The sequence below is a fragment of the Flagellimonas sp. genome, from assembly GCF_965215805.1.
Lineage (GTDB): Bacteria > Bacteroidota > Bacteroidia > Flavobacteriales > Flavobacteriaceae > Flagellimonas.
Genome location: NZ_OZ244124.1, coordinates 288,357 through 403,699, shown reverse-complemented (window position 1 = coordinate 403,699; position 115,343 = coordinate 288,357). Strand labels below are relative to the sequence as shown.

The 115,343-nt window shown below is 41.6% G+C and carries 109 protein-coding genes and 2 tRNA genes (1 of these 111 only partly in view); 77 read left to right on the top strand and 34 right to left on the bottom strand.

Features of this window, described 5'->3' with window-relative positions; genetic code table 11:
- Positions 1-108 precede the first annotated feature (108 nt).
- On the bottom strand, positions 109-1,251 hold the full coding sequence (locus ACOOE0_RS01820; RefSeq protein ID WP_420400775.1) for an acyl-CoA dehydrogenase: 1,143 nt from the start codon (positions 1,249-1,251) through the stop codon (positions 109-111).
- A 235-nt stretch (positions 1,252-1,486) separates the two neighbouring features.
- Between ACOOE0_RS01820 and nhaD the strand changes: the two genes are divergently transcribed.
- Genes nhaD through ACOOE0_RS01795 form a run of 5 tightly spaced genes read left to right on the top strand, consistent with a single transcriptional unit; the run spans position 1,487 to position 6,115 of the window.
- Positions 1,487-2,872 (top strand): sodium:proton antiporter NhaD, encoded by a 1,386-nt coding sequence (gene nhaD / locus ACOOE0_RS01815; protein ID WP_420400774.1) that lies wholly within the window; start codon positions 1,487-1,489, stop codon positions 2,870-2,872.
- Positions 2,873-2,929: 57 nt separating this feature from the next.
- Complete coding sequence (locus tag ACOOE0_RS01810) at positions 2,930-3,622, top strand: MotA/TolQ/ExbB proton channel family protein (RefSeq protein WP_420400773.1); 693 nt, start codon at positions 2,930-2,932, stop codon at positions 3,620-3,622.
- A 9-nt stretch (positions 3,623-3,631) separates the two neighbouring features.
- Entirely contained in the window at positions 3,632-4,018 is a 387-nt protein-coding gene (locus ACOOE0_RS01805; RefSeq protein WP_420400772.1) for an ExbD/TolR family protein, read from the top strand.
- Entirely contained in the window at positions 4,018-4,899 is an 882-nt protein-coding gene (locus tag ACOOE0_RS01800) for an energy transducer TonB (protein ID WP_420400771.1), read from the top strand. The genes ACOOE0_RS01805 and ACOOE0_RS01800 overlap by 1 nt, the downstream gene beginning before the upstream one ends.
- 4 nt (positions 4,900-4,903) lie before the next feature.
- Positions 4,904-6,115, top strand: coding sequence for a bifunctional folylpolyglutamate synthase/dihydrofolate synthase (locus tag ACOOE0_RS01795; protein WP_420400770.1), 1,212 nt, complete (start codon positions 4,904-4,906; stop codon positions 6,113-6,115).
- Positions 6,116-6,136: 21 nt separating this feature from the next.
- Here ACOOE0_RS01795 and ACOOE0_RS01790 read toward each other — a convergent pair whose 3' ends face one another.
- From ACOOE0_RS01790 to ACOOE0_RS01775, 4 genes are all read right to left on the bottom strand, one after another.
- A complete protein-coding gene (locus tag ACOOE0_RS01790; protein WP_420400769.1) occupies positions 6,137-6,862 on the bottom strand; it encodes a LytR/AlgR family response regulator transcription factor in 726 nt (241 codons plus the stop codon).
- Positions 6,863-6,873: 11 nt separating this feature from the next.
- Positions 6,874-7,953: a sensor histidine kinase gene (locus ACOOE0_RS01785; RefSeq protein WP_420402190.1), complete on the bottom strand. Its 1,080-nt coding sequence runs from the start codon at positions 7,951-7,953 to the stop codon at positions 6,874-6,876.
- Between the two features lie 10 nt (positions 7,954-7,963).
- On the bottom strand, positions 7,964-8,296 hold the full coding sequence (locus ACOOE0_RS01780) for a DUF4907 domain-containing protein (RefSeq protein ID WP_420400768.1): 333 nt from the start codon (positions 8,294-8,296) through the stop codon (positions 7,964-7,966).
- Positions 8,297-8,380: 84 nt separating this feature from the next.
- On the bottom strand, positions 8,381-9,376 hold the full coding sequence (locus tag ACOOE0_RS01775) for a Kelch repeat-containing protein (RefSeq protein ID WP_420400767.1): 996 nt from the start codon (positions 9,374-9,376) through the stop codon (positions 8,381-8,383).
- A 225-nt stretch (positions 9,377-9,601) separates the two neighbouring features.
- Here ACOOE0_RS01775 and ACOOE0_RS01770 point away from each other — a divergent pair, with 225 nt between their 5' ends.
- From ACOOE0_RS01770 to ACOOE0_RS01755, 4 genes are all read left to right on the top strand, one after another.
- Positions 9,602-10,933 (top strand): DUF4270 family protein, encoded by a 1,332-nt coding sequence (locus ACOOE0_RS01770; protein ID WP_420400766.1) that lies wholly within the window; start codon positions 9,602-9,604, stop codon positions 10,931-10,933.
- The gene (locus ACOOE0_RS01765) at positions 10,914-12,167 is read left to right on the top strand and encodes an OmpP1/FadL family transporter (RefSeq protein WP_420400765.1); all 1,254 of its coding nucleotides are present in this window, start codon (positions 10,914-10,916) and stop codon (positions 12,165-12,167) included. The genes ACOOE0_RS01770 and ACOOE0_RS01765 overlap by 20 nt, the downstream gene beginning before the upstream one ends.
- Positions 12,168-12,284: 117 nt before the next feature.
- Positions 12,285-12,359, top strand: a tRNA-Val gene (locus ACOOE0_RS01760).
- 231 nt (positions 12,360-12,590) lie between these two features.
- A complete protein-coding gene (locus ACOOE0_RS01755; RefSeq protein ID WP_420400764.1) occupies positions 12,591-13,838 on the top strand; it encodes a site-specific integrase in 1,248 nt (415 codons plus the stop codon).
- A 498-nt stretch (positions 13,839-14,336) separates the two neighbouring features.
- On the opposite strand, the gene ACOOE0_RS01750 is transcribed toward ACOOE0_RS01755, so the two are convergent.
- Both ACOOE0_RS01750 and ACOOE0_RS01745 read right to left on the bottom strand, forming a co-directional pair.
- Positions 14,337-16,367 carry a transglutaminase-like domain-containing protein gene (locus ACOOE0_RS01750; protein WP_420400763.1) on the bottom strand — a complete coding sequence of 677 codons (2,031 nt, stop codon included), beginning with the start codon at positions 16,365-16,367 and terminating at the stop codon, positions 14,337-14,339.
- A 580-nt stretch (positions 16,368-16,947) separates the two neighbouring features.
- The gene (locus ACOOE0_RS01745; protein WP_420400762.1) at positions 16,948-18,813 is read right to left on the bottom strand and encodes an O-antigen ligase family protein; all 1,866 of its coding nucleotides are present in this window, start codon (positions 18,811-18,813) and stop codon (positions 16,948-16,950) included.
- Positions 18,814-19,114: 301 nt separating this feature from the next.
- On the opposite strand from ACOOE0_RS01745, the gene ACOOE0_RS01740 reads away from it, so the two are divergent.
- From ACOOE0_RS01740 to ACOOE0_RS01710, 7 genes are all read left to right on the top strand, one after another.
- Positions 19,115-19,360: a hypothetical protein gene (locus ACOOE0_RS01740; RefSeq protein WP_420400761.1), complete on the top strand. Its 246-nt coding sequence runs from the start codon at positions 19,115-19,117 to the stop codon at positions 19,358-19,360.
- Positions 19,361-19,785: 425 nt separating this feature from the next.
- Positions 19,786-20,856, top strand: a complete 1,071-nt coding sequence (locus tag ACOOE0_RS01735; RefSeq protein ID WP_420400760.1) for a BF3164 family lipoprotein — start codon at positions 19,786-19,788, stop codon at positions 20,854-20,856.
- Positions 20,846-21,463 (top strand): hypothetical protein, encoded by a 618-nt coding sequence (locus ACOOE0_RS01730; protein ID WP_420400759.1) that lies wholly within the window; start codon positions 20,846-20,848, stop codon positions 21,461-21,463. The genes ACOOE0_RS01735 and ACOOE0_RS01730 overlap by 11 nt, the downstream gene beginning before the upstream one ends.
- 67 nt (positions 21,464-21,530) lie before the next feature.
- A complete protein-coding gene (locus ACOOE0_RS01725) occupies positions 21,531-21,824 on the top strand; it encodes a hypothetical protein (RefSeq protein WP_420400758.1) in 294 nt (97 codons plus the stop codon).
- A 1,793-nt stretch (positions 21,825-23,617) separates the two neighbouring features.
- The gene (locus ACOOE0_RS01720) at positions 23,618-24,862 is read left to right on the top strand and encodes an efflux RND transporter periplasmic adaptor subunit (RefSeq protein ID WP_420400757.1); all 1,245 of its coding nucleotides are present in this window, start codon (positions 23,618-23,620) and stop codon (positions 24,860-24,862) included.
- Complete coding sequence (locus tag ACOOE0_RS01715; RefSeq protein WP_420400756.1) at positions 24,859-26,232, top strand: ABC transporter permease; 1,374 nt, start codon at positions 24,859-24,861, stop codon at positions 26,230-26,232. Before ACOOE0_RS01720 ends, ACOOE0_RS01715 begins: the two co-directional genes overlap by 4 nt.
- Positions 26,233-26,271: 39 nt before the next feature.
- Positions 26,272-27,732 carry a TolC family protein gene (locus tag ACOOE0_RS01710; protein ID WP_420400755.1) on the top strand — a complete coding sequence of 487 codons (1,461 nt, stop codon included), beginning with the start codon at positions 26,272-26,274 and terminating at the stop codon, positions 27,730-27,732.
- Positions 27,733-28,127: 395 nt separating this feature from the next.
- On the opposite strand, the gene ACOOE0_RS01705 is transcribed toward ACOOE0_RS01710, so the two are convergent.
- On the bottom strand, positions 28,128-28,799 hold the full coding sequence (locus tag ACOOE0_RS01705; protein WP_420400754.1) for a bifunctional 4-hydroxy-2-oxoglutarate aldolase/2-dehydro-3-deoxy-phosphogluconate aldolase: 672 nt from the start codon (positions 28,797-28,799) through the stop codon (positions 28,128-28,130).
- 12 nt (positions 28,800-28,811) lie between these two features.
- Positions 28,812-29,852, bottom strand: a complete 1,041-nt coding sequence (locus ACOOE0_RS01700; RefSeq protein WP_420400753.1) for a PfkB family carbohydrate kinase — start codon at positions 29,850-29,852, stop codon at positions 28,812-28,814.
- A gap of 150 nt (positions 29,853-30,002) precedes the next feature.
- Between ACOOE0_RS01700 and ACOOE0_RS01695 the strand changes: the two genes are divergently transcribed.
- The 7 genes from ACOOE0_RS01695 (at position 30,003) to ACOOE0_RS01665 (ending at position 38,590) form a co-directional block, all read left to right on the top strand.
- A complete protein-coding gene (locus ACOOE0_RS01695) occupies positions 30,003-31,028 on the top strand; it encodes a LacI family DNA-binding transcriptional regulator (protein ID WP_420400752.1) in 1,026 nt (341 codons plus the stop codon).
- 182 nt (positions 31,029-31,210) lie between these two features.
- Entirely contained in the window at positions 31,211-31,663 is a 453-nt protein-coding gene (locus ACOOE0_RS01690) for a helix-turn-helix domain-containing protein (RefSeq protein WP_420400751.1), read from the top strand.
- A 425-nt stretch (positions 31,664-32,088) separates the two neighbouring features.
- A complete protein-coding gene (locus ACOOE0_RS01685; RefSeq protein WP_420400750.1) occupies positions 32,089-35,343 on the top strand; it encodes a SusC/RagA family TonB-linked outer membrane protein in 3,255 nt (1,084 codons plus the stop codon).
- A 12-nt stretch (positions 35,344-35,355) separates the two neighbouring features.
- Positions 35,356-37,089, top strand: coding sequence for a SusD/RagB family nutrient-binding outer membrane lipoprotein (locus ACOOE0_RS01680; protein ID WP_420400749.1), 1,734 nt, complete (start codon positions 35,356-35,358; stop codon positions 37,087-37,089).
- 29 nt (positions 37,090-37,118) lie between these two features.
- Positions 37,119-37,979 carry a hypothetical protein gene (locus ACOOE0_RS01675; RefSeq protein WP_420400748.1) on the top strand — a complete coding sequence of 287 codons (861 nt, stop codon included), beginning with the start codon at positions 37,119-37,121 and terminating at the stop codon, positions 37,977-37,979.
- 94 nt (positions 37,980-38,073) lie between these two features.
- Positions 38,074-38,484 carry a 6-carboxytetrahydropterin synthase gene (locus ACOOE0_RS01670; RefSeq protein ID WP_420400747.1) on the top strand — a complete coding sequence of 137 codons (411 nt, stop codon included), beginning with the start codon at positions 38,074-38,076 and terminating at the stop codon, positions 38,482-38,484.
- Between the two features lie 28 nt (positions 38,485-38,512).
- A tRNA-Val gene (locus ACOOE0_RS01665) sits at positions 38,513-38,590 on the top strand.
- Positions 38,591-38,624: 34 nt separating this feature from the next.
- Here ACOOE0_RS01665 and ACOOE0_RS01660 read toward each other — a convergent pair.
- Both ACOOE0_RS01660 and gldJ read right to left on the bottom strand, forming a co-directional pair.
- The gene (locus ACOOE0_RS01660; protein WP_420400746.1) at positions 38,625-39,899 is read right to left on the bottom strand and encodes a UDP-N-acetylmuramoyl-tripeptide--D-alanyl-D-alanine ligase; all 1,275 of its coding nucleotides are present in this window, start codon (positions 39,897-39,899) and stop codon (positions 38,625-38,627) included.
- 61 nt (positions 39,900-39,960) lie between these two features.
- On the bottom strand, positions 39,961-41,622 hold the full coding sequence (gldJ, locus tag ACOOE0_RS01655; RefSeq protein WP_420400745.1) for a gliding motility lipoprotein GldJ: 1,662 nt from the start codon (positions 41,620-41,622) through the stop codon (positions 39,961-39,963).
- A gap of 393 nt (positions 41,623-42,015) precedes the next feature.
- Here gldJ and porV point away from each other — a divergent pair, with 393 nt between their 5' ends.
- The 7 genes from porV to ACOOE0_RS01620 all read left to right on the top strand — a co-directional run bounded on the left by porV (position 42,016) and on the right by ACOOE0_RS01620 (position 50,859).
- Entirely contained in the window at positions 42,016-43,161 is a 1,146-nt protein-coding gene (gene porV, locus ACOOE0_RS01650) for a type IX secretion system outer membrane channel protein PorV (protein ID WP_420400744.1), read from the top strand.
- 76 nt (positions 43,162-43,237) lie between these two features.
- Positions 43,238-43,729 carry a cytidine deaminase gene (gene cdd / locus ACOOE0_RS01645; protein ID WP_420400743.1) on the top strand — a complete coding sequence of 164 codons (492 nt, stop codon included), beginning with the start codon at positions 43,238-43,240 and terminating at the stop codon, positions 43,727-43,729.
- A gap of 81 nt (positions 43,730-43,810) precedes the next feature.
- Positions 43,811-44,809 carry a pyruvate dehydrogenase (acetyl-transferring) E1 component subunit alpha gene (gene pdhA, locus ACOOE0_RS01640; protein WP_420400742.1) on the top strand — a complete coding sequence of 333 codons (999 nt, stop codon included), beginning with the start codon at positions 43,811-43,813 and terminating at the stop codon, positions 44,807-44,809.
- A 4-nt stretch (positions 44,810-44,813) separates the two neighbouring features.
- Positions 44,814-46,451 carry a 2-oxo acid dehydrogenase subunit E2 gene (locus ACOOE0_RS01635; RefSeq protein WP_420400741.1) on the top strand — a complete coding sequence of 546 codons (1,638 nt, stop codon included), beginning with the start codon at positions 44,814-44,816 and terminating at the stop codon, positions 46,449-46,451.
- Positions 46,452-46,569: 118 nt separating this feature from the next.
- On the top strand, positions 46,570-47,601 hold the full coding sequence (locus tag ACOOE0_RS01630; protein WP_420400740.1) for a M28 family metallopeptidase: 1,032 nt from the start codon (positions 46,570-46,572) through the stop codon (positions 47,599-47,601).
- Between the two features lie 36 nt (positions 47,602-47,637).
- Positions 47,638-48,315, top strand: coding sequence for an SDR family NAD(P)-dependent oxidoreductase (locus ACOOE0_RS01625; RefSeq protein ID WP_420400739.1), 678 nt, complete (start codon positions 47,638-47,640; stop codon positions 48,313-48,315).
- A 75-nt stretch (positions 48,316-48,390) separates the two neighbouring features.
- Entirely contained in the window at positions 48,391-50,859 is a 2,469-nt protein-coding gene (locus ACOOE0_RS01620; protein ID WP_420400738.1) for a TonB-dependent receptor plug domain-containing protein, read from the top strand.
- 21 nt (positions 50,860-50,880) lie between these two features.
- On the opposite strand, the gene ACOOE0_RS01615 is transcribed toward ACOOE0_RS01620, so the two are convergent.
- Positions 50,881-52,431 (bottom strand): beta-N-acetylhexosaminidase, encoded by a 1,551-nt coding sequence (locus ACOOE0_RS01615; protein WP_420400737.1) that lies wholly within the window; start codon positions 52,429-52,431, stop codon positions 50,881-50,883.
- A gap of 152 nt (positions 52,432-52,583) precedes the next feature.
- Between ACOOE0_RS01615 and ACOOE0_RS01610 the strand changes: the two genes are divergently transcribed.
- From ACOOE0_RS01610 to ACOOE0_RS01600, 3 genes are read left to right on the top strand one after another with little or no spacing between them, the layout of a single operon-like run.
- Positions 52,584-53,210 (top strand): SprT-like domain-containing protein, encoded by a 627-nt coding sequence (locus ACOOE0_RS01610; protein ID WP_420400736.1) that lies wholly within the window; start codon positions 52,584-52,586, stop codon positions 53,208-53,210.
- 21 nt (positions 53,211-53,231) lie between these two features.
- Complete coding sequence (locus ACOOE0_RS01605) at positions 53,232-54,311, top strand: mannose-1-phosphate guanylyltransferase (RefSeq protein ID WP_420400735.1); 1,080 nt, start codon at positions 53,232-53,234, stop codon at positions 54,309-54,311.
- 2 nt (positions 54,312-54,313) lie between these two features.
- Positions 54,314-55,771 carry a DUF389 domain-containing protein gene (locus ACOOE0_RS01600; protein ID WP_420400734.1) on the top strand — a complete coding sequence of 486 codons (1,458 nt, stop codon included), beginning with the start codon at positions 54,314-54,316 and terminating at the stop codon, positions 55,769-55,771.
- An 83-nt stretch (positions 55,772-55,854) separates the two neighbouring features.
- On the opposite strand, the gene ACOOE0_RS01595 is transcribed toward ACOOE0_RS01600, so the two are convergent.
- Positions 55,855-56,622, bottom strand: coding sequence for an ABC transporter ATP-binding protein (locus ACOOE0_RS01595; protein ID WP_420400733.1), 768 nt, complete (start codon positions 56,620-56,622; stop codon positions 55,855-55,857).
- Complete coding sequence (locus tag ACOOE0_RS01590; protein ID WP_420400732.1) at positions 56,622-57,359, bottom strand: MlaE family ABC transporter permease; 738 nt, start codon at positions 57,357-57,359, stop codon at positions 56,622-56,624. Before ACOOE0_RS01590 ends, ACOOE0_RS01595 begins: the two co-directional genes overlap by 1 nt.
- Positions 57,360-57,478: 119 nt before the next feature.
- Here ACOOE0_RS01590 and pafA point away from each other — a divergent pair, with 119 nt between their 5' ends.
- Entirely contained in the window at positions 57,479-59,149 is a 1,671-nt protein-coding gene (gene pafA / locus ACOOE0_RS01585) for an alkaline phosphatase PafA (RefSeq protein WP_420400731.1), read from the top strand.
- 21 nt (positions 59,150-59,170) lie between these two features.
- On the opposite strand, the gene ACOOE0_RS01580 is transcribed toward pafA, so the two are convergent.
- From ACOOE0_RS01580 to gcvP, 3 genes are all read right to left on the bottom strand, one after another.
- Complete coding sequence (locus ACOOE0_RS01580) at positions 59,171-60,049, bottom strand: glycosyltransferase family 2 protein (RefSeq protein ID WP_420400730.1); 879 nt, start codon at positions 60,047-60,049, stop codon at positions 59,171-59,173.
- Between the two features lie 294 nt (positions 60,050-60,343).
- Positions 60,344-61,402, bottom strand: coding sequence for a 3-oxoacyl-ACP synthase III family protein (locus ACOOE0_RS01575; RefSeq protein ID WP_420400729.1), 1,059 nt, complete (start codon positions 61,400-61,402; stop codon positions 60,344-60,346).
- 162 nt (positions 61,403-61,564) lie between these two features.
- Positions 61,565-64,417: an aminomethyl-transferring glycine dehydrogenase gene (gene gcvP / locus ACOOE0_RS01570; RefSeq protein ID WP_420400728.1), complete on the bottom strand. Its 2,853-nt coding sequence runs from the start codon at positions 64,415-64,417 to the stop codon at positions 61,565-61,567.
- Between the two features lie 125 nt (positions 64,418-64,542).
- On the opposite strand from gcvP, the gene ACOOE0_RS01565 reads away from it, so the two are divergent.
- Complete coding sequence (locus ACOOE0_RS01565) at positions 64,543-65,367, top strand: hypothetical protein (protein WP_420400727.1); 825 nt, start codon at positions 64,543-64,545, stop codon at positions 65,365-65,367.
- On the opposite strand, the gene ACOOE0_RS01560 is transcribed toward ACOOE0_RS01565, so the two are convergent.
- The 6 genes from ACOOE0_RS01560 to ACOOE0_RS01535 form a co-directional block, all read right to left on the bottom strand.
- Positions 65,364-65,594, bottom strand: coding sequence for a hypothetical protein (locus ACOOE0_RS01560; protein ID WP_420400726.1), 231 nt, complete (start codon positions 65,592-65,594; stop codon positions 65,364-65,366). The two genes, ACOOE0_RS01565 and ACOOE0_RS01560, sit on opposite strands and share 4 nt — an antisense overlap.
- A gap of 4 nt (positions 65,595-65,598) precedes the next feature.
- Complete coding sequence (locus ACOOE0_RS01555) at positions 65,599-66,153, bottom strand: sigma-70 family RNA polymerase sigma factor (RefSeq protein WP_420400725.1); 555 nt, start codon at positions 66,151-66,153, stop codon at positions 65,599-65,601.
- A 145-nt stretch (positions 66,154-66,298) separates the two neighbouring features.
- Complete coding sequence (locus ACOOE0_RS01550; RefSeq protein ID WP_420400724.1) at positions 66,299-68,329, bottom strand: M3 family metallopeptidase; 2,031 nt, start codon at positions 68,327-68,329, stop codon at positions 66,299-66,301.
- Entirely contained in the window at positions 68,322-68,732 is a 411-nt protein-coding gene (locus ACOOE0_RS01545; protein WP_420400723.1) for an EF-hand domain-containing protein, read from the bottom strand. The genes ACOOE0_RS01550 and ACOOE0_RS01545 overlap by 8 nt, the downstream gene beginning before the upstream one ends.
- 9 nt (positions 68,733-68,741) lie before the next feature.
- Positions 68,742-69,236: a 5-(carboxyamino)imidazole ribonucleotide mutase gene (gene purE / locus ACOOE0_RS01540; RefSeq protein WP_420400722.1), complete on the bottom strand. Its 495-nt coding sequence runs from the start codon at positions 69,234-69,236 to the stop codon at positions 68,742-68,744.
- 67 nt (positions 69,237-69,303) lie between these two features.
- Positions 69,304-70,458 carry a 5-(carboxyamino)imidazole ribonucleotide synthase gene (locus ACOOE0_RS01535; protein WP_420400721.1) on the bottom strand — a complete coding sequence of 385 codons (1,155 nt, stop codon included), beginning with the start codon at positions 70,456-70,458 and terminating at the stop codon, positions 69,304-69,306.
- Between the two features lie 118 nt (positions 70,459-70,576).
- On the opposite strand from ACOOE0_RS01535, the gene ACOOE0_RS01530 reads away from it, so the two are divergent.
- The 8 genes from ACOOE0_RS01530 (at position 70,577) to ACOOE0_RS01495 (ending at position 78,270) form a co-directional block, all read left to right on the top strand.
- Positions 70,577-71,695: an adenylate kinase gene (locus ACOOE0_RS01530; RefSeq protein ID WP_420400720.1), complete on the top strand. Its 1,119-nt coding sequence runs from the start codon at positions 70,577-70,579 to the stop codon at positions 71,693-71,695.
- Positions 71,696-71,705: 10 nt separating this feature from the next.
- The gene (locus tag ACOOE0_RS01525; RefSeq protein WP_420400719.1) at positions 71,706-72,221 is read left to right on the top strand and encodes a GNAT family N-acetyltransferase; all 516 of its coding nucleotides are present in this window, start codon (positions 71,706-71,708) and stop codon (positions 72,219-72,221) included.
- 14 nt (positions 72,222-72,235) lie between these two features.
- Entirely contained in the window at positions 72,236-73,237 is a 1,002-nt protein-coding gene (gene obgE, locus ACOOE0_RS01520) for a GTPase ObgE (protein WP_420400718.1), read from the top strand.
- A 61-nt stretch (positions 73,238-73,298) separates the two neighbouring features.
- Entirely contained in the window at positions 73,299-73,817 is a 519-nt protein-coding gene (locus tag ACOOE0_RS01515; protein WP_420400717.1) for a DUF4136 domain-containing protein, read from the top strand.
- Positions 73,818-73,961: 144 nt separating this feature from the next.
- Complete coding sequence (locus tag ACOOE0_RS01510; RefSeq protein ID WP_420400716.1) at positions 73,962-75,986, top strand: S9 family peptidase; 2,025 nt, start codon at positions 73,962-73,964, stop codon at positions 75,984-75,986.
- Between the two features lie 245 nt (positions 75,987-76,231).
- A complete protein-coding gene (locus tag ACOOE0_RS01505) occupies positions 76,232-76,444 on the top strand; it encodes a hypothetical protein (protein WP_420400715.1) in 213 nt (70 codons plus the stop codon).
- 45 nt (positions 76,445-76,489) lie between these two features.
- Positions 76,490-77,548 carry a sensor histidine kinase gene (locus ACOOE0_RS01500; RefSeq protein WP_420400714.1) on the top strand — a complete coding sequence of 353 codons (1,059 nt, stop codon included), beginning with the start codon at positions 76,490-76,492 and terminating at the stop codon, positions 77,546-77,548.
- Positions 77,545-78,270 (top strand): LytR/AlgR family response regulator transcription factor, encoded by a 726-nt coding sequence (locus tag ACOOE0_RS01495; protein ID WP_420400713.1) that lies wholly within the window; start codon positions 77,545-77,547, stop codon positions 78,268-78,270. Before ACOOE0_RS01500 ends, ACOOE0_RS01495 begins: the two co-directional genes overlap by 4 nt.
- A 69-nt stretch (positions 78,271-78,339) precedes the next feature.
- Here ACOOE0_RS01495 and ACOOE0_RS01490 read toward each other — a convergent pair whose 3' ends face one another.
- From ACOOE0_RS01490 to ACOOE0_RS01480, 3 genes are all read right to left on the bottom strand, one after another.
- On the bottom strand, positions 78,340-78,714 hold the full coding sequence (locus ACOOE0_RS01490) for a DoxX family membrane protein (RefSeq protein WP_138835228.1): 375 nt from the start codon (positions 78,712-78,714) through the stop codon (positions 78,340-78,342).
- A gap of 85 nt (positions 78,715-78,799) precedes the next feature.
- Positions 78,800-79,585 (bottom strand): SDR family oxidoreductase, encoded by a 786-nt coding sequence (locus ACOOE0_RS01485; protein ID WP_420400712.1) that lies wholly within the window; start codon positions 79,583-79,585, stop codon positions 78,800-78,802.
- Positions 79,586-79,587: 2 nt separating this feature from the next.
- On the bottom strand, positions 79,588-79,899 hold the full coding sequence (locus ACOOE0_RS01480; RefSeq protein ID WP_420400711.1) for a cupin domain-containing protein: 312 nt from the start codon (positions 79,897-79,899) through the stop codon (positions 79,588-79,590).
- 96 nt (positions 79,900-79,995) lie between these two features.
- On the opposite strand from ACOOE0_RS01480, the gene ACOOE0_RS01475 reads away from it, so the two are divergent.
- Positions 79,996-81,351 carry a UDP-N-acetylmuramate--L-alanine ligase gene (locus ACOOE0_RS01475; protein ID WP_420400710.1) on the top strand — a complete coding sequence of 452 codons (1,356 nt, stop codon included), beginning with the start codon at positions 79,996-79,998 and terminating at the stop codon, positions 81,349-81,351.
- Positions 81,352-81,410: 59 nt separating this feature from the next.
- Positions 81,411-81,596, top strand: a complete 186-nt coding sequence (locus ACOOE0_RS01470) for a hypothetical protein (protein WP_420400709.1) — start codon at positions 81,411-81,413, stop codon at positions 81,594-81,596.
- A 10-nt stretch (positions 81,597-81,606) separates the two neighbouring features.
- Here the strand turns inward: ACOOE0_RS01470 and ACOOE0_RS01465 are convergent, their stop codons facing one another.
- Positions 81,607-82,056, bottom strand: a complete 450-nt coding sequence (locus ACOOE0_RS01465; RefSeq protein WP_420400708.1) for a DUF1569 domain-containing protein — start codon at positions 82,054-82,056, stop codon at positions 81,607-81,609.
- Between the two features lie 48 nt (positions 82,057-82,104).
- Here ACOOE0_RS01465 and radC point away from each other — a divergent pair, with 48 nt between their 5' ends.
- The 6 genes from radC to ACOOE0_RS01435 are packed head-to-tail and all read left to right on the top strand — an operon-like array spanning position 82,105 to position 87,708.
- The gene (gene radC, locus ACOOE0_RS01460) at positions 82,105-82,803 is read left to right on the top strand and encodes a RadC family protein (protein ID WP_420400707.1); all 699 of its coding nucleotides are present in this window, start codon (positions 82,105-82,107) and stop codon (positions 82,801-82,803) included.
- A 13-nt stretch (positions 82,804-82,816) separates the two neighbouring features.
- On the top strand, positions 82,817-84,112 hold the full coding sequence (locus ACOOE0_RS01455) for a polysaccharide deacetylase family protein (protein ID WP_420400706.1): 1,296 nt from the start codon (positions 82,817-82,819) through the stop codon (positions 84,110-84,112).
- Positions 84,105-84,794, top strand: a complete 690-nt coding sequence (locus ACOOE0_RS01450) for a YjjG family noncanonical pyrimidine nucleotidase (RefSeq protein WP_420400705.1) — start codon at positions 84,105-84,107, stop codon at positions 84,792-84,794. The genes ACOOE0_RS01455 and ACOOE0_RS01450 overlap by 8 nt, the downstream gene beginning before the upstream one ends.
- A 58-nt stretch (positions 84,795-84,852) precedes the next feature.
- Complete coding sequence (locus ACOOE0_RS01445) at positions 84,853-85,404, top strand: hypothetical protein (protein WP_420400704.1); 552 nt, start codon at positions 84,853-84,855, stop codon at positions 85,402-85,404.
- The gene (locus ACOOE0_RS01440; protein ID WP_420400703.1) at positions 85,401-86,846 is read left to right on the top strand and encodes a DUF5723 family protein; all 1,446 of its coding nucleotides are present in this window, start codon (positions 85,401-85,403) and stop codon (positions 86,844-86,846) included. The genes ACOOE0_RS01445 and ACOOE0_RS01440 overlap by 4 nt, the downstream gene beginning before the upstream one ends.
- Before the next feature lie 13 nt (positions 86,847-86,859).
- The gene (locus ACOOE0_RS01435) at positions 86,860-87,708 is read left to right on the top strand and encodes a hypothetical protein (RefSeq protein ID WP_420400702.1); all 849 of its coding nucleotides are present in this window, start codon (positions 86,860-86,862) and stop codon (positions 87,706-87,708) included.
- Here the strand turns inward: ACOOE0_RS01435 and ACOOE0_RS01430 are convergent.
- Positions 87,705-88,982, bottom strand: a complete 1,278-nt coding sequence (locus ACOOE0_RS01430; protein ID WP_420400701.1) for a replication-associated recombination protein A — start codon at positions 88,980-88,982, stop codon at positions 87,705-87,707. The two genes, ACOOE0_RS01435 and ACOOE0_RS01430, sit on opposite strands and share 4 nt — an antisense overlap.
- A gap of 132 nt (positions 88,983-89,114) precedes the next feature.
- Here ACOOE0_RS01430 and ACOOE0_RS01425 point away from each other — a divergent pair, with 132 nt between their 5' ends.
- Positions 89,115-89,843 carry a rhomboid family intramembrane serine protease gene (locus tag ACOOE0_RS01425; protein WP_420400700.1) on the top strand — a complete coding sequence of 243 codons (729 nt, stop codon included), beginning with the start codon at positions 89,115-89,117 and terminating at the stop codon, positions 89,841-89,843.
- Here ACOOE0_RS01425 and rlmB read toward each other — a convergent pair.
- The 6 genes from rlmB to ACOOE0_RS01395 all read right to left on the bottom strand — a co-directional run bounded on the left by rlmB (position 89,840) and on the right by ACOOE0_RS01395 (position 101,858).
- Entirely contained in the window at positions 89,840-90,577 is a 738-nt protein-coding gene (gene rlmB / locus ACOOE0_RS01420; protein WP_420400699.1) for a 23S rRNA (guanosine(2251)-2'-O)-methyltransferase RlmB, read from the bottom strand. The genes ACOOE0_RS01425 and rlmB overlap by 4 nt on opposite strands.
- Positions 90,578-90,607: 30 nt before the next feature.
- Positions 90,608-93,949 carry a VCBS repeat-containing protein gene (locus ACOOE0_RS01415; RefSeq protein ID WP_420400698.1) on the bottom strand — a complete coding sequence of 1,114 codons (3,342 nt, stop codon included), beginning with the start codon at positions 93,947-93,949 and terminating at the stop codon, positions 90,608-90,610.
- Between the two features lie 82 nt (positions 93,950-94,031).
- A complete protein-coding gene (locus ACOOE0_RS01410) occupies positions 94,032-95,399 on the bottom strand; it encodes an arylsulfotransferase family protein (protein WP_420400697.1) in 1,368 nt (455 codons plus the stop codon).
- Positions 95,400-95,552: 153 nt separating this feature from the next.
- Entirely contained in the window at positions 95,553-96,830 is a 1,278-nt protein-coding gene (locus ACOOE0_RS01405; protein ID WP_420400696.1) for a hypothetical protein, read from the bottom strand.
- Between the two features lie 35 nt (positions 96,831-96,865).
- Positions 96,866-98,587: a SusD/RagB family nutrient-binding outer membrane lipoprotein gene (locus ACOOE0_RS01400; RefSeq protein WP_420400695.1), complete on the bottom strand. Its 1,722-nt coding sequence runs from the start codon at positions 98,585-98,587 to the stop codon at positions 96,866-96,868.
- Between the two features lie 19 nt (positions 98,588-98,606).
- Entirely contained in the window at positions 98,607-101,858 is a 3,252-nt protein-coding gene (locus ACOOE0_RS01395; protein WP_420400694.1) for a SusC/RagA family TonB-linked outer membrane protein, read from the bottom strand.
- 345 nt (positions 101,859-102,203) lie between these two features.
- On the opposite strand from ACOOE0_RS01395, the gene ACOOE0_RS01390 reads away from it, so the two are divergent.
- From ACOOE0_RS01390 to rplO, 25 genes are all read left to right on the top strand, one after another.
- Positions 102,204-102,983, top strand: a complete 780-nt coding sequence (locus ACOOE0_RS01390; protein ID WP_420400693.1) for a hypothetical protein — start codon at positions 102,204-102,206, stop codon at positions 102,981-102,983.
- Between the two features lie 180 nt (positions 102,984-103,163).
- On the top strand, positions 103,164-103,538 hold the full coding sequence (gene rpsL, locus ACOOE0_RS01385; protein ID WP_031445118.1) for a 30S ribosomal protein S12: 375 nt from the start codon (positions 103,164-103,166) through the stop codon (positions 103,536-103,538).
- Positions 103,539-103,544: 6 nt separating this feature from the next.
- Positions 103,545-104,021, top strand: coding sequence for a 30S ribosomal protein S7 (gene rpsG / locus ACOOE0_RS01380; RefSeq protein WP_420400692.1), 477 nt, complete (start codon positions 103,545-103,547; stop codon positions 104,019-104,021).
- A gap of 8 nt (positions 104,022-104,029) precedes the next feature.
- Positions 104,030-106,156, top strand: coding sequence for an elongation factor G (gene fusA / locus ACOOE0_RS01375; RefSeq protein WP_420400691.1), 2,127 nt, complete (start codon positions 104,030-104,032; stop codon positions 106,154-106,156).
- 12 nt (positions 106,157-106,168) lie between these two features.
- On the top strand, positions 106,169-106,474 hold the full coding sequence (gene rpsJ / locus ACOOE0_RS01370; protein ID WP_007094989.1) for a 30S ribosomal protein S10: 306 nt from the start codon (positions 106,169-106,171) through the stop codon (positions 106,472-106,474).
- Between the two features lie 169 nt (positions 106,475-106,643).
- Entirely contained in the window at positions 106,644-107,261 is a 618-nt protein-coding gene (gene rplC / locus ACOOE0_RS01365; RefSeq protein ID WP_138835184.1) for a 50S ribosomal protein L3, read from the top strand.
- Entirely contained in the window at positions 107,261-107,890 is a 630-nt protein-coding gene (rplD, locus tag ACOOE0_RS01360) for a 50S ribosomal protein L4 (RefSeq protein WP_420400690.1), read from the top strand. The genes rplC and rplD overlap by 1 nt, the downstream gene beginning before the upstream one ends.
- Before the next feature lie 7 nt (positions 107,891-107,897).
- On the top strand, positions 107,898-108,188 hold the full coding sequence (gene rplW, locus ACOOE0_RS01355) for a 50S ribosomal protein L23 (protein ID WP_138835180.1): 291 nt from the start codon (positions 107,898-107,900) through the stop codon (positions 108,186-108,188).
- 9 nt (positions 108,189-108,197) lie between these two features.
- Positions 108,198-109,022: a 50S ribosomal protein L2 gene (rplB, locus tag ACOOE0_RS01350; RefSeq protein WP_420400689.1), complete on the top strand. Its 825-nt coding sequence runs from the start codon at positions 108,198-108,200 to the stop codon at positions 109,020-109,022.
- Between the two features lie 11 nt (positions 109,023-109,033).
- Positions 109,034-109,312 (top strand): 30S ribosomal protein S19, encoded by a 279-nt coding sequence (rpsS, locus tag ACOOE0_RS01345; protein ID WP_116182579.1) that lies wholly within the window; start codon positions 109,034-109,036, stop codon positions 109,310-109,312.
- Between the two features lie 7 nt (positions 109,313-109,319).
- Positions 109,320-109,727 carry a 50S ribosomal protein L22 gene (gene rplV, locus ACOOE0_RS01340; protein ID WP_420400688.1) on the top strand — a complete coding sequence of 136 codons (408 nt, stop codon included), beginning with the start codon at positions 109,320-109,322 and terminating at the stop codon, positions 109,725-109,727.
- Between the two features lie 8 nt (positions 109,728-109,735).
- Positions 109,736-110,452, top strand: a complete 717-nt coding sequence (rpsC, locus tag ACOOE0_RS01335; RefSeq protein ID WP_420400687.1) for a 30S ribosomal protein S3 — start codon at positions 109,736-109,738, stop codon at positions 110,450-110,452.
- Between the two features lie 20 nt (positions 110,453-110,472).
- Positions 110,473-110,892 carry a 50S ribosomal protein L16 gene (gene rplP / locus ACOOE0_RS01330; protein ID WP_073181010.1) on the top strand — a complete coding sequence of 140 codons (420 nt, stop codon included), beginning with the start codon at positions 110,473-110,475 and terminating at the stop codon, positions 110,890-110,892.
- Between the two features lie 19 nt (positions 110,893-110,911).
- Positions 110,912-111,103, top strand: a complete 192-nt coding sequence (gene rpmC / locus ACOOE0_RS01325) for a 50S ribosomal protein L29 (RefSeq protein ID WP_138835174.1) — start codon at positions 110,912-110,914, stop codon at positions 111,101-111,103.
- A 13-nt stretch (positions 111,104-111,116) separates the two neighbouring features.
- On the top strand, positions 111,117-111,377 hold the full coding sequence (gene rpsQ / locus ACOOE0_RS01320) for a 30S ribosomal protein S17 (RefSeq protein WP_073181006.1): 261 nt from the start codon (positions 111,117-111,119) through the stop codon (positions 111,375-111,377).
- Between the two features lie 2 nt (positions 111,378-111,379).
- Entirely contained in the window at positions 111,380-111,748 is a 369-nt protein-coding gene (gene rplN, locus ACOOE0_RS01315; protein ID WP_073181004.1) for a 50S ribosomal protein L14, read from the top strand.
- Positions 111,749-111,765: 17 nt separating this feature from the next.
- Positions 111,766-112,077, top strand: a complete 312-nt coding sequence (gene rplX, locus ACOOE0_RS01310) for a 50S ribosomal protein L24 (protein ID WP_420400686.1) — start codon at positions 111,766-111,768, stop codon at positions 112,075-112,077.
- Positions 112,078-112,079: 2 nt separating this feature from the next.
- Positions 112,080-112,631, top strand: coding sequence for a 50S ribosomal protein L5 (gene rplE, locus ACOOE0_RS01305; protein WP_249967962.1), 552 nt, complete (start codon positions 112,080-112,082; stop codon positions 112,629-112,631).
- A gap of 1 nt (position 112,632) precedes the next feature.
- Positions 112,633-112,902, top strand: coding sequence for a 30S ribosomal protein S14 (gene rpsN / locus ACOOE0_RS01300; protein ID WP_116218582.1), 270 nt, complete (start codon positions 112,633-112,635; stop codon positions 112,900-112,902).
- Between the two features lie 17 nt (positions 112,903-112,919).
- Complete coding sequence (rpsH, locus tag ACOOE0_RS01295; RefSeq protein WP_420400685.1) at positions 112,920-113,318, top strand: 30S ribosomal protein S8; 399 nt, start codon at positions 112,920-112,922, stop codon at positions 113,316-113,318.
- 19 nt (positions 113,319-113,337) lie between these two features.
- Entirely contained in the window at positions 113,338-113,880 is a 543-nt protein-coding gene (rplF, locus tag ACOOE0_RS01290) for a 50S ribosomal protein L6 (RefSeq protein ID WP_420400684.1), read from the top strand.
- 11 nt (positions 113,881-113,891) lie between these two features.
- The gene (gene rplR, locus ACOOE0_RS01285) at positions 113,892-114,245 is read left to right on the top strand and encodes a 50S ribosomal protein L18 (RefSeq protein WP_420400683.1); all 354 of its coding nucleotides are present in this window, start codon (positions 113,892-113,894) and stop codon (positions 114,243-114,245) included.
- 7 nt (positions 114,246-114,252) lie between these two features.
- Positions 114,253-114,777 (top strand): 30S ribosomal protein S5, encoded by a 525-nt coding sequence (gene rpsE, locus ACOOE0_RS01280; RefSeq protein ID WP_420400682.1) that lies wholly within the window; start codon positions 114,253-114,255, stop codon positions 114,775-114,777.
- 108 nt (positions 114,778-114,885) lie between these two features.
- On the top strand, positions 114,886-115,065 hold the full coding sequence (gene rpmD / locus ACOOE0_RS01275) for a 50S ribosomal protein L30 (RefSeq protein ID WP_249967967.1): 180 nt from the start codon (positions 114,886-114,888) through the stop codon (positions 115,063-115,065).
- Between the two features lie 13 nt (positions 115,066-115,078).
- Positions 115,079-115,343: the 5' portion of a 50S ribosomal protein L15 gene (gene rplO / locus ACOOE0_RS01270; RefSeq protein WP_138835161.1), read on the top strand. 188 nt of this gene lie beyond the right edge of the window; 265 of the gene's 453 nt are visible here — the first part of the coding sequence; it begins with the start codon at positions 115,079-115,081; the stop codon falls past the right edge of the window.

The following is a 115,343-nucleotide window of genomic DNA, read 5'->3' as shown; positions in this document are numbered from 1 at the left end:
GTTCAACTACTGAACACCAATGCAGAGGGGTGAAACATGACAATTATCAGGTTTTTACATATGACCCCCTAAAAAAGAGGGGGTGACTTAAATGGAAGAATTGAAAATTTAATCTTTTAGGATACTTCTGGAGATTACCATTTTCTGAATCTCGGAAGTCCCTTCATAGATTTGGGTGATTTTGGCATCGCGCATAAGTCGCTCTACATGGTATTCCTTTACAAATCCATTCCCACCGTGTATTTGAACGGCCTCTACTGCAGTTTCCATGGCAACCTCCGAGGCATATAACTTAGCCATTGCACCGGATAAGGAGTAGTCCTTCCCCGAATCTTTATCGCAAGCTGCTTGGTAAACCAAATAGCGGGCTGCCTGTATTTTGGTGTGCATATCTGCAAGTTTAAAGGCTATGGCTTGGTGATTGGCAATCTCAGTACCAAAGGCTTTTCGTTCTTTGGCGTATTTTTTGGAAAGCTCATAGGCCCCAGCTGCAATACCCAAGGCTTGTGCCGCGATCCCAATCCGACCACCTGAAAGGGTCTTCATGGCGAATTTGAACCCAAATCCATCTTCACCGATTCGATTCTCTTTTGGAACTTTCACATCGTTGAAGATCAAAGAATGGGTGTCACTTCCTCGAATACCCAATTTGTTTTCTTTTGGGCCAATCTCAAAACCGTCCATTCCCTTTTCCACAATTAAAGCATTGATGCCACGGTGACCCTTATCGGCATCTGTTTGGGCAATCACCAAATAGAATTCGGCAGAACTTCCATTGGTAATCCAATTTTTGGTGCCATTTAATATGTAATGGTCTCCTTTATCTATGGCTGTTGTTTTTTGCGAGGTTGCATCTGAACCTGCTTCCGGCTCCGAAAGACAAAATGCGCCGATGACCTCACCAGAGGCCAAGCGGGTAAGATACTTTTCTTTTTGTGCTTCCGTGCCAAAAGTTTCGAGTCCCCAGCAAACCAATGAATTGTTTACCGAAACCATGACGGAAGCTGAAGCATCTACTTTGGACAATTCTTCCATAGCCAAAACATAGGATAGGGTATCAAGACCACTGCCTCCATATTTTTCATTCACCATCATTCCCATAAATCCAAGGCCAGCCATTTTTTCAACCAGTTCCCATGGAAATTTTTGCGCATCATCCCGTTCAATGATTCCGGGCAATAGCTCATTTTGGGCAAAATCCTTGGCCGCTTGCTGTATCATCAGTTGTTCTTCAGAAAGTGAAAATTCCATAAAATTGAGAAATAGTTAAAAAAGGGATACAAATATAGCTTTTAGATGGTTATTTTTCATCAAAAAACCCATTAAAATGAGAATAACCTAATTCAATGAATGGGATTTTGAATCTAATAAACGCTGATCTAATTTTCTGGAACGAAGATTATGTGGGAAAATCCATTTTGAATATCTTTAGCAACAAGCTCGGCTGAAAAGCTGGGGCAGTTTCAACTTCTTAAACCAACTAACTATGGAAACCATCCTCATTGCCATATTTGTCTTAGGCTATTTAGCTATTACCCTGGAACACAACCTTAAAATAGACAAGCTGATACCAGCTTTGGCCATGATGGCCATTCTCTGGGCCATGATGGCATTTGGAATTGATGGGTTTACCACATGGTTTGATTCCGGGAAGCATGCCTTATTGGATGGTTTTGGTGATCTGGGGCATGAGGATAAAATGCACATGCTGGAAGAGACCCTTTTACATCACTTAGGTAAAACCTCGGAGATCTTGGTGTTTCTATTAGGCGCCATGACCATTGTGGAAATCATTGATTATTTTGATGGATTCGCTACCATTAAATCTTATGTGAAGACAAGGAGCAAACGTAAAATCCTTTGGATATTTGCCTTTTTGGCCTTCATTCTTTCCGCGATCATAGACAACCTTACGGCCACTATTGTTTTGGTTTCCATACTTCAAAAGGTTATTAGGGACAGAAATGTTAGAATTTGGTATGCCGGTTTGATCATAATCGCTGCGAACGCTGGAGGGGCATGGTCTCCCATTGGGGATGTTACCACCACCATGCTCTGGATTGGAAACAAGGTTACCACCGCTAAGTTGATTGGCTACTTATTGGTGCCTTCACTGGTTTGTATGTTGGTGCCTACCTTTATCGCCTCCTTTATGTCCGCATTTAGAGGTGAAATAGACTTGGAAGAAGCAACTCCCGCCAAATCCAAATTTGGGGCCACTATGTTGTACCTAGGTTTGGGTGCGATTGTTTTTGTTCCCATTTTCAAAACGGTGACGCATTTGCCACCCTATGTGGGAATGATGTTGTCACTTGCCGTTGTGGCCACTTTTGCAGAAATCTACAGTAGCTCCAAAATTACCATTTCGTCTGTGGATCCTGAAAGTGATGCAGGGGCTCACCACAGTCCTGTGCACAGCGCCTTGACCAAGATAGAATTGCCCAGTATCCTATTCTTCCTTGGAATTTTGATGGCGGTTGCGGCCCTGGAATCTCTTGGATTGTTGTTCAACTTTGCAGAAAACCTAAAACAGAGTGTTGGCTTAATTGGCACCGAACTTGAAGGAACCCAGGTATCTGATTTAGTAGTGATTATTTTGGGAATTGGTTCTGCAATTATTGACAATGTTCCCTTGGTGGCAGCCAGTTTGGGAATGTTCTCTGAGCCCATGGATAATCCGTTGTGGCACTTTATTGCCTATTCAGCTGGTACTGGAGGTAGTATGTTGATCATTGGTTCTGCTGCTGGTGTGGTGGCCATGGGAATGGAAAAAATCGACTTCTTCTGGTATCTTAGAAAAATAGCATGGTTGGCCTTCATAGGATTTATTGCGGGCGCCATTTGCTTCATTGGAATGCGATATTTTTTCTAAAAAATACTTTAGCTCAAAAATCTCCGTTATTATTGCAACTAAAATTGGGGATTTTATATGATTATTTTTCAAGATTTGGAAGAGGGATCCGAGATTGCAGCTGCTATTTCGGAGGAAAAAACCCTTTCTGTTATTGACCTTATCGTTAATGGGGGAACAGGAAGTGTTGTTATCATAATGGTACTTTTTGTACTTCTTTTTGTAGCACTCTACATTTACTTTGAGCGCATTTTTGCAATTAAAGCAGCATCAAAGATTGACAAAAACTTTATGAACCAAATTCGTGACCACGTCATGAATGGAAAGTTGGATGCTGCCAAAATTTTGTGTGCCCAGACCGATTCACCGGTGGCCAGATTAACTGAGAAAGGTGTTTCGCGTATTGGAAAGCCGTTGGATGATATTAATACGGCTATAGAAAATGCAGGTACCTTGGAGGTTTACAAACTGGAAAAGAATGTAAGTGTCTTGGCCACAGTAGCAGGAGCGGCACCCATGATAGGTTTCTTGGGGACTGTGATTGGTATGATTTTGGCATTCCACGAAATGGCAAGTAGTGGCGGACAAGCAGAAATGGGATCTTTGGCATCTGGAATTTATACAGCTATGACCACAACTGTTGCCGGTTTGGTGGTTGGTATCATTGCATATATCGGATATAACCACTTGGTGAACAGAACAGATAAAGTGGTTCATAAAATGGAAGCCAATGCCGTGGAGTTTTTGGATTTATTGAATGAACCCATCTAGCGTTCAGACATGAAATTAAAGGGAAGAAATAAAGTAAGTCCAGAGTTTAGCATGTCGTCAATGACAGATATTGTATTCTTGTTGTTGGTGTTTTTTATGTTGACCTCAAATGCTCCCAATGCACTGGATTTACTGTTGCCAAAGGCCAAAGGGAAATCGACGAACACCCAAAACGTTTCAGTGACCATCAACAAGAATCTGGAATATTTTGTGAACAATGAGCAAATTAGCTCAGAATACATTGAAATTGAATTAAAAAAGGCACTAAAAGGGCAGGAGAAGCCTACAATCATTCTTAGGGCAGAACAGAGCGTAGCCATTAAAGAGGCAGTAAACGTTATGGATATAGCCAACAGAAACAGTTACAAGGTTATCTTGGCGGTGCGGCCAAAATAATGTCATTTTTAGATACGAGACACAAGAAAAAATCCTTCACACTTACCACTTTGTTGTTAAGTGCTTTACTTCTATTGCTTTTTTATATTGGGCTCACCTATTTGGATCCACCCATTGAAAATGGGATTGCAGTAAATTTCGGCACTACAGATTTTGGTAGCGGGCAGGTCCAACCTAAGGAAAAAGTGCGGTCGGAGCCTAAACAGGTGAAAACCGAACAAATTCCAGAACCCGTTCCAGAGCAGGCGGAACCGGAACCTGTGGCACCACCTGAACCTGTGGAAAAGGTAGTGACCCAAGACAACGAGGAAACCATTCGAATAAATCAACAAAAAGAAGCCAAAAGAAAGGCTGAAGAAGCTGAAAGAAAAGCAAAGGTCGAAGCAGAGCGGATCGCTCGGGAGAAGCAGCAGGCCGAAGAACGCAAAAGAAAAGAGCAGGAAGCTAAAAAGAAAAGCTTGGATGCACTAATCGGTGGAATTGGCAAATCTGATGGCAAAACCACTGGAAGTGAGGGCGACGATAATAGGCAGGGCGACAAGGGCCAACCAGATGGAGATCCCTATGCAACCAGTTATTATGGAGCGCCAGGTAGTGGAAGTGGGACAGGCGGTTATGGACTCAATGGACGTTCCTTGGTAAGCAAGGGTAAAGTGCAGCAGGAATGTAATGAAGAAGGCCGTGTAGTAGTCAGAATTGTTGTGGATAGAAATGGAAGGGTAGTAAAAGCAACTCCCGGAGTCAAAGGAACTACCAATAACGCACCTTGTTTGCTAGATCCTGCACGAAAAACCGCTCTCTTGCACAAATGGAACCTGGATTCCAATGCGCCATCGCAACAAATTGGCTTTGTTGTGGTCAACTTTAAGCTGGGGCAATAACACCATGACTTACGAGGAAACCCTGGATTGGATGTTCCAACAGCTTCCCATGTACCAACAAAAAGGGCAAGTGGCGCTTAAGGACAAGTTGGATAATATTCTGGCCTTTTCAGAGGTCTTGGGAAATCCCCATCAAAAATTTAAGAGCATCCATGTAGCGGGAACCAATGGCAAGGGATCCAGCAGCCATATGTTGGCTTCTGTTTTGCAGGAAGCGGGCTATAAGGTGGGATTATATACTTCTCCCCATTTAAAGGACTTTCGGGAGCGTATCCGAATCAATGGGAAAAAAATCGGGAAGAAATCCGTAAAAAACTTCGTCAAAAAGCACAAGTCATTTTTTGAACACAACGAGCTCTCTTTTTTTGAGATGACCGTTGGGATCGCTTTTCATTATTTTGCCAAAAAGCAGGTAGACATTGCTGTTATTGAGGTTGGTCTTGGCGGACAATGGGATTCTACAAACATTATTGTGCCAGAAGTTTCCCTGATTACCAATATTGGTTTGGATCACACCCATATTTTGGGGGATACGCTGGAGAAAATTGCCTTGGAAAAGGCAGGTATAATCAAGAAGGAAATTCCTGTGGTCATTAGTGAACGGCAACCGGAAACCGAAGGGATATTCAATATAATTGCTGCTAAGAAAAATTCGAGCATAAGCTTTGCAGAGGACACCACCATCGAAAACTATAAAACAGATTTATTAGGAGACTACCAGATTAAAAATATCAAAGGCGTGGTGAGTGCCTTAAAAGTGCTGAAGGGATTTAAGATTAAAAAACGCCATATCAGGGAAGGATTGAAAAAAGTGGCTGCTAATACGGGTTTATTGGGAAGATGGCAGGTGTTGGGCGAACATCCCTATCTGGTATGTGATGCTGCACATAACAAGGAAGGCCTGCAATTGGTATTGAACCAGATCACATTGCACAAGTTTGAAAAACTGCATATGATACTTGGTTTTGTGAACGATAAAAATTTGGAAGATGTACTTGGTCTTTTTCCCAAGAAAGCGACTTATTACTTCGTAACACCTAACATTCCAAGGGGACTTGCTGCCAACAATTTAAGAGATACTGCTAAAGAGTTCGGATTGGAAGGAGAAGCTTTTGATTCCGTTAAAAAAGGACTTGACCAAGCCTTAAAACATGCTGGAAAGAAAGATTTTGTCTACGTGGGAGGGAGTACTTTTGTGGTTGCCGAAGTTGTTTAATCCAAGGTTTGTTGCTAATTATCACAGACCCAGCATGGCAAAAAAACTGGCTTTATAGCTTTCTCCAATAGGAATCCGTATATCGTTGATCACGATTCTGTTCCGTTGCACGGTTTTGATACACGTCACGTTGACTACAAAGGACTTATGAACCCTCAGGAACTGGTTGGAAGGTAATTTGTCCAACATTTCCTTGAAACTCATGAGTGTAAGTATGGCTTTGTTGGAGCCTGCAATATGGACTTTCAGATAATCCTTTAGACCTTGGATATACTCAATCTCGTTGAGGTCAATTTTGATGCTTTCATATTCCGCTTTCACAAAAATGTACTTCTGTGCTTCGTTGGTGTCACCATATGATGGGAACACATTGCTGCTAACCGGTTTTTTCTTGTAGGTCAAAATTTCCTTGGCTCTTGAAACCGCTTTGATAAATCGATTGTAGGGAATAGGCTTCACCAAATAGTCCACCGCGTTTAAATTGAATCCTTCAACCGCGTATTGCGAGTATGCTGTGGTAAAAATGAACATGGGCTTGTTATCCAAGGATTTGATAAAATCGATTCCACTGATTTGGGGCATATCAATATCACAGAAGATGAGGTCTATTTTCTCTTCCTGTATGGTTGAAATGGCCTCTAAGGGATTGGTAAAGGAACTTTTTAGTTCAATAAAATCCACTTTTTGGCAATAATCGGCCAAAACATCTATTGCCAACGGTTCATCATCAATAATGATACAAGTCATACGCTTCATGTTTACAGATAAAGGTTTAAGGTTACGCAATAGGTTTCACCATCATTTTTTACTTCCAGTTCATGGGATTCTGGATACAAAAGGTTCAATCGATTCTTTACATTCTGCAACCCCACCCCAGAACTTTTCTTTTGTTTTCGGAAAGTGCCTATCCTATTTTCTACCTTAAAATATATAGACCCATTTTCTATCAAAAGGTTTATTTCAACATAGGTTTTTCCCTCATAATCGGTTCCGTATTTGAATGCATTTTCTATGAAAGAGATAAAAAGCAAGGGTGGAATTACCTTGTTTCTGTCTTCACCGGATATTTTCAATTTTACATTGACGCTGTCCGATAACCGCAACCTTTGAAGCTGGACATAGTTTTTGATGTATTCCAGTTCCTTTCGCAACGGAACAAGGTCCTTATCCGCCTCATACAGCATGTACCGCATTAATTCCGAGAGATTGATAATGGCCTCAGAGGTGTCTTTGGAACTTTTGGCCGACAAGGAGTAGATAGCATTTAAAGAGTTGAATAGAAAGTGGGGATTGAGCTGTGTTTTTAAAAACTGGAGCTCGGAGCTTGTTTTTTCGCTTTCCACCTTTTTCCTTAACTCTTCATTTTTGCCCCATTCTATGTACACCCGCAACAAGGCACTTACAAAAAAAGGGGTGCTTAAAACAAGCATGGTAAATATTTGATTGAAAAAGGGATTGTCCCGATATCTATAAAACCTGCCAGGGGGAAAGTCGGACAACTTTGGAGGAGCTGCGGTAATTTCCGGAATACTGGCAGGGCTACTTATAAACTTTGGAGCTCTTGGCGGATAGCAAAGATTTAGGACAAGACTAACCGCGGTAATCAGTAAAAAACAAATAAGAACATAGGTAAGCGTTGTTCGTTTGAGCAGGACTCGGGGAACCAGAAAAAAATAGTTGAAATAAAACAGCACCATAATCGCTATAAGCCGAACGGGCATGCCCCGCGGAACCCTGCGGTACTCGAATATGTACGGGAACAGAAAAAGCACTGCAATGGATGCCCATAAGAAAAAATGGATTAGGAATTGGTTGATATGTTTCCTTTGAATGTACACCAACAAATCATTACCGTTTTAGTGTAACTATGTTTAGTTTTCTGAGCTCTTCAATGCTCACTTCGGGGTTTATTCGGTTTTTAAGCTTGGATGCTACCAAAACCGATACCTTCCTTGCGTCTCCATAGGATTGAAATGGCATCTCTCCATTTATGGCAGGAATGGACTCCTGTTTGACCAACAACTTTTCCCCAACCCAGATGAGATACCCATAACCTTCTTCAACCTTAACAACTTCGGACCGTAATGAGGTACTATCTTCAAGCTTGTTCCCATTGAAAAAAGCGTGGTATGCACAAAAAGCGATTATCGAAAGTAGTGGAATTCTCAAAAACTTGCCCATAACTGTTAAAATTGCTGTAAAAGGGCCAGGTCATCGCACCTGGCCCTGATCATTCATAACCTAAAAACCACTCATTATGAAAACTTAATCTTCCTCGTTGTATTCTTCAAAAGGGAAAAACTCGTCCAAATCATCCAAGTAGAGGCTTCCCGTTCTACCTAAGCCTACAAATGCCCTTGAACCGTTGGTAAATGCAATGGCATCTTGGCGCGTGGAACCTTCAAAATTGGTTTTGGCCTCCCAGGTATCCGAAGTAGGGTCGTATTCCCAAACCGACGTGGTGGGACCATTGATTTCTCCGCAGGCCACATAACCATATCCGTTAATGGAAAAACCAACCGCATTACCGCGTTCAATGCTATAGTCATCCTCTTCGTCCAGGTCTGTTTTTTTGGTCCAGCTCTCATCAGAAGGGTCAAAAACCCAAAAATCCTCCAGGTAAATACCATTGGATACCCCAGTTCCAAGATAGACCAGGCCATTGATGGTGAAGGTTGTCGCCGACCTTCTTTTGTTTCCTCCAAAACCTACCAATTCAGACCAGGTATCCGAGGAAGGGTCGTATTTCCAGAAATCCTTCTTATCGTTCTCCCCATCATAGCCTGTTCCAAAGTAGCCATAGCCATTGGCGGAAAAGGCCACTGCACTTCTTCTTTTTGTTTCTGAAATGGAGGCAATGGGGGACCAAGAGTTGCTGTTGGGGTCATACGCATAAAAATCGTTCAGTTCGTCCACCCCATCATAACCAGAACCAATATATCCTGTGCCGTTAATTTGGAATCCCACTGCTGCATTCCTAGCCGCTCCCGGAAAATCTGCCTTTTGTGACCAATAATCCCCATCCAGGTCGTAAGCCCAAAAGGAGTTTAAGTAATCATCTCCGTCGTAACCTACTCCCATATAGCCCATATTGTCTATGGTGAATCCAGAAATTCCACTTCTTGGACTCCCGTCAAAGACAGACCGATTTATCCAATTACCCAAATCTTCGTCTTCTTCGTCCGTGGAACAGCTCACAAAAAGGGCAGTGGAAATAGCTAGCAAGGATGCCAGTTTAGAGTATTGTATTGCTTTTCTCATGACAAACATTTTAATTTTTAGCCAAAGGTAATTTTCCGCCCATCGGTCCAATCAGGGAATATATAAAGTTGGCTTTTTAACATATGAAAAGGGAAATTCCATCTACGAACAGGGAAAACGGCTTCATAGGGAAATACAAGGCATTTGTCTTAAAAGAAGAAGTGTTGGTCTATCGGCATTTTAGTGCCGAATGGAGGCCGCTACTTTTACCGCAAACAAAAAATTATGAAAAATGCTTTGTGGATATTGTTCCCGTTTCTCGCGGGACTCCTTTCCTGTAATGATGAGAATTTGAACGAATCCGATTTTTTGGCTGGGGAAGCATTTACGGATAGCAATGTTAGGGTGGTGCTTATAGATACGCTTACTATTGACATGTCTACCCTGAAAATGGATAGTATTGTGACCAGCCAGGCCACGCGAATGTTGGTTGGCCAATATAGTGATCCTGTTTTTGGAACTGTAAGGGCGGCAAGCCATATGGGATTAATCCCCTCCGAATACGCCATTGATGTGGAAGCTGAATACGATAGTATAACCCTCCATTTAAATTTTGACGGCTATTACAACAATGATACCACTCTCACCAACACGATTCATGTTAAACGACTGCTTAAAACTTTGCGCCCTGCGGAAGGGGATAATTTTTACAATACAAGCACGGTTGAATACTTCGATGAAGATTTGGGCATATTTACTTATGATCCCAGACCGATTGAGGCGGATACCCTGGAAGTTAAACTGGACGATGCCCTTGGGCAAGACCTTTTTGGAAAGTTGCAGGACAATCTGATTACCAACGCCGATGAATTTGTTGACTATTTCAAGGGAATTGCATTGCTGCCGGGTATGGACGACGATGGTTCCGTTATTGGGTTTTCCAAAGAAATTGGGGCGAGTTTTATACGAATTCATTTTGGGATTGCCGAGGAGGATGAAAGGACTTTGGACCATATTGATCTTCAACTCAACCTGAACGATACTCCAGTCCCATTTTTCAATCAAATTAGTGCTGAAGCGCCTATTGACCCACTGCAGACACTTACAGATCAAGAAATCAATCTAAGCAGTCATGACGCCGCTGGGCAAAGTTTTATCCAATCGGGGTTGGGAATTACTACAAGAGTTGAATTTCCATCCCTAAAAAGCATCTATGAAATAAACGGTCAGGGAACTATCATGGATGCCATTTTAAAGATTAAACCGGTTGCTGGGTCTTATAATGATGAGCTAATACTTAGGGACGGATTTTCGGTTTTTATTGTAGACCGTAATAATGATGTGATAGCACAATTGGCTATTGATGAAATTTTCCCCGTCACTGGCGTACTCAATCGGGATAATGAGGAGTTTAATGACATCTTTTATGAGATATCCCTGGTGAATTACTTGGATGAGCTATTACAGGCGGAATATGAAACTGGTGAGGCACTGATCCTACTTCCGGAAGATTTTGGTTCCACTGTGGATCGGTTTGTCCTTAACGGAGCTGGATCGGCAGAACATAACGCGCAACTAGAACTAACCTATGCCATTTATGATGAAGATGACAATTAAGATACCAATTGCAGTGGCTTTTCTGCTTTCCTTGGGTCCGTTAGCCGCCCAATCCGAAGGATTGACAAGTAGTCCCTATTCACTTTATGGACTGGGAGCGATAAACCAGACGAGTATAGGCGCAGCTAACAGTATGGGTTATTCTGGGATTGGGCTTCGGACGGATTCGGGGATCAATAACCTAAACCCGGCAACCTATGCCTTGATTCCCCAAAACTCATTTTTTTATGATGTTGGCGTGGTGGGAGAGTTCAATTCCTTCGAAAATCAGTCCGATACTGAATCCAAAACCACCCTTAATTTTTCCAATCTGGCCTTCGCTTTCAGAATCGAGGAGCGACTGGGTGCGGGTATTGCCCTGATTCCATACAGCGATGTGGGTTATTCGTTGCTTGGAATCCAAACCAACATTGAGGGTTCCAGCGAGGTTTTTGAAAGCAATGTTACGGGTTTGGGTGGCTTGAACGACCTTCGGGTGAACATAGGGTATGGCCCAACGGAAAAAATCAGATTGGGTTTTAGCGCATCCCTCCTGTTCGGAAACATTGAGGAAAACGAATTTCTCCAGGTGGGCAGTGGCAGTTTGGAAATCACTGAAACTACCAATTACAGTGGTTTCCGATTTGGTTTTGGCGCCCAATTGGATCTAACCAAGAAAATTACACTTGGAAGCACGATTCAACTGCCCGTTTCCCTAACCGGAAATCTTGTGCGATCCGCCAATAAAACAATACTGGATTCTGAAATAGTTGTAGCAGAAGATGAAGGAGGCAGTGTGGACAGCTTTAGGCTCCCGTTGGAATTTGGAGTGGGGCTTGGCGTTCAACTAACCGACTTTCTGGCCATGAGTGCGGATTATAAAAGGAACTTTTGGAATGATACCAATCAGACCGAAAGCATAGGCGCCTACCAAGATCAGGATATCTATGCGTTGGGATTTGAGTATGTAAAGAACCCCATGGGGCGGAAATACAGTGAACGGATCAGGTTACGGACCGGGATAAATTATGACAATGGATATTTGGCAATCAATGACCGAAAGATTGAGGGTTACAACTTCACCTTGGGTGTGGGGCTGCCAACGGGCAGGTTTGCCAATTCCCTTTTAAATTTGTCCTATAGCTATGGTTCCAAAGGGCAAATTGAGAATGTATTGGTGCAAGAAAACTACCATGTTTTAACGCTTAACTTTAGTTTGGAAGACCTTTGGTTCAAAAAAAGAAAGATCAACTAGAACCATGACGAAAAGAAATTAAGTGACCGTAGCTTTTAAGCGTATCTTTTTTGTTTTATTTCTTTTGGGAGAACAGAAAACTATTCTATATTTGCACTCCCATTTGGAAAATGGAATGGGCGCGTAGCTCAGTTGGTTCAGAGCACCTGGTTTACACCCAGGGGGTCAGGGGTTCGAATCCCTTCGCGCCCACGTTAAGAGTTAATGTAAAAACAAAACCTTGCACATCTTATTGATTTGCAAGGTTTTGATGTTTTTAGGCGACCATTTAATTTGGTTTGATATGATATGTTTTGGTCTGCAATTCGGTTAGTAAAATAATTTTTGAAAAGTGTTAACCGAATAAACCTGTAATTATCTGTTTTACAATGATTTAAGATTTGGCTTTCGTAGGTGATTTTCTTTTAATTTAACACAAAACCTATGAGAACTCGGTCAACATTTTCCATCAGTTTCTGGATTAGTACCTCAAGAAGGGATGATGAAACTGCAAAAATTTATGCTCGCATCACTATTGATTCTCAGCGAGTGAATCTTAGCTTAAAGTACACCATCGCGGTAAATACTTGGGATAGGAAAGCATCAAGAGTAATTGGTCGTACAAGAGAAGCCAAAGAAATCAATGCTTATTTAAAGGAGGTAGAATCAGAACTTTTTAGATGCTATAGAGAGTTACGATCCCGTTTACCCCATATCACCCCACAGATGGTAAAAGCACATTATTTTGGTGAAGATGAAAGCCAAATTACCATGACAGCACTTTTTGAGTATCACAATACTCATAGTGCCCATATTCTGAGCAGGGCAACCTTAAGCCATTACAGGACCACCCAGAAATACCTATTAAAGTATATCAAGAAACAATATAAATGTGAAGACTACAAATTGTCGCTACTGGATCATCCATTTATTGTAGGTTTTGAAACATTTTTACGCAAGTTACATCCACTACATTACCATGGAAAGCTCTCAAATAATGGCGCGATGAAACATGTCCAAAGATTACGTAAAATGACCACCATGGCGGTTCATAATGAATGGATTGAAAAGAACCCATTTCAAAAGTTTAAGGTCAGGATGGAAAAAAAGGAAAGAGAGTTTTTGACATTGAAAGAACTCCAAAATATACAAGACTACCATACGGTAATAGAGCGGTTGCGAATTGTAAAGGACTTGTTTGTGTTCAGCTGTTATACAGGTATCTCCTATTGTGACGTAATGAACCTGAGCGAAGATAATCTTGTGATAGGTATTGATGGCAAAAATTGGATTAGTACTAAGAGGCTAAAAACCAAAAATTCGTTTAAACTACCTTTGATAGGGCCAGCATTATCAATCATAAAAAGGTACCAATATCATCCAAAGAGAAATACTGGCAAGCTTTTTCCCAGAATTTCTAATCAAAAATTAAACAGTTACTTAAAGGAGGTTGCAGATGCCTGTGGCATAACAAAGAATATCACTTTCCATATGGCACGACATACATTCGCAACCACAATTACTTTGAGCAATGGGGTGCCTATTGAAACAGTATCCAAAATTCTTGGGCATACAAGATTGGCGACTACCCAAATTTATGCACGAGTATTGGATAGAAAAATCAGTGAAGATATGGGCGGTTTGGAAAAAATTCTTAATAACAAGTTGTCAGATTCAATTGCGGTTGAGTAAAAGTTTTCATTTTAGCATCGTCTTAACGACTCTAGGAGGAATGGTAAGAAGGTAGCATGCTAGATTTCTACTAGTTGGTTTTCCTTCGTAAAAATCCTGTTTATATAGGTTTGAAGATTATCAGAGTTTTAAAATGAGTTGTCACAAAAGCATTAAAGATTTCTAATAAAACTTAATAATTTTTCACAATATTACCTGTAAATATCCAGGTTGACGACATTAAAATAGTTAGAACAAAGCAGAAGAAAGTACTTGCAAGTTAAAGGAATAATAGTTTTATCCGTGCAATAACATTTGAAAGAACATAGATTTCTAAAGAAGAGAGACCTACCTTGTTCAGTAAATTAGTTTGGCAAGGTTATGCGCTTGCAACATTCCACTTCGTTCCGTTCGTTATTATTAAAGTTGTCTTACTGATAGAGTTGATTATTTGATAAAGATCGGGAGATTTCTGATTTCCAAAACCCCTTTATTTTAGTTATTACTAAATTATTCTACCTATTGAATTGAATCCAGTACATCAAGTTGATATTCTGTTGATCCATACCAGTGTTGTTTACCAAAATCTGTCAAACTGAATACAAACTCCTCTTTCCCTTTTGTTTGGTTTTTTAACCATAATAATGAATTTTTTGGAACCTGATCAAAGCTCAAAATAGTATCAGAGCTAATTTGGGAACCCAATGATTTCCAATCATGATCCCAATATAACATCTCGTATTCATCACCAAGTAAAATATGGTTTTCGTCGTTTCTGGATTGAACTTTGATTGAGTTAATAATTGTCGGAACGCCAAAATCGTATTTTAATTTGATACCCTTGGCAGAGATAAAAGAAAGACTAGAAGAATCGGAAAGGTTTTTGAGGTCAACATAATTATTTGGCGAAGATTCCAAGTTTTTCCATGAAATACTTTTATTGTGTATGTTCTGAGGAATGAAGGTGGCTAAATCAATAGACTTTTCAGCAGGACATTTTAATGTGTAGTATTTGAAAGGTTGTTGATTGTCAAATTCTAAAATCAATTCATGAGTTGAATCGAATCCCTCAATTTTCAGCAAATCGACAAATCCATCCTCACTTTGGACATTAGAACCCTGAAAAACACAATCGTTTATCGAACTTTTCCATTTAAGTTTTTTCATTTTTGTTCTTACCCAAAATGGGGGGTACTTTCTTGCTATTTCTGTAGACTGGTGCTTATTTTCTGAAGGCTTAAAGAACCTTATCTTTCCGTTATCATTTAATACAAATGGATAGTTTAAAGGTATTTTTTTCTGCCCTTTGTCAACATACATATGATAAACTATATTACTGCTAACATTTGTGAAGCGTGCGGTATTTTTATCTATTGAACTTACTCTATCAATTGTAAACCATTTTTCACTCACATCAAATACACCGATATATACTTCTTCTCTAATTGCTTCTTCTTTATTCATTATTATAGGCACGTCAATATCGTGTGTTGGTTTATATAATTCCGTAATGTCAATATGATTATTGCGGTAGTCAAATGACCTTCTGTAAATTTTTGGGATACTCGAAATCCGATATAGGCTTCTTATTCTTTCAAACTCAAACCCTACGCTTATGGATTCAAAACCGCTTGGGGTTATATAAAAAACCCAAAAATGTGGAGCAGCCGAATGCCTGTTGCCAAATTTTAACGAGTAATCAGTCCCAGCTGGTATCCCGATTGCTCTTAGAGCAGAAACAAGATAATTGCAAATGTCACTGCAATTACCAAATTTAGTCATGTCCATTTGGCTAAGAGATTGAGGTCCAGGTAGTTTGTCTTGATTGCCCCACACGGCATATAGACCTATGCTATTATAAATTTGTTCTACTCTATCATTAATATTGTTTTCATCAAGTCCATTCAGCAGATGAGAATATCTATTATATAATTCTCTTCTTTTACCATACTCCAGGGGTTCGTTCCCAGCCCGGTAAGGCAATACAAATTGTAAAAAGGTCTTGAAATCAATTGATTTGCTCATAGGATTGCTGTTGTATGCATGAAATGCCATTTCGATGTTCTCAATTAAAAATCTTGAATCTAAACTTTGCAAATCATTTTTTAAATGCGTGTAAGCTGTAAATTCGTAGTTGTTTGTTATTGAATCGATAGCTCGATTGAAAACATTTGAAACATATTTTGTTACATGCGATAAGGGAACAGAATCATTATCGTTCGATAAATTGCTTCGAGCTTCTGCTGCTTTGAAGAACGCTGGTAAAAAAGCTGGATCAATTTCTGTACCATTGTGATATTTCATATTTTCCAGTAAAAAGTAAGCTGCTTCGGTTCTCAAACTATCTCCTTTGTTTTTACTATAGGTGTGGATAACCTGCATTAACTCTTTCTTGTTTTTACCGGCACTTTTTAAATTCTTTTTGACATTATCAGGAATTCCAGATTCCAAATCGTTACATGAAATAAATGAAGTACTTAGTAAAATCATTATTAGAGTTTCCAATACTAGCAGAATTGGTTTTTTATCAGTAAACGTTGCATGATTCATTCTGGAAAGATTAATATACAAAGCAAACAGGTTTGAAAAGACTCATAGAAACTTAAAACCATTGTATCTTTTTATTTATCCAAGTTGTTAGACGTAGCTTTAGGAATTGTCAAACAACTAACACTAGAAATGTTTGGATTCAATTCAGTGGTATCCAATTAACTAATAGCACAATGTCAGATACCTGCCTAGATATCCTAACATCGATAATGTAAATTAGAAAAGAAAATATTTCTTATTTCGATATGATTAATAGTAAAAAACTAATAATAAATAAATATTATACTTATATAAATGTAGTAAAATAAATGTTAATATTTGTTTGATTTAAATTCTGTTGACTTCATGGATGTAATTGATTCCTGGAATATTCCATAGTAGCTAGTAGCTAGTAGCTAGTAGCTAGTAGCTAGTAGCAAGTGTATAGTCCACTATGAACATCCTCGTTTTTTTTGAGTGATCTACGCTTCCTCGGAACAACTGTCGTTTCATTTTTAAGGGAATCTTGAACTCATCCGAAGGATGGTTTTATTATTACATTATTCCCATAATATCATCATCATTTGTTATGAGATATTGTTTAGTTAGTTGTGTTAGAATATTGTTTTAAAACTTGGATCATTTCTGTTTTTATTTCTTCTATTGCTATCGAGGGGACTTTAACTTCTTTTTGCAGGACTAGCTGTGCCTTTTCTACGGCTTTTTGGCTCTGACCAGATTCTTCATATAACTTGACCAATAGATAATCGGGGTAAAATCTATTGGGAACCATATCTGCTGCTTGTTGGTAGGCCCTTTCAGCCCTTTTGTAATTCTTGATAGTTTTGTGGGCATCCCCAAGGGCCATTTCAATTATTGTATTGTTCAAATAATGTTTAGCCTGGTTAAGGACTACTATTGCCTTGTTATTTTTTCCGGCCATTACCAATGCCTTACCATAGTTCATCAAAACCTGCCCATCCCTTCCCAGTACCGTCGATACACTCTTAAATTTTATTAAGCTGGTAGTATATGATCCGTAATTGTATGCGTTTATTGCTAACTGCCAATTTCGGAATTCACTTTCTACTTTTTTTATGTAAATATATGTTCCTTTCAACATTAGCAAAATAAAGGAGACAGCCACCAACCTTGACAATTGTTTACAGGTTTTTCCCCAATTAGGGGGGTAATTGATATTAAAAACAATCTTTTTCTTGTCCATAGTTGCCAGGGATGAAGTTGCCCAGACTGCAATCATTTTTATGGATAAAATTTGGGAGGGATAGGAAAACAGTCCAAAGATGAATATGGTGAGCAATGTTGCAATGCAAATGAGTTTTAAGATTTTTTCTTTTTCTAACACTTTTACTTTAAAAATTAAGAAGGACACCACTATGGTAAGGACAAATCCTATAAGGCCATTCTCAATTAAAATTAGGAGCGGCTCGTTAAAGATATAGTATGTGTTATCCGCTAATTCGTGCTCCTTATCGTGTTGGTTGTTACTAAAATATTTAGCCTGGATGTCCATGTAATGGGCATTAGTGCGATCAAAGCCGACCCCGAAAATCGGATTGGTCTTTATGAGATTTCCTGATACCTTCCAAATTAATATCCTTCCATCAGCTGATACTTTTTTAAAATTGTATAATTGCAAGGCTCCGCCTATAACCAATGCGGTGGTCACAACTAGAATGGTAATTTTTCTCTCGCCTGTTAAAGATTTAAACCATTCAAGCACTTTATACTTTATTAACAACAATAATGTGGACCCGACTATTACCGCTATCCAGGCGGCCCTTGATTTTGTTGAGGGTAATACAACTGCAATGGATACAAGACCGATAAGAGGTACATACTTGATTAATAAACTTATAAAAAAAACCATTTTTGAATTTTCCCAAACCCTCCTTGATTGGAAGAAAGAGGTGACTTTATCTTTGAACAAATACATCCCAAAGGAAGGGGTCCAACATGTAGCTAAAAATCCAGCATAGGGCCCTGGGTTAAAATAACTACCACTAATAGCAAACCTGGAATGTAAAGAAGGGAAATAGTTCAACAACTGAAGGTTTCCATAAATTGCTTGTACCGCACCTGACATTATTATTGCCATCGCCAAAAATATAATGCTTCTCCCTTTGAGAGCTCGTAGAATTAAATAAAGAATAAGTAAGCTCAAAAAATCTATAAAGCGGATGGAAAAACTGTAATTATTTTGGACAATGTACCTGTTGGACACAATGAACAAAAAGAGAATCAAAAGAGCGATATCTATCCATGAAACTTCAAATATTGCCATTTTACCTTGCTTGAAAAGAAAAATCATCGTGCTTAACCCTATTATGATTAAAAGTCCATAGACATGAAATATCGTTTTGGTTATCAAAGTTGATTGTTGCAGACTTTCATCATTTAGTGATGGAATCACTAAAAACAAAAGTATCAACGCAATAATTTTCATAGGGACTTTAGGAATCCTGTTGTAGCTATCTCTGACTATTTTGAAGTATGTAAAATTCAAAAATGGGCTTTTGTTGATATGAGTACGCAAATTAAAGTAGGTAAAATACTACATAAAACTTGGAAAATATACTATAATTTTATAGATTAGTCCTATTGTATAAAACAATGATTACAAGACCAAATAATGAATTGCACTTTATCTATGATGGTGAACTGGATGCACGGATTGATAAAAAAACTGGTCGATTAGCTCGCTTTTAATGAATTTATTATAAAGTTTAATTTTTAAACCTATTATCATGAAAAAAAGTATCGGAATTTTAGCGATTATGTTGATGGCTACGGGGGCTTATTTTTTGAATGCGAAAACATCGAATGAGAGTCAAGCGACTTTATCTGGAGTAATTGCATCTAATATTGCTAATAGCGAAACCGCTTATTATGGATGTTTAGCCACTTCAAATCCATTCGATAGGTGTAATCCTCCCGGAACTACTGTTCTTGGATGTAGGGATGCTAGTCAGTTCGTTAATTGTTACAACTAAGTATGGTGAATTCGATTAGATTATTATCCCATTAAATATTCTAATTTATTTAAAATCATTGCCTTTAATTTTTAATGTTATTAACATTAAATGGTAGAAAAAGTTTTGAAAGGCAAAAGAATGTCCTGATATTCTTTTGCCTGTTTCGTTTTAAGTTTAATGAACAAACCCTTTTTCAGTAGTTTGAGCTGTGATATGTCAATATTGATTCACTAAGCTGACTACAGGTTACTTTGATTGGATTAGGAGCCGTATTGTAACTAGCTATGATTGGTGTGATTTTATACCAAGGTTTGTATTTAATATCCCGAAACACTGGTATCGAAAAGCAATGTAAATTGTTTGATTGTATCATGTTGCAATTCAAGTGCTTAGTCTGGGATGGCCATAATTATTCCTAACTGTTTTACCATTAATATTAACCTATGAATTTCAGACAAGTTTTCTTGGCATTGCTAGTTACTTCATTTTTTTTGCATGGATGCCGTGATGATAAAATTGTGCTGTTAAATTCCAATATAGAATCTTATTCTAATTTTCAGAAATACCAGAAAATTTCGTTTGATGATGTTGTAAAGTTTAATAATGGATTCCCATATGGAATGCATTTGATTGACTCTACATTGATAATTTTTAATGCTACAGGTAAAAATTCATCTTTCTTCTATAATTTATCTCTCAATGACAAGGTGTTAGGAAAAGGTTATCTGAAAGGTGGGAGAGGGGCTGGTAAAGCGCTAGGTTGTATTTCAAATGGTATTATTGATAACAGATGGCTATGGGCTTATGACATAACTCTAAAAAAAATATTGGTTACTGATATTAAAAAATCGAATGATTCGTTGGCAAAAGTATTTACTGAGTACCCAGTTGACAAACCTCTGTACATGGTGGAATTTCTAGATACTTTGAGCTATTTTGGAGTTGGGGATGTGGATTCAGATAAAAAGATTCAAAGATTTGATTTGAAATCTACCAAATTGATTGGAGAATTTGGAGAATTTCATAATATTAAAAATGATACTCCCTTAAGTTTAATCAAGTCAGTATATGAGAGTTACATATTTTCCCAGCCAGGAGGTAATAAACTGGCTTTGGCATATCGGTTTACAGATGTTCTGGAAATATACGAGTCTGAAACGCATCAAGGCAATGCCATAATGGGTCCTGAAGGATTTGAACCAGTATACCATAAAGCAATGACAAATTATGGACATGCCATGGGAAGAACAGCAAAAACAAGGTACGCTTTTGTAGGAGGTGCTACCACTAAAAAGCATATCTATTTGTTATTTTCTGGAAAACTAGAAAAAGATGAAAACTCTCACCATGCTGAATACATATTTGTATATGATTGGAGTGGCAAACCTATTAAAAAAATGATGCTAGATAGAGAAATTTTATGTTTTACGGTTAGTCCAGATGACAGGGAGCTATTTGCCTACGATTATAATTCTGGTTTTATTTTAAAATCCATAATAAACGATGAAAATTGAAAAAGGACTTTATATAAAATTTGGAATTTATGCGATTATTGTTATGGGACTCTTTTCGTGCAAGGATGGGAAGAATACTTTGGAAAAGGATCAATTGGATTCACTCCAAAACTCTGTTGAAAACGCTTTAGGGAGCAACTTGCAAATTCCCGATAGCCTTAAAGTCTATGCTCCTTTTTTAGAGTATGTTTCCGATAGTGTCAAAATGTCCAAGTCACATTGTAAAATCTATACGTATGTAAATGCTTCCTGCCCAACCTGCATTGAGAAAATCAAAATGTGGGATGATTTTGTTGACAAGGCCATTCAAAATAACGTGCCAGTTTTCATGATTTTTCACTCAGACGACAACTTTGAATTACTCAAGCATTTGAGTGAATCAGGTCTGATTGAAGATTTTAAGTTTCCTTTTTTTTTAGACACTGAAGGAATATATACCAAAAATAACCCTTTCATGAAAGATAATGTTCACATGGAAACTGTGTTGACAGACCAGAGTAACAAAATCCTTCTTATAGGTAATCCCTTATATTCAAGTGATATAGCAAATTCCTATTATTCTGAAATCCAAAAGAGAACAAAATTGCTGACAGTGAATGCAAAGTAAAACAGGCATTTTAGCTTGAAATAATTAATAGAAGTAGTGGTTCCTCTAAAATCTGTATTTTTATTAAATGGATTCATCACAAATGAATTATAATCATTATTCCGAGGAGGACTTTATAAAAGATGAACATTTTCAAAAATGGGTCTTAACCCCAGACTTGGAGACAAAAAGCTTTTGGGAAAACTGGATTAATGAACATCCTAATAAAAAGATAGTCATCGAAAATGCTGTTCGGTTTATTAAATTGATTGAATTTGGGGAAGAAGAATTAAAAATGGATGATTTAAAGGTGATGTGGCAGAATATTAATCGAAAAAAAAAGAATACAGCAATCGATATTAAAATAACAAAGAACAGATAAGTTCAAAGGAATTTTTGGAACAAAGTAAGATTAATTCGAATATTTGATATGCCATTGTTGGATTACGGTAATATTATAGTGTTCATTGGATGAGGTCAACTTCAGGGACAACAAGAACTGGCATTGCGGTAGTATAAATAAAACCCACCATTATAACCTTGGTATATCTAAAAGTTTCATAACATTTATCTATCATTACAACGATTTTCCCGTTATTGTTCTTCAACTCTAATTTAAGCCGTGATTCATTGGGATAGTAAGTGTTTCCATTTATCGTGAGAACAAGTTATTAGCATGTTCACGTCAGGGGTGGGTTTCTAAAACACACCGAGAGTCATCATTGCACAATGCGGAAAGACCTCCTTTGAACCGCCTTCCAAATTCAAAGTGTTTACTTCTATTTCCAAGGGGAGAAATTAACTCCCAGCAATGGTAAATGTAGTGGAAAGTGCTATGTAATCAAGGAAAATCATGTCCTCTATAGATGGGTCTTTTCTATTTAGCAACTAAGAATAAAATTGGTAATGTAAGTTATTAATTGTTAAAAGAGGATTTTGGCATATTTAAAATGACCATAAACCTAATATGATTAGAGAGTTTTTAATTGTAAATTGGAACAATTATCTCTAAAAAATGTGATATGTTGTTTATGATTCTTCAAACTTGGACTAACCTAGGATTTCATAAATCGCCAATATATTGAAAACAAAAATGGAAGCTTCAACATAGCTTGAGATTTGAAGCAAAAGTTCGATTCTTGCCAGGATACAAGAGCTTTTATAATTAACACATTCTTTCAAAGAATCTCCATCAAAAAATTAATACTTTCTTTTAGATATGGCCGATAAGGCAAATATCAAAAAGAGCCAATGTTTCATAGGACGAGGTCTATATTTGTCATCACCATTTGTATGACCAATTGAGTTTTAATTGAGACAATATCTAAGATGTTGGGACATCGAAAACTTTCTACAACGCGGATAAACACCAAGTTTTGGAAAGAAAAGAAAGTAAGAACATGCATATATTGAGAAATAATCTGGAAGCACCACAAAATGACGAAGTAAACGAAGAAAGCGAACGAAACGAAGTGAAGTGCTGCAAGTCCCAAAGCTTACCAAACTAATACTACTGAGCGAGGTAGCTAAATCTTTAGTAAGAAGCTTTTCCAAATAAGCAACCTTATCCTTTTCAGCATTTACTAGACGTTCACATAAAGTTCAACAGTTATTCGAAAAGCTATCCAAACTTGGTGATGAATGATTTAATTAAGGAACAAACGGACTTTAAAACTGTTTTTTCATCAAAAACCGATTCATTTTATTGGGCTAGGAGTATTTTTTATTAAACAATGATACAGTTGCTAATCATTAATGTTTTGCAAGAATCCCTAAAATCTAGTCCATCCAAAGGAAAATGTAAACATAACATCGCTTTAGCGTGTTACCCTCTTGCTTTTCCTTTTTTCTTTGCTACGCTAGACAAACGGAAAACCTAAACAAGTTGAACAGGGCAATGAATTCCAAGGAATTAATGAATCTTTATAATACGTTCAAAATTAGTATCGTCATGGAGGATTTACAGAAATAGCAATACCCTGAGATAAAGAAATTGAGTAATTCATTTTGAACATCTGTAAGCTTACAAAAGCCTAAATTTTTGCTCATTCAAATATGTAAACGAATTTTTTACAAAAGTTTAAACATTGTTGTGAAAAGTATAACATATGGTACGGTACTTGTAAGGTTTCATTGACTATTTTTGAGAGTTCACCAATCCAACACCAACCAAAAATGAGCAGAAAAAAGCTTTTTCTCATTGCTTCCCCAATTGTCATTGTTTTTCTTTTATACGTCTTTATCTCTGATGGCTCCGAAGGTAATTCATCCGTAACCACAACCGTAAAAAAAGGAGTTTTTCTGGACGAAGTGATTATTTCCGGAGAAGCCCAGTCCACCAGTTTAAAAAAAATCAACGGTCCCACTGATATCCGAAAGTACCGGTTGAACAATGTGAAGATACAGGATTTGATACCAGAAGGGACCGTTATCAAAAAAGGAGATTACGTAGGGCGGTTAGATCCTTCCGAGCTCAATGGGCAGATTATAGACGCACAACTCAATTTGGAGAATGCCCAATCCAAGTTCACCCAAGAACAATTGGACACCACCTTGACTTTGAAACAGGAACGGACGGCGATCAAAGATCTTGAATTTACCCTCGCAGAGGATCGGTTGGAACTGGAACGTTCCATATATGAACCTCCAAGCACCATTAAGCAGCTCGAGATTAAAATTGAAAGGGCCGAAAGGGATCTCAAAGAAAAAAAAGAGGATTACCAGATCAAAAAGCGCAAGGCCATTGCCAAAATGGTCGAGGTTGGCACTGAGGTATCCAAAATCCAAAAACAGTTGGAAGATCTAACCACCCTGCAAAGGTCGTTTACCATACATTCAGATGCCAACGGGATGGTAACCTATGCCAAAAACTGGGACGGTTCTAAAAGAACAGTGGGTTCCAACATAAGTCCATGGGATCCGACAATTGCCACTTTACCAGATCTCACCAAAATGGAATCCAAGACCTATGCCAATGAGGTGGATATCCGGAAGATCATCAAGGAACAGGAGGTGACCATTGGGTTTGATGCATTTCCTGATGTTACTATAAAAGGAATAGTCACCAATGTGGCCAACGTTGGCGAGAAGAAGCGTGGGTCGGACATCAATCTGTTTCAGGTGTTGATCAAATTCAACGAGTCCAATGATAACGTCCGCCCCGGGATGACGACATCCAACCGCATTCTTATCGACAAGGAAGAAGATGTTCTAACCGTACCTTTGGAAGCCATATTTTCCCAGGATTCCATCAGTTATGTGTATGCTAAATCCGGACTTTCCATTGAGAAAAAGGAAGTAGAACTAGGGAGTTCCAACGTGGACGAAGTAGTTATCAAAAACGGATTGGAGGAAAACGATATTGTTTATCTGAGCAAACCAGAAGGTCTGGATGACAAGAACATCAAGCCGTTAAAATGATGGACAAGATGTTCTTGGACAAGGTTAAGTCCAACTTTGAGGAGGCACTACGGGTAATAGCCATTAACAAGGTCAGGACATTCCTTACCGCCCTTGGAATCATATTTGGTGTTGCGGCGGTAATCACCATGTTGGCCATTGGGAAGGGTGCGGAAAAGGAAATATTGGCACAATTGGAATTAGTGGGTGTCAACAATATTGTGGTCACGCCCATACCCGATGAGGAAGATGAGGGTTCCCAAGATGAGGAGGGAAATAATGGCGGCAGTGGCGCAACCGAGGCCAAAAGGTTTTCAAAGGGTCTTGACATGTTGGATGTCTCCAGTATAGAAAAAAACATTCCCACGGTTAAAATGACAAGTCCTGAAATTATAATGGACACCTACATGATCAATGGCGGGAAACAGGACAATGTCAAATTGATTGGGATAACCAATGATTATTTTAAGACTTCCAATATCCATTTAGGCCAAGGAAGTAGATTTTCCAACCAACAGCTGATCAGCGCAATGCCGGTATGCATCATTGGGGAAAAAGTAGAAAAAAAGCTCTTTACAGGGGAGAGCGCCTTGGGAAAACAGATTAAGGTCAAAGATGTTTGGCTCAAGGTAGTGGGTATCATAGAGGAGAAGCTGATTTCCGAAACGGCCCAAGAAAATCTCGGTATTCGGGACCTTAACCAAGATGTGTATATTCCCATAAAAACCTTTTTGGTCAGGTATAAGGACCGAAAAATCATCACCGACAAGGCTATAGATTACAATCAAATCATTGGACAGCGGCAAGGCGGTCCCAAGAAAAGAATCCCGAGGGGCAACTATCACCAAATTGATAGATTGACCATCCAGGTCAACAATTCCAATGAACTAAAAGCTACCGCAGAAGTGGTCAGTAAAATGCTCAAAAGAAAGCACAATGATGTCCTCGATTTTGAAATTTCAATTCCCATCAACCTCTTAAAGCAGCAGCAAAAGACCAAGCAGATATTCAATATTGTACTGAGCATTATTGCGGGCATTTCACTCCTGATAGGTGGAATAGGCATTATGAATATTATGCTGGCCTCGGTTCTTGAAAGAACCAAGGAAATTGGAATCGTAAGAGCTTTGGGAGCCACTCGCGAAGACGTGATCTGGCAGTTTTTGTCCGAATCTATCTTAATCAGTCTTGGCGGGGGCATTATCGGGGTGCTATTGGGAATAATAGCCTCGTTTAGTCTTGAAAAACTCACAGGCATTGAAACCATTTTAACCATAGGATCTATTCTGTTGTCATTTTTTGTGGCTACGCTTGTCGGACTTGTATTTGGCGTTTTTCCAGCACGATCAGCGGCGAATAAAAGACCCATAGAGGCCATTAGACAGGAATAATACCGGGTACAATAGGTCCACCTTTGATAAACCTTATCCATGAAAAATACCTTGTTTTTGTTTTGTGCCATATTGTGCACATCGATATATGCACAAAAAAGGAATGTAGCTTTGACCGAGGCCATCCACATGGCACAAGGCAACTCTCCAGAGTACCAAGCCTTGGTAAACACAACCCAGGCCAAATACTGGAGGTACAGAAACTATCTGGCCAGTTTTTTGCCTGGACTAAGTCTGAACTTATCACCAACGTATGCCAATTCCGTAAACAGGATTACCAACGATTTGGGACAGGATATTTTTGTAAGCCAGAACCAATCCATAATTGATGCAGGACTTAGTCTTACCCAACAAGTCCCCTATACCGGGGGGATTTTTGCCGTGAACTCCCAACTTCAACGTATAGACAGGTTCGGGGACAACAATTCCACCAGTTATTCTGTGGTACCTTTTTCAATCAGCTATTTCCAAAACTCCGTGTTCTACAATCCCTTTAAATGGGACAAAAAAATAGAACCTTTGATGTTTGAGGAATCCAAGAGGGATTTTATTGAAAGGATGGAGGACATTTCCCTAACCACTTGCAGACGATATTTTGATCTGTTGAAAGCCCAAGAACAATTGGAAATATCCAAAAGGAACCTTTCCAATCAGGATACCTTATTACAGATTGCAAAAGGCAGGTTCAAAATTGGGAAGATAGCGGAAAATGACCTTTTGCAGATGGAATTGAGGCACTTGAATTCGCAGAATAGCGTCACCACCAATGAAATAGCTTTCAAAAGGGCCTCGCAGGACCTGGCCAGGTTCTTGAACCTGGATACCGAGGATCTGTCATTGTCCGTCCCGGAAGAATTGAGGGAATTCAATGTGAGCGTGGATAAAGCACTGGAAGAAGCTTATGACAACCGAAAGGCGGTAATTGAATTTCGGAGAAGAAGATTGGAAATGGAAAAGCAGCTGGCCGAGGCCAAAGGAAATAACCGCTTACGACTAAGGGTGAATGCCAATTTTGGACTTAACGGACAATCGGATGATTACAATACCCTTTTTCAGGATTATGACCAGCAGCAGAATATAAGCGCAAGGCTGGAAATTCCAATTTTTGACTGGGGCGTTTCAAAATCCAGAAGAAAAATGGCCGAAGCGGATCTTGATCTCACCGATACAAACATCAAGCAGGAAAAACAGGCCTTTGAACAAGAAATATATCTTCATACCCTGAACTGGTCCAATCAAAGGGGTTTTCTTGTTACTGCGGAGAAAGCCAAGGAAGTGGCGCTCAAGCGCTATGAAATCACCAAAAAACGTTATGTCCTGGGCAAGATTACCATAACCGACCTCAACTTGGCACAACAGGAAAAGGACAAGGCTATCATCGATTATTTGAATTCACTGGAAAAGTTTTGGTCCGATTACTATTTACTGAGAAAATTGACCCTCTTTGACTTTATTGCTGATCAGAAAATAACAGTAGATGAATTGGTGTTCGACTATTAGAGTTAAAATTACAGATTGATTCTTGTTGATTAAAAGTAGTTCCGACTTCAAATTCTACATTTATAACACCAGCTATTGACAAGTATATCAAAAGGAGAATTGCAAAACAGGGTTTGCGATGATTTTCCAGTTGATTACTGATTTCTTTGAAGAGATATTAATACTGTTTGATATTTTATAGTTAGATTTGAAATCTACGAAGGCGAATTAATTAAGAAAGATCTGTAATTCGGTTAATAACAGGACATCGGCAAGGATAACGTAATAAACATAAGGGTTGGCGAAACAGGTTCGAATCCCTTCGCGCCCACTACAATAGTAAAAACCTCAGCATTTATGTTGAGGTTTTTTTGTTGGTCGTTATCGATATATGAAGTATTGGGTTTAAATCGCTGCTAAGGTTTCAATTTCTGGATAATTGCGAGGGTTTCGGCAACTTTTTTGGTCAATCCGTCATAATCAAATTCTCCGGCATCGTTTTTTACAAACAGTTTAGAGCCCATACCAACGCAGTGCACCCCCGCATCAAACCAAGCCTTGAGGTTTTCATGTGTTGGTGCTACCCCTCCGGTGGGCATAATACTGGACCATGGGGAAGGGCCTTTCACAGCTTTTACAAAAGCAGGTCCTCCTACCTGGGAGCCAGGAAAAATTTTGACTACTTCGGCACCCAATTCCTCAGCAGAGGAGATTTCACTTAGGGAACCACAACCGGGCGACCAAGCAATTTTACGCCTATTGCAGACTTTGGCCATATCTGGATTCAAGATGGGTGAAACCACAAAATTGGCCCCTGATTGAATATATAAGGAGGTGGTACTGGCATCAACCACTGAACCGATTCCCAAGATCATTTCGGGAGTTTCCTTGGCCGCAAATTTGGCCAGGGCCGTGAATACTTCATGGGCAAAGTCCCCACGATTGGTAAATTCAAAAACCCTTGCACCACCTTGGTAACAGGCTTTTAGCACTTTCTTGCAAATCTCTATGTCACTATGATAAAAAACCGGAACCATCCCGGTTTCCTTCATCTGAATTGCTACGTCTATTCTAGTAAATCTAGCCATTTGATTTTGTTTTTATCGGGCTACTCTTCCAGAGGCATCGCCGCCCATTAGTTTTTCCACTTCGGCAACAGTAACCAAATTGGCATCCCCCTTAATGGTGTGCTTTAAGCAGGATGCTGCTACTGCAAAATCCAGGGCATTTTGATCATCCTTTGGATAGGTGAGCAATCCATAGATCAACCCGCCCATAAAGGAATCGCCACCACCAACACGATCAACAATATCCGTAATTTGGTATTGGGTGGTTTCGTACATTTTTTTACCGTCGTAAAGTACCCCTGCCCATGTATTGTGGGAGGCAGAAATGGATCCCCTTAAAGTAGTGATAACTTTTTGTGCCTTTGGGAATTTGGCCATCATTTGTTGGCATACGGATAAAAAGGCCTCCGCTTTAACGTGATGCCCCTCTGTCTGTACACTTATCCCCTCAGGTTTGATTCCAAAATGCATTTCTGCATCTTCTTCATTGCCTAAAATAATATCGCAATAAGAGGTAAGTTCAGTCATGATGGCTTCACGATCACCCCCATACTTCCATAGTTTGGCTCTATAATTTAAGTCTGTGGATATGGTAACCCCCATTTCGCTGGCGACCTTTACAGCTTCTAAGCAAGCATCCGCGGCACCTTGGGAAATAGCAGGTGTAATACCAGTCCAGTGGAACCATTGCGCATCTTTAAAGACGGCTTTCCAATCCACCATTCCCGGTTTAATTTCAGACATGGCGGAGTGTGCTCTGTCATAAACGACTTTGCTGCCTCGGCTAACCGCGCCGGTTTCCAGAAAGTAAATACCTAAGCGATCACCACCAAAAATGATGTTTTGGGTATTCACCCCTCTTTTTCGCATTTCCATTAAAGCACAATCCCCAATGTCATTCTTAGGCAGACGGGTTACAAAATCCACTGGAATTCCATAGTTGGCCAAGGAGACTGCAACGTTGGACTCTCCACCACCATAAATCGCATCAAAGGAATTGGCTTGTGAAAACCTTAAAAATCCTGGAGGGGCCAATCTGAGCATGATTTCCCCAAATGTCACTACTTTTTTCATATTGGTATTAGTTGTTTCGTTAACGTACACGGAAACGATTTAAAAAAACAAGGCCGAGCCTTTAATAATTATTCCGTGTACCTACACGGAGAAATTCAAAAGTAGTATATTGCAATCAATTTTAAAAGGATTTTTTTCTTTTTTTGGAGAATGAAGCGGATTACAATCAAGGAAATAGCGAAAAGAGCAGGAGTTTCCATAGGAACGGTGGATAGAGTGCTACACAATCGGGGTGAAGTAGCTGCCAAAACCAAGGAGCTTGTGCTAAAAATTGCCAATGAAGGCAATTACACTACCAACGTTTATGCGAGAAGTCTCAAGCTTAACAAGATATATCACATAGCTGTACTTCTCCCCAAAGACAATGAATATTGGAGTACGCTTAACAATGCCATAAACATAACGGCCGAACGGTATGCGTCCCTTGGAATCCATCCCGAATTTTTCACCTTTGATCGACATAGCGAAACCTCCTTACAGCAGCAGGCCCAACAGATGTTGGAATCGGAACCTGATGGTGTAATTTTGGCGCCCTTGGTTGAGGACGAGATTAGTCGTTTGACCGAGACCCTGGATGATCGTGATATCCCCTATGTTTATGTGGACTCCAATCTGGAAGTGTCCCATCCGTTAGCCTTTATAGGTCAAGATTCCTTCCAGGCGGGGTATTTGGCGGCCAAATTGCTCAATTTGGGATTTCCGAAGGGGCACAAAGTGTATATTGCCCGATTTTTTGATTTTGATAGCCTCAATAAAACTATAGAGGAACGTATCAAGGGATTTCGGGATTACTATAAGACCCACGGCTATGATACCCGACTTATATTTGATGTTGACTTATCCAGTGGAACCCAAAAATTTTTGAATCAGATTCACGAAGATGTGAATTCGGGCCCAATACATATCTTCATACCTAATTCACGTGCTCATCAGTTGGTCAAGGAACTCAAGGGGTTTAAAGGTCATCGAAGAACAGTGGGCTTTGATTTGATTAACGAAAATAAAACCTGTCTTACCCGCAATACCATCGACTTTATAATTGATCAAAACCCAAGTAAACAAGGTGAGCTTGCGCTTCAAGCTTTTTATGATAAGTTGATCGCCAACACGGAGGTCAGTACCAATCAATTGATGGCCTTGGAAATATTCACAAAAGAGAACCTTCAGGGCAACTGATCAAGCAAGCTTTGGAATTTTCTTTCTAGAAGAGATGTCCATATTCCTATAGGTTTTATAGGCATTCTATGAAAAACGGTAAATCTTCCCGAAGAGAATTTACGTAAAACCTTATCGGAAAAAACTTCCAAAACGCGATTTTGAGGGAACTTGAAGTAAAGGAAAACCTCAATTCGGTCTAAATGAGAAATTTGATTTTGGACATATTTTCACTAAGACGTGCACAATCCAAGCATATTGGAACTGCCATGGCATCCAAGTATGTGAAATCCGGGTTGACCTTACCAGAGGCTATAGATATCAGGGAAAAAATACGGTATGCCTTTGAGTACGATAAAATTTATAAAAGCAATACCCTTTGCCTTAATGATCTTTCGGCTTATATAAATAAGGATAGATACAAGGTATCCCAAGTATTAAATGAGTATCTGTCCAAGAATTTTTATTCCTTGATCAATCAGTATCGAATAGCGGAAGCCAAAGATCTTTTACTCAATCACCCCTTTCTTAGCGTAAAGGCAGTGATGTATGAGGTTGGTTTTAACAGCAAAACCAGTTTTTACTCGGCCTTTAAAAAGGAAACGGGAGTAAGCCCTAATGATTTTAGGTCTTTGACTGGCAGTTTTGCATCCTGATTACCTCCCTTGCTGTAGCAATTTTTTTTCGACATTCTTCCTCTGGGATATAACACCAGTTTGATGGGCATTGGTATGATCAAACTAGCCTTGGTTTCGGGGAGATGTTAAATTTTAAGAAACCTTTTAAAGACTTCCTTATTCACAAGAGTTTGTTAAAAAAGGTTCGTCTGGTTGGGCTGCGATGGTTTTGTTGTACGTCCCGTTTTAGAAGTACTCCTAATAATCTCCCATACAATTGTTTTGTCATTGCAATTGTAAAGGTAAGGCGGTGAGAGGCCTTACTACCTTCTAATAAAAACTTTCCATTAAGTTTTGTTTTCGTGTTAGGGAGTATTATTTGAATTAGCTATCAATATCACCTACTCCCGCCTGCCTTTCTCAGTTGCACTGACTCATAATTTTCTAACAAAACTGCTAACTCTATGAAAGTAAAACAGCTATTTGGGACACTTGTGTTCGTGCTTTTGTGCATTACCTCGGTCCAGTCCCAAGAAAAGACAATTACAGGTACGATCATTGATCAGACCGGAATTCCGCTGCCTGGCGTCAACATTGTTGTAGAGGGTACCACAACGGGGACTCAATCAGATTTTGATGGTAACTACTCCATTGAGGCCAGCGTGGGCCAAATTCTGGTCTACACCTATTTGGGCCAAAGAACAGCAAGACGCACCGTGGGTGCCCAAGATGTAATCAACCTTCAAATGGAGGAAGATGCCCAGGCACTTGAAGAAGTCGTTGTTACGGCTTTGGGTATCAAAAGGGAAAAGCAAGCCCTGGGTTACGCCGTAGCAGAGGTAAGTTCTGAACAGCTAGAGGAAAAGGCCGAAGGTGATTTGGGTAGGGTACTTATCGGGAAAGCTTCCGGGGTAAACATTACCCAGCAAAGTGGACTCTCAGGTTCTGGTACCAATATCATTATCCGAGGTTATAACTCTTTTAGCCAGAGCAACCAGCCCTTGTTTATTGTGGATGGGGTTCCCTTTAATGGTGATACCAATGCATCCGGTAGACAAGGAGACCGACAGGATTTTATTAATGGTAACAATGGATCCAGTAGGTTTTTGGATTTGGATCCCAACAGTATAGAAAGTGTAAACGTACTTAAAGGACTTGCGGCCTCAACGCTTTATGGGTCCTTGGGTAGGAATGGAGTAATCTTGATTACCACCAAAGCCGGATCTGCAGGTGTAGGGGCCAAGAAGACCGAAATCACCGTGAATTCCTCCATATTCTTTAACGAGATAGCGTCAACCCCTGAATACCAGAACCAGTATGGAAATGGTTTTGACCAATCCTTCGGATGGTTCTTTAGCAACTGGGGGCCAAGCTTTGACCGTGATGGTATCTCGGGCTGGGGCAACAGTTCGGCATTTGATGACCAAGGGACTTTACCACATCCTTATTCCATCTCGGCGGCAGGTCAACAGGCCTTCCCTGAATTTGCGAATGCCAGATATGAATGGAGACCCTACGATAGTTTTGGGGATTTCTTTAAAACAGGTACAGTTACCAACTTATCTATCAATGCCAGTGGCGCATCAGAAGATGGTAAGATATCCTATAACGCAAACTACGGACATTTAAAAGATGTAGGCTTTACGCCAGGAAATAGTCTCAACAGAAATAATTTTGGTGTTGGGGGAAGAGCTGTTTTGAGCAACAAGTTCACCATTTCCGGAACTATGAACTATTCCCGAACCAAATTTATTTCTCCACCAATTGCCCTAAGTCAGGGTAACGGAGCTACCGGTTCCGGGTCTTCCGTTTTTGGGGATTTGTTCTTTACTCCAAGAAGTATAGATGTTGTAGGACTGCCATTCCAGAGTCCAATAGACGGTAGAAGTATTTACTATAGGAACGGAAATGACATCCAGCATCCCTTGTGGACCGTAAACAATGCAGGTACCGAACAAGAGACCAACAGGGTTTTTGGTAATATGGCGGCCCAATTCCAGTTCAATGATAACCTAAACCTGATCTATAGGGTTGGTTTGGATGTTTATAGTGAGAACAACCTCAATTATCAAAATAAAGGAGGTATCAACGGTAACGTTCCCCAGCCTAGGTTGGCCAGCGGTATCTATGAAACCTGGAACAACACCAACACCATTTGGGATCATAACTTGGCATTGAACGGGGATTATGATATCACCGATAAAATAGGCACTACCTTTAATATTGGTGTAAACGGAAGAAGGGAATTGTTTAACCAAAATGGTATTGCCAGTGATGCACAACAGGTTTTTGGAGTGCTAAGGCATTTCAACTTCCTGAACCAAAATGAGATTCAGTTAACCTCCGATAGAAATCTTGTTGGTTTTTATGGACAGGTTGAAGTTGATTACGATAGTTTCTTATACTTGACAGTTGCTGGTAGAAATGACTGGGTTTCCAACCTTTCTACAGACAATAGGGCCTTATTCTATCCTAGTGCAAGTCTCTCGTTTGTACCTACCACGGCTATAGACGGGCTTAAGAGCGAGAATGTACTGAACTATTTGAAGATTAGGGCAGGATACGGAACCTCGGCAGGATTCCCTGATGCGAACTCAGACAATTTCCCAGTGGCCAACAGGTTGATTTTGGATACCCAAGATCATCTAGATCCACAGGGCAACACAATCGTGTCCAATACAAGTCCACTTACCTTGGGTAACCCAGATTTGAAACCGGAACGTGTGGATGAAATTGAGTTGGGTGTTGAATCGAGATGGTGGGACGGTAGAATTACCTTGGATGCCTCCATTTATGAAAGAACCACAACGGATTTAATAGTACAGCAACCTTTGGATCCTTCATCGGGTTATTTTAGAACCAATACCAATGTGGGTGAAATCAAAGGTCAAGGTGTGGAATTGGATTTAGGTCTTAATTTCTTTAGAAGTCAAGAAGAAGGTGGGTTCAATTGGAATACCAATATCAACTTCACGGCCAATGAAACTGAGGTTACAGATTTGGGTCAGGAAACAGACTTGATCGTATATTCTGGATTTGGAAACCTTGGAAATGCAGCCATTGAAGGACAACCCTTAGGGGTTATCTACGGTACCCGTATTCTAAGGGACGATGCCGGAAACTTTGTGGTGAATGCCATTGGGGATTATGTGCAGGATTCACAGGATGGGGTCATTGGAGATCCCAACCCGGATTTTGTGGCCAACATCAACAATACCTTCTCCTACAAGAACTTCAGTCTTGGGTTCCAGTTCAATTGGACACAAGGAGGGGATATCTGGTCCAGTACCATTTCAACCTTGTTGGGAAGAGGGCTTATTGTAGAAACCTTAGATCGTGAAAACACCTTTGTGCTTCCTGGTGTTCAGCAGAGCGATGGTAGGGTAAATGATGTACAGATCAACAACTCCGATTATTATTTCAACAATATTCTAGGAAATATTTCAGAACTGCAGGTGTTTGATGCCACGGTACTGCGTTTGCAAGAAGTTACATTGGGTTATGCCCTTCCAAAAAAATTCCTGGAAGACACTCCTTTTGGATCATTGTCCTTTACGGTATCCGGATTCAATCTTTGGTACGATGCAATCAATACTCCGGATGGGGCCAATTTTGACCCCAATACATCCGGTACAGGTGTAGGTAATGGATTTGGTTTCGAATTCCTGAACGGACCAAGTTCCAGAAGATATGGATTCAGTGTAAAAGCAACTTTCTAAAAAAAATTAAAGATGAAAATAAGAAGTAAACATAGCATATTGGGTCTCTTTGTTGGAGTTCTGGCTTTGACTTCATGTGAGGTCACTGAGTTGGAAGGCACCAATGACCCTAACTTTTTAACACCAAGTGAAGCGGCACCTGATTTCTTCATCACATCCATTCAAGAAGATTTTGCAAGACATTTGGATGGGGATGTTGCTGGTGACCCCAATGATAATTGGGTGACAGGTGGTTTCCAATTTGGTGATGGATTGTCACCGCTTGGAATGGAACTTACCCGTTTGGTAGCCATGCAAAGTAGGGATTATGAAAGTACCTATCAAGATAGTGATGTGGATGATGAATGGGACAATGCCTATCGTGGAATTCTTTTCGATATTCGGTTGATGACCCCATTGGCAGAGGAGGCCGGACAGACCCGCCACCTGGGAATTGCCCAATTTATTGAAGCTTACATTATCTCTTCCTTGGTGGATTTCTTCGGAGATATTCCGTATACCGAAGCCGTTCAGGCTCCCGCCATTGTAAATGCCAAATTGGACAGTGGCCAATCGGTTTATGAAGCGGCACAGGCATTGTTGGATCAGGCTATCGTCAATTTTACCAATACGGCATCGGCCAACCCAGCGGTGGAGTTGTTTTACAATAACGACTATACAAAATGGGTAAAAGCGGCCAATACCTTGAAGATGAAGTTATATCTTCAGACCCGTTTGGTAGATCCAGGTGCTATTGCAGCTTTTAATGCCATTGTGGCCTCTGGAGATTATATTACAGATACTGCAGACGACTTGGAATTTATTTGGGCTGGAACAAGCGCTTCCAATCCAGATAACAGACATCCAAGATATGGGTTGAACTACGTGTCCAATGGCCCCGGAGATTATCAAGGCAATTGGTTGATGAACCAGATGATGGTGAACAATGATCCAAGGATGCGGTATTATTTCTACAGGCAAACCAATGAGGTTCCTGGGCAAGAGGCCGATCCGGATGAGCAAACCTTAAGATGTTCCTTGCAGACCCCACCATTACATTATTCCAATGGCGGATTTACGTTCTGTAACCTTCCCAATGGGTATTGGGGAAGAGATCACGGTGATGATGAAGGAACTCCTCCAGATGGACCGGTACGTACCACATGGGGTGTTTACCCAGCGGGGGGACGATTTGATGATGACAGTTTTAGTCCAGTGGCCCAACCTACAGATCCGTTATCCAATGGGGGTAATGGTCTAGGGGCAACACTCATATTGAATGCTTTTATGGTTGATTTCTGGCGAGCTGAGGTAGCCTTGGCCCAAGGAGATGCAGCTACGGCCCAAACTTTCTTGGAGGCGGGAATGACCAAGCAGATTGCCAAGGTAAGGGCTGCAGTTTCCGTGGATCCCAATGCCGATCTCTCTTTTGAGCCTTCTGCAACAGATGTAACCGACTTTATCAACACCGTTGTATCTGATTTTGGTGCGGCTTCGGGAGATGATCAATGGGATATTCTGGCGGAAAACCACTTTGTGGCCCATTATGGAAACGGGATAGAGACCTATAATTTTTATAGGAGAACCGGTTTTCCAAGCACACTGCAACCCAATAGGGAACCTGATCCGGGAAGTTTCCCCAGATCTATGTTCTATCCTAATCAGGCGGTGACATCGAACTCCAATATTACCCAGAAAACCAACCTTTCGGTTCAGGTATTTTGGGATAATAATCCAGCGGGACCAGCATTCCCAAGATCAAATTAATAACAGCAATGTCTTATAAAACAAGAATCATGAGAAAACTAAAAATATATATATTGCTCGCTATGGGATTGGTCACCGCAATGTCCTGTTCCGAAGAAAAAATAGTGGATGAAGTCCTTCAAACTGTAGAGCGTGGCCTTGTTCTCAGAACTGTTGCCAACCTGAGTACTACCTATAATCTATTGGATCCGCAGTCGACCTTTGGAGTGACTCTGGAGGCCCAGGATGCAGAAGGGGGTCAACTACTATCAGAAGTTAGGGTATTTGCCCAATTTGTGGACAATACCGTAGTGGATGACAATGATCTTTCGTCCAGTGAAGCCCAAGTAGCAACCATTCCAGCATCAGCCTTTGCCGAAGGACCTTTCGGATTCCCTAGGGCAGATTTAGTAGTAACCCTGAATGAAGCATTGACAGGGACAGGAACAGATTCTGGGATTGTGGATGGAGGTGATGCCATCAGCTTTAGATTGGAGGCCCAACTAACTGATGGAAGGGTTTTTACCAATAGAGCAGCGGGAACAGTGGCCAACGGGTCGTTTTTCTCCTCTCCATTTGCTTATTCCGCTGGGATCAACTGTATCCCCGTAACTCCGGTAACTGGAGATTACGAGTTACACCTTACGGATTTGTTTGGTGATGGATGGGATGGTGCCTTTATCACCGTGACCATTGATGGGACTGACACCCAATATACCATAGCTTCGGGTAGCGCAGCCTCGTTTACCATTTCGGTTCCGGATGGGACTACCGAGCTGGTATTCACCTATACACCTGGAGCTTTTGAAGAAGAGCATGTTTTTGAACTTTTGGCCCCGTCAGGGGAAACCGCCGCGACTGGCGGACCTGGCCCTACGCCAGGCGAGATAGTTTTGAATATTTGTTCATAACAATTAAGTTAACAATGAAAAGGAGCTGCTTTTGGCAGCTCTTTTTTTATGCTTAAAACTGGGTCTTATCCCATCTTTTTAGTTGCTTTGCACTATGATTGCCACAATTTGCAGAAAAGCTCATTTTAATGCGGCCCATAGGTTGCATAATCCCAACTGGAGTGATGAGAAGAATGTTGCCGTTTTTGGAAAATGTAACAGTCCAACCTATCATGGTCATAATTTTGATTTAGAGGTGCGTGTCCGTGGAGAAGTGGACCCAGATACGGGTTTTGTAATGGATTTGGCCGTGCTCGGCACTTTGATACGGGATGAAATAGAAGAACGTTTTGACCATAAGAACTTAAATGAGGATTGCCCCGAGTTTAGCCATGGGCTTCCAACAACGGAGTATTTTGTCAAAGTAATCTACGATATCCTAAAGCCCAAGCTGGAAAACGGTCAATTGTTGCATATTACCTTGCACGAAACACAAAAGAATTCTGCAGAATATGGAGATTGGTAACAATTTTCCGATATTGCAGCGCTTTTTTGGGATATTAGCTCAGTTGGTTTAGAGCGCTGCCTTGACAGGGCAGAGGTCACTGGTTCGAATCCAGTATATCCCACCAAAGTTTTGGAAAGTTCTGAAGCCAGAAAATTGGCTTACAAGTAGTCCAATACCCTTTCCAAAGCCATTCCCCTTGATCCCTTGATGAGCATACTCCCTTTTTTTGGGGGATTGTTTTCAACAAAACTTTTGAGATCGTCAAAACTTTTGAATTTTTGAAAAGTGGATTGCACTTTCCAAAAATTTTCCCCAACCAGAAAAACATGTTCAAATTCCATCTCCTTGGCTAAATCAGCTATTGCCTGGTGTTCCTTTTCGGCATCCTGACCCAGCTCAAACATGTCTCCAAGCACCAAGGTTTTGGTCTCTGCATCCATATTCCTGAAATTTTCAAGGGCAGCCTTCATGCTTGTGGGATTGGCGTTGTAGGCATCCAGGATAATCTGGTATCCGTTCTGTTCAAGCACCTGAGATCTGTTGTTCTTGGGTTGATACGCTTCCAATGCTTCCTTGATGTCTGTGGAGGGAACGTTAAAGTATTTGCCCATGGTTATGGCGGCACACGCATTTGGGAAATTGTATTTTCCCACCAATTGGGTGTCTACCTTCACGCCCTCAAACTCCAATGCCACAAATGGGTTGGCACTTTTGAATTGAATGTTGAAAAATTGGGGATTATCCCCACTAAAACCAAACTTTTTGATATAGCTGCCCAATTTCTCCAATTGGATGGGATCATCCGCATTCAAAAAAATGTACTTGTTCTGAGCCATTAAGTGGTCGTAGAGCTCACTTTTACCCTGAATGACTCCTTCCACACCCCCAAACCCTTCCAAATGGGCTTTTCCAAAGTTGGTAATGTATCCAAAGTCAGGTTGGGCAATCTCGCAGAGTTGGGCTATTTCCTTTTTATGATTGGCTCCCATTTCCACAACCGCTATTTCGGTATCCTTTTTAATGGAAAACAATGTCAAGGGAACTCCAATATGATTGTTTAGGTTGCCCTTGGTGGCAATGGTTTGGTATTGCTTGGAAAGCACCGCGTTTATCAGCTCTTTGGTGGTGGTTTTTCCATTGCTTCCAGTCAGGGCGATTACCTTGGCCTGACGAGATTGGCGGTGCAGTGTGGCCAGATTTTGCAAGGTGGTCAATACATCCGCAACTAAAATGCTTTTATCTGAAGTATGGTGTTCCTTTTCATCAACAATGACATAGGAAGCCCCTTTGTCCAGAGCTTCACTTGCAAAGGCGTTTCCATTGAAATTGGGGCCTTTTAATGCAAAGAACAGACAATTTTTTGTGATTTTTCTGGTATCTGTGCAGATAACGGGGTGCTCCAAAAAAAGGAGATGAAGTTGTTCCAAAGTCATAAATCGAAGATAAAAAAAAGCCCCGATTTTAATCGGGGCTTTTACATATTATAAACAGCTATTACTTGACTTTCTTGTGTCGTACCGTTTTGTTTTTTGATTTGGATTTGGATCCCACTCTGGACATTGCACATCTGAATCCGATATCGTCCGTAGCCATGTATTGTGGCAGATATCTACGCTGCGCAGGATCTAACCAGAATGCGCGATCTCTCCAAGACCCACCCTTGTACACTCTAACTTCATCATTGATCAAGGAAGTTCTATAGTTGGAAGTGTCATACTGGCGAATCAACTTACCAGTGGAATCACGCTCTACTCTGTGCTTGGGAGAATCGTACATCTTTCTGTTGTCAGATTCATCACTAAATCTTTGGAAGAATCTGGAAGAACCTGGATCGCCATCGCGGTAACCTCTGTTATCACTGGAATCAAAATTGGTTCTCAAATAGGTTTCTTCTTCGGTCACGGGAACCATTTCAATCTCACCTGGCAAATTGATGGCTACAATTTTACCATTAGGCAGGGTGTCATATTTGATTTCATCCCTCAAAACCTTAACCTTCCCGTCTTCACCAATGGCCTTTTTAAGGAAAATATTTCCACGGTAATAGTTGAAATCGCTAATTTCATCATCTACAATAGGACGGTATACGTCAGCTACCCATTCGGATACGTTTCCGGCCATATCGTACAAACCAAAATCGTTGGGTTTATAGGACTTCACCTCGGCTGTGATATCAGCACCATCATCAGACCATCCGGCAATACCACCGTAATCACCTTTGGCTTGTTTAAAGTTGGCCAACTGATCTCCTCGGCCCACACGTTGTCCATTTCTGGTGTAATCACCTTCCCATGGATATTTCTTTCTACCTCTATAGTTGTTGTATTCCCTTGAACCAATAAGTGCCTGTGCAGCGTATTCCCACTCTGTTTCTGTAGGAAGACGATATTCTGGCATAATAACACCACTGCTTCTTTTGGCAAATACACTGATAGAATCTCTTTTTTGCTTTCCTTGAAGGGAATCAATCTGTCCGCCGTATACAGATTCTGGATTGTTCAAATAGGCTTCTGTACTAAATGTACCACCTATGTCACCACTCAAAACCTGGTATTTGGCATCCTGGGCCAAGTAGCCTTCCCGCTCCAGCATATGCTCATTAACCCTGTCAGTTCTCCATTCTGCATACTGTGACGCCTGTACCCAATTCACACCAACCACAGGATATTCCGCATAGGCAGGGTGTCTTAGGTAGTTATTTGTCATGGTCTCATTGAAGCCCAATCGGTTTCTCCAAACCAAGGTATCTGGCAAAGCACCGTTGTAAATGTTCCTGTAGTTAGGATTATCAGGAGGATATACTGCCTTCAAATAGTCCAAATATTCAAGGTACATTACATTGGTAACCTCTGTTTCGTCCATATAAAAGGACTGTACGTGCTGTTGGGTAGGGGTATTGTTCCAGTCGTGCATAATATCATCCTGAACCTTACCCTTGGTAAATGTTCCACCTTCAATAAATACAGTTCCTGGAGGAGTTTCTTGTTCCTTGAAGTCCGTTTTGTATTGAAACCCACCCTCTTTGGCATTGATCTTCCATCCCGTGGCTCTTGAGATGTTTTTGGAAGAAGAAGAGGATGAGGAATTTTTACAACTGGTAAAACTTCCTACTATGACAGCGCTAGAAAGTACAACTTTGATAAGATGTTTTTTCATAATTTGGGCTTGAGTACTTTAAAAATAAGGGCTTTTATCCCCTAGCTACTTTAATTTGATTTTGATATTAAATCCTTTCAATGGCTTTAAAACGATGTTTTCACCATAATATTTTGTGCTCGCAAAATAATTGTTGCAACCATCCTACGGGCATTCGCTATTGATTAAACGCCAAAGGGCCAAAATTAGTATGGATTCTTTTGGTTTTAACGGTTTTGTTCATTTAAAATGTCAAGCGTAGCTTACCCTCCTTGTATGAAGGCCAAAAAATCGTTAAAAAAACGGGGCGTTCGCATAAGAATTTCCGGAAATGCCCGTTTACATGTAATACGTCCAATGATATAGTATGGCATATCACGGACCTCATAGTTAACTAAACGCTAAAAACAAAAAATGAAAAAGTTACTAATATTGGTGGTGCTTCTTACCCTTGCCCCTAGGATGAACGCGCAGCAAGAAAGAGTAATTACAACCGCAGTTCCATTCTTGACCATAGCCTCGGATGCCCGGTCTTCCGGTATGGGGGATATGGGGGTGGCAACATCTTTTGATGCATTCTCCCAACAATGGAACCCCGCAAAATTTGCTTTCGCTACCCAAAAAACAGGAGTGGGGCTAAGTTATACCCCTTACTTGGAAAGTATCGTCAACGATGTTTCCCTATTAAATGCAAGTGTTTATAACAAAGTCAATGATCGAAGTGCCTTTGCTTTCAGCATACGGTATTTTGGTTTGGGAGAAATTGAATTGAGACAGACCATTGATGAGGATCCCACTTTGGTTAAACCCAACGAATTTGCAGTAGATGGTTCTTATTCCTTAAAGTTAAGCCAGACTTTTTCCATGGCAGTGGCTGGACGGTTTATCAGTTCCAACCTCAGATTTCAGGATGGAGCGCAGGATTCCCAGGCAGCCAATTCCTTTGCCGTGGATATTGCCGGTTTTTTCCGTTCCCGTGAAATTGCCTATGAAAATTTTGATGGTCGTTGGAGAGCTGGTTTCAATATTTCCAACTTGGGTGGAAAAATCCAATACGATGAAGGTGGGCAAGAGAATTTCTTACCTACCAATTTGAAGTTTGGTGCTGGATTTGATTTCATTTTTGACCAGGACAATGTCTTGGGACTTCATACCGAATTCAATAAACTGTTGGTTCCCACCCCTCGTGATTTTACCGGAGATGGACTGATCACAGCTGAGGATAACGATGAGTATCAACAAATTGGTTTCTTCAGTGGAGTTTTTGAATCCCTGGGTGATGCACCTGACGGGTTCAGTGAAGAACTAAAAGAAGTTACTTGGGCTTTAGGGGCCGAGTATAAATACATGGAAGCCTTTATGCTTCGCGCAGGGTATTTTAACGAGAGTGAGGTCAAGGGAGCTAGACAGTTCTTTACCTTGGGTGCTGGATTCAAGTTCAAATCCGCACAAATAGACCTTTCGTATCTCTTCTCCACTGCACAAGTGAGGAATCCCTTGGAAAATACATTGCGCTTCTCGCTTACCTTTAATTTTGGCGAAGAGTTCTTGAACGATTAAAATTGCTCATGAAAAAATTGGGAAAGCCTGTCCTTGGACAGGTTTTCTTATTTTTGGGATATACCCACATCAGCTTATGAAGAAGCAACAAATAAGTTTCGAACTCTCCATTTTTGAAAAGCCGGAGGAACTGTCACAAATCGAGCAAAATTTGTTAACCGCAGCTGAAGAAGCTCGAGAAAATGCGTACGCCCCTTATTCCAATTTTAAGGTAGGTGCTGCCGTACTTCTGGAAAATGGCGAAGTTGTCATAGGCAACAACCAGGAAAATGCCTCTTATCCATCTGGACTTTGTGCGGAACGTGTAGCTGTCTTTCAGGCTGGAGCCAAATATCCTGGAATAGCCATTACGGCTATCGCCATAAGTGCTACCTCCAAAGATTATGTGGTGGATTCTCCCGCTGCTCCATGTGGTAATTGCAGACAGTCCATTATTGAATATGAGCAGCGACAAAAAACACCTATTTCCATTATGCTTCGCGGAGAAAAAGGACCCATTTATAAATGTGCTTCCATGGCCGATATTTTACCCCTGGCTTTCAGCAGTTCATTTTTGAGTGATTCTTAATCCAATTCTTTTTACAAAACAGATATATATGTATTTTTGCTGTTCTCCCAAAAAGGGGAATTTCGTTTAATACAACCGTTGATGAAAAAAATTACCAAAGAAGTCTATTTAAAGTGGTACGAGGACATGTTGTTCTGGAGGAAGTTTGAGGACAAACTCGCCGCTGTATATATTCAACAAAAAGTTAGAGGTTTTCTACACTTATATAATGGTCAAGAAGCTGTTTTGGCGGGATCATTGCATGCAATGGATCTTACCAAAGACCGCATGATAACAGCCTACCGTAATCACGTGCAGCCTATAGGAATGGGTGTTGATCCAAGAAAGGTAATGGCCGAACTCTATGGTAAGGTAACAGGTACTTCCAAAGGTATGGGTGGATCCATGCACATCTTTTCCAAAGAGCATCGTTTTTATGGGGGTCATGGTATTGTTGGTGGACAAATTCCATTAGGTGCTGGACTGGCCTTTGCAGACAAATATTTCAAAAGGGATTCCGTTACGCTATGTTATATGGGTGATGGAGCTGTTAGACAAGGTTCCTTGCACGAAGCGTTCAATTTGGCCATGTTGTGGCAACTTCCTGTGGTGTTCATCTGTGAAAACAACGGTTATGCTATGGGAACTTCCGTAGCCCGTACCGCGCATACTACGGATATTTGGAAATTGGGTCTTGGTTATGAGATGCCATGTGGCCCTGTTGATGGAATGGATCCAGCGATTGTGGCAAAAGAAGTGGACAAAGCTATTGAGCGTGCCAGAACGGGTGGAGGCCCAACTTTCTTGGAGATGAAGACCTACCGTTATCGAGGACATTCCATGTCTGATGCACAGCACTACAGAACCAAGGAAGAAGTAGAGGAATACAAAAAAATTGATCCCATTACCCAAGTAAAGGATATCATCTTGGAAAAAGGCTACGCCTCAGAGGATGAAATCAAGGAGATGGACAAAAGGGTGAAGGATTTGGTATCTGAATGTGAGAAGTTTGCTGAGGAATCTGATTTTCCTCCAATCCAACAACTTTACGATACCGTATACGAACAAGAAGATTATCCATTTTTACAACATAAACTTTAGGTAAATGGCAGAAGTGATCAACATGCCCCGTTTGAGCGATACCATGGAGGAAGGTACCGTGGCAAAATGGCTCAAAAAAGTAGGGGACAAGATAGAGGAAGGAGATATTTTGGCCGAGATCGAAACGGACAAGGCCACTATGGAGTTTGAATCCTTTCATGAAGGAACGCTACTACATATCGGTATTGCTGAAGGAGACGGTGCTCCTGTGGATTCGCTTCTTGCCATAATTGGTGAAGATGGAGAGGATATATCCTCATTGTTGGCTGGAGGAACTGCTCCTGCCGCCACCGAGGAAGCTCCTGCCGTCGAGGCCGTTGCTGAAAGTGCTCCTAAAGCCACTCCTCCAGCTGCTGCACCTGCGGCAATTCCTGAAGGCGTGGAAATTGTAAAAATGCCCCGTTTGAGTGATACCATGGAAGAAGGAACCGTGGCATCTTGGTTAAAAAAGGTGGGGGATACGGTAGAAGAAGGAGATATTTTAGCTGAGATTGAGACGGATAAGGCCACCATGGAATTCGAATCCTTTTATTCAGGGACCTTATTGCATATTGGAATCCAAGAAGGTGAGTCGGCACCTGTAGATGAGGTGTTGGCGGTTATTGGTCCTGAAGGTACAGATGTAAATGCTGTTTTGAGTGCCCCCTCTGGTGCTCCCGCTGCTGAAAGCGCTCCCGTGGCTGAAAAAGCTCCTGCTGCTGCTCCAGCGGCCCAAGAAGCAACTATACAAGCTGCGCCATCACAAAATGGACGCATTTTGGCTTCTCCATTGGCTAAGAAAATTGCTAGCGACAAAGGAATCAATTTGGCTGATGTGGCTGGTTCCGGTGATCATGGAAGAATCATCAAAAGGGACGTAGAGAATTATCAACCTTCCGCAAAACCTGCTCCAGCTGCGGAAAAAGTGGAAGTAGCTGAGGCTACTGCTCCTATTGTGCCTATCCCGGTAGCAGTGGGCGAAGAAAGTCAGGAAGAAGTGAAAAATTCTACCATGCGCAAAGTAATTGCCAAGCGTTTGGGCGAATCCAAATTTTCAGCACCACATTACTACCTTACCATTGAGGTGGATATGGACAATGCCAAAGCTTCTCGAGTACAAATCAATAATTTACCTGATACCAAAGTGTCCTTCAATGATATGGTGCTTAAAGCATGTGCCATGGCATTAAAAAAGCATCCACAGGTGAATACCACTTGGAATGGTGATTCCACCATTTATAAACACCATGTGCACATGGGTGTCGCGGTGGCGGTGGATGAAGGGCTTGTAGTACCGGTTATTAAGTTTGCAGACCAATTGAGCCTTACGCAGTTGGGTGCTTCTGTTAAAGATTTGGCCGGCCGGGCTAGAAATAAAAAGATCAAACCTGACGAAATGGAAGGGAGTACGTTCACCGTTTCCAATTTGGGGATGTTTGGAATTTTGGAGTTCACCTCCATTATCAATCAGCCCAATTCGGCAATTCTTTCCGTTGGTGCAATAGTGGACAAACCTGTCGTGAAAAATGGCGAGGTTGTTCCCGGTAGCACCATGAAAGTAACTTTGGCCTGTGACCACAGGACTGTGGATGGTGCAACGGGTGCGCAATTCCTACAGACCCTTCGTTCGTACTTGGAAAACCCAGTGACCATGCTGGCATAGTTGTCAGTTCGAGCACCATGTCTGCAAGCAGGTAGGCAGCCTAGAACTGTTTTTCATAAACATATGTAAGAGCATCCCTTTGGGATGCTTTTTTTATCTTTAAGATAAATTCATCAATATGAAAAACGCAATTATATATTTGCTGATGGCTTTGGTCATGGGTTGTAGTTCCACCAAAAAAATCCCGACCTATTCATCTACAGATCTGGAAAAACCCGATGGGCCGGATGCGCTTAAAGGTTCTGTGGTGGAAGAAACCAAGACCAAAACAAAATCAGCCGCCGAATTTTCCAGTTCTGAACGCATTGGAGATCTTATGAACTATTTGGCTTCGGATGATTTAAAGGGCCGTGATTCCGGAAGTGAGGGGATTGCCATGGCCGCCACCTATATCGAAAACTACTTTAAATCCTATCAGGTCAAGCCTTATTTCGAATCCTATCGGGATACCTTGTCCAATTTTAAAAAGACATCTTATAATGTGGTGGGTATAGTGGAAGGAAACGATCCTGAGCTAAAGAACGAGTATATTTTGGTTGGAGCGCACTATGATCATATAGGCACTATTGCTCCTGAAAATGGAGATTATATTGCCAACGGAGCCAATGACAATGCCTCTGGAACATCTACAGTTATGGAATTGGCCAGGTATTTTGGCAGTAATAAAACAAACAAAAGAAGCTTGATTTTTGCGCTTTTTAGTGCAGAGGAAAAAGGTCTGTTGGGTTCTGAGCATTTGGCCAAAAAAATGAAAGCACAGGATTTAAATTTGTACACCATGCTTAATTTTGAAATGACAGGGGTTCCCCTGAACGGAACCAGTTATGATGTGTACATTACGGGTTACGATATGTCGAACCTGGCTGAGGTGTGCAATGCATATGCAAAGAAAAAGTTGGTAGGCTACCTTCCTACGGCCAAAAAATATGGTCTGTTCCAACGTTCAGACAATTATCCCTTCCACAAAGAGTTCGGAGTCCCTTCCCATACTTTTTGCACCTTTGATTTCACCAATTTTGATCAATATCACAAAGTAGGTGATGAAGTGGAGCTAATGGATTTTGACCATATGACCGCTTTGGTGAACCAAATGTTACCGGTAGTTGAAGGCATTGCGAATGCACCTGCACAAGAAATCAAGATAAACTAATAAAATACTTCCTAGAGAGCAATCAAGAGGTAAAATATGGCAAACATTATCATTACAGGAACCAGCCGTGGTATTGGATACGAACTGGTGAAGCTTTTAGGGCAAGAAGGACATCAAGTACTCGCGTTATCACGTAATGCAGGGCCATGTTCGGATCTAAAATTGCCAAATGTACACAGTTTGTCCTGTGACCTTTCCCAAGCTGAGGATTATAAAAAAGTGAGCCAATATGTTGAAAAATGGGATGCTGTGGATGTACTGATCAATAATGCGGGAAGCTTATTGAACAAACCTTTTTTGGAAATTACATCAGAAGAATTTGAAGGGGTTTACAAAGTAAATGTGTTCGGCGTTGCCGAAATGACCCGCTTGGTAGTGCCCAAAATGGGAAAAAATGGACACGTGGTCACCATAAGCTCTATGGGTGGGGTGCAAGGGAGTATGAAGTTTCCGGGCTTATCTGCCTATAGCTCAAGTAAGGGTGCGGTAATTACCTTGACAGAGCTTTGGGCCGAAGAATTTAAGGAAACGGGCCCCAGTTTTAATGTTTTGGCCCTGGGAGCTGTTCAAACAGAAATGTTGGCCGAAGCTTTCCCTGGTTATGAGGCTCCCGTCACAGCCTTGGAAATGGCTGAATATATCAAGGGTTTTGCCCTAAAGGGACACCAATTATACAATGGAAAACTGTTGCAAGTGAGCAACAGTACTCCGTAGTACAACTGTGAAAGATTTGGTACGAAAATTGTGGCATTTTTGAAGGTTCCCACTAACATCTAAAAACGCAAAAATATGGTAACGCCAATTCGATTTCTCCTTCTTGCATTGGGAATGGTCTGTTTTTCCCATCTAGGTTACAGTTCTTTCAATAGCAATGTCCACAATTCAGAAGTCTGGGGTCAAAATATTGACCGAGAAAAGGTTTATCTCCACATGGACAGATCGGATTACTATGCTGGGGAACGTATGTGGTTTAAAGCTTATGTGGTTCAGGCAGGAACCAATAAACCCGTTGTGACCAATGAAATTGTCTATGTTGACCTTATCAACTCCAAAAACGAAGTCATGATCACTAAAATGCTCCAAACCGAGCAGGGAAGTGCATCTGGGGAAATCCGGATTCCCTTGGAAACAACAAATGGATTGTATACCGTCAGAGCCTATACCAACTTTATGCGGAACCATGGGAACTCCACTTTTTTCAGAAAAAACATACGAATAGGAGGAGGGGCAAAGCTTGCCGCCGAAAAGGTCTTTACGGGGGAGAAACCCATAACAGACCTAAAGGATGCTGTTTTGCACTTGGAGAAACCAGATCTTCAGTTTTTTCCTGAAGGCGGGAACCTAGTCAATGGTTTTATCAATCGAATGGGTTTCAAATTGGTTGCTCCAGATGGAATGGGGACTGATGTTAATGGAAGAGTCGTAGACGGTTCCGGTAAATTGATCACAGAGTTTACCAGTTCCCATTTGGGTATGGGAATGTTATCTTTCATACCCCAAAATGGCGAAAAGTATTTGGCAGAGATCCAATTCAACGGCAACACTTTCACCTACCCCTTGCCCAATGCCATGGTATCAGGAACGATGATGCATGTATTTGACCGTGGTACCCACTATAATGTGGAGATTAAATCTTCCAGATATAATGGTGTTAACGGACTTCAATTGACGACTTTTCAAGGAGGGGAAGAAGTTTCCAAATCCAAAATAGAAGGCAAGGATCAATATGCAGTGGTTACCTTGCCCAAAGAACTGGTCAAGGATGGAATTGTTCAGTTTACCCTTTTTGATAATGCGGGTCAGCCCATTTGTGAACGACTGTTTTTCCACCATTCAGATAGCGGACAGGTCGCAATGGAAACCTCCAAAAAGCAATACGGGAAAAGGGAACTTGTGGATTTGGAAATAAAGGTGGATGAGGATGCTGCGGATTTTGCGGCGAATATGTCCCTTTCGGTTTCAGAGACTGCTTTATCAGCACCCAGAATGGGCAATATCGATATAAAAACATACCTCCTATTGACTTCAGAACTTAAGGGAGAAATCGAAAATCCCGCCTATTATTTTAATTCCAACGATCCTGCTCGAAGAAAAAACTTGGATTTTTTGATGATGACCCAAGGTTGGAGAAGCTTTATTGACCAAGAGGTGGAGGAATTGCGTTTTCCCCGTGAAACGGGAATTACCTTGAAGGGAAGAGTGGTTCAGTCCAATTCACGCGATAAAGCTGTTCCTGCACAGATTTCATTAGCGTTCAAAAACCGAATGGAAGCGGGCTATGATGTTGTTGAAACCAATGAAAATGGGGAATTTGAGTTCTCAGACTTACACTTTAAGGATAGCACATCCATTTTTGTATATGCCAATGCCCTGTCCAAAAAGAACAAAAAGAATAAAAAGAATAAAGGTTCCGACCCCAGTTTTTTTATAGAGCTGGATTCCTTTACCACGCCGGAGGTCAAGGTAATGGAGTCCCTGCCTTTAGCCAAGGAAGTTGACTATGTTAGTGCTTATCCCGTGGTGTTACCTGAAAACAAACCTTTTAAAGTGGATGGAGCAGATTTGATACGACTTAAAGAGGCCGTTGTGACTGAGAATAAATTGGACAAGGAGGCCAACATGAAGCGGAAACGGAAATCTGCACTATATATCAGGCCGTCATACTCGCTGGATTATGAACAGTTTAGAAATAACCCCATTGGAAATGCACTTACTGCATTGCAAGGCAGAATTCCTGGAGTAACTGTTATTGGGGAGCAAGTGTCCATTAGAAATCGATATGATAGTCCGCCTTTTTTCTTGCTGGATGGCTTTCCCGTTGCAGAACAGACCATTTTTGATATTCCTGTTACCGATATAGATTTTGTGGATTACATCAGGCCAGGAGCTACCGCAATGTATGGTATGAATGGCGGAAACGGTATCATAGCAGTGTATACTTTGGATGGTAGGGAACGCTTTTATAAAAAGCAAACCCCAACAGAAAATGGTGTGGGTACCCTTACTTATGTACATCCCGGTTTTGTAAAATCCAAGAAATTTTATGAACCAGTCTATAATAAAATAGATTCAAAAAGACGGAAGGCAGATTTTAGAAGAACCTTGCATTGGGAACCGAATGTTGAACTGTCTCCGGACGGAAAGGTTAAAGTCTCGTTCTATACCTCAGACCTTCCCGCTACCTATCAAGCCACTTTGCAAGGAATTACTGATGAAGGAACACCAATTCATTCCAAAGTGATGTTTGAAAGTGATTGAGGGAGTAATAAACAACAAAGTTTAAGGTTCTGGCGTAAGTTCTGGCTGTAAACTATTAAAATACCCAATATCCTGAGAATCCAAGAATTCATAGAACGGCAATAAGTTTTGGTTGAACCGTACTAGGTTTTTGTTGTTTTCCATTGTCCAAGCCGATTCCGCCAAAGCCACCATTCTGGGAAAGGTCATAAAGTCCACCCAGATTCCTGAATCAAATTTTTCTGTCCAGAGATTTCCTTGGATTCCCTTGATAAGATTGGCTTCTGTTTCCGAAAAATCATGGGTGCTCTCTGGATACGCATAAACATCTTCCAGCGTACCAAACCCATCCCAACGTCTGCCATTTTCATGGGAATCGTGCTGTACAAAATCAAAATACAATGGGATTCTTGGGCAGAGTACTGTTGGGTAACCCTTATCCAAGGATTTTTGCAATTGATCCTCCTTATCGTGCCGCCACCAATACACCACGGAGCTTTGGTTGGAGACATCGGATTCGACAATTTCGTCCCATCCTGCCAATTTTTTATCCATTTGGGTCAGTTGGTTTGCCATTCTTTGGATAAAATAGTGCTCCACATCCACCAAGCTGGATAAGCTTTCCTGGTGCATCAATGCCTGAATGGAGTCATTGGTTTTCCATTTCTCATTTCCAAAATGGACTTCGTCCCCTCCCAAATGAATGTATGGGGACGGGAACAGACCAGCTACTTCTTCAAGAATGGTGGTCAAATAGTGGTACGTAGCTTCCTTTCCGGGATCAAAGGTGAACTCGGGATGCTTTTCGCTACCTCCTCCCGAGAATTCTGGATAGGCCCTGTTGGCCGCGGTGGCATGTCCAGGCATGTCAATTTCGGGGATGATCTCCACCTGTCTTTCGGCAGCAAAGGCAACAATTTCCTTAATGTCTTCTTGGGTATAAAAACGGGCCAGCGCATCAGGATTGGTGTGGTTGCCAATTCCTCCTATGGTGGTGAGTTTGGGATACGCCTTGATCTCGATACGCCATCCTGGGGAATCGGTGAGGTGCCAGTGAAAAGTGTTCAGCTTGAGTACGGCCATGAGGTCTATAAGCTGTTTTACCTTTTCCTTCCCAAAGAAATGCCTGGATTCGTCCAACATAAACCCTCGGTGGGCATATCTGGGCGCATCCTCCAAAATCCCGCAGGGCACAGACATATTTCCAGAGAGTTTCAATTGTTGCCAAAGGGTCATCATCCCGTAAAAAATACCTTTGGGATGCGAAGCGGTAAGTTTGATGTCGCTTTTGTTGATATGCAACGTATAGGCCTCGGGGCTTTTTTCAGCTCCCTTGACCAGTTCCAGATAGATTTTATTTCGAGAATCAGCATCTATGCTTACCCCAACTTCTTCCATTTTTTTCTGAATAAAAGAAACAACTCCTTCCAGGGTTGGCTCCGATGTTTCAAAATTGATTCCTTGATCAAAATCGAAACCACCAGGTTCAACGGCAACGGTATTTGGGTAGGGAGTGACGATCCATGTTTGGGTTTCCTCAGGTTGATAATTGCAAAAGACGATTAGCAGTAGAATTGGGAGAAAATGTTTCATGCTTGGTTGGGTTTGATTTGTTGGCAATTCAAAGGTTGCATCCCAAAAAGGGAAATGGTTTATATGAACAAGATACTTATTTAGGACTCACTTTTTGAACCAAAATTGACCAACACCCTGTTTCAATTGATAAAACCTCTAATTTTGCTTCCGTGAATACCACTTTGCAAAAATACCTTCCGGAAGGGGCGGTAGGCCCTTGTCTTGATTTGATTCGCCAAAATGAAGTCCATTTAAAGATTGTGGGACACAGAAATACCCGCCATGGGGATTATAGAAGAATGCCTGATGGCACCCACAAGATAACGGTCAATGCCTCCTTGAACAAATACCGCTTTCTGATCACCTTGATCCACGAGATTGCCCATTTGGTAGCGATTGAAAAATTTGGACGACGAATAAAACCACATGGACAGGAGTGGAAAAGGACTTTTCAACATTTAATGGTTCCGTTTATCAGGCCAGAGATATTTCCATCACAATTGCTGCCCATAATAGCCAACCACTTTAAAAACCCTAAAGCCAGTAGTAGCTCAGATGCGCGTTTATCCATTGCGCTGAAGGCCTTTGATCCCGAAGAACGGAGTCAAAGTTATGTGTTCGAACTTCCCAAAGGGAGCACTTTTAGACTGCACAATGGCAGAGTCTATAAAAAAGGTAACAAAAGGGTAAAGCGCTATGAGTGTACGGAATTGGCTACAGGAAGGTTATATTTGTTTCAACCAAATGCGGAGGTAGAACCGGTGCATATAACATCGGATGCGGAGCCACCGTTTTAAAAAGACAAATTTCAACCTAGAATGAACAACAACTATTACGCGGTTTTAATGGCTGGGGGAGTAGGTTCCCGCTTTTGGCCGGTGAGTACATCGGAAAACCCTAAACAATTCCATGATATGCTCGGGGCGGGGAAAACCCTTATTCAAAAAACTTTTGACCGACTCAATCGATTCATTCCAACAGAGAACATCCTCATTTTGACCAATGAGCGCTATAACGATTTGGTTTTGGAGCAATTACCTCAGGTAACCCAAGAGCAGGTCGTTTTGGAACCGGCCATGCGAAATACAGCACCCTGTATTTTGTACGCGGCTCTCAAAATCCAAAAAATGAACCCCAATGCAGTGATGATCGTGGCTCCCAGTGACCACTGGATTGAGGATGAACAGGCTTTTGAAGATAATGTAAAGGCCTGCTTTGACAAATGCGAAAAGGAGGAGGTGCTTTGCACTTTGGGTATTCAGCCAAGTTTTCCCAACACTGGGTTTGGTTATATTGAATTTGAAAAAGGAAGTGACGCTAACCTAAAAAAAGTGTCCCAATTTAGGGAGAAGCCGGATTATGAAACGGCAAAGGAATTTTTGGCCCAGGGCAACTTCCTGTGGAACGCAGGTATTTTTATGTGGAGTGTAAAGACAATTGTCAACGCGTTTAAGGCATATCAGCCGGAACAGTACGAGCTTTTCCAAAGGGGTATTTCTTGTTATAACACCTCGGAAGAGGCTGGGTTTATTGCGGAAAACTATCCCAAGGCCAAAGACATATCCATAGATTATGCTATCTTGGAGAATTCCCAAGCTATTTTTACCCTGCCTGCTACCTTTGATTGGAACGACCTAGGAACCTGGGGCGCTCTATATGATAAGTTGGACAAGGACGAAGCCAAAAATGCCGTGGTCAACAGTAAAACGCTTTTGCAAGATGCCAAAGGTAATATGATAAGGTCCCCAAAAGGCAAAATTGTTGTTGTGGACGGATTGGAAGACTATATTATTGTGGACAAGGAAGAGGTTTTACTGATTTTCCCCAAATCCAAGCAGCAAGACATTAAGATGGTCTTGAACAAGGTTAAAGATAAATTCGGAGACGAGTACGCGTAAGAATGAGTGAACATTTATTTGCAAACGGTGATTCCCCAAACCCAGATAGTGGGGACAACGTCAAGAGGGATTTTAAAGGCTTGTTGGGAAGTGTTGGCAAGTTCCTCTCGGAACTTTTGGAGATACGAACCAACACGGATGCCGTTGCTACCAAAGAGTCCATTATCGCAGATATTCCCTTTAAGGGACATACGTCGTGGATTCTGATTTGTTCCATTTTTATCGCCTCGGTGGGTCTTAACGCCAACTCTACCGCAGTTGTAATTGGAGCGATGTTAATATCGCCGCTAATGGGTCCTATTTTAGGGATGGGCCTTTCACTGGCCATCAATGATATTGATACCTTACGAAGATCACTTAAGAACTTTACCGTAATGGTAGTGTTGAGTGTGGTCACTGCTTTTTTGTTCTTCTATTTGTTCCCGCTTCGCGATGAATCTTCGGAACTTTTGGCACGAACCAAACCGGATATTCGGGATGTGCTGATTGCCTTTTTTGGAGGTTTAGCCTTGGTCATTGCAAGGGCAAAGAAAGGTACCATTGCCAGTGTGATTTTTGGTGTGGCCATTGCCACGGCACTTATGCCACCGCTCTGTACGGTTGGTTTTGGTTTGGCCATTGGTAAACCATGGTATGCAGCTGGAGCCATGTATTTGTTTATTATCAACACCATATTCATAGGGTTGGCTACTTTTTTGGTCATTAAGTTTCTGCGGTTTCCTATGGTGCGGTACGCCAATTCGCAACGAAGAAGGTTGATTGCCAGGGCAGCTTCGTTGACCGGGATTGCAGTAATGATTCCTGCTGGATTTACTTTTTATCAGGTGTTTCAGGCATCACTGTTTAAAAAACAAGCACAAGAGTTTTTAAAGGAGACCATAGAGGTATATCAGTTTAATTCTGCGGGTAGATATGTAGATAACCTGACCAAGTTGGAGTACAAGGAAGGAGAGAACCCATCTTTAATTGAATTGGTCTGTATGGGGGATGAATTGATTCCTGAAAATGTAATCAACACTTGGCGGGTCCAAAAGAATGAATATTCCAGACTTAAGGATGCAGAATTTCGGATTTTGCAAGGAGGGAAGGACGATTCCGAGGAAAAATTCAACTACGTAAGCGAACTCTACGAAAAAAATAAGGCCGAACTGTTAAACAAAGACGAACAGATTCGATTGTTGGAAGAGGAATTGGCCACTTTGACCAAGAATGCCGGGAAGCAAATTCCATTTGCTGGGATCAGCGCTGAGGCTAAGGCCAACTATGCAAATATTGAAGGGCTTGGATTTTCGTACCAACTCCAAACCGATTTTAAAAAATTGGATACCGTCCCTGTTTTTGAAGTGAAATGGAAAGAAGGAACCCGAATCAATCAAAAAGAAGCGGATTCCAAAAAATTGGCGGACTGGCTAAAACTTCGCATTCAGGATTCTACCTTGGTGGTCAAGGAGGTGGATTAGTTTTTTTCAGACATCAGACTTTAGATTTGAGAAATCAGATTTCAGAAATCAGTTCCCACAATCCAACAATCTATAAGTCCAGGTTAATTCCGTTCTTCGATATACATCTGCCGAACTTTTTTGAATAATTCGGAAGAGTACACAAAGTTTGTTACGGCCTCATTATCTGTTTTGAAGATTTCCTTGTTGGTGCCCTCCCATTCCTTATAGCCATTTTTTAGAAAGATGATTTTTTCCCCAATTTCCATCACGGAGTTCATGTCGTGGGTATTGATGACGGTAGTGATTTGGTACTCACGGGTAATCTCCTGGATGAGGTTATCTATAAGGATAGCCGTTTTGGGATCCAATCCGGAATTGGGTTCGTCGCAGAACAGATATTTCGGGTTCATCACAATGGCACGTGCAATGGCCACCCGTTTCTGCATTCCACCCGAGATTTCTGATGGAAATTTTTTGTGGGCATCGATTAAGTTAACGCGCTCGAGCACAAAATCCACTCGGTCTTGCATTTCTGCTTTGGACTGCTTGGTAAACATATCCAGCGGGAACATCACATTGCCTTCCACCGTCATGGAATCAAAAAGAGCACTTCCTTGAAATACCATGCCCATTTCTTGTCGTAAATCCCGTCTTTGATCCATGGAAAGCTCGGAATAATAGCTTCCGTTGTAGCAAATCTGTCCTTGTTCGGGCTCAAAAAGACCCAGCAGGCATTTTAGAAACACTGTTTTTCCCGACCCACTTTGCCCAATGACCAAATTGGTCTTTCCCTGCTCAAAAACGGTGCTTATACCCTTAAGAACGTGGGTGTCTCCAAACGATTTGTGTATGTTTTCCACTTCTATCATCAGCCGAGCAGTAATTGGGTTAGGATATAGTTCAAGATAATGATTACCACACTGGTCCAAACAAAGGAGGTGGTACTTGCCTTTCCTACTTCCAAGGCCCCACCTTTCATGTAAAGTCCATGAAACGAAGGAATGGTTGCAATAATAAAGGCGAACACAATGGTTTTGATAAAGGAATAGGTTACATGGAATGAATCAAAATCTAATTGAAGCCCCTTTACAAACTCACCACTAGGTGCATATCCACCAAAAGCACCGGCAATCCATCCGCCCAAAATACCCACATACATGGCAATGGCAACCGCAAAGGGATAGGCCAACATGGCAATGATCTTTGGGAACACCAGGTAGTTCACGGAATTAATTCCCATGACTTCCAAGGCATCAATTTGTTCCGTGACCTTCATGGTACCGATACTGGAGGTGATATAGGAACCTACCTTTCCTGCCATAATAATAGAAGTGAAAGTTGGAGCAAATTCCAAGATTACAGACTGTCGCGTAGCAAACCCAATCAAGCTTTTTGGGATTAAAGGACTGTTAAGGTTCAGTGCGGTTTGGATGGTGACAACACCCCCTATAAAAAAGGAGATAAATATGATAATACCCAACGACCCAAAAATCAGCTCATCGATTTCCTTCAAAATTAGGGATCTCATGATTGGCCACTTGGTTGGTTTTTTAAATACTTCATATATCATGATGAAGTACTTTCCAATCGCTTCAAGGTATTTCATGTACCAAAAGTTGACTTGCAGGCATAAAAATAAGAATATTGCCGTGTATTTAACCTCGATTTAAATTTTAAAGCGGGAATTATTGGATAGTTTTGTCCCCGTTGAACCAAATTGAATTCATGAGAAAATTTACGCTTTTGTTTCTGGGATTGTCACTTCTGACAACCACCTCCATGCTAGCTCAAAGAAGAAATAAAAACGCACCGGTGATTCCGCCAGTGGAGATTGCCCAAAATCCGAAATTAGTAGTGGGAATAGTGGTGGATCAAATGCGATATGACTACCTCACACGTTTTTGGAACCACTATGGCGAAGGAGGTTTTAAACGAATGGTTCGGGATGGGTTCAATTGCAAAAACCATCATTTCAATTATGCACCCACCAGCACAGGGCCAGGGCACGCATCGGTCTATACCGGAACTACACCTGCAACCCATGGTATCATAGGGAACAATTGGTATGATAAGTATCAAGATAAGGAGGTGTATTGTGCTTCAGATGATAGTCGTTCTTCGGTGGGCACTGATTCTGATGCAGGAAAAATGTCTCCCCATCGAATGCTCACCACTACCATTACCGATCAGTTGCGACTACATACCCAAAAACGCGGAAAGGTGATTGCCGTGGCTCTTAAGGACAGAGGGGCTGTTCTTCCGGGAGGACATATGGCCAATGCTGCCTATTGGTTTGAAGGCGGGGATACAGGTAAATGGATCAGTAGCTCTTATTATATGAGAGACCTGCCCCAGTGGGTGAAAGATTTTAATTCCTCAGGCAAGGTGCAGGAATATAAAAAGGCTTGGACCACCTTGAAAGACATAGCTCTTTATGTGGAGAGTGGAACTGATAACAATGCCTATGAAGGTTTGTTTGAGGAGGAGACCACGCCAACTTTTCCACATAGCACGCCCAATCTTTTAAGTAAAACAAAGGATTTTGAAATCATCAAGTACACCCCTTATGGCAATAGCCTTACCATGGATTTTGCTCTGGAAGCCTTGGAACATGAATCCCTTGGTGTGGATGCTATCACCGATTTTCTAGCGATAAGTTTCTCCAGTACGGATTATGTGGGGCATAAGTTTGGGGTGAATTCCAAGGAGATTCAGGATACCTATTTGAGATTGGATCAAGATTTGGCAAGGTTGTTCAATACTTTGGATGCCAAGGTGGGTGCTGGACAATATACCGTGTTCTTAACCGCAGACCATGGGGCCATCAATGTACCTGCGTATTTGCGTGACGAACAGGTGCCGGCCAATTATTTGGATATGGATGCCCTCAAATCCAGATTCACTGAATTTCTAAAATACAAGTACGGTACCACGGATGTAGTTAAAAACATTTCCAATTATCAGGTGTTTTTGGATCATAAGGTCATCCATAATTTGGATATCGATTTAGATGATGCCCAAGAGGAAATTGCTATGGAGCTTCTTGGTTATGGTCAAGTAAACCAAGTGTATACCGCTTCTCAAATGTGGCAGAACGAATATACCCGAGGAATCCCATATATCCTTCAAAATGGGTACAACCAAAAACGCTCCGGTGATGTTCTTTTGGTTCCCAGGCCAGGACATACTTCGTATAGGGAAACGGGATCCACCCATGGATCTCCCATGATTTATGACACCCATGTGCCCTTGTTGCTTTTTGGAAAAGGCATCAAAAAAGGGAGTACGGTAAGCCGAACGGAAATTCCGGATATTGCACCGACTATGGCTACGATGTTGGGGATAGCTTTTCCAAATGGAACAACTGGGAGGCCTATTGGGGAGGTATTGGAATAAAATTCTCGAGAAGATTTGGGGTTACAATTTGTCCTTTATTCCTTCCCACCTATATTTTCGGATAAAGGCCCCTTCTGATTTGGAAACATACCTTTCTGATTGTTGAAAGAATGCCCTTAAGTATCCGATGATTACTTGGCCGTATAAAAACGGATTTTTGGCTTGCCATGCCATCTTAAGAGCGGTCAGTTTGGCAAGCACAATTCCATACCGCATCTTGTAAAGGGCTTCGCCCTTACTTTGCCTTTTTTTGATCGTATAACCGTGACCGGTAGGCCGAAGGTGTTTCACTTGCAAACTGGAATCTGTATGGATTTCAAAACCGTGATATTGCGCCAAAAGTTCATCAACAGTGTCCCAGCCAACCCCTGGTCTCAACCCCTCCATTTTGGTAAAACAAGCTTTGCGGTAGAGTTTGATCGGGCCGCGGATATGGTCCTTGTTGGAAATGTTTTCGTATACCCATGCTCCGTTTTTTTCAACATACAATAGTCCAGAACACATCCCAAGTTTCCCATTACTTTGGAAATGATTCAGCATAAGCTCGAAGTAATTTGGAGGAAGAATGATATCTGCATCAAACTTCCCTATGAGGTCATATTCCGAAGCATGTTTTAATCCAAAATTGAAAGTATCTACCACCTTTTTTCCAGGGATATGCCCTTCAGAGGATTTACGGTGCAAAACCTTGATCCAGGGGTTTTTCTGAGCAAATTCCGAGGCAATTTTAAAAGTGTTGTCCGTAGAATTGTCATCCACAACAATCAACTCGTCCGGAGGAGTGGATTGGCCAACGAATGAATTTAAACAGGCTGTTAGGTGTTCTACCTCGTTGTGGGCAGGAATAATCACACTCAATTTCATTCTGCAAAATACCAATTCTCCAACTTTCAAGTCCAAAAGTGAATCTGTATTTTTTTGCTGGATGATGGACGCGAGATGTTGGGGGATTATTTTATTAAAATCAGTAATCAGTAATCAGTAATCAGTAATCAGTAATCAGTAATCAGTAATCAGTAATCAATAATCAATAATCAATAATCAGTAATCAGTGAACAATGAACGGTGGTTGGATAATGGGATTTGGAATTTGTTTTTTAAGCTTGGTGCTTGGTGCTTGGTGCTTGGTGCTTGGCGCTTGGTGCTTGTTTTTTTATTCAGAACTCAGAACTCAGAACTCAGATCTCAGAGTCCTTATACTCGATACACAACCGCATTGATGTTCATTCCAGCTCCTACACTGGCAAAAATGACTACATCACCTGGGTTGACCTCATGGTTGTCCAGTAGTCCATTTTTTACCAAATCAAAGAGTGTGGGTACCGTGGCCACTGAACTGTTGCCCAATTTGTGGATGCTCATGGGCATAATGTTTTCTGGAACTTGCTTACCATAAAGTCTATAGAACCGCTTGATAATGGCCTCATCCATTTTTTCGTTGGCCTGATGAATAAAAATTTTCTTTACCTCATCAATATGGGTTCCACTGGAGTCCAAACATTCTTTCATGGCCCTGGGCACATGGGTACATGCAAATTCGTAGATTTTCCGACCATGCATTTTAATATATCGGGTTTCGGGGCAGCCCTCATTTTTATAAGTCTTATCAAAGAACAAATAATACGCTTCCTTGTTCGCATGGGTTTCCGAGGCATTGGCAAGGATTTCCCCTGAGGCTGCATTGGCTTCCAAGATTACCGCACCGGCGCCATCGGAATAAATCATACTATCGCGATCGTGCTCATCAATAACCCTTGAAAGGGTTTCGCCACCAATGACCAAACACTTTTTGGCCAGACCACTTTTGATAAATGCAGAAGCTTGGATTACCCCTTCAATCCAGCCGGGGCAGCCAAAAATCATGTCGTAGGCCACACATTTCGGGTTTTTGATTTGCAAAAGCTGCTTTACCCTTGTTGCAAGACTGGGAAGAGTGTCTCCCTGTATTTTGCCAGGAGTTAGATCTCCGAAGTTATGAGCAAAAATAATGTAGTCGATTTCCTCTCGGTCAATTCCAGCATCTTCAATGGCTTTTTCGGAAGCCAAATACCCTATATCGGAGGTTTTCAATTCTGATGGGGCATATCGGCGTTCCGCAATACCCGTAATCGCTTGGAATTTCTCAATGATCACCTGATTGTCGTGCTCAAAATGAGTGCCATTGGTATCCAAAAAGTGATGTTCAAGAAAGTCTTCATTTTTTGTGATAACGGGCGGGATGTAGCTCCCTGTTCCAGTGATGCCAATATTCATATCGAGGTTTTGCTATTGAAGATAATTTTCAACTGTAATTTTTTGACTGTCCAACAGAATTTGATACGATGCCCAAAATGGATTTGAACGGAAAATAATTAAGAAAACGCCTTAATTTACGTAGGAAACCAAGGCGTTTTATTCCTGAATATAGGTGTTACGCTAGACTTCAGCGTAAGCCTCAATAGGTGCGCAGGTACAGATCAAATTACGATCTCCAAAGGCTTCATCCGTTCTGCGGATGCTTGGCCAAAATTTGTTATCCGAAACATAGGGCAACGGAAATGCGGCCTTTTGTCTGCTATAAGGATACTCCCAAGAATCACTGGTGACCATGTGCAGGGTATGGGGGGCATTTTTAAGTACATTGTTGGGGTCGTCCGCATGCGCCTCGTCAATTTCTTCCCTAATACCCAGCATAGCTTCGCAGAATCGGTCCAATTCAGCCAAACTTTCACTTTCTGTAGGTTCTACCATGATGGTTCCAGCAACGGGGAAGGACACCGTCGGCGCATGAAATCCATAATCCATTAAACGTTTGGCTATATCCGTAACTTCAATTCCGTGGGCTTTGAAAGGCCTGCAGTCGATAATCATTTCGTGTGCAGCGCGACCTCTTTCACCGGTGTAGAGGACATCAAATTTCCCTTTGAGTCGATCTTTGATGTAATTCGCATTTAAGATGGCCATTTTGGTGGCTTCCGTAAGTCCTTCGGCACCCAACATCTTGATATATCCGTAGGAAATTAGACAAGCGAGTGCGCTTCCCCATGGAGCCGCTGAAATAGCTGTGATTCCTTGTTCACCCCCAGTTTCCACAACAGGATTGGAAGGAAGAAACGGTTTTAATTGTTCGGCTACACAAATTGGGCCTACTCCAGGGCCACCACCTCCGTGGGGAATAGCAAATGTCTTGTGCAGATTTAGGTGGCAAACATCAGCTCCAATGGTAGCTGGATTGGTCAATCCCACCTGTGCGTTCATGTTGGCTCCGTCCATATATACTTGCCCACCATGATCATGGATTACTTGGGTGATGTGCTTGATGGAAGACTCAAATACACCATGGGTTGATGGGTAAGTTACCATTAGGGCAGCAAGATTTTCTGAATGCAACTGAGCTTTTTCCTCCAAATCAGAAACATCTATGTTTCCATGTTCATCGGTTTTCGTAACAACAACCTTCATCCCTGCCATAACCGCTGACGCTGGATTGGTTCCGTGCGCGGAAGCGGGAATAATACAGATGTTTCGGTGTCCCTCTCCACGTGACTCATGGTAAGCTTTGATGGTCATAAGTCCGGCATATTCTCCCTGTGCACCCGAATTGGGTTGAAGGGAGGTGGCTGCAAAACCGGTAATCACATTCAATTGGGATTCCAACTCTTTAAGCACCTTTTGATAGCCCTGGGCTTGTTCAAGTGGTACAAAGGGGTGAATATTCCCCCAATTGGCCCAGCTCAAAGGCAACATTTCGCTGGCGGCATTCAATTTCATGGTACAGCTCCCCAAGGATATCATGGAATGGTTCAAGGCCAAGTCCTTTCGCTCCAATTTCTTGATGTAGCGCATCAATTCTGTTTCCGAGTGATACGAATTGAACACTTCGTGCTCCAAAAACGGGGATTTGCGTTGTAATGATTCGGGAAGAATGTCAGTAACCGATTTTGCAAATGAGGCATCTGGTTTTTGGTTATGGCTTTCCATAAAACAACCTATCAAACGCTTGATGTCTTCTTGTTCAACAGCTTCGTTTAAGGAAACGGATACCGTGTTATCATCAATGTAGTTCAAATTGATTCCAACGGATTCAGCAACCTCTTTTAGTTGTTTTGGGCTGTTAATCTTGACTTTTATGGTGTCAAAGTACACATCATTAAGCTGTTCAAAACCAACCTCGGTAAGAAAATCCGAAACCAATTTAGCACTGGTGTGAACTTTTTCTGAAATATATTTTAATCCCTTTGGGCCATGATACACGGCATACATACCTGCCATAACGGCCAATAGTACCTGGGCGGTACAAATGTTGGAGGTGGCTTTATCTCTTTTTATATGCTGTTCACGGGTCTGAAGCGCCATCCGCAAGGCTGGATTTCCATCCGTGTCCTTGGTAATACCAATGATCCTGCCCGGAATACTTCGCTTATAAGCTTCTTTTGTGGCAAAAAAAGCAGCATGTGGGCCTCCGTATCCCAACGGAATACCGAAACGCTGCGTGGTGCCCACAACCACATCTACTCCCCATTCACCTGGAGGCGTTAGCAATACCAAACTCAAAATGTCCGCGGCAACAGCCACTTTGATCTCATTTTCCTTGGCTTTTTCAACAAAACCGGCATAGTCATGAACTTGCCCATGTTTCCCTGGATATTGCAGCAAAGCACCGTAGAATTCATTTGAAAAGTCGAATTCCTCATGATTTCCAATGACCAATTCAATTCCCAGTGGCTTGGAACGTGTTTGAAGCAAGCTCAAGGTTTGGGGAAGAACTTCCTCGGAGACAAAGAACTTAAGTGCACCCTCTTTTTTCTGTTGACGGGACCTTACGTCCAACAGCATGGTCATGGCCTCTGCTGCTGCCGTACTTTCATCCAATAAAGAGGCGTTGGCCAGTTCCATCCCGGTAAGATCGCTTACCATGGTCTGGAAGTTAAGTAGGGCTTCCAGCCTTCCTTGGGCAATCTCGGCCTGATAAGGCGTATAGGCCGTGTACCAGCCCGGATTTTCCAAAATGTTCCTTTTGATTACGGAAGGGGTCAAACTTTCATGATATCCCAAGCCGATATAACTTTTGAAAACTTTGTTCTGGTCCGCTAGATTTTGGATATGGGTCAAAAACTCGTGTTCGCTGACACCTTTGGGGAGATTTAGGGGTTCCTTCAATCTGATGTCGTCCGGAATGGTTTCATAAATCAATTGTTCCATGCTATCCACACCTACAGTTTCAAACATGGGCTGAAGATCTTTTTCAGTGATTCCAATGTGCCTTGAGGCAAACACTTCTGTATTCATATCCAGTTTTATAAAGTGCACAAAATTAGTTATAAATTCATTCAAAATAAGGAATTTTGTAAGAGGTCAAATCAAAGTTGTTAACCACAAATTAACCCTTTGGCCAAAAATGCACTTTTTGTTTAATGCGTTTGATAACAAGCATTTTTAGTTTTTACCTGAATGCCAGTGTTCATGTGGCTTTGGCGGTGATGGCCTTGACCAGTGTCACCCTATTCCTGTTAGACATTCCGTTGAATTATTTGCTGTTGGGTTTTACCGGATGTAGCACGGTTGTGTGTTACAATTTTATAAAGTATGGGGTGGAGGCAGAGAAGTACCTTATTGTTTCCAATCGATATCATAGATATATCCAAATTTTTAGCTTCCTGTGCTTTGGTGTGGCAATCTACTTTTTGGCACAATTGGACAAACGAATCTGGTGGGCCACTGGCGTTTTGGGATTGGTATCCACACTTTATGCCGTCCCGCTGTTGCCCAAATCAGGTAATTTGAGGAGTTTGGGAGGGATGAAAATTTTTGTTGTGGCCCTAGTATGGGCTGGGTTTACTGTTATATTGCCGATATTGGATGCCCAGATTCCTTATTCATGGGATATAGGTGTACTGTTTGTGCAGCGATTTTTGTTGGTCTTAATTTTGATTCTACCCTTTGAAATCAGGGATTTGAAATGGGACTCCAAGGATTTAAGGACGCTACCCCAAATTTTGGGTGTTCAAAAAACGAGAAAGCTAGGTGTTGGACTGATCATCATTTTCCTACTGCTCACATTTTTGAGAGATGATATAGATATAGCGGAAGTTGTAAGTAGGATAATTATTGGAATAATTTTATTGGGATTGTTTCGTTCCAAATTGGATTTTGGAAAAAGATATTTGGCCTCTTTTTGGGTGGAAGGAATCCCAATATTTTGGCTTGGGATATTTTGGATTTTAAACAAGGTAATTTAGAGGCGGTTCTCCAAATCTTTTTTCATGCTTTCTTTCTCACTCTCTGAGAGTGAATTTAAGTTGGCTTTATCGCATAAAGATGTAAGTTTTTGATTCTTTGCAGAGAAATCAGCACACTCTTTAAACAACAACACATACACATTAAGTTGTAGTAATTCCCACCAAGTTGCTTCTCCATATTGACTTTTGGTGCAAAGTTCCTTTGCCTTTTCACGAGAAATTTTCATACGACTAAAACCACGTTTGATTCATACAACCCATAAGCGACGTACGCGCTCTATGGATCATAACCCATAAGTTGGACGGGTTAATGCCCAATTCATTACAAATATCTTCTGTGCTCATTCCCTGAATGGTTTTCATGTTGAACACCAATGCCTGTTTTTTGGGAAGTTTGGAAATACATTCTTGTATGGCCATTCCCAACTCTTCGTTTTCTATGGTGCTGGCCCCATCTTTACTAAATGGGTCGGCTACCTGCTCTTCCAACCAATCTCCTTCGGAATCTGAGCTAGCATTGTAGTTGACACGGACTTCCGCCTTACCTTTTTTGGAATTTATTTTTCGGTAATGATCAATGACCTTTCTTTTGAGAATGGCAATCAACCACGTTCTCTCGGCGGCATCACCTTTATAATTTTTGGCGGAATTAAGTCCCGCAAAAAAAGTTTCCTGTACCAAATCCTTGGCGATCTCCGCATCGCTTACACGGGCTACCGCATAATTGAACAAATAATCGGCATATTGGTCTACCCAGGTTTCCGGATGAAGTTCGTACGCTACCATAGTTTTAAGAAGTACCAAATGTAATGGTTTTAGTTAATGAATCCATGTTTTGTTCATTACAAACGACTTCAAAAAGTATCACGGAAAGTTCATGGTTTCATACTTTATGGAAAGATTAACAGAATGAAAATGAGCCAAAAACGATTTATCCAACCTTTTTAATCAACCCTGCCCGTTCCAACAACGGTTCAATTTGGGGTTCGGCGCCCCTAAACCGTTTATAAAGCTTCATCGGATTTTCTGTACCTCCCTTAGACAGCACATGTTCCTTGAACTTGTCAGCTACTTCTGTGTTAAAAATGCCCTTTTCCTTAAAGTAGGCAAAAGCATCCGCGTCCAGTACTTCGGCCCATTTGTAACTGTAGTATCCTGAGGAATACCCGCCTTGGAAAATATGGCCAAAGGCCGTGCTCATGCAGGTTCCTGGAGTGTCGGGAAACAGATTGGTGCCTTCAAAAGCCTTGGTTTCAAAGGTTTTTACATTTTGGATTGCAGATGGATCAGCTGCGTGCCATGCCATATCCAAAAATCCAAAGCTCAGTTGGCGCAAAGTGGCCATCCCTTCCTGAAAAGTGGAAGATTCCTTGATTTTTGCTACCAATTCCATGGGAATCAATTCGCCCGTTTCATAATGGAAGGCAAAGAGTTCCAGAGCTTCCTTTTCGTAACACCAGTTCTCCATAATCTGACTGGGCAATTCCACAAAATCCCAATACACGGATGTCCCGGACAGGCTTGGATACGTAGTATTGGCCAACATACCGTGCAGACCATGCCCAAACTCGTGGAACAGGGTGGTAACTTCATTAAAGGTCAAGAGGGAAGGTTTGGTCTCGGTGGGTTTGGTAAAATTACAGACATTGGATATATGCGGTCTACTATTATCTCCGTTAATGGTGTACTGTGATTTGTACGACGTCATCCAAGCACCCCCGCGTTTTCCTGGTCTCGGATGAAAATCGGCATAAAAAAGGGCAATGAATTGCTCCTCTCTATCATAGACTTCATAGGTTTTGACCTCTTCATGGTATTTTTCAACATCAGAAACTTCCTTGAAAGTCAATCCAAACAATTTTTCAGCCACTTTGAATACCCCATCAATGACATTTTCCAGTTTAAAGTAGGGCTTGAGTTTTTCGTCATCCAAATTGAACAGTTGTTGTTTCAGTTTTTCAGAATAATAAGCACTGTCCCATTTTTCCAATTGTTCAATGCCATCGGTGTCCTTGGCGAAGGATGCCAATTGATTGAATTCACGGATGGCCGCCGGTTTGGCTTTGTCCAGTAGTTCGTTTAAAAAATCCAAGACCTTCTTTGGGGTTTCTGCCATGCGTTCTTCCAGAACAAAATCGGCATGGGTGGGATAACCCAAAAGATTGGCGCGTTCATGACGGAGGGATACAATTTGCAGCACATTTTCCTGATTGTCCAAGTCATCCCCATGAAAACCCTTGCTTCCGAAGGCCAGGGAAAGCTTTTTACGCAATTCCCTATTATCCGCATATTTCATAAATGGGATATAGCTTGGATAGTCCAAAGTGATCAGCCAGCCTTCCTTATCCTTGGATTTAGCCAATTGGGCAGCTGCTTCTTTAGCCCCCTCAGGTAAACCTGCCAAATCTGCCTCTTCGGTGAGGTGCATTTCAAACTTGTTGGTTTCCGCCAATACATTTTCACCGAACTTCAATTTGAGTTTGGACAGCTCGGCATCAATTTCCCGTAATCTTTTTTTACCGGCTTCATCCAAATTGGCTCCGTTTCTGCTAAAACTTTTATAGCGTTTCTCCAACAAAGTTTGCTGTTCGGGTGTCAAGTTGAGCTTGTCCATTTGCTCGTATACCGATTTAACCTTTTGGAACAATTTCTCATTTAGGGTAATGTCGTTGTTGAACTCCGATAGCAAGGGTGAAATTTCCTGGGCAATTTTCTGGATTTCCTCGTTGGTTTCGGCAGAATTTAGGTTGAAAAATATACTGGACACACGATCCAGTTGTTTGCCTGAAAAATCCAAGGCTTCCAAGGTGTTCTTGAACGTTGGGGGTTCGGGATTATCTACAATTTGGTCAATTTCTTTTCGGGCCTGTTCAATGGCCTGCAAAAAAGCAGGTTTAAAATGTTCATTTTCAATATGCTCAAAGGGAGCTTGGTCAAACGGTTCTAAAAGGGGATTATTCATGGATTGTTGAATTCTTGGATTTTTTAATTTTTCGATGGGCTCTTAGCACATCCGTAGTATAAAAAGTCAATGAAACCACCGCAGAGATGACGGCTGCTATCAAAAATGCGTAGTTTCTTGCCGTGTCCTTGGTTCTTTTGTTTAATGCTTCAATGGCTTCATCTGTATATTCCTCCAAATCAATGAAACCATTTTGGTTCAAATCGAAAGCTTGTAGCTGTTCTTTGATAAAATACCATCTGACTTCCGTAATAATAAGCATCAATGTATAAAGGGAGAATAGGAGTAGGGCACTTTTCCACAAGCTTTTGTGATGTGGATGCTTTATTTTTTTCCGCACGGATAACACCACTGCCGTGCATGCCAGTCCAAACAAAATACCCAATTCATTGTAACTCGGCATTTGTTCCTTCTATCCTTTGTTTTTGCGGACTTCTTCCGCTCCCTTGATTACCTTTTCTTTCAGCCCCTGCTTGTAAACCTCAATCTTGTCAAGGATACATTGGTCAGAGCTTCCCAGGATTTGGGCGGCCAAGATACCTGCATTTTTTGCCCCGTTAAGGGCTACAGTGGCAACGGGTACACCTCCTGGCATTTGAAGAATGGATAGTACCGAGTCCCAGCCATCTATGGAATTACTGCTTTTCACAGGAACCCCAATAACGGGCAATGGGGACAACGAAGCCACCATTCCCGGTAAATGCGCGGCACCGCCAGCGCCGGCAATGATTACCCCATAGCCATTTTTGTGGGCATTTTTACCAAACTCAAAGAGTTTCTCAGGGGTTCTGTGGGCCGAGACAATATCCACGTCCACTTCAATATCAAATCCCTTTAAAATTTCAACGGCATCTTGCATAACGGGAAGGTCGCTGGTGCTTCCCATGATTACGGCTACTTTTTTCATATTATTATCGTTACGTATCGCCCAAAACCCAATAGCAAAAATGGCATTTGGGATTTGATTGTTTGGTTTATTTACTCACTACTTGTATGGTTTCCTTTACCTGTTGCGCTACCTCTCTGGCACGAGCCATATCTTCATCCACGATGGTCACATGTCCCATTTTTCGAAATGGTCGTGTTTGTTTTTTGCCATAAATATGGGGGGTAACACCTTGCATGTCCAAAATGGACTCCATGTTTTCATACCTTACATTCCCGGTATGGCCTTCAGCTCCCACCAGATTTACCATGATTCCTGCCACCTTACTATCCGTTTTACCTAGCGGAAGACCCAAAATAGCCCTGATATGCTGTTCAAACTGGTTGGTATAGCTTGCTTCTATGCTGTAATGTCCACTGTTATGGGGTCTGGGGGCCACCTCATTGACCAAAATTTCGTCATCTTGGGTTTGGAACAATTCCACGGCCAAAAGTCCCACATGACCAATGTTTTCTGATACTTTCAGAGCAACATCCATTGCTTTTTGCGCAACATTTGCATCGATTCGGGCTGGGCAAATCACATATTCTACCTGATTGGCCTCTGGGTGAAACTCCATTTCCACCACGGGATAGTTCACCAACTCTCCAGATGAGCTTCTGGCCACAATAACCGCAAGTTCATTCTTGAACGCCACCATCTCTTCCGCAATGCACTCCACATTGGGTAGGTTTTCAAGGTCTTCAATCGCCCTCACCACCTTCACTCCTTGTCCATCATAACCAAACTGGGCGCTTTTCCATACAAAGGGCAGTGAAAGACCCCCATTGGTAACGCTGTCTTTGATCTCCGAGGTATACGCAAACCAAACAAAAGGAGCGGTAGGGATTCCGTGATCGGTATAAAAGAGTTTTTGGGTGGCCTTGTTTTGAATGATTCGGAGCGCCTTGGTCTGCGGGTAGACTTTTACGCCTTCTTCTTCCAGTTTTTCCAAGGCTTCCACATTTACGTTTTCAATCTCTATGGTCAATAGATCCACATCCCTCCCAAAATTATAGACCTTGTCAAAATCCAAAAGATCGCCCAAGACAAACTCGTTACAGGCAATTTTGCATGGTGCCTCTGGAGAAGGGTCCATCACCTTGGTTTGGATATCCCATTTTCGGGTCTCGTAAAGTAGCATTTTGCCCAGTTGTCCGCCACCTAAAATGCCCAATTTAAAGTCGGAAGAGAAGAAATTCATCAATTGAATAATTGGAATGACAGCAAAAATAAGGGAATTCCTTGAAGCAATAAAGATACAGCCGTTGAAGAGGGCTTAAAAATGTTATCTTTGCCAACCTGACAAAATTGATGACCAATTGATTAAGCTTCACAACAAGGTTTTTAAACCCTTTTTGTCCGAAGGACAAATTTCGGCCGCCGTTGATAAAATGGCTGCGGAAATAGCCTCGGACTATAAGGACAAAACACCCATTTTTGTGGGGGTGCTCAATGGGGCTTTTATGTTTGTATCCGATTTTTTAAAGGCCTACCCTTACCCTTGTGAGGTGTCCTTTGTTCGATTGAGCTCGTACCACGGACTTACCTCTACCGGTATTGTGGAGACCCTGCTGGATGTCCCAGATAATATTGAGGGTAGGGATGTGATCATATTGGAAGATGTGATCGATACGGGAAGGACCCTCAAGCAGTTGGTACATCTGTTTTCAGGAACCAATGTTAAGCAGTTCAAGATTGCCTCGCTTTTTTACAAATCGGAAATATACAACGGCGAATATGCCATTGACTACGTGGGGTTGGAAATTCCAAACAACTTTATTGTGGGATATGGACTGGATTACAAGGAGTTGGGTAGAAATTTAAGAGAAGTATATCAACTAAACCAAGGAAATATGATTAACCTAGTGCTTTTTGGAAAGCCCGGAGCAGGAAAGGGAACCCAAGCAGGAGTGTTAAAGGAAAAGTACAATCTAAAGCACATTTCTACTGGAGATGTCTTTAGGTTCAATATGAAAAATGATACAGAGCTCGGAAAACTTGCAAAATCCTACATTGATAGAGGGGATTTGGTGCCCGATGAGGTAACTATTGAGATGCTGAAGGACGAGGTGGAAAAGAACCCTGATGCAGCTGGATTTATTTTCGATGGCTTCCCACGAACCGAGGCTCAAGCTGAAGCATTGGATAATTTCCTGGAATCCAAAAACATGCAGGTTGATGCCACCATTGCTTTGGAGGCAGACGATGATGTCTTGGTTGCCCGTTTGTTGGAACGCGGTAAGGAGAGTGGACGTAGCGATGATCAAGACGAAAACAAGATCAGAAATCGTTTTGACGAATACAATCAAAAGACCGCACCTTTAAAGGCATACTACGATAAGCAAGGAAAGTTTCATTCCGTAAACGGAATTGGGGAGATTGCAGAAATCACAGAACGGTTGAGTGATGTGATTGACCAATTTGTGGTGATTCAGTAATTGCTTGGTTTTGGATTTGCAGCCCACGCTTTCGAATGGCCAGGTTCATTTGAGACCGTTGATTTCCAAAGACTTTATAAACCTTTATCGTGTTGCATCCGACCCAAGGATTTGGGAGCAGCATCCCATAAAGGAAAGGGCTGAACTTTATGGTTTTGCCCCATTTTTTGCCGAGTCCCTAAAATCCAAAGGCGCCTTGTTGATTTCTGATGTTGCCACCCAAAAAGTTATTGGTAGTTCCAGATTTGTATTGCGACCTGCTTTTGGGAATGCCGTGGAGATTGGATGGACATTTCTATCCAGGGCGTATTGGGGAGGAAAATTCAATGGCATGGTTAAGGAACTGATGATAACGCATGCCCTTCAAAATATGGAAGAGGTACTGCTTTTTGTCGATAGGGAAAATATAAGGTCTCAGAAGGCCGTGGAAAAATTGAATTTTATCCCATCAGATAAATTAGTTATTGACCAAAACCATGACCTAAGGCCGAATGATGTAATTTATAGGGTGCAAGGTATCTGTTAAACTAGTTAGGAAAGATGACCGAGGGAAATTTTGTCGATTACGTAAAGATCCATGTAGCTTCTGGAAACGGAGGCAAGGGGTCTGTGCATTTGCATCGGGAAAAGTACATTACCAAAGGTGGCCCGGATGGGGGTGATGGCGGTCGTGGAGGGCATGTCATTATAAGAGGAGACAAAAACCTTTGGACACTTATCAATTTTAAGTTTAAAAAGCATTTTAAGGCTGGTCATGGCGAACATGGCAGCAAAAATCGAAGCACGGGTGCTGACGGTGCCGATGTGTATATGGATGTTCCCTTAGGTACTGTGGTTCGGGATACCGCCACCAATAACATTCTTTTTGAAATTACAGAAGATCAAGAAGAGCGTATTGTCATGGAAGGTGGGAAAGGAGGCCGTGGCAACTGGCATTTTAAAAGTGCTACCAATCAGACACCCCGATACGCGCAACCTGGAATCCCAGGTCAGGAAACACAGATTACGTTAGAGTTAAAGGTACTGGCCGATGTGGGCTTGGTGGGATTCCCAAATGCTGGGAAATCCACGCTGCTGTCCGTTATGACTTCAGCAAAACCCAAGATAGCCGACTACGAGTTTACCACCTTAAAACCCAATTTGGGTATTGTCAAATACCGTGATTTCCGAAGCTTTGTAATGGCAGATATCCCTGGTATTATTGAGGGAGCAGCAGAAGGAAAGGGTCTGGGACATTACTTTCTAAGACATATTGAACGAAATGCCACCCTCCTGTTTTTAATTCCCGCGGATAGTAAGGATATATCCAAGGAATATGAAATTCTTTTGGATGAATTGCGCCGATACAATCCAGAACTATTGGACAAAGAGCGTTTGGTGGCCATTTCCAAGAGTGATATGCTGGACGAGGAACTAATGGCAGAAATGAGCGCCGAACTGGATAAAGACCTAAAAGAGGTGTCCTATCTTTTCATCTCATCAGTGGCCCAGCAAGGCATCCAGGAGCTCAAAGATAAGCTTTGGGAGCTGTTGAACGAATAATCTGGCTTTTTTCGATTCCCAAATCAAATATTGATTAATTTTAAAGGTATTCCCGAATGCTATGAAATACCTTTTCTCCATTGTTGTACTGTGTTTGTTGGCTTCCTGTGCGGGGACCCGCGTCAACTATGACTACGATAAGGCTACCGACTTTTCCAACTACACCAGTTACAATTATTTTTCGGATATGGATTCCGGTCTTAGCCAATTGGATGAGAAAAGGTTACTTCGCGCTTTGGACTCCACCCTGCAGTCAAAGGGCTTTCTACTAACGGAAGAGCCTGATTTTTACATCAATATTTTAAGCAGTGAATTCCGCAATGCTTCCAACAATGCCGTTGGTGTGGGTATTGGGGGTACAGGCCGAAATGTTGGTGGTGGGGTTTCGGTAGGACTTCCATTGGGAAATTCGGGCATACAACGACGAATCCAATTTGATTTTGTGGATGCCCAAAAAGATGCACTGTTCTGGCAGGCTACCAGCGAAAGCGGGTATCGTGAAAATGCATCCCCCAGTGTCCGCGAGGATGTTTTAAGAGCTTTGGTCAAAAAGGTTTTTTCCAAGTTTCCCCCGCAATAACAACTGCTCAAATTTGAAAATCAAGGGTTTAAGAATTTAAATCTATTACAACTTTTTTCTTCTGGATGTAACAAATGTTTTCTGGCACAGTCTAATTAGGATAGAATTACTAATTTTTGAAGAACACTCTAAATCAAAAAACGTATGAAAACTAAACTCAATTTTAAGGCCGTACAACTTGCGGGCCTGTCTCTACTATTCGGATTTACCACCGTTGCCCAAGAGAAACCGGGAAACCCTGAACTGGCCACATCTGATGCCGAGCTTCTTTCCTTAGCCGAGTTGGATCAGGGGGATTATAGGTATACGGTTGAAGATTACTTTGCCAATCCCAAAGCCTTTACCTTCAGATTTTCTCCTGACGGAAAATATCTTTCGTATAGGGAGAGCGATGAAAACGGGAAACAGCACATTTTTGTAAAGAATATTGCTACGGGAGAAACCCAAATGGCCATAGAGGAAAAGGAAGAACTGGTACGAGGCTATGGTTGGCTCAACAATAGTAGATTGTATTATTCCATGGATCAAGGGGGTGATGAAAATTACCATATCTATGCCGTGGACTTGGACGGAAGCAACTTGAAAGACCTAACACCTTTTGATGGAGTTAGAGCCCAATTCACCGAATTATTACGGGAAGACAAGGAACACATCATTGTTTCCATGAACAAGAATAATCCTCAGGTCTTTGAACCGTATTTGGTCAATTTGAATACAGGTGAGAGCAACCAATTGTACACTAACGATGACCCCCAAAATCCCATATTTGGCTATAGCTTCGACAAGGATGGGAATTTAAAAGGATTTACAAGAATTCGCGATGGGGTAGAGCAAGACCTCTATTATGAAGATGGCAATGGCGGGTACAAAATTCTAAAGCAACTTAATTGGAAGGATAACTTCGTCATCCTGGATTTTAATTATGCCACACCGAATCCTGATGATGCCTATGTATTGTCCAATCTTGACAGTGACAAGGCAGAAATTGTACTGTACGATCTGAAGGAAGACAAGAGTTTGGAGACTGTTTTTGTGAACGACATGTACGACGTTCAGTCCATGGGTCTTTCCAGAACCAGAAATTATGAGATAGATTATTTCTCCTACGAAGGGGAAAAGAGCATTGTTGTTCCTATCAGCGAACCATATAAAAAACTGGCGGCAAAAATGAAGTCGGAACTTCCTGGTAAGCAGTTCCGCGTTTTGGATGAAACGGAAGACGAGAATCTCTTTATGGTCTATGTGGACAGTGACCGATTGTACGGCGTATATTATGCCTATGATGTAGCTAAAAATGAGCTAAAAGAACTGTACAATACCATGCCTCAACTCAAAGAGGAGGATATGTCCGAAATGAGACCCATTACCTTCACTAGCAGGGATGGAATCACGCTCCATGGATATATTACACTGCCAAAAGCGGCCTTGGCCGGTGAAAAGGTTCCAGTAATTGTAAACCCGCACGGAGGCCCACAAGGAATTAGGGATTCCTGGGGATTCAATCCTGAGGCGCAACTTTTTGCAAGTAGGGGGTATGCCACCTTACAGGTGAACTTTAGGATTTCTGGCGGGTATGGCCGAGAGTTTTTGGAGTCTGGATTTAAACAAATTGGCAGAAAAGCCATGGACGATGTGGAAGATGGGCTTCAGTACGTAGTGGACCAGGGATGGGTAGATGGTGACAAAGCTGCCATTTATGGCGGAAGCCACGGGGGTTATGCCGTATTGCGCGGTTTGACCAAGACTCCTGATTTATATGCCTGCGGTGTGGATTATGTTGGAGTGTCCAACTTGTTCACCTTTATGAAGACCATACCACCCTATTGGAAACCTTACCTCAAAATCATTAAGGAAATTTGGTATGATGAGGACAATCCAGAAGAAAAAGCCATTATGGAAGAAGTTTCACCCGTTTATCAAATGGATAAGATCAACAAACCGCTCTTTGTGGTGCAAGGGGCCAATGATCCTAGGGTAAATATTGACGAGTCTGACCAAATTGTAAGTGGTCTTAGGGAAAAAGGCTATGATGTGCCCTATATGGTTAAATATGATGAAGGACACGGGTTTGGCAAGGAAGAAAACCGTTTGGAGCTGTACAAGGCCATGATGGGCTTCTATGCCAAACATTTGGGGAAGCAGGAAATTGCTGTACCTCTTAGGGATTAATAAAGATTTATGAAAAGAAAGAGGGAGTCTAAATGGCTCCCTTTTTTTATGCAATAAATTGAAGTTACCGTTCGGATACACAAATTTACCACTGCCCATAAAACCCTTTGTGCAAGGGGTGTGTGGCAGTACATTTGGTTTATCAATACAAAAACAACGAAATGGTCACTTTAGCAAAATTGTTAATATCCCTTCTGTTGGATATTCTCGTCTAAAAAAATGCATAACATCAAAAGTCATCTGGAATGAAAAAATTAAACAAAGCGCAACGGCTTATTTTTCTACTGGGCATCATAGGTACCCTAGTGGGGTTGTATGGCAAATTCAATGGTTGGGAGCACAATGACTATTTCCCGATTTTCTACAGTGGAATGTCGTTTATGTGGATCGCGTTTCTCCCTTCAGGGAAAACCTGTTGCAACTGGTTTAAAAAGCGTACTAAAAGCGTGGAAGCATAGTGAGTTTTCAATAGGTTATATTTGACCTAGGTTGAGCCAAGTGATATGCAATTGACAGAAAGTAAAAGAAACCGCTTTTTTTGGATCCTACAGTTTTTGGGATGGGGATTCATTAATATGCTCTCTATTTTCATACTGAAGAAAATCAGTGTGGAACTGGTAGTTTACTCCATTATCACAGGGATTTTGATTGGGATTTTTTCTACATCACTACTGCGGTGGTATTTAAAGCGAAATGTAAATTTTGAAGGTTTTGATGTCAAGGATTTTGTAAAAATCCTTGTGTCCTTTTTTGCCACTTCCGGGCTTTTTGGATTCTTAAATTTTGGTTTGGGATATGCCTATGTAAAATTGGGGCCAGAACTTACCGAGGCGGAAATGCAGCATTTTGAAAATTATGACGCTACCTGGATATGGATTGTGAACTCCTTGTTTATTATTGGTGCCTGGACGGTTACCTATTTGGTGATCAAACTACTGTTGAAGCTCAACAAAGACAGAATTGAGCGTTTGGAGTTGAACACCCACCTGAAACAAGCACAACTGAATACCCTAAAAGGGCAAATCAACCCGCATTTTATGTTCAACAGCCTAAATAATATAAGAGGGTTGATGCTGGAAGATGTAGAAAAGTCGAGGGAAATGCTGACCAAACTTTCAGAAATTTTGCGGTACTCCCTTACCAAAAATAATATTGATGCCATTGCGGTTGAAGAGGAATTGGAGGTGGTGGATAATTATATTGATCTGTCAAAAATCCAATTGGAAGATCGCTTGGAGTTTGTAAAGGAGGTGGACAAGGAAACTTTGAAGCTGCAAATTCCTCCCATGATCATTCAACTGCTTATTGAAAATGCAGTAAAGCATGGTATTTCCAACTTAAAGCAGGGCGGCCGTATTGTGTTGAACCTAAAGCAGGAGGATGGTCTTTTAATTATTGAGGTGAAAAATACAGGGAAGCTTCAGATAGGAAAAAACACCACCCAATTGGGACTAAAGAATATCCGCCAAAGATTAAAATTATTGTATGCGGATAAAGCATCATTTAATTTGAGTGAGATTACAGGAGAAGTGGTTGCCCATATAAAAATTCCACTAGCATGAAAATAGAGGCGGTCATAGTGGAAGATTCAAGATTGGCGCGCAACGAGTTGAAGGAGCTTATCAAAAAGTACCCGGAAATTGAATTGATAGGTGAAGCCGAAAATGTGGACAAGGGATTTGAATTGATTCAGGAAAAAAGCCCTAAACTTTTGTTTTTGGACATCAATATGCCAGAGAAAGACGGGTTTGAATTGTTGGAAATGTTGGATGAAGTGCCCATTACGGTCTTTACCACTGCTTTTGACGAATACGCGATCAAATCCTTTGAATACAATGCCCTGGATTATTTGCTGAAGCCCGTGAGCGAAAAGCGCTTTTCCATGGCTTTAGACAAGGTTAAAAAGAAGCTGGCGGCAGTATCGGATGATAAAGTAGCCGATAAAAGGTTATCTGTAAACAGTCAGATATTTATAAAAGATGGGGAGGCGTGCTGGTTGGTAAAAATTGGGGATATCTCCCATTTTGAAATCGTTGGGAACTATACACGGGTTTTCTTTGAGGATAAAAACCCGATGTTGTACAAATCCCTAAATCAAGTTGAGGAGAAACTCCCGGAACAGGATTTTTTCCGAGCCAATAGGCAACAAATTGTGAACACCAACTTTATAGACAATGTTGTGCCTTGGTTTAATGGCAAGCTTAAACTTCAGATGAAGAATGGCGAAGAAGTTGAGGTGTCAAGAAGACAATCCTATATTTTCAAGGATAGAATGAGCTTATAATCAAAAAACGACCTCATGAAAAAAAGGGCCTTCTAAATGAAGGCCCTTTTTTATACGTTATACGGTTTATCAAGCCCGTAATATATCCTTATATCGGTCTTTGTAGCCAACAAGTGCGGCTATATTCAAGATCAAAAGTCCAACAGCTGGGCCAATATTGCTTGGATCCAATGTAGCATGGAACAATACAGCATTGACAGATACGCTCATCAAAATAACGGACATCAATGCACCATACTTGTTTAAAATAAGGGCTAGGCCCGCCAAAATTTCCACCACAGCCACCAAATTCAAGGTTTGTGTAGAAGATAGGGCACCAAAGTATCCCATAACGGCTTCTGGCATTTCTCCCATTGGGATAAAGTGTAGAAACTTATTCAAGCCAAAGGTCAGGACAAAGAGTCCGAGCAAGATTCGTACGACCAGAAAAACTTTTGCGTTCATTTAGTTAAATTTTATTGGTTAAGCAATAAAAATAGCTAAAAATTGCGAATATGTTAAAATTAAAGGGGTTAAAATTAAAATATGATTAGAGCGACTTTAATAACCCACCATCAATGGGAATGTTGGTGCCGTTGATGTAGGCCGCCTTCTCTGAAGCCAAAAAAGTGGCTAAAAATCCAAACTCTTCGGGATTGCCAATTCGTTTTGCGGGTACCTGCACTTCCATATTAAATCGCACCTCAGAAGGCATTACCCCAAGTTTTTCCGCTTTTTTGGCATTGAGTTGGGCTATTCTATCCGTATCAAAATAACCAGTGAGCACGTTGTTGACGGTAATCCCGTCTTTGGCAACGTCAAAAGCCAGACTCTTGCCCCAGGTAACCACTGCAGCTCTAATGGAGTTGGATAAGGCCAAATAATTCAAGGGTTCCTTTACCGAAATAGAAGCTACATTAATGATTCTTCCCCATTGTTGCTTTTGCATATGTTCCAAAGCGAGAGTGGTGGTATAAACCACTGACTTAAACAAGAGGTCAAAGGCCTTTTGGTAGTCTTCCACATTTTTTTCCAATGCGCCCCCAGCCTCAGGGCCTTGCGTATTGTTGACGAGAATATCTATAGGATTTGCTCGGATAAAAGAAGAAATTGTTTCCTTGAACGATTCAAAATGGGAGAAATCAACCACAAGATATTGGTGTTTTTGTCCCTGGGAAGTATCCAATTCTTGGATAATGGCCTCCATTTTGGACTTGTTTCTAGCCATCAGGGTTACGCTGGCCCCGCTATCTGCCAATTGCCGGGCAATAGCCTCACCAATTCCTTTGCTACTACCACCCACCAAGGCTGATTTACCTACTAAAGAAATCTTCATAGTTATCTATATTCTTCCCGAACGGGGCTAAAAACATCCATTAATTTGCAAGGGGTAAGGGCTTTGCCACCATGCGGGGTATTGGAAGGTATAACAACAACATCACCAGGTAAATAGGTTTGGGTCTTACCATCCAAAGTAAACTCAAATTCGCCTTCCAACACATGCATGATTTGTTCGTGAACATGATGGTGTTCTGGGACGACAGCATCTTTTTCCACCTCCCAAAAGGCCCAGGTCAAGGTCTCGCCATGCACCATTTTTCCGTGATAGCCGGGCATAATTTCCTTCGTGCTAATATTAGCTAGATTCATTGTGTTCAATTTTTCAACAAGATAGAAATTAATAAGATGAAATGTTTGTTTGCAATGGCAGGGTCAATGTCTATTTTTGGTGGATAAAAGACAGCAATGAAAATTCATTTTATAGCTATTGGCGGCAGTGCCATGCATAACCTGGCTTTGGCTTTGGCCCACAAAGGCTATACTATTACGGGTAGCGATGATATAATTTTTGAACCTTCCAAGAGCAGATTGGAAGCCCAGGGTTTGTTGCCTGTGGAGTTTGGGTGGTTTCCAGAAAAATTGAACAATGAGTTGGACGCTGTAGTACTGGGAATGCATGCTAAAGCTGATAATCCTGAGCTGCTCAAGGCACAGGAATTAGGGCTGAAAATCTATTCTTACCCCGAGTTTTTGTACGAACAATCAAAGCATAAAACCAGGGTGGTCATAGGGGGCAGTCACGGAAAGACCACCATTACCTCCATGATCCTACATGTGCTTAATTACAACGACATTGATGTGGATTATATGGTGGGTGCCCAACTGGAGGGTTTTGAAAGAATGGTGCACTTGACCGAGGACAATGATTTTATTGTTTTGGAGGGTGACGAATACCTTTCCTCCCCAATTGATAGACGACCTAAATTTCATCTCTATCAACCCAATATAGCCCTCTTGAGTGGTATAGCCTGGGATCACATCAATGTTTTCCCAACCTATGCCAATTATGTGGAGCAGTTCCAGATTTTTGTTGATGGTATTGTGCGAGGTGGGAGCATTACCTTCAATACTGAGGATAAAGAGGTTGCGAAAGTGGTGGAATTGTCCGAGAATGCCATTAGGAAGTTTCCGTACAGCACACCTGACCACAAAGTAGTTGATGGAGTTACGTTTTTGGAAACCCCAGAAGGTGATATGCCCGTTGAGATTTTTGGGAAGCACAACTTGAATAATTTGGCCGGTGCCAAATGGATTTGCCAGCAAATGGGAGTGGATGAGGCTGACTTTTATGAAGCTATAGCTACGTTTAAAGGAGCTTCCAAACGCATGGAGAAAATTGCGGAAGGGAAAAATAAAATAGCCTACAAGGATTTTGCCCACTCTCCCAGTAAAGTAAAGGCGACCACCAGCGCGGTAAAGGAGCAATACCCAAACCGCAAATTGATTGCCTGTTTGGAACTCCATACTTATAGCAGCCTTAACGCAGAGTTTCTTCAAGAATACAAAGGAGCTCTGGATGCTGCAGATGTGGCCATGGTTTTTTATTCACCAAAGGCGGTACAGATTAAACAATTGGATGAGGTGACTTCTCAACAAATAGCCAATGCTTTTCAACGGAATGATGTTCTGGTTTTTACGGATCCAATATCGTTTCAAAACCAACTTTTTGCTACGGATTTTGACAATTCCGCCTTGCTGCTCATGAGTTCTGGGAACTATGGTGGGCTCAATTTTGAAGCAGTCAAGGAGCTTTTCAGTTAGTATATAGGGTAATTTTGTCAGTTTTGGTGGCATTGGAATAATTGTTGTCATCCAAGGGCATGGAATTGTCCAAGCCAAAGCTGTCCAAAAGGGTGCTGAAACGGTTACGCCGTATAGCTTCTATTTTACTTTCTGCCTATATGCTTGGGGTATCCAATGTGGTTTTGGAAGAAGACCGGTTGATCAACGATACGCGAGCAAAGGTTGAGCAGCAGGAAATCCAAGACAACGACGATAACCAATAAATAATCCTGTCTAGACGCCAAATTGCCTCAGATGGTGGTCTAAATGTTTGTACTGCATTTGCCCCCATTGTTCGGGCGTAAAATGCCCAAAAGCAGGATGTGGATCCCATTGCTTTTTATCTTTTTCTTCGTGAAACTCCTTAACAAACCCTATTAAGGTGTTTTTTTCAGTTCCAAATTCCTTGTCCTCCAAAACTTTAAAACCCTTTGCGGTGGGAAGATTAGGTTTCCAAAGCTTATCATCGTACATGCCTTTTTTAAAACTTCTAAATAGAAATTTCATTAAGAAATTCGGCTTTTTCATCCTATATTTACCTAGCGCCAAACGCAAAGGAAATTGGCAATGGAATAACATCTGCCCAACTTCCATCTTACCCCATAGACCTTTGGAAGACTCGTTAAGTAGTCCTATCCTGTCCATAACCTCGTCTAGAGTACCGGAATCAAATAGTGATTTCATTACTTAAGCTTTAAATAAATTTACAAACTATTACCCTACCTTTAGGCTATGCATGAAAAAACAGCTTCTTTTTCCATAAAACAATGGGCAGAAGATGACAAACCCAGGGAAAAATTGGTGAACAAAGGGCGTACGGTGCTATCAGATGCAGAACTCATTGCCATTTTAATTGGCTCTGGAAGTAGAAAGGAAAGCGCCGTGGGACTATCCCAACGAATATTGGCAACCGTGAACCATAATTTAAATGAATTGGGTAAACTTTCTGTCAACCAGTTGAAGCAGTTTGAGGGCATTGGGGATGCAAAGGCCGTGACCATTGCCGCTGCTTTGGAAGTGGGAAGGAGAAGGCGAGGTGAAGAAGGATGTAGTACCACCAAAATTGAAAATAGTCAGGATGCTTTTGAAATTTTGCATCCGGTTATGGGAGAACTGGAGCATGAAGAATTTTGGATACTCTACCTGAACAATTCCAACAAAGTGATTCATAAGGCTTTACTGAGCAAAGGAGGAATAACGGGAACCCTAGTGGATGTAAGATTAGTGCTGAAGCAAGCGCTGGAACTAGGTGCTGTGGCCATCATTTTGGCCCATAACCACCCTTCGGGTGGCCTAAGGCCTAGTGCAGCAGACAAACATATTACCAAAAAACTAAAGTTGGCATCAGAGGCCTTGGATATCAAAGTTTTGGATCATTTAATATTAACCCAGTACGGATATCTAAGCTTTGCGGATAAAGGTATGCTCTAATTGAACGGTTTAAATGCTATTGATATTTACCCATAAAATAACCAATCGCCTTACGTATACCGCAAAGCAGTTATTTGAAAAGATTTTGGGGATTGAGGTTATTTTCACCACCAAAGTGGAGGACTTTATAAAGCATACCGGGCCTAAACTCACCTATTCCAAGCAACCGCTACAAAATGAATTTTTTATCCGAAGCAATGATCTTTTGTTTGAACAAGGGATAAACGATTTGGATGTAAAGGTGGATGACTGGAATGGAATTCCCTGTTTTTTTGCCACTGATGATAAAAGTGCTATTCCTTATGATATTTTTTCGGCCAGCTTTTTCCTGCTGAGCAGATATGAAGAATATTTACCACATGTAAAGGACAGTGTAGGCAGGTTTCCGGCCAAAGAAAGTATTGCTTTTCAACATAAGTTTTTGGAATTGCCCGTAGTGGACTTGTGGGCCCATCAACTACTGGAATTGCTTAAGGAACGTTTTCCTGATATGGCCCATGGAGGTAAAACTTATTCATTTACGCCCATTATTAATGTTACCACATCCCATAGTTATGCCCACAGAGGATTGGCCAGAAGCTTGGGTGGCTTGTTAATGGACTTGGGATCCTTTAGAATTCGCAAAATGTTTCAGCGGTTTTCGGTGCTTTTGGGATTTAGGAAAGATCCCTTTGATAACTTTTATGCTTTGGTGGACATTCACAAAAAGTTCCCGATAAAAAGCATGTTCTTTTTTCAGTTTGCCAAATATTCCACCCATGACAAGAACATTTCACCGAATAACAACAAGTTCCGCTACCTGATCAAGTCCATAGCAGATTATAGCATTGTTTCCCTAAGCACCTCTTTTTTGTCATCCACCAATATGGCGGTTCTCAAAGAGGAAAAACAGCAGTTGTCCAACCTTATCAACAGGCCCATCAACTATTCCCGTTTAAGGTACAATAGGGTAAACGTACCATTGACCTATAGAACTTTGATAGAAACCGAGTTTACAGATGATTTTTCAATGGGATACACCCATGAGATCGGCTTTAGGGCAGGGACATGCACGCCTTTTTATTTTTATGATATCAATATGGAGGTAAGACAACCGCTCAAAGTGCATCCCTTTGCGGTGCATGACTATGCGCTTCAACAATACAAAAACAAGGAAGAAGTGTTTGCAAAAATGGACGGGATCTACAACGTGGTCCGTAAGGTGAATGGTGGATTGATAACGGTTTTTTCCAATGAATTACTTGGAAGCAGTCACAAAATAAATTGGATGGAGCTCTACCAATCCTTGCTAAGGCGGTATTATGTTTAAGAACCATATCACAGACATTTTTTTTGATTTGGATCATACCCTATGGGATTTTGAAAGGAATTCTGCCCTCACTTTTGAGAAAATCCTAGGGCAAAATAACATTGATGTGAACCTGGATTCTTTTTTAAAGATCTATGTGCCCATCAATTTGGATTATTGGAAATTGTACAGGGAAGATAGGATTACGAAAGCCGAGCTACGGTATCAGCGATTGAAAAAGACATTTGACGCATTGGGAGCCCAAGTTTCCGATGAGCATATCGATTTACTTGCCCATGAATATATCCAGCATTTGTCCAGTTTTACCCATCTGTTCCCAGATACTGTTGAGGTACTGGAATATCTGTCCCCAAAATATAATCTGCACATCATCACCAATGGTTTTCAGGAGATCCAGGAAAAAAAGCTTAAAGGAGCCAACATTGACCGCTATTTTGAGCATGTAATCAATTCGGAGGAAGCCGGTGTAAAAAAACCCCATCCGCAAATATTTCACATGGCCTTGGATCGGGCTAAGGTTTCCGCGGAAAATTCCTTGATGGTGGGCGACAGTTTGGAAGCCGATATTCAAGGGGCAATTGCGGTTGGATTCCAAACCCTTCATTTTAATGCACATAACGAGGCAAACCACAAGATTTGCCCAATGATTAACAATCTGAGTGAAATAAAAGGGATTTTATAGAGTTATAGTAGGGTACAGCATGGCCCCGTTGTTCTATAAGAAAATTGCTTTTTATCCCATGAAAAGATTGCTTTTTCGCTGCATAATGGCGACCATGGTCGTGTTGTTCACCTACTCCTGTGCTGAAGAACAGGATTTCAATCAAGCTGATGATCTTAACGTAACACCGACGGTTGCTTCCAGTTTATTTTATCTGGAATCCACAGAGGAGTTTATCAATTTGGCAACCGTAAGTCCCACTTTCTATTCCCATACGTTCAATTTTGACCCATTTAATGAACAATTTGTGGCCGATAATTTATTGGACGGGGCACTTCTTTATGAAATTGAAAACACGACAAGCAAACCCCTGACTTTTTCCATAGAATATTTGGACGAGGGTGGAAACGTCTTGGATGTTGAGGTTTTTGACGTGGAACCTGAACCTGCGCCCTTATTGACCTTAAGGGTGGCCTATGGCCCTGGAGGAAAGAACTTGGACATTTTAAGAAACACCTCCAGCTTAAGAGTGACCGCACAAAATTTGGGCGACAACTCAAGTACGTCAGCAGCCTCGGAACCCAAGGTAGTCCTTAGATCTGCCGCCGAATTTAGATTCGAGTTACTATGAGATTTGGGGCATTGTTCTTTTTTTCCATGTGTTTTGGGATAGGGGTATTAGGTGCCCAAAACAAACAAATACTTTACGATTTCTATGAAATTCCCCAGTCGCTGTTGATCAATCCAGGGGTCAAGACCATGGAAAAATGGCATACTGGCATTCCAGCCCTTTCCGGTTTCTATCTGCAGGCAGGTTCAAGTGGGGTTACGGTCAATGATCTTTTTGCCAATGATGGGGTGGATTTTACCACCAAGGTACGGGAACGGGTTATTAATGGGATGAGCAAAAGGGATGACTTTAGCTTTAACAGTCAAATAGAGGTGTTTAATGTTGGGTTTCGCAACCCAAACCGGCCAGACGATTATTATTCCTTTGGATTATACGAGGAATTGGATATGATTGTGTACTGGCCACGGGATTTGGCCATTCTAGCCTTTGAAGGCAATGGTGGAAACAACATTGGGAGGAGTTTTGACCTTGGGGATTTGAGCCTTAGGGGAGAAATGGTAAGTGTGCTCCATTTTGGGATAAACAGAAAATTGAACAATACGCTCACAGTAGGGGCAAGGGCCAAAATCTATTCCGGCATTTTCCAGTTTCAATCTACAGGGAATAGGGGAAGCTTCACAACCACCATTGGTCAGGACAACATTTATAGAACCTCCTTGGATGTGGATATGCAACTTCAAACGGCAGGGGTGGATGAAATCACTGATGTTTTGGAGGAAGATTCTTCATCAATCACAAACCTTTTAAGGAGAAGAGTTTTATTTGGAGGCAATCTAGGGTTGGGGTTCGATGCTGGATTCACCTATAAACTTACTCCCCAAACCACAATAACAGGAAGTCTATTGGACATGGGATTTATCTACAATTCCAAAGATATCCTAAACTATAAAGTCAGTGGGAGTGTAGCCAATGAAGGATTGACCGTTTTTTTGCCTGAGGATATCAATGATCTTGACAATGATCTTTGGCAAGATTTGGTGGATGAGATTGAGGAGGCCATTCCGTATGAGGAAAATGAGTCGGGCTATATTTCTTTTAGACCAGTGAAATTATATGGGTCAATCCGCTATGATTATGGTCAGGCCGAATCTACATACAATAGGGATTGTGGTTGTGCTGTAACTGGTGAGGAGGGAAAAAACAATGACATGTATAGGAACAGTGTGGGAGGCCAACTTTTTATGATGAAAAGACCTCGGGGAATACAAGCCGCATTAACGGGTTTTTATCAAAAAAGACTAGGCCGCGCGTTGGCCCTTAAAACTACCTATACGGTGGACAAATACTCATTGAGCAATATTGGATTGGGACTAAATCTTCAGGCCGGCCCAGTAAATTTCTATATTATGGGCGACAATCTTTTGGCCTATAGAAATGTGGCGGATAGCCATTATGCTTCTTTACAGTTCGGATTTAATATTATATCTTGGAACGATAATTGATTATCTGTTCCATATGAAATCTCGACTATTACTTTTATTGGTATTTGCAGTTGGCGTGGGGAGTGCGTTAAATGCCCAATTGGACAACTATAAATATATCATTGTACCCAAGCAATTTAGTGCCTTTAACAAAGAAAACAGGCACCAGACCAGTACTACGGTCAAATATTTATTTACCCAAAAAGGTTTTACCGCCGTTTATGATGACAGTCTTCCTGAAGACCTGGCCAACAATCGTTGTCTGGGACTCCTTGTGGAATTGGATGATTCATCTAACATGTTCAGCACCAAAACCACTCTTGTTCTCAAAGATTGCCAAGGGGATGAAGTATACAGGACAATTGAAGGGAGAAGCAAGATAAAAGAGTACCGTGCTGCCTATAGGGAAGCTTTGGGTGAGGCTTTTGCCCCCATCCAAGCCATGATGTATAGCTATACTCCCAAGGAAGAACCGAAAGAAGAGAAAAAAGATGCTCCTATTACCGTAAGTTTTAAAAACGATATTAAATCGGTTGAGGAGAAACCTGCACAGCCAACACCTAGGGTAGTGGAGCAAGTGGCCACCCAGGAAGAACAGAGTTTTAAAAGCATGGAACCTGTGGCTTCCAATATGAAGAAGGTGGAAAAAGCCGAGGCTCCTGTAAAAAATCTTTTGTATGCCCAACCCACTGAAAATGGATATCAATTGGTGGATAGTACTCCCAAGGTGGTGCTTAAACTGATTAAAACCTCAGTGGACAATATTTTCTTGGTGGATGATGACACCAGGAGTGGTATGGTTTTCAAAAAAGGGGACAAGTGGTTGCTTGAATATTCGGATAGCAATGGAAAGCAGCAAGAAGAACTGAATATTAAGTTCTAGAACTCGTATTTGTCCTTCCAGCGTTTTTTAAGAAAATCCTTGATGGCTTTTTCCCTGGGATTATCCCCAGGTTTGTAAAAGGTGGTTCCTTCTATTTCTTCTGGTAGAAATTCAAAATCCACAAAATTGTTCTCATGGTCATGGGCATAGTCATACCCTTTACCATACCCCAAATCCTTCATCAATTTGGTAGGAGCGTTTCTTATGGCCAAGGGTACGGAAAGGTCTCCCGTTTCCCTTACTTTTTGCTGAGCCAGCTTAATGGCTGCATAACTTGCATTGCTTTTAGGGGAACTAGCCAAGTAGGTAGCACATTGACTTAGGATTATCCGGGCTTCTGGATAACCAATCGTGTTAACCGCCTGAAATGTGGAATTAGCAAGAACTAGGGCAGTTGGATTGGCATTCCCTATATCTTCGGAAGCCAAAATCACCAATCTACGGGCAATGAATTTTACATCTTCACCCCCCTCAATCATTCGAGCCAACCAATATACGGCCGCATTGGGATCACTGCCACGAATGGATTTGATAAATGCCGAAATAATATCATAATGCTGTTCTCCCGTCTTGTCGTAAAGCACCGTGTTCTTCTGCACCTTGTTCATTACGGCCTCGTTGGTCACCGTAATTTCATCTCCGCCTTCCGCGTTGACGATCAATTCAAAGATGTTCAACAACTTTCTCCCGTCTCCACCCGATAATCGCAATAATGCCTCAGTTTCCTTTAAATGAATTTTTTTCGATTTTAGGATGGTATCGGTGTCCATCGCCCTATGGAGCAGGGCTTCCAAATCGCTTTTATCAAACGGATTGAGGATATATACTTGACATCGTGACAGTAAGGCGGGAATTACCTCGAAACTGGGGTTTTCAGTGGTGGCGCCAATCAAGGTTACCCAACCTTTTTCCACAGCCCCCAATAAGGAATCTTGTTGCGATTTACTGAATCTATGAATCTCATCAATAAATAGAATGGGATTTTTGGCTGTGAAAAGCCCTCCGCTTTGTTTGGCCTTGTCAATAACTTCCCGTACGTCCTTAACTCCGCTACTTATGGCGCTTAAAGTATAAAAAGGGCGTTCGCTTTCATTGGCAATGATATGTGCAAGCGTGGTCTTTCCGGTTCCTGGAGGCCCCCAAAAAATCAAGGAGGGGATAATACCGTTTTTAATTTGATGGGTAAGGGAACCTTCCGCACCCACCAAATGGTTTTGGCTTATATAATCCTCTAAGGTTTTTGGGCGTATGCGCTCTGCAAGCGGTTCATTCATACCGATAAAAATAAGATAAATTAAAGGACGAAATTGAGGTGCATTTCTTCTAATTTTAAGGAATGGGTAGCACAAAACCTGACAATTTGTGTCTATACAACACTATGGAGGGATAATTGAAGTTATTAACATATGTCCGAAAGCAAACATTTTCAATTTTCCAATGCAGTTCTGTTGGCACCTTTGGTTGCCATCCTTTCCATTTGGACAGTTTACTGGATGGAGGTGAGGTTTGGGTTCAATTTCAACGAATTTGGGATTTATCCCAGAAAACTATCCGGTTTAAGGGGTATTTTGTTTGGGCCATTTGTACACGGATCTGTGGAACACTTATACAACAATACCATTCCACTGGCGGTTTTAACCTCATTTTTGGTTTATTTCTACAGAAACGCAGCTTTCAAAACTTTACTTTTAGGGGTTTTGATTTCAGGAGCTTTAACATGGCTGATTGGTCGCCCATCATACCATATTGGGGCCAGTGGAGTCATCTATGTTTTGGCCAGTTTTATATTTTTTAAAGGGGTCTTTGCCAAACATTTTAGACTGGTTGCCCTCTCTTTGGTGGTAGTGTTCATTTACGGAAGTATGATTTGGTATATATTTCCGGTTAAGGACGGGATTTCTTGGGAAGGACACCTTTCAGGCTTTGTCACCGGCCTTCTTTTGGCCTTGACCACCAGGGTACGGGTTCCTTCGACTAAAAAATACGATTGGGAACGGGAAGATTACGACGAGGAAAATGATCCCTTCCTAAAACAGTTCGATAAGGATGGGAATTTTATAGAGACCCAACCCGAAACGGAGAATGAAGAAGCCATTAAGGTAACCTATCACTATAAAAAAAGGGAAGAGAACTAAGTTGCGGAACTACGTTGCCGCACCACTTCATATAAGAACACGCCGCAGGCTACCGATACGTTTAAAGAACCAATTTGACCTAGTAGGGGTAGTTTTACCTTATTGTCCAAAACTTTCATTACAGAGTTTGATATCCCCTTGTCCTCGGCTCCCATTACAATGGCACAGGGAGATTTGAAATCCGCCGAATATATCTGGTTTTCGGTCTTTTCAGTTGCACCAATTACTGATATACCTGAAGCTTGAAGGTAATAAATGGCATCTTTTAGATGGTCCACTTTGGCAATGGGAACATTGAACACGGCCCCAGCAGATGTTTTAACCGTATCCTCGGTAATGGGTGCTGCCCCATTCTTGGGTACTATGATGCCATGAACCCCGCAGCATTCGGCAGTTCTTATAATAGCGCCAAAGTTCCGAACATCTGAAATCTGGTCCAATAACAGGAAAAAGGGAACTTGTTCCTTTTCCATCACTTGTTCCACCAAGGATTCAAACGCCTGAAACTCCACGGGGGATATCTGTGCCACCGCACCCTGGTGGTTGTTTTTGGTCAATCGGTTTAGTTTTTCAACAGGAACATAGGAACTACTGATGCCATTTTTTCGAATGGTCGTTTCCAACTCCCTAAAAAGTTCACCACCCAATCCCTTTTGTAGAAAAATCTTGTTGATCGGCTGTTCGGCCTCAATGGCTTCCATTATGGCGCGTATGCCGTAAATCTGGTTGTTCATTCCTTGAGTTGTATTTTAGGTCGGGACAGCTTACGAGCTGAATTTGTGTACCGTCACTGATCCGTTGTTCACGGTACTGATCAGGTATTTAATATTGTTCCCGGTCTCTATGACCTCTATGTCCTTGACATTTCCTTGCAAAAATAAGCCCGATTGCTGCTGTGGCAAGCTGATGTAACCATCTTTCCCATTGGATAGCAGTATATGCCCTGAAATGGCGTCCAATCTTGGTGTTTCCACCTCGGTCTCGTAGATATTCCCAGCGGTCACTACGTCTTCAAATCCATCTTGGTTAATGTCGATAAAAACACAATCCAAAAGCGGGAACATCTGACTTTCAATGGGAAGTTCTTGCTTTTCAAAATTACCATCCCCTCGGTTGATCAATACAGCGGAGGTGAAGTTGGTGACGCTTCTTTCATAGGAAGTGTTCAATTTCTCACCATAGATATCTACCAAACTGGCATTGGCAAACTCATTATAGGTTTCAAATTTATCCTTGATAAAAGGCATTTGTTGTGAAGAACATTCACGACCTCGAACAGGTACATAGGTGCCGTTGTATTTTTTGCTCAATACAATATCATTGGTGCCATTGTCGTCAAAATCTGCGGAGAATATCTTGAAGGGTTTATCCGCAGAGGCCTTGAACTTGATATTGAGTCCGGCGTTCCCTAAAATGTAATCCTTTAGTCCATCGTTGTTCACATCAGTCTCATTAACAGAAAAATACCAGCCTTGTTCGGTCAAAACAGGGTTGTCTTTGGAAATGTTTTTAAATACACCTTGCTGATTCATGAAAACTCCAACGCCTGTCCATTCCCCAACAGCAATGAAATCTTCCCAACCATCATTGTTGATGTCCGTGGTTTCAAGATCATTGATGATTCCAAAATCCAGTAGCTCTGGGGCTATTTTTACTGTGGCGTCCACCAGTTCCCCATTTTGGTTTTCCAAAAGTGCAGATGACTGGTGATTGGGATAGGCACCGGGAACAACCCTATTCCCAATTATAATATCATTGTCCCCATCCTTATCAAAGTCGATAAAGGTCACAGCTTTACCATTTTTAGGGAATTTGCCCAAAACATCACTGTCCAGTCTGGTAAATTGCCCATTACCATCGTTGATGTAGATTCTATCTGTATGGTAGGAGGAATGTTCTGCAAACTCATTTCCACCACTAACCACATAGAGATCCAAGTCTTGATCTCCATCAAAATCAAAAAATATGGATTCCATATCCTCAAAAGAAGCATCATTGACTAGGGCAGGGCTGGCTAATTTTTTGAATCCGTTACTACTTTGTACAAATAGTTGCCCAGCTTGACCTGAAGCTCCACCAATATGAAGGTCTACCTTCCCGTCATTATTGATATCGCCTTTGGTAATGAACGGCCCTAAATTGGATTGCTTATAGGGGAGTAGAATCTCTTTTTCAAAATCATCAAAAGGATTTTCCTTGTGGGTAAAGTCCAAGCCTATATTTCTTGCACTAAGCTCCTGAAACAGGCTATTCCTGCGTTTGGCTTGATAGGGTAAAGTGGCGTCTTCTTCCTTAAAGACAAGGGTGGAGTTGGCAGGAACCTTGACTTTTTGCTCCATTTTCCCTGATTTCCAGTAAACGGAAACTGTATCAATGGTTTGTATGCTGCCAATGCCAAAGAGCGCATTGGGTTCTTGGGCAGATCTGTAGCCTCGCACCCTTTTTACCTCAATCATCTGGGAGTTTTTTTCGGTACTGATAACAACTTTGGCAAATTCCTCAGAGCTATTTCCTTCTGTAATGACTTTAAGATAATTTCCTTTTCCCTCTTCAACAGATAGATTTTTATAGACAAAGGCGGCATCATCCATATTGTTGACCACCAAATCCAGATCTCCATCATTGTCCAAATCCCCACTGGCCGCACCATTGCTAAAAGAAAAGTCGTCCAACCCCCATTCTTGGGAAACGTTGGCGAATTTTAAGGCAGCTGTGCTTTTGTACATAATATTGGGCAATCTTTCGGAGGGCATGGACTCATAGAGTTCCTGTTTTATCTGGAGGGGTACATTGTTGCCATACTTTTGTCTTGCCTCAAAAACACGCCTTTGAAGGTCATTGTCCAAGGCGTAGCGGCGGTATCCATTGGTAATGTGGATTTCCTTTTGTCCATCCAAATCAAAATCGTTCATGAGGACAGACCAGCTCCAATCTGTATTGGCTACCCCAGAGAGTTGGGAAATATTATTGAACTTTAGGTCTCCAATATTTTTTTGAAGGGAATTGTACATGTACTGGTACTGAAAATCCCTTTTGTTCACCAAATAATCAAACCTGCTGGTGCTCATGGAAGCCATTAAGGTTTTGGAGCGGACGTGATCATTGGCGGCCATATCCAGAACAAAAATGTCCTGAAGATTGTCGTTGTCAATGTCGGCAATGTCCATACCCATTCCATAGAAAGAAATTTGGTTGGTTGTTTCCTTTATACGGTCAGAAAAGGTTCCATTTCTATTGTTGAGGTAGAGTACATCCGGGAGGTAATAGTCGCTTGCCAAGTAGATGTCCAACCAGCCATCTTCGTCAATGTCTGAAATGGCAAGTCCGAGCCCGAAAATCGGTTTTTCCAGACCCGCTGCCCGTGTTACATCCACAAATTTTCCTCCATCGTTTCGGTACAGGTGGGATGAGTTGTAGTAGATACTTTCTGGGTTGGACTTGATATAACGTTCCAAGCTTATGGGATCAAAGCCATATAGCTCATTTTCATTCATGACCATGCAATCCAGGTCACCATCCTTATCATAATCAAAAAATGCGGATTGCGTGCTGATGCCTTCATCTGCAAGTCCAAATGCCGTTGCACTTTCAACAAAGGTTCCATCCTTTTGGTTGATAAACAGTAGATTTTTGCGTTCCTGGCGATTTTTTGGACCTCCTTGGGAGAAGTAAATATCCATCCAGCCATCAGCATCAATATCCACAAAAGTGACCCCATTGGACCAATGCTTTCCAGTATTGATTCCTGATGATTCAGTGATATCCTTAAACTTTAGGTCCCCTTGATTCAAATAGATACGGTTGGGAACTTGATTTCCGCAAAAAACCACGTCCAAAAGGCCGTCATTGTTCAAATCTTCCATACCTACCCCAGCACCATTGTAGAAGTAATCATAATCGAAAAGATTCTCCATGGTGCTTACATCATGGGTAATGGTATTGCTGAAGCTTATTCCGCTCTGGGCACTTTCCAGTTTCTGGAACAGCTTTTTTTCTTCAACTTGGGAGGTTGGAGTGGTGGAAGCGTCATTGTCCTTTTTATCCGTACCACAACCCACGATAATAAAGAGTAGGGATACGTAAATATATGTATGTAGCTTGGGCATGGGCAAATTCAATTCGTAGCGAAATATACTATATTATTGAAAGCGATATAGTTAAATTGGAGCAAGAACCAAGGAACAAGTGCTAAAGTCCAAGGGCTATTATCCCTGGATGGTCCGTTGCGTAGTGGTACGATCTCCAATAGAACCCCGGAGTATGAAACTTCCAAACCACTTCACCTTCCTCGGTAACTTCCCAAATGCCAAAATCACCTTCGGTGATAAGTCTGTTGCCAGTGGGAATCCTTACCATGCCAGACACTCGGGGCGCATAAAGGTCAGCATCTGTAAAGCTCCACGCCACAGTAGGCTCATTGTCTTCATTGGCCTGGAGTTCCAATGGATCTGGAAGTGTAAGCTCATAGGCTGTGGATTGTTCCAAATCCGCTCCGTTGGAGTAAATGGAAAACTTGCCCAAATCTGCACCGTCCAACAATCTAGGGTGATGGTTGTTCCTAAACAGTCTTTCGCCCATCGCATTGTCGTAGGCTTTAGGGTTACCAAATCTGTAGATCAGGTCGCCGCCCATACCAAAGTTGCCCCCAGAGCTGGTTGCGGCTTCTTCTGTGGTAGTACTATGATCTATGACCCAAACTTCGTGATAGAAGTTTACACTTAGGAAAATCAAATCGTTGTTTTCATCATATTCAAGACCGTTTGCGTGCATGATATCCCCTTCCTTATCTGTTACATAATTTAGGTTGATAAGGTTAGGATGGTCAGCTACCACGCCAAAATTGTCCTTGGTGTCGTCATGATCTTGAACCAGATGGTCCCAGGCATGCCATTCCCAAACGATTTCATCTGTGGTAGGGTCTATTTCTATAATGGCCTCCGGGAAAATGTCGATTTCCAAACTTGATCCTGCTTGTTCTGCCTGTTCCGCGGTTCTTCTTTCCCAGACGATGGTAATTACGTTGCCATTTGGGAGCAATTCAACATCATGATGGGTGATATATTCCGGGGAGGAATAATCGAAATTCCAGTCTACAGAACTATCAGGATTTACAAACTGAAGTTTACCACCTTGTCCCCCGTACTGAATATCGGGATCAGCTGCTTTCATAATGCCCAAAAGGCGGCCATCATCGATTAATTCCACGTCATTGCCAATACCAAAGGGTAAGTCCCATTCGTGAAGGATAATGGAGTTTTTGTCCATGAGGTATACCCTGTCCGCTCCAGCATCGTTTATTAGTACATAGCCTTCGCTTACCAGATCCGCATTGAAGATTTCCACGGTGCCAGCTTCTTCTCCTACACCAGGAGGGTCTGTAGGTTCATCATCCGTAGGTTCGTCGTCTGTGGGTGCATCATCTGTGGGTTCGTCGTCAGTGGGATTTTGTCCTGTATCATCCACAGGATCCATGGAGTTATCATCGCTGTTGCATGCATACATCAAAAACAAGATGGATAGCAATGAAGCCAGAATCATTCGAAAAGTTCGCTTCATAGTAATTTTTGAGCTAAAGGTAGTTAAATTCGAGAAAATTGATTGCGCACCAAAGGGAGTTATGTGCCCGTCTAATATAAAAGGAAATTCATGATTAAAAAAGGGGCATCAACGATGCCCCTTTTTACAATTTAAGTTAACCTAATAACTATATTATTCACATACAAGGATTGGAATCTCACCCACTTCTGGGCTAGGACCTCCACTTGCAGCTGTTTTCAAGTTTGGATCTTGAATAGTGTAGGTAACCTCACTATCCCAGTCACCAGAGATGAAAGTGATAACCAAAGAAACAGCGCCTTCCGGTACATCAAATGTAGCAGAACCGTTTTCTCCAGCTTCTAACGTATACTCAACAACACCAGCGTCATCGATGTTTACTCCGATGGCAGCACCGTTCCATCCGTCTCCGTAGCTATCGAAGAAGTTGATGGTGTACTCACCTGGATAAGGAGCATCAGCATTCAATTGAATACATTCAGTAACAAATACTGCTCTGTAGTACTCGGTATCGTTTTCATCCGTAGTAACAACTCTTCCATCAGCAGTTACAATCTCGTAACGCAATTGGAATTCGTCGTTTACACCTAAGTCATCAAAAGTTAGGTTAGGACCATATAGATCATCCAAAGTGATTTCGTAATCCAAAGAGCTTACGCCATCTGCGATATCCAAATCAGCAATGTTCCAAGTTGCAAAAAGCTCTTCTGGCTCAGAAGCATTGATATCATCTACAATACTTCTGTCAACGAAAGCACGATAAAGATTCAAAGTTTCTACCAAAGCTTGATCGTTTCCGTCATCAATAGTGATAGTAACGGAGTAATCCATGTTTGGATTGGTCAAAGAAACTTCGTTGGCATTTACATCCTCGATATCAAAAGCGATACCATCGTCAACCAATTCTGTGTATTGGTATGGAGAGCTAAAGAATGAACCTCCACTCACGTTACCAGTGGTATCGGAGTTTTTGAAGGATCTTCCATCTGTTAGGAAAAGCTCCATGTCAATTACGAATTGATCACCAGGAAGTACATCTGTAAGTGCTACGCCAGTTGCAGAAAGAACCTCGGCCATAGTTACGCTATAGTCGAAACTTGGCAATCCTTCCGTCTCACCGAATTCGCTAGCAGCAATAGTAGCCAAAGCAGCATTGGCAACAGAGTTATCTGCACCATTGTTATCTACAAAACTTGCGGTAATCTCTACACGATCCAACAAATCTCCTCCTTCGGCATCTTGCTCTTGGATTGAGAAGTCCAAAACGCTGGCAGTATCAAACATATCCAACGCTCCAGTTGCGGAAAGCGTTCTTAAAATAGCTCCACTGGACACGGTCTCTTGTACAATGACCGTGGCCTTGTCGTCTTCACTACACCCTGCGATAAAGATGCCCAGGGCAAGCAAGACATACGTCTTGAAATTTTTCATGTAATTCATTTTTACGTTTTTCATCGCTCTTTTTTTTAGTTAGCCGCGGGAGCGGTGGGGTTAGTATCCCAGAATACGGGCTGCGTCTGATCAGCTTTTTGCGTGATATTAGAGTTATTGTTCACCGCATTTGCAGGATAGTACATAGATCTAATGAAAGTTCCAGGATCTGGTTCCAAGTTGGGCTGAAGTGTAGTTGGGAAACCTGTTCTTCTATAGAAGTTGTAAGGCTCAACACCGTTACCAAAGTGGGCAATGAAGTATTGCTCACCCAAAACATCCCATTTTCCATCAGCATCAGCATCGTCAAAATCGATACCTACTTGGGTTGCATACGCATTCACATCACCTTCAGAAGGTACGAAAGATAGGTCAGCACCAGCTTCTCTTCCTGTCAAGAAAGCTTGAACCTTAGCTACTGATTTGGCATAACCTGCCAACATGAATGTTCTTGCATCGCCAGTATTGCCGGCAGCCAAAGCCATTTCAGCTCTCATGAAATCAACACCGAAAGCAGTCAATAGGTTAGTGATACCTGTTCCACCACCACCAGCTGATGGGCTAATGGCCAAGAAGCTATCATCATCAAATCTACCACCTACAGGGTAAGTTCCGTAAGTCGCTCTTAGAAGTCCATCTGGTGGAATACCGTCAGCCTCTCCGTGAGCTCTACCCCAGAAACCGTTAGGCAACCAGCAGAAATCTCCACCAAATCCAGCGTTGATATAGTGCTGAGGAGGAGTCTCCAAAGAACAGTTCAACAATTCCTCATTAGGTGCAATTTCCGCACCAGGAACCGCATTGGTTTGTCTGTAGAAGTAGTAGCGAGTTCTTGGATCAGCAGACTCGTCCATCAAAGACATTAACCAGTTGGACATATATTCACCGGCACCTGCAGCTTGATAGTTGATACCATATCTTGGGTGTCTTGTATCAGGCTGAGTTGCACTAGTAGCAGGCCAGTTCCAAACAAAATCGTCAGCAGTATCCTGAATGTAGTTACCACCTGCGATAATAGCGTTAAAGCTTGCAGCTGCACCTGAATCTACCAATCTACGTTGAACATAGATTTTCAATTTAAGTGTATTCGCAGCTCTTTCCCATTTTGCATAGTCGTTTCCGTAGTAGAAATCAACTGCTGGGTTAGCCGTTGGAGTGCTATTAAAATTGGCAATTGCTTGGTCTATAAGAGCCAAACAAGCGTCATAAATGCTAGCCCCAGTATCGACTGCTGGATTAAAGTTCTGCTCCGCACCCTGTACAATCTCAGTATAAGGAACGTCACCAAAGAAATCCACCATACTGATCATCAAGTAAGCCTCAATAAACTGGGCAATACCGATATGTCTGGTCAAACCAGCTTCTTGAGCAAGAGGAGTCATGGCACGGATGTCGGCAAGTACACCTCTATAGGCATTTAGCCACTCATCGTTCATGTCACTATCCTGATAAACGGTGTTATAGTTTCTACCGTTCATGTTTACGATACGGGTCATTTCCATTCCCAGTTCGTTGAAACCGTCACCAGTGGTATTACCACCGGATTGCCAGTTATCATTAAGGTCAAAATCCGCATCGCCCTCAAACTGCCTTACGAAATCCTCTTGAATGGAATTCAAGAAGAAGTCAACACCCGCCTGATCTGGAGTCAGGAAATTTGGGTTGGCGGTAAGGTCGAGCTCCGTGGTCTCACAAGAGGTGAATGCAAGCAATCCTCCTAAGACCGTCAAAGTCATATATCTGCTAATGTTTTTCATTATTATTATTGTTATGTTCTTAGAATGATGCTTTTACACTAAGGCCGTATCTTCTTGAGCTTGGTCCGTTGATAAAGTCGAAACCAAAACCGTTACCTACACCAGTACCACTTGTGTTTGGATCAAAGCGTGCACCTTTAGGCGTATTGATCGCTCTGTACCAAAGGTTGTTTCCAGAAATTGTAAAGGAAAGTGAACCGAATGGTGTCTTGTCCAAGAATTTGGATGGCAGGCTGTAGCTCAAAGAAGCTTCCTGTAACCTAACTGTGGTAGCGTCGTAAACTTGAAGCTCACTTGGGCCAAACAATAGGTTACTGAAGAAATACGTTGAGTTGTTGATTTGTCTGTTGTTAACATTGCCAGCGGCGTCAACTCCAGGCAAAATAAAGGTGTTTTCCCTATCGATGGTCTCCGTAATCAATCCTCTACCCAATAGTGTAGAGATTGTAGAAGAGTAAACATCACCACCTTGTGTCCAGTTCCACTGGAAACCAAGTGTGAAGTTCTTGTAGGACAACGAGTTTCTCACGTTAGCTATCCAGTCTGGGTTTGGATCACCGATGATGCCATCAGTAGGATCTTGCACGTAGTTACCGTCAGCTCCGACTACATAGTTTCCACTTGCATCTGTAGCAATTCTACTACCAAAGAATACCCCAAGAGGCTCACCTTCAATAGCGGCGTTACCCAAGTTGGAGAATCCAGAGTAAACTACTTGGTCTGTATCCAATCCAAGGTCTGTAACTGTAGTTTCGTAAGCAGTGAAGTTAAGATTGGTTGTCCAATCAAAGTCACCTTCTTCATCACCTCTGATCCAGTTTACACCAAGATCAATTTCCACACCTTCAGACTCTATCTCACCAATGTTGGTTGCAGTTACTGTAAATCCAGTAGCAGGATCAAGAGGTCTGTCCAAGATCAAATCGTTGGTCTTTCTTTGGTAAATGGAAGCATCCAATGTAATTCTGCTATCCCACCATCTAGATTCAATACCAATCTCGATTTCTTCCAAAGTTTCTGGCTGAAGGTTTGGATTACCTAAACGAGTACCGGTAGTGTTGGTTACAACATTCTGTCCTGTACCATCCTGAACATCCTGAGTGTCCAAAATCAAAGTACTTGCTACTGGATAGTTGGTAGTCAATACATCAAAGTTTGCAGAAACCCCGATACCGGCACGAACTTTCAAGTAGTTCAATACGTTCTCAGACTTTAGACCATCAATGGCCGCAGTTGGGATGAATGACAAACTTGCAGAAGGATAGAACTGTGTTCTGTTGTCCTTGGAGAAGTTGGATACCCAATCATTTCTAGCTGCAAGAGTTACATACAAAAAGTTGTCATAGTCGAAATCTGCCTGGGCATACACCCCTGCAATGTTCAACTCGGTAAACGTTTGAATTTCATTTTGGTTCAAGAAGTTAAAGTGTCTCAACACTCCAAATACCTGCTGACCATCACTCGCTACACCATTTTGATCAAAAACAGTTCTACGAGTGGTACCACCAACGTTAAATGTAGATCCAATTTTTTCAGTGATATCATAGTCTCCATTTAACACCAAGTTATGGTCCCAAATAGTATTGGTGTTGTTCCAAGTTTCATAAACACCACTTGCCAATCTAACATCACCGGAGTTACTGTTAATACCCCCTTTATTTTGGTGGTTGGTGTTGTTCTCACTATACACGTCAACACCAGCACGGTAAATGATATTCAAATTATCATTCAACTCATACTGTACAGTTGCCTGACCAAATACCCTGTTGGTTTCCTGTCTTGACTCTGCATTTGCAACAGTCCATAGCGGGTGCTGGATGGAGTTGTTCTGTCTGTAGTAAACACTACCACCAGTAATTGGATCTTGGAAAGGAAGTCCTTGTACATCAATACTTCTTGGAGTAAACCAAAGGTCACCAAATACAGAAGAACCAGTACCGGTAGCTCCGTTACCCTGGCTCAATGCTACAGGAGGAGAGATGAATTTGGTTCTTGCGAAGTTAATTGTACCGTTGACGGTGAACTTGTTTGATAACTGAGCTCTACCACCAAGAGATAAAGTATTCCGTGTTACACTATTGTTAGGAGTAAATCCATTGTCCTTAAGGTAACCGTAGTTCATGTTGTATCCAACTTTACCATCGTCAGAAGCTCCTCTAACGTTAACAGAAGTATTGGAAACTGTACCTGTTCTAAAGAAGTTCTTTACACTGTCATAAGGTCTCCACTCATAACGTTGTCCTTGGAATTCTGGGAAAGCAGCCTGAATAGCAGCAGTAGAAGTAGAATATGGGTGAGCCAATGTTCCTTGGTCATCGATTGCAGCTTGTGCACCCCAACCGGAAGCTCCTTCTCTTCTAAAGCTTGGTCCCCAGTTACTGAAGAACCATCCGAAAGACTGGTCGAAACCATTTCCGTACTCATTCTGATAATCTGGCAACGAAGCAATTTCGTTGAAGAAAAGAGAAGAGTTAACAGTGATTTCAGTCTTTTTTGGACCTGCTTGCGAAGAACCACCTTTTGTGGTGATCAAGATTACACCATTACGTCCTTGAGATCCGTAAAGTGTAGCAGCCGCAAGACCCTTAAGTACGTTTACACTTTCTATACTGTTTGGATCAAGATCCAAAAATCTACTGGAACCGTTGTTACCGTTGACAAAATCTTGTCTGTCCCCATTTCGACCTTGTGAGTTGGTGTCCGTACTAAAAGGTACACCATCAATGATGAACAAAGCTTGGTTACTACCACTAAAAGTAGTTTGACCCCTAATTACAATGTTGGTACCAGATCCGGAAAGACCACTTTGTTGTGTAATCTGAACCCCGGAAGCTTTACCTTGTAGCACCCTGGCTACATCACCTTCAGGACGTTGTTCCAAATCGTCAGAACCAACTTCGGTTACTGCATAACCCAGTGCTTGCTTCTCCCTCTTAATACCAAGGGCCGTAACCACAACCTCTTCAAGAGCCTGAGTGTCCTCTTCCATTTGAACATCGATCACGTCACTTGCACCAACGACCCTTCTTGCATCTCTCTGTCCTATATAGGTGAAAAGAAGTGTCTGACCTTGACTTGCACTAATCGTATAGAGTCCGTCAAAATCTGTTTGGGTACCCGTAGTGGTACCATCAACGACAATGTTGACCCCAGGTAACGGAAGGCCATCGGCATCCGTAACAGTACCTGTAATCGTCTTGTCTTGTGCAAAAGAAACATGCACAACAAACGCCAATAACAGCGTTAACAATCCATTAAGTTTTGTTCTCATTTTAAAATTATTTGAATTAGCTAGGCGCTAAAATCATAATTTCATGTTAATAATCCAAACTAATTTTACTAAAATTTTAAGACTGCGGCTACAAATACAAAGCGTGCAAAATGACATTTGATAATTGTGTTGTCATCAATTGGAAGGGGTGAAAATTGTCAAAAAGACAAAATTAGGCAGTAATCCAAATGTGTTATGGATCTTTGAAAATGCCGAAATACCTGTTGTATTTGTAAAAATGGGGCGCTTTAGGGCGGAAATAAAACAGTTTTTTGTTAAAAGTCTTTTGAAGGAAGTTGGAGCGGGTTATAATTTGTAATTTATACCTTAATATATATATGGGGTATGAGAACAATATTTTTTTTCTTTTTCGTCTTAGGTTTTGGATCCTTGTTGTTAGCGCAACAAAAAGCTAATGTTCAACCTGGGGTGATCAGTGTTTACCAAAAAGGACTCCAAGGCATCGGACCGGATTTTGGCAACAATCCGGCGTCAGAAAACTTTTACAGTCAAATGCGCGATAAATTTGCTGCTCTTGGTATTGAACAACAATTGAATTTAAGGGATATCGAAGGGTCCATTTACATAAATGAAGCTTTTGAAAGTGGTTCGATTCTTTTCAAAGGACAGGAAGATCGAAAAATGTTCATGAGGTACAATGCCTTCAACGATGAATTTGAAATTAAGAACTCCAATTTGAAAGAGGACAAGACCCTTGCACTTCTCAAAAATCAAAATATTTCCTGTGTGCTGAATGGTCATCTGTATTCCTATATGATTCTTTTAGACAAGAAAGGGGAAAGGAACCAAGCTTACCTGAAGGAGATTGTGTCCTTGGGGAACTATCGTTTGTTTGAGCAGAACAAGAAACTCTTCAAGGAGGGGAAGCCGGCAAAAACATCCCATTCTGTTTCCTTTCCGCATCGATTTGTGGACGAAACCAATTATTATTTGGCATTGGACGATGCTTTCCCTGTCTATATTCCTGCAAAGAAAAAGGAGTTTGTGGCCTTATTTTCACCTGAGCATCAACCAAAGGTCAAGAAATTTATTAAAGAAAAAGGTATTGATGTAAAAACAAAAAGGGGGCTTGTAAATGTGGTGACTTTTGCTGGCAATCTTTAGTTGGTATCAATTGACAGGCCAATTGTTGTACAGCTTCCATTTTCATCTGTATTCAGGATAATTATTTGATTTTCAAGATTGATCTGAAATTTAATCTTTCGGGATTTGAATTATTCCGAAATATCACTACATTTGCAGCCCTCAAAACGAGGGTTGTTTTGATTTTTAATAGAAATTTTAATGCCAACAATTTCACAATTAGTACGAAAAGGAAGAGTCACCATTACCAAGAAGAGTAAATCGGCTGCTTTGGATTCGTGTCCCCAGCGAAGAGGGGTTTGTACGCGTGTGTACACGACCACACCTAAGAAACCAAACTCTGCAATGCGTAAAGTTGCAAGGGTTAGGTTAACCAACGGTAAGGAAGTTAACGCGTATATCCCTGGCGAAGGTCACAATCTCCAAGAGCACTCGATAGTATTGGTTAGAGGTGGAAGAGTAAAGGATTTACCTGGTGTGCGATACCACATTGTTCGTGGTGCATTGGATACCGCAGGGGTAGCAGGTAGAACGCAACGTAGATCTAAATACGGAGCAAAACGTCCTAAAAAATAAGAAGACATGAGAAAAAGACAGGCGAAAAAAAGACCATTGTTGCCAGATCCAAGGTTTAATGACCAACTGGTAACTCGCTTTGTGAACATGATGATGTGGGACGGAAAAAAATCCGTTGCCTTCAAGGTTTTCTATGATGCAATTGACATTGTGGATGAAAAAAACCAAGACGAAGAAAAAACCGCTTTGGAATTGTGGAAAGATGCTCTTTCCAATGTAATGCCACACGTTGAAGTAAGAAGTAGAAGAGTGGGTGGTGCTACATTCCAGATTCCAATGCAGATTCGTCCAGACCGTAAGATTTCCACTGCCATGAAATGGTTGATCAGCTACGCTAGAAAGCGTAATGAAAAATCCATGGCGCAGAAGTTGGCCGCTGAAATTTTGGCCGCTGCAAAGGAAGAAGGTGCCGCTGTTAAGAAAAGAGTGGATACCCACAAAATGGCCGAAGCCAATAAAGCATTCTCACACTTTAGATTCTAGTTCACAAAATGGGAAGAGATTTAAATTATACAAGGAATATAGGTATTGCAGCACACATTGATGCTGGAAAAACCACTACTACAGAACGTATTCTTTTTTATACAGGTGTAAGTCACAAGATTGGTGAGGTGCACGATGGTGCGGCTACCATGGACTGGATGGAGCAGGAGCAAGAGCGTGGTATTACCATTACCTCTGCTGCTACCACTTGTACCTGGCAGTTCCCAACTGAAAACGGGCAGCCCACAGCTGATGCAAAAGGATACCACTTTAATATTATCGATACTCCCGGACACGTTGACTTTACCGTTGAGGTAAACCGTTCATTGCGTGTTTTGGATGGTTTGGTCTTCTTGTTCAGTGCGGTTGATGGTGTTGAGCCACAATCTGAAACAAACTGGAGATTGGCCGATAACTATAAAGTACCTCGAATTGGTTTCGTAAACAAAATGGACCGTCAAGGTTCTAACTTCTTGAACGTGTGCAAGCAGGTGAAAGAAATGTTGGGATCCAATGCAGTGCCAATTGTTTTGCCAATCGGTGAGGAAGCTGACTTTAAAGGTATTGTTGATCTTGCCAAGAACAGGGCTATCGTATGGCACGATGAGAACTTCGGTTCTACATTTGATGTAATCGATATTCCTGCTGAAATGCAAGATGAGGTTAAAGAATACAGGGCTGCCTTGATCGAGGCCGTGGCAGAATATGATGAGGAGTTGATGGAGAAATTCTTCGAAGACGAGGATTCCATCACTGAAGAAGAAGTGCACGCTGCGTTGAGAGCTGCTGTTATGGATAGAGCTATTATTCCTATGGTTTGTGGTTCTTCCTTTAAGAACAAAGGAGTTCAATTCTTGTTGGATGCCGTATGTCGCTATTTGCCTTCTCCATTGGACAAGGACGATATCGTGGGTACAGATCCTGATACAGGAAATGAAATCACTAGAAAGCCCGATCCAAAAGAGCCATTTTCTGCTTTGGCATTTAAAATCGCCACGGATCCTTTCGTAGGTCGATTGGCATTCTTTAGAGCATACTCTGGTCGTCTGGATGCAGGTTCATACATCTTGAATAACCGTTCCGGTAAAAAAGAGCGTATCTCCCGTATCTACCAAATGCACTCTAACAAGCAGAATGCCATTGAGTACATTGAGGCAGGAGATATTGGTGCTGCTGTTGGATTTAAGGATATCAAGACGGGTGACACTATGTCTTCTGAAAAGCACCCTATTGTGCTTGAGAGCATGGACTTCCCTGATCCCGTAATCGGTATCGCTGTTGAGCCTAAAACCAAGGCTGACGTTGATAAATTGGGTATGTCTTTGGCTAAATTGGCCGAGGAAGATCCAACGTTCCAGGTTAAGACTGATGAAGCTTCAGGTCAGACCATTATTTCTGGTATGGGTGAGCTTCACTTGGATATCATCGTGGACCGTTTGCGTCGTGAGTTCAAGGTTGAGGTAAACCAAGGTCAACCTCAGGTTGAGTACAAAGAAGCATTGACTGCTACAGCGAATCACAGGGAAACTTACAAGAAGCAGACTGGTGGTCGTGGTAAATTTGCGGACATTGTATTTACCATGGAGCCTGCTGAAGAAGGTAAGGCTGGACTGGAATTCATCAATGAGATTAAAGGAGGTAACATTCCTAAAGAATATATCCCATCCGTTGAAAAAGGATTCAAAGAGGCTATGAAGAATGGTCCTTTGGCTGGATTTGAGATGGATAGTATGAAGATTACCCTTAAGGATGGTTCGTTCCACCCTGTGGATTCCGATTCACTTTCTTTTGAGCTTGCCGCTAAATTGGGCTACAAAGTAGCTGCCAAGGCTGCAAGAGCTGTATTGATGGAGCCTATCATGAAGTTGGAGGTTTTAACTCCGGAAGAAAACATGGGTGATATTGTTGGTGACTTGAACCGTAGAAGAGGTCAGGTAAACAACATGGATGATAGAGCCGGTTCCAAAGTTGTTAAGGCAGAAGTGCCACTTTCCGAAATGTTCGGTTATGTAACTTCTTTGAGAACATTGTCTTCCGGTAGAGCAACTTCCACAATGGAATTTTCGCACTACGCAGAAACTCCTAACAATATTGCAGAGGAAGTAATTAAATCAGTAAAAGGGGTAACCGCTTAATTTTTCAGCAAGATGAGTCAAAAAATTAGAATTAAACTTAAATCTTACGATCACAATTTGGTGGACAAATCTGCTGAAAAGATTGTAAAGACAGTTAAGACAACAGGTGCTGTGGTTACTGGGCCAATCCCATTGCCAACGCATAAAAAGATATTTACAGTTTTGCGTTCACCACACGTGAACAAGAAATCGAGAGAGCAATTTCAGCTAAGTTCTTACAAGCGTTTGCTGGATATTTATAGCTCTTCTTCAAAAACCATTGATGCTTTAATGAAATTAGAGCTTCCAAGTGGTGTTGAAGTCGAAATAAAAGTGTAAATTTGCACGCCTTTTGAGATAAAGGTGGACATGTCCTGAGCTGCGGGCGAGGGAAAAACGGGAAAAAGAAAAATATCTGGGTCACAGAATCTTTTCTTTGACCCAATTTTTTTGCCAAGCAATTGAATTGGCACATTGAGTAATTAAATAATTGATTAATTAAATATTTATGTCTGGGTTAATAGGTAGAAAAATCGGTATGACCAGCATCTTCGACGAGAATGGAAAGAACATTCCATGTACCGTTCTTGAAGCTGGACCATGCGTGGTTACCCAAGTCAGAACCGAAGAGGTGGACGGGTACAGTGCCCTTCAGCTTGGTTTCGATGACAAGGCAGAAAAACGTGCAAACAAGGCCGAACAGGGTCATGTTAAAAAAGCAGGTACTTCTCCTAAGAAGAAAGTCGTTGAGTTCCGGGATTTTGAAGGTGAGTTTAAATTAGGAGATACTTTAAATGTAGAGCTTTTCCAAGAGGGAGAGTTTGTTGATGTTATTGGTACGTCAAAAGGTAAAGGTTTCCAAGGTGTTGTTAAAAGACACGGCTTTGGCGGTGTTGGACAAGCAACCCACGGTCAGCACAACAGATTGAGAGCTCCTGGTTCCATCGGTGCTGCTTCTTATCCTGCGAGAGTTTTCAAAGGAATGAAAATGGCCGGTAGAATGGGTGGTGAACGAGTAACGGTTCAAAACTTGAGAGTATTGAAAGTGGTTCCTGAGAAAAACCTTATCGTAGTTAAAGGTGCGGTACCAGGTCACAAGAATTCGTACGTAACAATTGAGAAGTAATGAAGGTTGCAGTTTTAGATATCAAAGGAAAAGATACCGGAAGAAAGGCTGACCTTTCTAAGGAGGTATTTGGAATAGAGCCCAATGAGCATGCCATCTATTTGGATGTGAAGCAATATTTGGCGCATCAAAGACAAGGTAACCACAAGGCCAAGGAGAGAGCTGAGATTGCTGGTAGTACCAGAAAAATCAAGAAGCAAAAAGGTACAGGTACCGCAAGGGCAGGTAGTATCAAGTCTCCTATTTTTAGAGGTGGTGGTAGAATTTTTGGTCCAAGACCTAAAGATTATTCCCAAAAGTTGAACAAAAACGTTAAGCGTTTGGCGCGTAAATCGGCCTTGACTTTGAAGTCAAAAGAGAAGGCAATTACGGTTGTGGAGGACTTCAATTTTGAAGCTCCAAAAACCAAAGATTTCAAAGCGTTTTTGAGCTCCTTGGGCATAGAAAACAAAAAGTCTCTTATCGTATTGGGTGACTCAAATAAAAATGTATATTTGTCGTCGCGCAATTTGGAGCGTTCCGAAGTTGTAACTAGCTCAGAATTAAGTACTTACAAGATAGTTAATGCTGGTAGTGTGGTGCTTACTGAAAGTGCTTTGGAAGGAATAGAATCGAACCTTAAGAAATAAGAATATCATGAGTGTGTTGATAAAACCAATCATTACGGAAAAAATGACCGCGGATAGCGAGCTTTTCAATCGTTATGGTTTCTACGTTGACCCAACAGCCAACAAGCTTCAGATCAAAGAAGCGGTTGAGGCTGCTTATGGTGTTTCTGTGGAAAAGGTAAGAACCATGAACTATGGTCCAAACCGTAAGAGTCGTTATACAAAAACAGGAATCCAGCACGGAAAAACAAATGCGTTGAAAAAGGCAATTGTTGATGTGGCGGAGGGTGATATTATTGATTTTTACAGTAATCTATAAAGACGAGAAATGTCAGTTAGAAAATTAAAACCGATAACCCCCGGACAGCGTTTTAGAGTAGTAAACGGATTTGACGCGATTACTACTGATAAGCCGGAGAAAAGCTTGCTTGCTCCGTTAAAAAAGTCGGGTGGTAGGAACAGTCAAGGAAAAATGACCATGCGCCACAGAGGTGGAGGTCATAAAAGAAGGTATCGTATTATCGATTTCAAAAGAGATAAGCAAGGAGTTGATGCAACCATTGTATCTATCCAGTACGATCCCAACAGAACTGCATTTATCGCCTTGGTTGAATACAAGGATGGTGAAAAAAGATATGTAGTTGCCCAAAACGGAATGCAGGTAGGACAGAAGATTTCTTCAGGTGCCAAAGCTGCTCCAGAAATTGGAAATGCACTTCCTTTAAGTGAAATTCCATTGGGTACCATCATTTCCTGTATAGAGCTTAGACCAGGTCAAGGTGCTGTTATGGCACGTAGTGCTGGTACTTTTGCGCAGTTAATGGCGAAGGACGGTAAGTTCGTTACCATTAAATTGCCTTCAGGGGAGACCCGTATGATCTTGGCCAATTGTTTGGCTACCATTGGTGCGGTTTCCAACTCTGATCACCAATTGTTGGTATCTGGTAAAGCAGGTAGAAGCAGATGGTTGGGTAGAAGACCAAGAACTAGACCAGTAGCCATGAACCCTGTTGATCACCCAATGGGTGGAGGTGAAGGAAGGGCTTCCGGAGGCCACCCAAGATCTAAGAACGGTATCCCGGCCAAAGGCTTCAGGACGCGTTCCAAGACCAAGGACACCAATAGATATATCATAGAACGTAGAAAGAAATAAAAGAAAAGTAAATGGCACGTTCATTAAAAAAAGGACCTTACGTTCATCACAGCTTGGAAAAGAAAGTTCAAGCCAATATAGATTCAGGTAAGAAAACGGTTATCAAAACATGGTCAAGAGCCTCAATGATAACTCCGGATTTCGTAGGACAGACCATCGCAGTGCACAACGGGAGACAATTTGTTCCTGTATATGTAACCGAGAACATGGTAGGTCACAAGCTTGGAGAATTTTCACCTACACGATCTTTTAGAGGTCATGCAGGAGCTAAAAACAAAGGTAAAAAGTAAGTAAGCTATGGGAGTTCGTAAAAGACAAATGGCCGAAAGGTTAAAGGAAGAGAAGAAGCAACTTGCTATTGCCAAGTTGAACAACTGCCCAACTTCGCCAAGAAAAATGCGCTTGGTTGCTGACTTGGTTAGAGGTAAGCAGGTAGAAATGGCATTGGCCATCTTGAGGTTCAACCCCAAAGAGGCTTCCAGAAAATTGGAGAAACTATTGCTTTCTGCAATTGCCAACTGGGAAGCTAAAAATGAGGAGGCCAACATAGAGGATGCTGACCTTATTATCAAAGAGATCCGTGTGGACGGTGGTACAATGTTGAAAAGACTACGTCCTGCCCCACAAGGTAGAGCACATAGAATTAGAAAGCGTTCCAACCATGTTACCATGATCTTGGAAGCCAATAACAACGTTCAAAGCTAGAGTATAAAATGGGACAAAAAACCAATCCGATAGGAAATCGCTTAGGAATTATCAGAGGATGGGAATCTAACTGGTACGGCGGTAATGATTACGGCGATAAGCTGGCTGAGGATGATAAGATTAGAAAGTATATCCATGCGCGTTTGGCCAAGGCCAGTGTGTCTAGGGTAATTATTGAAAGAACCTTAAAATTGATCACCATCACCATTACCACGGCAAGACCTGGTATCATCATTGGTAAAGGAGGACAAGAGGTGGATAAGCTTAAGGAAGAGCTTAAGAAGATCACCAACAAAGAGGTTCAGATCAATATCCATGAAATAAAAAGACCTGAATTGGATGCCAATTTGGTTGCAGCCAGTGTTGCAAGACAAATTGAAAGCAGAATTTCATACAGAAGAGCCATCAAAATGGCAATTGCAGCTGCAATCCGTATGAATGCCGAGGGTATCAAGATTCAGATTTCAGGACGTTTGAACGGAGCTGAGATGGCACGTTCAGAATCTTACAAGGAAGGAAGAATTCCATTATCCACTTTCCGTGCAGATGTGGACTATGCTTTGCATGAAGCACACACGACTTACGGAAGATTGGGTATCAAAGTTTGGATCATGAAGGGTGAGGTTTATGGAAAAAGAGAACTTTCCCCGCTCGTAGGATTGTCCAAAAGTCAAGGAAAAGGCGACAAACGAGATGGTAAGAAACCACAACGTCGTAGAAAGTAATAAGATAAAGTAAAGGTAAAATGTTACAGCCAAAAAGAACAAAATTTCGTAAAGCCCAGAAGGGACGTATGAAAGGAAATTCCCAAAGAGGGCACCAACTTTCCAATGGAATGTTCGGTATCAAATCCTTGGATTCCCATTTCATTACTTCTCGTCAGATCGAGGCTGCGCGTATTGCTGCGACAAGGTATATGAAAAGACAAGGTCAGCTCTGGATCAAAATTTTCCCGGACAAGCCCATCACCAAAAAACCTCTTGAGGTACGTATGGGTAAAGGTAAGGGTGCTCCAGAATATTGGGTGGCCGTTGTTAAGCCTGGAAGAATCATGTTTGAGGTAGCTGGTGTTCCTATGGACGTTGCCAAGGAGGCATTACGTCTTGCAGCCCAAAAGTTACCCGTAAAAACAAAGTTTATTGTAGCTAGGGATTATTCCGCTTAATTTTTAATTGGGAAGAAAGATGAAACAATCAGAGATAAAAGAACTTTCAATTGAAGAGCTAAAGGAAAAGCTGGCTGATTTTAAAAAGCAACATGCTGATTTAAAAATCGCTCACTCGGTTACTCCTTTGGAAAATCCTTTACAGATCAGACAGACTAGAAGGACGGTAGCGAGACTTGCAACAGAATTAACTAAAAGGGAAGTACAATAATTGGTTTTGCCTTATGGAAGATAAAAGAAATTTAAGAAAAGAAAGAATAGGCGTTGTTACCAGCAGCAAAATGGAGAAATCCATTGTAGTTTCTGAGGTAAAACGAGTAAAGCACCCTATGTACGGTAAGTTCGTTCTTAAGACCAAGAAGTATGTGGCCCATGATGAAAAGAATGACTGCAACGAAGGTGATACCGTTAAAATAATGGAAACCCGACCATTGAGCAAGACGAAATGTTGGAGATTGGTTGAAATCCTTGAAAGAGCTAAATAATTATGTTACAGCAAGAATCAAGATTAAAGGTTGCGGACAACACTGGTGCAAAAGAAGTTTTGACCATCCGCGTACTTGGAGGTACTAAGAGAAGATATGCTTCTTTGGGAGATAAGATTGTGGTTACCGTAAAGGAAGCTACTCCCAATGGAACGGTAAAAAAGGGTTCTGTTTCTACTGCGGTTGTGGTACGGACAAAAAAGGAAGTAAGAAGACCTGATGGTTCTTATATCCGATTTGATGATAACGCTTGCGTTTTGTTGAACCCAACAGGTGAAATGCGCGGAACCAGGGTTTTTGGGCCAGTGGCCAGGGAACTTAGGGACAAGCAGTTCATGAAGATTGTTTCACTAGCTCCAGAGGTGCTTTAACAGAAATATCAGTTAAGATGAAGTTGAAAATAAAAACAGGGGATACCGTTAGGGTCATTACAGGGGACCACAAAGGCACCGAAGGAAAAGTGCTTCAGGTAGACCGTGAAAAGAACAAGGCTATCGTGGAAGGAGTCAATACGGTTTCCAAGCACGAAAAACCTAGTGCAAAGAATCCTCAGGGAGGAATTGTAAAAAAGGAAGCGCCTATCCATATCTCAAACCTTTCATTGATCGACCCAAAATCTGGTGAAGCCACTCGCGTTGGGTACGAAGAAAGAGATGGGAAGAAAGTTAGGTTTGCCAAGAAATCCAATGAAGTAATTTAGTTATGAGTTACATTCCAAGATTAAAGCAAGAATATAGAGAGCGCGTAATTAAGGCGTTGTCTGAAGAATTTGGTTACAAAAACGTAATGCAGGTTCCCAAATTGGAGAAGATTGTGGTTAGCCGTGGGGTTGGAGCTGCTGTTTCCGACAAAAAGCTGATTGACCATGCTGTTGAGGAGTTGACCAATATTACTGGTCAGAAGGCGGTAGCAACCATTTCCAAAAAGGACGTTGCATCCTTCAAGTTGAGAAAAGGAATGCCCATAGGTGCCAAAGTTACCCTAAGAGGTGAGCGCATGTATGAGTTTTTGGACCGCTTGATTACGTCTGCCCTTCCTAGGGTACGTGATTTCCAAGGAGTGAAGGCTACTGGATTCGATGGTAGAGGAAATTACAGCTTGGGTGTGACCGAGCAGATTATTTTTCCAGAGATCAATATTGACAAGATCAACAGAATAAACGGAATGGATATCACTTTCGTTACTTCTGCGGAAACAGATAAAGAAGCAAAATCATTGTTAACCGAATTGGGAGTACCCTTTAAAAAGAACTAGTATGGCTAAGGAATCAATGAAAGCCCGTGAAAGAAAAAGGGCAAAAATGGTTGCAAAGTATGCAGAAAAGAGAAAGGCTTTAAAAGAAGCTGGTGATTACGAAGCCTTGCAAAAGCTTCCCAAAAATGCATCTCCGGTACGTATGCGCAACCGTTGCAAATTGACCGGTAGACCAAGAGGATATATGAGAACATTTGGTATTTCCAGGGTTACATTCAGGGAAATGGCCAATCAGGGCTTGATTCCAGGAGTTAAAAAGGCAAGTTGGTAAACAGATAAAGAAGAGAAATGCTTACAGATCCAATTTCAGATTATTTGACCAGAATTAGAAATGCCAGTAGGGCAGGTCATAGGGTGGTAGATGTTCCAGCATCCAATCTAAAAAAACAGATGACCAAAATTTTGTTTGACCAAGGTTACATCTTGAGCTACAAATTTGAGGAAAACGATACGCAGGGTAATATCAAAATTGCCTTGAAGTACGATAAGTTTACCAAAGAGCCTGTGATTAAGAAATTACAAAGGGTGAGCAAGCCTGGACTTCGTAAGTATGCAGGTTCAGAAGAGCTTCCAAGGGTTCTTAACGGTTTGGGAATTGCAATTGTGTCAACCTCCCATGGGGTAATGACCAGCAAGCAGGCCAAGCAAGAAAACGTAGGTGGCGAAGTATTGTGCTACGTTTATTAATTGAGAAAAGAAAAGAAAAATGTCTAGAATAGGTAACAATCCAGTTGCAATCCCAGAAGGAGTCACCGTTGAGGTAAACGACAATGTGGTTACCGTAAAAGGTAAGTTGGGAGAACTTTCCCAAGAGATTTCGGGAATTGCAGTAAAGGTTGAGGAAGGAAATGTTCAGCTAGAAAGACCGTCTGATTCCAAAGAGCACAAAGCAAAACACGGACTATACCGTGCCTTGATTGCCAATATGGTCGATGGAGTGTCCAAAGGATGGACCAAGGAATTGGAATTGGTAGGGGTTGGATACAGAGCCAGTAACCAAGGACAAAAATTGGATTTGGCGTTAGGTTTTTCCCACAACATAGTATTGGATATTGCTCCCGAAGTCAAAATCGAGACCATTTCCGAAAAGGGTAAAAATCCTATCGTTAAGTTAACATCTCACGACAAGCAGTTGGTAGGACAAGTTGCTGCCAAGATTCGCGCTTTCCGTAAGCCAGAGCCTTACAAAGGAAAAGGAATCAAGTTTGTTGGTGAACAATTAAGAAGAAAAGCAGGTAAATCAGCATAATAAGTAAGACTATGGGATTATCCAAGACTGAAAGAAGATTACGCATCAGGAGAAGAATCAGAAAGATTTCTTCCGGTACTGAAGCAAGACCAAGACTCTCTGTTTTTAGAAGTAACAAAGAGATCTACGCTCAATTGATTGACGATAACAAAGGTGTTACTTTGGCTGCTGCGTCTTCAAGAGATAAAGACCTTGATGCCAAAGGAACCAAAACCGAAGTTGCTGCTTTGGTAGGAAAGGCCATCGCGGAAAAAGCAAAGAAGCTTGGTGTTGAGGCCGTAGCTTTTGATAGAGGTGGAAACCTGTATCACGGAAGAGTTAAATCATTGGCAGAAGGAGCTAGGGAAGCAGGACTAAAATTCTAATAAGACTATGTACCAGAAATACAAAAACGTAGAAATAGTTAAGCCAGGTGGACTGGAGTTGAAAGATCGTTTGGTAGGAGTCCAAAGGGTTACCAAAGTTACCAAAGGTGGTAGAGCATTCGGTTTTTCAGCAATTGTTGTTGTTGGTGATGAGAATGGTGTAGTAGGACATGGTTTGGGTAAATCCAAAGAAGTAGCAACCGCCATTGCCAAGGCTATCGAGGATGCCAAGAAGAATTTGGTTCGCATTCCTTTGAACAAGGGAACCCTTCCTCATGAGCAAAAAGGGAAGTATGGAGGTGCGCGTGTTTACATTCAGCCTGCATCACATGGTACCGGAGTAATTGCCGGTGGTGCTGTAAGAGCGGTATTGGAAGCTGTTGGTGTACACGATGTATTGTCAAAATCACAAGGTTCTTCCAACCCGCACAACGTTGTAAAGGCAACTTTTGATGCCCTATTGCAACTAAGGGGAGCGCAAACTGTTGCCAACCAAAGAGGAATTTCTTTAGAAAAAGTCTTTAAGGGATAAAAAATAGGTTGACAGTCCATAGTTGATAGTAGTTAGTGGCTTTTTCAACCAAAAAAGTAAAACCAAGGAAAACTAGAGACTAAGGACTAAGGACTAAAAACTGATAAAATGTCAAAGATTAAAGTTAAGCAGGTAAAAAGCGCCATCAAAAGAACCCAGACCCAGAAGAGGACTTTGGAAGCTCTTGGTTTGCGCAAGATTGGGCATGTTGTTGAACACGATGCAACACCTAATATCCTTGGAATGATTAATAAGGTAAAACACTTGGTTTCCACTGAGGAAGCTTAAAATATAAAGGCACATGGAGTTACATAATCTTAAGCCAGCAGAAGGTGCTGTACAAAAAGCGGGAAAACGTGTAGGTCGTGGAGAAGGTTCCGGTAAAGGAGGCACTTCTACCCGTGGACACAAAGGGGCCAAGTCAAGATCTGGATATTCCAAGAAGATTGGTTTTGAAGGTGGACAAATGCCTTTGCAACGTCGTGTTCCCAAATTTGGTTTTAAGAATATCAATAGAAAGGAATACCAGGGCATTAATTTGAGCAAATTGCAAGAATTGGTGGATA

Bases quoted from the DNA above. Each gene is read 5' to 3' on its own strand.
- ACOOE0_RS01820 (WP_420400775.1), bottom strand. From the start codon at position 1,251: ATGGAATTTTCACTTTCTGAAGAACAACTGATGATACAGCAAGCGGCC.
- nhaD (WP_420400774.1), top strand. From the start codon at position 1,487: ATGGAAACCATCCTCATTGCCATATTTGTCTTAGGCTATTTAGCTATT.
- ACOOE0_RS01810 (WP_420400773.1), top strand. From the start codon at position 2,930: ATGATTATTTTTCAAGATTTGGAAGAGGGATCCGAGATTGCAGCTGCT.
- ACOOE0_RS01805 (WP_420400772.1), top strand. From the start codon at position 3,632: ATGAAATTAAAGGGAAGAAATAAAGTAAGTCCAGAGTTTAGCATGTCG.
- ACOOE0_RS01800 (WP_420400771.1), top strand. From the start codon at position 4,018: ATGTCATTTTTAGATACGAGACACAAGAAAAAATCCTTCACACTTACC.
- ACOOE0_RS01795 (WP_420400770.1), top strand. From the start codon at position 4,904: ATGACTTACGAGGAAACCCTGGATTGGATGTTCCAACAGCTTCCCATG.
- ACOOE0_RS01790 (WP_420400769.1), bottom strand. From the start codon at position 6,862: ATGACTTGTATCATTATTGATGATGAACCGTTGGCAATAGATGTTTTG.
- ACOOE0_RS01780 (WP_420400768.1), bottom strand. From the start codon at position 8,296: ATGGGCAAGTTTTTGAGAATTCCACTACTTTCGATAATCGCTTTTTGT.
- ACOOE0_RS01775 (WP_420400767.1), bottom strand. From the start codon at position 9,376: ATGAGAAAAGCAATACAATACTCTAAACTGGCATCCTTGCTAGCTATT.
- ACOOE0_RS01770 (WP_420400766.1), top strand. From the start codon at position 9,602: ATGAAAAATGCTTTGTGGATATTGTTCCCGTTTCTCGCGGGACTCCTT.
- ACOOE0_RS01765 (WP_420400765.1), top strand. From the start codon at position 10,914: ATGATGAAGATGACAATTAAGATACCAATTGCAGTGGCTTTTCTGCTT.
- ACOOE0_RS01755 (WP_420400764.1), top strand. From the start codon at position 12,591: ATGAGAACTCGGTCAACATTTTCCATCAGTTTCTGGATTAGTACCTCA.
- ACOOE0_RS01750 (WP_420400763.1), bottom strand. From the start codon at position 16,367: ATGAATCATGCAACGTTTACTGATAAAAAACCAATTCTGCTAGTATTG.
- ACOOE0_RS01745 (WP_420400762.1), bottom strand. From the start codon at position 18,813: ATGAAAATTATTGCGTTGATACTTTTGTTTTTAGTGATTCCATCACTA.
- ACOOE0_RS01740 (WP_420400761.1), top strand. From the start codon at position 19,115: ATGAAAAAAAGTATCGGAATTTTAGCGATTATGTTGATGGCTACGGGG.
- ACOOE0_RS01735 (WP_420400760.1), top strand. From the start codon at position 19,786: ATGAATTTCAGACAAGTTTTCTTGGCATTGCTAGTTACTTCATTTTTT.
- ACOOE0_RS01730 (WP_420400759.1), top strand. From the start codon at position 20,846: ATGAAAATTGAAAAAGGACTTTATATAAAATTTGGAATTTATGCGATT.
- ACOOE0_RS01725 (WP_420400758.1), top strand. From the start codon at position 21,531: ATGGATTCATCACAAATGAATTATAATCATTATTCCGAGGAGGACTTT.
- ACOOE0_RS01720 (WP_420400757.1), top strand. From the start codon at position 23,618: ATGAGCAGAAAAAAGCTTTTTCTCATTGCTTCCCCAATTGTCATTGTT.
- ACOOE0_RS01715 (WP_420400756.1), top strand. From the start codon at position 24,859: ATGATGGACAAGATGTTCTTGGACAAGGTTAAGTCCAACTTTGAGGAG.
- ACOOE0_RS01710 (WP_420400755.1), top strand. From the start codon at position 26,272: ATGAAAAATACCTTGTTTTTGTTTTGTGCCATATTGTGCACATCGATA.
- ACOOE0_RS01705 (WP_420400754.1), bottom strand. From the start codon at position 28,799: ATGGCTAGATTTACTAGAATAGACGTAGCAATTCAGATGAAGGAAACC.
- ACOOE0_RS01700 (WP_420400753.1), bottom strand. From the start codon at position 29,852: ATGAAAAAAGTAGTGACATTTGGGGAAATCATGCTCAGATTGGCCCCT.
- ACOOE0_RS01695 (WP_420400752.1), top strand. From the start codon at position 30,003: ATGAAGCGGATTACAATCAAGGAAATAGCGAAAAGAGCAGGAGTTTCC.
- ACOOE0_RS01690 (WP_420400751.1), top strand. From the start codon at position 31,211: ATGAGAAATTTGATTTTGGACATATTTTCACTAAGACGTGCACAATCC.
- ACOOE0_RS01685 (WP_420400750.1), top strand. From the start codon at position 32,089: ATGAAAGTAAAACAGCTATTTGGGACACTTGTGTTCGTGCTTTTGTGC.
- ACOOE0_RS01680 (WP_420400749.1), top strand. From the start codon at position 35,356: ATGAAAATAAGAAGTAAACATAGCATATTGGGTCTCTTTGTTGGAGTT.
- ACOOE0_RS01675 (WP_420400748.1), top strand. From the start codon at position 37,119: ATGAGAAAACTAAAAATATATATATTGCTCGCTATGGGATTGGTCACC.
- ACOOE0_RS01670 (WP_420400747.1), top strand. From the start codon at position 38,074: ATGATTGCCACAATTTGCAGAAAAGCTCATTTTAATGCGGCCCATAGG.
- ACOOE0_RS01660 (WP_420400746.1), bottom strand. From the start codon at position 39,899: ATGACTTTGGAACAACTTCATCTCCTTTTTTTGGAGCACCCCGTTATC.
- gldJ (WP_420400745.1), bottom strand. From the start codon at position 41,622: ATGAAAAAACATCTTATCAAAGTTGTACTTTCTAGCGCTGTCATAGTA.
- porV (WP_420400744.1), top strand. From the start codon at position 42,016: ATGAAAAAGTTACTAATATTGGTGGTGCTTCTTACCCTTGCCCCTAGG.
- cdd (WP_420400743.1), top strand. From the start codon at position 43,238: ATGAAGAAGCAACAAATAAGTTTCGAACTCTCCATTTTTGAAAAGCCG.
- pdhA (WP_420400742.1), top strand. From the start codon at position 43,811: ATGAAAAAAATTACCAAAGAAGTCTATTTAAAGTGGTACGAGGACATG.
- ACOOE0_RS01635 (WP_420400741.1), top strand. From the start codon at position 44,814: ATGGCAGAAGTGATCAACATGCCCCGTTTGAGCGATACCATGGAGGAA.
- ACOOE0_RS01630 (WP_420400740.1), top strand. From the start codon at position 46,570: ATGAAAAACGCAATTATATATTTGCTGATGGCTTTGGTCATGGGTTGT.
- ACOOE0_RS01625 (WP_420400739.1), top strand. From the start codon at position 47,638: ATGGCAAACATTATCATTACAGGAACCAGCCGTGGTATTGGATACGAA.
- ACOOE0_RS01620 (WP_420400738.1), top strand. From the start codon at position 48,391: ATGGTAACGCCAATTCGATTTCTCCTTCTTGCATTGGGAATGGTCTGT.
- ACOOE0_RS01615 (WP_420400737.1), bottom strand. From the start codon at position 52,431: ATGAAACATTTTCTCCCAATTCTACTGCTAATCGTCTTTTGCAATTAT.
- ACOOE0_RS01605 (WP_420400735.1), top strand. From the start codon at position 53,232: ATGAACAACAACTATTACGCGGTTTTAATGGCTGGGGGAGTAGGTTCC.
- ACOOE0_RS01600 (WP_420400734.1), top strand. From the start codon at position 54,314: ATGAGTGAACATTTATTTGCAAACGGTGATTCCCCAAACCCAGATAGT.
- ACOOE0_RS01595 (WP_420400733.1), bottom strand. From the start codon at position 56,622: ATGATAGAAGTGGAAAACATACACAAATCGTTTGGAGACACCCACGTT.
- ACOOE0_RS01590 (WP_420400732.1), bottom strand. From the start codon at position 57,359: ATGAAATACCTTGAAGCGATTGGAAAGTACTTCATCATGATATATGAA.
- pafA (WP_420400731.1), top strand. From the start codon at position 57,479: ATGAGAAAATTTACGCTTTTGTTTCTGGGATTGTCACTTCTGACAACC.
- ACOOE0_RS01575 (WP_420400729.1), bottom strand. From the start codon at position 61,402: ATGAATATTGGCATCACTGGAACAGGGAGCTACATCCCGCCCGTTATC.
- gcvP (WP_420400728.1), bottom strand. From the start codon at position 64,417: ATGAATACAGAAGTGTTTGCCTCAAGGCACATTGGAATCACTGAAAAA.
- ACOOE0_RS01565 (WP_420400727.1), top strand. From the start codon at position 64,543: ATGCGTTTGATAACAAGCATTTTTAGTTTTTACCTGAATGCCAGTGTT.
- ACOOE0_RS01560 (WP_420400726.1), bottom strand. From the start codon at position 65,594: ATGAAAATTTCTCGTGAAAAGGCAAAGGAACTTTGCACCAAAAGTCAA.
- ACOOE0_RS01555 (WP_420400725.1), bottom strand. From the start codon at position 66,153: ATGGTAGCGTACGAACTTCATCCGGAAACCTGGGTAGACCAATATGCC.
- ACOOE0_RS01550 (WP_420400724.1), bottom strand. From the start codon at position 68,329: ATGAATAATCCCCTTTTAGAACCGTTTGACCAAGCTCCCTTTGAGCAT.
- ACOOE0_RS01545 (WP_420400723.1), bottom strand. From the start codon at position 68,732: ATGCCGAGTTACAATGAATTGGGTATTTTGTTTGGACTGGCATGCACG.
- purE (WP_420400722.1), bottom strand. From the start codon at position 69,236: ATGAAAAAAGTAGCCGTAATCATGGGAAGCACCAGCGACCTTCCCGTT.
- ACOOE0_RS01535 (WP_420400721.1), bottom strand. From the start codon at position 70,458: ATGAATTTCTTCTCTTCCGACTTTAAATTGGGCATTTTAGGTGGCGGA.
- obgE (WP_420400718.1), top strand. From the start codon at position 72,236: ATGACCGAGGGAAATTTTGTCGATTACGTAAAGATCCATGTAGCTTCT.
- ACOOE0_RS01515 (WP_420400717.1), top strand. From the start codon at position 73,299: ATGAAATACCTTTTCTCCATTGTTGTACTGTGTTTGTTGGCTTCCTGT.
- ACOOE0_RS01510 (WP_420400716.1), top strand. From the start codon at position 73,962: ATGAAAACTAAACTCAATTTTAAGGCCGTACAACTTGCGGGCCTGTCT.
- ACOOE0_RS01505 (WP_420400715.1), top strand. From the start codon at position 76,232: ATGAAAAAATTAAACAAAGCGCAACGGCTTATTTTTCTACTGGGCATC.
- ACOOE0_RS01500 (WP_420400714.1), top strand. From the start codon at position 76,490: ATGCAATTGACAGAAAGTAAAAGAAACCGCTTTTTTTGGATCCTACAG.
- ACOOE0_RS01495 (WP_420400713.1), top strand. From the start codon at position 77,545: ATGAAAATAGAGGCGGTCATAGTGGAAGATTCAAGATTGGCGCGCAAC.
- ACOOE0_RS01490 (WP_138835228.1), bottom strand. From the start codon at position 78,714: ATGAACGCAAAAGTTTTTCTGGTCGTACGAATCTTGCTCGGACTCTTT.
- ACOOE0_RS01485 (WP_420400712.1), bottom strand. From the start codon at position 79,585: ATGAAGATTTCTTTAGTAGGTAAATCAGCCTTGGTGGGTGGTAGTAGC.
- ACOOE0_RS01480 (WP_420400711.1), bottom strand. From the start codon at position 79,899: ATGAATCTAGCTAATATTAGCACGAAGGAAATTATGCCCGGCTATCAC.
- ACOOE0_RS01475 (WP_420400710.1), top strand. From the start codon at position 79,996: ATGAAAATTCATTTTATAGCTATTGGCGGCAGTGCCATGCATAACCTG.
- ACOOE0_RS01470 (WP_420400709.1), top strand. From the start codon at position 81,411: ATGGAATTGTCCAAGCCAAAGCTGTCCAAAAGGGTGCTGAAACGGTTA.
- ACOOE0_RS01465 (WP_420400708.1), bottom strand. From the start codon at position 82,056: ATGAAATCACTATTTGATTCCGGTACTCTAGACGAGGTTATGGACAGG.
- radC (WP_420400707.1), top strand. From the start codon at position 82,105: ATGCATGAAAAAACAGCTTCTTTTTCCATAAAACAATGGGCAGAAGAT.
- ACOOE0_RS01455 (WP_420400706.1), top strand. From the start codon at position 82,817: ATGCTATTGATATTTACCCATAAAATAACCAATCGCCTTACGTATACC.
- ACOOE0_RS01450 (WP_420400705.1), top strand. From the start codon at position 84,105: ATGTTTAAGAACCATATCACAGACATTTTTTTTGATTTGGATCATACC.
- ACOOE0_RS01445 (WP_420400704.1), top strand. From the start codon at position 84,853: ATGAAAAGATTGCTTTTTCGCTGCATAATGGCGACCATGGTCGTGTTG.
- ACOOE0_RS01440 (WP_420400703.1), top strand. From the start codon at position 85,401: ATGAGATTTGGGGCATTGTTCTTTTTTTCCATGTGTTTTGGGATAGGG.
- ACOOE0_RS01435 (WP_420400702.1), top strand. From the start codon at position 86,860: ATGAAATCTCGACTATTACTTTTATTGGTATTTGCAGTTGGCGTGGGG.
- ACOOE0_RS01430 (WP_420400701.1), bottom strand. From the start codon at position 88,982: ATGAATGAACCGCTTGCAGAGCGCATACGCCCAAAAACCTTAGAGGAT.
- ACOOE0_RS01425 (WP_420400700.1), top strand. From the start codon at position 89,115: ATGTCCGAAAGCAAACATTTTCAATTTTCCAATGCAGTTCTGTTGGCA.
- rlmB (WP_420400699.1), bottom strand. From the start codon at position 90,577: ATGAACAACCAGATTTACGGCATACGCGCCATAATGGAAGCCATTGAG.
- ACOOE0_RS01415 (WP_420400698.1), bottom strand. From the start codon at position 93,949: ATGCCCAAGCTACATACATATATTTACGTATCCCTACTCTTTATTATC.
- ACOOE0_RS01410 (WP_420400697.1), bottom strand. From the start codon at position 95,399: ATGAAGCGAACTTTTCGAATGATTCTGGCTTCATTGCTATCCATCTTG.
- ACOOE0_RS01405 (WP_420400696.1), bottom strand. From the start codon at position 96,830: ATGAAAAATTTCAAGACGTATGTCTTGCTTGCCCTGGGCATCTTTATC.
- ACOOE0_RS01400 (WP_420400695.1), bottom strand. From the start codon at position 98,587: ATGAAAAACATTAGCAGATATATGACTTTGACGGTCTTAGGAGGATTG.
- ACOOE0_RS01395 (WP_420400694.1), bottom strand. From the start codon at position 101,858: ATGAGAACAAAACTTAATGGATTGTTAACGCTGTTATTGGCGTTTGTT.
- ACOOE0_RS01390 (WP_420400693.1), top strand. From the start codon at position 102,204: ATGAGAACAATATTTTTTTTCTTTTTCGTCTTAGGTTTTGGATCCTTG.
- rpsL (WP_031445118.1), top strand. From the start codon at position 103,164: ATGCCAACAATTTCACAATTAGTACGAAAAGGAAGAGTCACCATTACC.
- rpsG (WP_420400692.1), top strand. From the start codon at position 103,545: ATGAGAAAAAGACAGGCGAAAAAAAGACCATTGTTGCCAGATCCAAGG.
- fusA (WP_420400691.1), top strand. From the start codon at position 104,030: ATGGGAAGAGATTTAAATTATACAAGGAATATAGGTATTGCAGCACAC.
- rpsJ (WP_007094989.1), top strand. From the start codon at position 106,169: ATGAGTCAAAAAATTAGAATTAAACTTAAATCTTACGATCACAATTTG.
- rplC (WP_138835184.1), top strand. From the start codon at position 106,644: ATGTCTGGGTTAATAGGTAGAAAAATCGGTATGACCAGCATCTTCGAC.
- rplD (WP_420400690.1), top strand. From the start codon at position 107,261: ATGAAGGTTGCAGTTTTAGATATCAAAGGAAAAGATACCGGAAGAAAG.
- rplW (WP_138835180.1), top strand. From the start codon at position 107,898: ATGAGTGTGTTGATAAAACCAATCATTACGGAAAAAATGACCGCGGAT.
- rplB (WP_420400689.1), top strand. From the start codon at position 108,198: ATGTCAGTTAGAAAATTAAAACCGATAACCCCCGGACAGCGTTTTAGA.
- rpsS (WP_116182579.1), top strand. From the start codon at position 109,034: ATGGCACGTTCATTAAAAAAAGGACCTTACGTTCATCACAGCTTGGAA.
- rplV (WP_420400688.1), top strand. From the start codon at position 109,320: ATGGGAGTTCGTAAAAGACAAATGGCCGAAAGGTTAAAGGAAGAGAAG.
- rpsC (WP_420400687.1), top strand. From the start codon at position 109,736: ATGGGACAAAAAACCAATCCGATAGGAAATCGCTTAGGAATTATCAGA.
- rplP (WP_073181010.1), top strand. From the start codon at position 110,473: ATGTTACAGCCAAAAAGAACAAAATTTCGTAAAGCCCAGAAGGGACGT.
- rpmC (WP_138835174.1), top strand. From the start codon at position 110,912: ATGAAACAATCAGAGATAAAAGAACTTTCAATTGAAGAGCTAAAGGAA.
- rpsQ (WP_073181006.1), top strand. From the start codon at position 111,117: ATGGAAGATAAAAGAAATTTAAGAAAAGAAAGAATAGGCGTTGTTACC.
- rplN (WP_073181004.1), top strand. From the start codon at position 111,380: ATGTTACAGCAAGAATCAAGATTAAAGGTTGCGGACAACACTGGTGCA.
- rplX (WP_420400686.1), top strand. From the start codon at position 111,766: ATGAAGTTGAAAATAAAAACAGGGGATACCGTTAGGGTCATTACAGGG.
- rplE (WP_249967962.1), top strand. From the start codon at position 112,080: ATGAGTTACATTCCAAGATTAAAGCAAGAATATAGAGAGCGCGTAATT.
- rpsN (WP_116218582.1), top strand. From the start codon at position 112,633: ATGGCTAAGGAATCAATGAAAGCCCGTGAAAGAAAAAGGGCAAAAATG.
- rpsH (WP_420400685.1), top strand. From the start codon at position 112,920: ATGCTTACAGATCCAATTTCAGATTATTTGACCAGAATTAGAAATGCC.
- rplF (WP_420400684.1), top strand. From the start codon at position 113,338: ATGTCTAGAATAGGTAACAATCCAGTTGCAATCCCAGAAGGAGTCACC.
- rplR (WP_420400683.1), top strand. From the start codon at position 113,892: ATGGGATTATCCAAGACTGAAAGAAGATTACGCATCAGGAGAAGAATC.
- rpsE (WP_420400682.1), top strand. From the start codon at position 114,253: ATGTACCAGAAATACAAAAACGTAGAAATAGTTAAGCCAGGTGGACTG.
- rpmD (WP_249967967.1), top strand. From the start codon at position 114,886: ATGTCAAAGATTAAAGTTAAGCAGGTAAAAAGCGCCATCAAAAGAACC.